This is a genomic window from Gemmatimonas aurantiaca, assembly GCF_037190085.1.
GTDB lineage: Bacteria > Gemmatimonadota > Gemmatimonadetes > Gemmatimonadales > Gemmatimonadaceae > Gemmatimonas > Gemmatimonas aurantiaca_A.
The window spans coordinates 1-115,343 of the sequence record NZ_JBBCJO010000012.1 but is presented as its reverse complement, the minus strand read 5'-3'; the positions used below and the strand labels follow the sequence as shown (position 1 = coordinate 115,343).

Below are 115,343 nucleotides of genomic sequence, written 5' to 3'. Positions count from 1 at the left end.
GTCGCCCCGGAGACGTTGTCGACGTCGGGGTTCTGGCGGGCGACCACCTGCTGCTGCAGGTGCGCGATCCAGGAGCATGAATACTGCGTAAGACAGCGACTGATGGCGGCCGCCACGATCTTGCCGTGCTCGATGACGACGGTGGATTCGACATCGCCATGGCGCGACGTGCCATATCCGACGTAGGTCCCATCCTGCCAACCGGCGGGGGCTTTGACCGACGTGCTGGAATCGACCGGAGCCGTGGCCTTGGTGCCTTTGGCGGCGCTGTTGGTGGAAGCGCCGTTGGCAGGGGATGTGCCGGTGGTCACGCCTGCCGTCACGGGAACCGGTGCCAGGCTGTTCGGTTTTGCCACGACGACGGGCCCTGCCGCGGTCTCCTGTCGCGTATTCGTGGCGACGGTCACAGCGGGCGCTGTTGTCAAAGGTTTTCCTGCAACGGGTGCCTCCGCATTCATGTCGCCGGTCGCGGATGGTAACGGCGTGGTCTCGCGGGCCATCGTGTCGGCCGATTGTTTCGGAGGCGCGAGGGATGACGCGGTGTTCTGCTGGACGGTCGGGCTTGCCGTGTCCGGAGTCAGCCCGGGGTCTCTGGAGGTCTGCTGGGTATGCGAACTCGCGGAACCCGCGACACCGGCTCGCGCCGCCGAGGCGGCCTCATCACGAGGTGTCTCGGAAACGGTCTCCCGCACATCCCGGGCCGTTGATATTGCCGACACCTCGCCGATCGGTCGGCGGCGCTCCGTGCCGTGTGCTTCGAGGGCGGCTGCCGCGCCGCGGGTCCGGTGGAATCCGGCCGCATAGACACTGAGCACGGCTGCTGATCCCAACGCCATGAGACGAGGCATGGGTCCGGTGACGGCCCGCAGGGATGGTCTGTTGTTGGAGTGTTGCGCGGACGGTTCGTCAGCCACGGGAGGGAGAGTGCAGGGGCGGTGATGCTCCACCCATCTACGTGCGAGTTCCGTCGGGTGTTCGAGGTCCGTGGTCAATGTCCCGTGCTGGCAATGTCGTCCTTTGTAGGTGTGGGCGTGATCGGGCGCGGTGCTCCGGTCGCCGCGCACCTCTTATCCTCATGCGGAGACACGTCCTATGCTCCAATTCTGGCGCCCGGTGTTGGCGCTCGCTGGATTGCTGGCCGGAGCCGGTGTACCGGTGCAGGCGCAGCAATCCTCGGTCGGATCCCTGTCCGTCACGGTTACCGACGCGGCCAACCAGCGACCGGTGGAAGCCGCTCGCGTGTTCGTGGTGGGCACCGCCTATGGTGGTCAGACGACCGGAGAAGGGAAGCTGACCCTGCGCAATCTGCCCACGGGTTCACACACCATCCGCGTGCTTCGTGTGGGGTACACGGAGCAGACCCGACAGGTGACGATCGCAGCCGGCGCGGTCGCGAATCTGGACGTATCCCTGACCGTCGCGGCGATCAATCTCGCGGCGGTCGTGACGACGGCCACCGGTGAACAGCGCCGTGTGGAAATCGGCAACGCGACGGCCAACATCGATGCGGCAAAGGTGACGGAAGTCGCTCCGGTCTCGAACGTGAGCGACCTGCTCAACTCGCGTGCGCCGGGTGTGACGGTGACCAGCGGTTCGCAGACGGGCACGGGAGCCCGTATCCGCGTCCGTGGCACGAATTCCGTGAGTCTGTCGAACGAGCCGATCTGGATCATCGACGGCATTCGTATGACCAGCGACCGCGGTTCCTTTGCCACGCCGACGGGAGCCGGCGGCACCAACAGCGGTACGGGTGGCAACAACCCGAGCCGCACCGGTGACATCAACCCGGAAGAAATCGAGAGCATCGAGATCGTGAAGGGTCCGTCGGCGGCGACACTGTACGGCACCGACGCGGCCAACGGCGTGATCCTCGTGACCACCAAGAAGGGACGTTCGGGCGCACCGCGCTGGACGTTCTACGGCGAAGGCGGCACGATCTTCGACAAGAACTGGTATCCGACGGCGTATTCCCTCTGGGGCAAGCGCACGGGGGGCAGACGGTATCGGCCCGCGACTTCTGCAACCTCCAGCGCGTCGGCCTTGGCCAGTGCACGGTGGACTCCGTCAGTTCGCTCAACATCTTCAACGAAAGCGATCTCACACCGGTGGGAACGGGCAGCCGTCGTCAGTTGGGGGCGCAGGTGGCGGGTGGTTCGGATGCGGTGCGCTATTTCGTGTCCGGCGAAGATGAAAACGAAGTGGGTGTGCTGGAGCTTCCGGAGTTCGAGCGCAACCGCATGAACGCGGAAGGTTCGAAGATCTACAAGTGGACGGACCGTCCCAACATGACGGGCCGTCGCTCGCTGCGTTCGAACCTCAACATGACGATGTCGCCGAAGTTCGACATCGGCACGGCGACGAGCTTCATCAACATCAACCAGACCTATTCGCTGGAGTCGAACTCCACGGCCGGTCTGGGTTCGCACCTTTTTGGCGGTCCGGGCACGCGGAACAACGGTACCGTTTCCGGCCTGCCCGGCGTGCCGCTCAACGGCTATCGCGCCTGGACGCCGGGTCTGATGTGGCAGGAAAAGACCGCGCAGGAGGTGAATCGCTTCATCTGGTCGAGCCAGGCGAACTATCGCCCGACCAGTTGGTTGTCCACGCGTGCCACGGTCGGTAACGACTGGACCGGTCGCAGCGATGAGAATCTGCTGCGCCGGGGTGAAGGCCCGCCACTGACCGCGACCTATCGTCTCGGTGCACGTGGTATCGGCCGTGTGCAGGTGAACAATTTCACGGTCGATCTCGGGGCCACGGCGCAGTACAGTTTCCTCGGTTTCCAGCAGAAAACGACGGTGGGCGCGCAGTACATCGGCTACAAGTTCACGCGCGCCAGCACCGGATCGAGCCAGCTGGCTCCCGGCGGGGTGACGGTGGGTGCCGGCACGCAGTTGTCGGTGGACGAAGCGACCACCGACCAGCGCACCTTCGGTACGTTCATCGAACAGGCCTTTGCCTGGAAGGACCGTCTGTTCCTCACGGCGGCGGTGCGTTCCGACCAGAACTCGGCGTTCGGTACCAACTTCCAGAGCATCCTGTATCCGAAGGGATCGGTATCCTATCTGATCTCGGAGGAGGATTGGTGGCATGCGCCGTCGTGGATGAACACCATGCGCCTCCGGTACGCCTATGGCCAGTCGGGCGTGCAGCCGGGACCGAACGACGCCACGCGTTACTACGAAGCCGCCGTCACCAACCTGGTGGGCGTCGATCAGCCGTTGATCCGGCAAGCGGCGCTGGGCAACGACGATCTTCGACCGGAACGGTCGGCCGAACATGAAATGGGTTTCGAAACCCAGCTGTTCGGGTCCCGCCTCAGCGTCGACTACACGTACTACAGCAAGATCACGACCGACGCGCTCATCCAGGCCGTTCTCCCGCCATCGTACGGCTCCGTGACCAACCAGTACCGCAATCTCGGCTCGGTGAAGAATGCCGGCATGGAGCTCGGTATCACCGCGCAACTGGTGCAGAAGAACGTGTTCGGCTGGGACGTGAACATCGCCGCCGCGGGCAACGACAACAAGGTCGTGTCGCTTGGCAACACGCCGGAGCAGATCGGCACCAGCTCGCGCACCGTGGCAGGGTATCCGGTGCAGGGGCTCTGGGCGGCGCCGATAACGGGCTGGCAGGACAAGAACGGCGACGGCTTGCTGACCTGGTACGCCGACGAAGCGCGCAACGAAGTGTTCGTGGGGAAGGACACGATCTTCCGTGGTTATGCCACGCCGCGGTATTCCGCCACGCTGACGAACGGCTTCGATCTGTTCGACCGCAAGTTGCGCCTGCAGACCATGTGGGACTGGCGCGGCGGCAACAAGTGGTACAACAACACGGAACGTATCCGTTGCACACGTCCGAACTGCAGCGGTCGTCTGAATCCCGAGGCGTCGTTCGAAGATCAGGCCATGAATATCGCGGCCAACGAACATTCGATGCGCACGATCGATGGCTACTTCCAGCCGGGGGCCTTCGTTCGACTCCGCGAGGCGTCGGCACAGTACAACTTCTCGCCGGAGCTCGCGCGCCGGCTGGTGCGCGGCCGCTCGCTGTCCCTCATCATGACGGCCCGCAATCTGGCGCTCTGGACCAAGTATCGCGGCAGTGATCCGGAGTCCGGCTACAACACCACGGCAACCACCAACGCCTCCGACGCGCCAAGCGAATTCCAGACCATCGCTCCGCCCAGCTTCTTCATCATGCGCGTCAACATCGGATACTGAGGATACGCGACCCATGACATCCTTTCGACTTTTGGGCCGGTTTCCGGTCAGCCGTGCCATTGGTGCAGGGGCGGCACTCGCCATCGCGTTGAGTGCGTGTTCCGAGGCCAATGAGCGCCTGCTGGGCGTGGTGGATCCCGACATCATCAATCCTTCGGACATCACGAACGCGGAAGGCGCGATTGCCCTGGGCAACGGTGCGCTGAACTCGTTCCGGGAGATGACCGCCGCGAACGAAACATCCTGGCTGTTCGGTGGCTTGCTGGCCGATGAATGGTCCACCAGTTCCACCTTCATCCAGAACGACGAGACGGATCAGCGTCGGGTGGCCGAAAGCAATTCGTCGGTCACCCTCATGCTCCGCTATCTCTATCGCACGCGTACGCGATCGAACGAGGCGCTGGGCATCCTGCGCGAGCTCAGCCCGACATCGCGGGCGCTGATGGGCGAACTGTACCTCGCCCGCGGTTATGCGGAGCTGCAACTCGCCTCGGACTTCTGCAACGGCATTCCGATGTCCAACTCGGGCAAGTCCGATCCCGTGAACGAGGAACAGAAGAGCACGCAGCAGGTCTTCCAGTATGCCGCGGCCTCACTCGACAGTGCCATCGCCATGGCGAACGGCGCCGACGCGGCGAGTGTGCAGATCAATCAGGCCGCCCGCATCGTACGGGCCCGCATCGCGCTGGCACTCGGGGCGTTCACGGAAGCTGCGCCGTTCGTGTCTGGTATTCCCAGCAGCTTCGCATACCGGCACACGTTTTCGAACACGGCAGGCAACAACATTCTGTGGTCGCAGGGATTGAGCTCACGCCGCTACAGCGTGGGTGACAGCGTGGAAGGCAATTCGCGTGACATCCTGGTCACCAACGCCATCCCGTTTGCCTCGGCGCGCGATCCGCGCTTGCCGGTGACGATTCCAACGTCGGGTGCCATCAACGGCCAGGACGGCCAGACCTACACCCGAACCACAGGTATGTGGCAGCAGCTTACGCCGGTGGATGTGGCCAACGGCGTGGATGCCCGCATGATCGAAGCAGAAGCGGCCCTGCGCGCCGGCAACGTCACGGAGTGGCTCTCCATTCACAACGCCTTGCGTGCAGCGCCGCCCAAGCTGGGTGAAATCCAGCCTGCCGCGATGCCGGCGTTGGTCGATCCAGGCACGGAAGCCGGCCGCGTCTCGCTGCATTTCCGTGAGAAGGCCTTCTGGACCTTCGGTCGCGGTCAGCGGCTGGGCGATATGCGGCGCCTGATCAAGCAGTACGGGCGTACGCAGCAGCAGGTGTTCCCGCAGGGCGTGCACTACAAGGGTGGCAATTACGGCACCGACGTGAATCTCCCGATCACGCAGGCCGAGCAGAACAACCCGAATTTCAAGAGTTGCACGGATCGTAACCCCTGAGTCTGGAAACCACCTTCTTGGCCCGCTCCTTCCTGCTCACTTTCCCGTTTTTCAACGACGGGAAGGGGAGCAGGGAGGAGCGGGTCAGGGAGGAGGGAGCAGGGTCGTCATTCTTCGCCTCACGGCGTGCGCGACTATTGCAGGCGGAACAGGTAACTCAGCTTGGCGAAGAACACATCCGACGTGCGACGCAGCGCATCGGGGCCGCCGGGCGTGTTGGCCTGGAGAATGTCTCCGTAGCCCAGGTAGAACACGGTGCCCGGTGTGGGGAGGTAGGAGAACAGCACATCGAGGCGTGCGCGCCTGCGCTCGAAGGCCGAGGCCCGGGTGAGCGAGCCGTTGGCCTGCCGCAGATAGATCGGCAGATTGGTGCGGGAGTCGTCGCGCAGACTGTCCTGCCGGACGATGGAATATTCGCCGATGGTCCGGATGAAGAACTGCCGCGTGAGCTGGTATTCGACACGCACACGCGGAGTATTGCGCAGCAGCACGCTGGTGCCGTCCGTCTTGCGATTGAACGCCTCGTACACCCACGTGCCCGCCATGCGCAGCTGCTCCGTGGGGCGCAGCGTGAGGGTGTTGTTGAGGTTCAGGATCTTCGCGGAACTCCATTCCTGGAAGTTCTCGTCCTGCCCCCAGACGATCGCCGAGTTGAAGCTGAACCGGCGGAATTCCGGTGTGCCGATCGACACCACCCAGTCGACGTTCGGCAGATGCGGCGTTCCCGTGTAGGCCACCGTGTCCACTCCGCCGGCGGTCTTCGGCCGGAGCAGCACATAGTTGCTGTACAGGGGGCGATCGTACCCGAACTCCTCACGCAGGAACTGCGCGCCGATCTGCCACCCGCCACGCAGCCGCGTATTGGTGCGCAGGTGAAGCTGCGCGTCCTGCGCGGGACGGCGGTTGACGAGGTCCACGTACCGGTACCGCCCGAGCACGTACACTTCGGGACTGAACACTTCGACGAGGCCACCGCGCTTGCCGAAGATGTTCCAGCGATGGGTGGCCGAGATGTTCGAGACGCCATTGCGCGAGATGAAACCGCTCTGTGCGTCGAAGTGATCGGAGATGGCCGTGAACGCATAGCGGGCGTAGAACGCCCGTCCGTTGCGCTGCAGCGAAATGTCCCACAGTGGCGCACGGACGGTCTCGCCTTCACCGCCGGTGAAGCTCGACGCGAGTTGCCCGGTGAGACTGTACACGCCGCGCACGAGACGTCCGTCCACGCCGAGCACACGATTCCAGCGGTTGCCGTCGATCTTGTCGGTGTAGACCATGCCCAGCCGGCTCTGTTTGCCCAGATCGCGCTGGAGACGGACGATGTTGTAGAGCGGCGAATGATCGCCCGTGGCCGAAGCGTCACGACTGTCCATGGCGGACAGCACCCCGATGTCGAACCCCTGATGTTTGCCGGCGAGTTTCGTGGCAAACACCGGTTGTGCGATGCGCCGGGTGTAGATCAGCCGATTGGGTGTGGTGAACTGTTCCTGACTTTCCAGGAAGAACGGTCGCCGCTCGGCGAAATACACGGCCGCGCGCGGGTCGAGCGAATACTGCGTGGCATCGGCCTCGACCTGGGAGAAATCGGGGTTGGCGGTGCCGGAGAGCGTGAGGTTGCTGGTGACGCCCCATCGCGCGCTGCCGCCGATCTCGGGGCGTTCGGTGGAGTAGCTCCACTGCGATGCCCCCCCACCGGGTGCACCGGCCGCACTCGAGGTGATGGTGGGAATGAGATCGACCGTGAGCCCGCGTTGCAGATTGCGCAGGCCGGTGAGGGTTCCCGATTGCGCGAGGAAGCTGGAGCTGGCGCGGCTGGTGGCGGTCCAGGTCTGTTCGTGTCCCGTGGCCTGCACGGTACGGACGACATTGAGCTGCCAGGTGTGTTCGTCGCCCGCCCGATAGCGCAGGCTCTTGAAGGGGATGGTGATCTCCACTTCATATCCGAAGTCCGTGAGGCGCCCCTTGGAACGCCAGACATAGTCGGGGGCGAGGTCGGTGGCTTCACGTCCTTTGGCGGTGCTGCTCTGAAATCCGCCACCACTGGCAGCGCCCGTTTCCGTCAACACGCCATCACTCTGGATGCCGAACGGATTCACCGCGAAGACCAAGGCCTGTCGACTGTCGTTGTACGTGCCCAGAAAGAGCTGGATGTTGTCATCCTGGGTGATCTTGTCGCGGTCGGCGAGGGTGGCCCGCACGGATCCGGTCGGCGCATAGGCCCGGATGCCCACGTGCAGCGCGGTCCCGGAATACCAGACCAGCACCTCGGTGCTGTCCTGCGCCGCTACGCCATCGTTGGGAAAAAACTGGGAGAAACCGGTGAGGGTGGCGGCCTGCTGCCAGACGGGTTCATTGAGCACCCCATCGACGTCATTGGAGGCGTCGATGCGGGGAATCACGACGGCGACGTGTCCCCTCCGGCCGTCGTACACGGGACCGGGTTCCGATAGGGTGGGGGCGGTGGCGGGACCTGGACCGGGGACGGACAGGGCGGCGGTGATGGCCAGCAGGAGCGGGGAGATGACCACTGAGGAGGGACCGGGCGTACAGGGGAGGGAAAGGGGCAGTATGTCTCGCGAACGATACGCGCTCTTCGGAGGGGCCGCTGGTCGTCGGGGACGAGTCCCCCGGGCCGGTGACGAGAGGCCCGGTGGGATTTGCTCGCTGACACGTAGCGCCAAGTGCGTTTGTGGTCAATAGTTAGGTCATGACGGCGGAACCGTCACTCGAGGAGCGCGTCGGGCACATTCGCGGTTTCAGGGTTCATGGCATATCTCCGTTGCACCGAGTGCGGATCGAAGGCGTTGACCGCGGCATCCCAATGCCCGCGGTGCGCTCATCCGTTTCACCTGCACGACGCGCGCGGCCAGCGCGTGAAGCTCAAGGCGTGCCACGGGTGCGGGATCATGCATCGCCACGATACGCCCTGCCACTGGTGCGGCGAGGTGAAGTCGACGTGGCGATTGAGCGGTCCGGCGTTGCGCAGTGCCGCCGCGATTGCGCTGACCGTCACGGCCGCTGCGGGCGCCTGGCGTTATGGCCCCGCCCTGCGCGATGTGACATCGAGTCTCGCGTCGTCGGCTGCGTCGGTGGGTGAACGCGCGCGTGCGCTCTCGGAGCAGGAACGGCCCGCCGCTGCTTCACGGGTGGCATCGTCGACGGCTGCGATGCCCTCGACGTCGGGAGTGACGGGGACGATGCCCGGGACGGCGCTGCAGGACAGTGCCACCTCGATCGTGATGGATACGGCGCCAGACATGCCCACATCGGCTGACTCGATCGTGTGGACGCCGGCGGTGGCGCGCACCTGGGTGAATGTGCGCAGTGATGCCAGTCGCGGCGGAGAAGTGGTTGGCGTCATCAAGCCGGCGTCGCGCGCGATGCTCGGTACCGATCGTGGCGGATGGCGTCAGGTGCGCCTCAGCGATGTCACCGGGTGGGTGGATCCCAAGCTCTTCGAGCCCGACAGCCTGCGCACGCGTGGTGAGTAGTGGCATCTAGTCGTTCCTGCGAACGCGCCGAGACGTGCGTTCGCTCCGGTGCGTGTCGTCGCGGGCTGACGTTGATCGAGGTGCTGGTCGTGATCGTGGTCATCGCGATCCTCGCCACGTTCGTGGCTCCGAATCTCTTCCGGCATGTGGACGATGCCCGGGTGGCGACGGCCCGGGCGCAGATCGAGAGTCTGGCCACGGCGCTCGACGCGTATCGCCTCGACAATGGGCGCTACCCCACCACGCAGCAGGGATTGGGCGCGCTGTGGCAGCGGCCGACCATCGAACCGCCCATCAACTGGACCTCCCCGTATCTGCGCAAGCCGGTGCCCGACGATCCATGGGGGCGGCCCTATGTGTACATCGCACCCGGGCTGGTGAATCCGTCCACCTACGATCTGCTGTCGTACGGCGCTGACGGCAAACCCGGTGGTGAGGGGGACAATGCCGATATCACGAGTTGGAAGTGACGGTCCGGCGATCGTGAGGTAATCGCGCCGGCTTGTGAGGTATTGCCTGACGGGATTGTCAGGTAGGGCGCTGGAAAACCGGGTCGTTTCCCGACTTTGCGGCGGCGGTGAATCGACGAGTCTCATAGCATCGTGCGGTTTGCTTCCGGTCCCGAGTGGCACGGGTGGGCCGGCCGTCATCCGTCACGGTTCCTGCCGGTTTCCGTCGACCCTCATCCGACCCTGCCATGCTGCTTTCGGCGACTGCTGAACACGCTCTGCGCGCTGTCATTCTTCTGGCGCGCCACGGTGCCGCGACGGCACTTTCGGCCGATGCGATTGCCGATCAACTCGGCGCTCCCCGCAACTACCTCGCGAAGACGCTGAACGCGCTGGCGAAGGCGGGCATCGTCCACAGCGCACGCGGGGCCGCGGGCGGCTTCACGTTGGCCGTGCCGCCCGAGGAGCTGACGTTGCAACGCATCATCGCCCCGTTCGACGACACCCGCATTCCTGCCTGCCTGTTGCGGAACCACGCCTGCGATTCGCAGAACCCCTGCGCACTGCATCCGAAGTGGAACGCGATCGTGGGGTATGCGGCGCGGAAGTTCGCCGAAACCACGGTGGCCGATCTCCTCGAGGACGTGCCGGCGATGAACGAGGCGCCCGTACTGACAGGCGCGTTGTAGTCGCGGTCCCGGTCCGGCCGGGCGCGTTGAAGTTCAGGGATCGGCGACGTAGCGTGGGAGATGGTTCGCCGATCCTCCTGGGGTGAGACCCTGTCACAGCGTCTGGCCGCTCGGGCCGGGTGGCGTACACGATTCGCTCCCGCGCCAACGGGGTACATGCATCTCGGGCATCTCGTGAATGCGATGCATGTCTGGGGCGTGGCCGGAGCGTTCGGAGGACAGGTGGTGCTGCGCATCGAAGACCACGATCGCACCCGCTGTCGTCCGGAGTACGAAGCGGCATTGCTGGACGATCTCGAATGGCTGGGTTTCGAAGCCGACATCCATCCGGTGGCTTCCTTTCGCGCGGTGTCACCGGGGCAGGGGCACCCGGCGCGTCAATCGGATCAGGGCGCGCGCTACGAGACGGCGCTGCATGAGCTCACTGAACGCGGCCTCGTCTATGCCTGCCGATGCACCCGCCGCGACATCGCGCAACGCGTCCCTCATGCATCGGGCGAAGAGCCGCGCTATCCAGGCACGTGCCGGCTGCAACAGGTGAGCGACGCGGAAAGCTGGGCGCGGCGTGTCCGTCTCGAACCGGAGACCTTCGTTTTTGATGACCTGCGCATGGGTCGGCAGGTGCAACATCCATCACGACAATGTGGCGACGTGCTCGTGCGCGATCGACACGGGCAATGGACGTATCAGTTCGCCGTGGTGGTCGACGACATGGCCCACGAGTTGGACGTGGTGATCCGCGGGGAAGACCTGCTGTCCAGCACGGGCCGGCAGTTGCAGTTGGCGACCTTGCTGGGACGCCCGACCCCCCCGCTGTTCCTGCACCACACGCTGCTGGTGCACGCGGATGGCAGCAAACTGAGCAAAGCCAACCACGACACGGCACTGCGTGAACTCCGACAGGCCGGAATGAGCGCGGCCTCGCTGTTGGGCGAGGCCGCGGTACGTGCCGGGTTGCTGCCGGTGCATCGCACACTGCACGCCGGCGATGTGCCGGCGTTGTTCAGCGTGTGATCGTCCGGGTGCGCGCTGGCGGGGCTATTTCACCCCGAGCAGCCCGAGCACCACGAGCATCACCCACTGCGGTCCTTTGAAACCATCGTTGCGGTCGTCGTAGCTCTCGTCGAGCGAGTGCGCCCCACGACCGACCCCACCCCCGTCGAGCGTCACGGCCGGCCGGCCAAGCGCCATGGGCACGTTGGCGTCGGTGCTCGATGTGGTGAGCGGTGCATAGATGTTCATCGTACGGGCCGCGGCGAGCGATGTGCGCACGATGAACGAGGTATCCGCCGTCACGCCCGCGGGACGGATACCGATGGTGTCGATCACCAGATCGAGTGCCGCCTTGCTCTGCGGCCAGCGCGCCTTCTCCTCGGCCAAGGCCTGCCGCAGCGCGGTCTGCAGCCGACCATCGATCTCGGCGAGCGCCGGAGCCGATTCGCTGCGCAGGTCGATCTCCATGATGCCTTCGAACGGAATGGAGTTGACCGACGTGCCGCCGGAGACGATGCCGACGTTGAATGTCACCTTGGGCTTCGTGGTGGCTTCGAGATCGCCAATCTTCGCGATGGCACGTCCCATGGCGTGGATGGGGTTGGGCATGCCGAATGCGCCGTAGCTGTGACCGCCGGGGCCCTTGTAGTGCACACGGTACCGGTTGCTGCCCACGCCGCCGTTGGTGATGCCATACCCCGTGCCGTCCACCGAGATGAACAGATCGATGGAGTCCTTGAGCGGCCCGTTGAAGAGCGCGCGTGTGCCACGGAGGTTGCCCGGACCTTCTTCGCCCACATTGCCGACCACCAGCAGACGCCCGCTGATGGGGACCTTCTGTGTGATCACCTGACGCGCCACGGCGAGCACCACGGCCAGACCGCGACAGTCGTCGCCGATGCCGGGGCCGGTGAACCTGGTGTCGTCACGCTTCACCTTCACATCGGTGCCTTCGGGGAAGACGGTATCGAGGTGTCCGGCGAGCAGCAGGGTGGGACCGGGACGCGAGCCGCGGATTTCGCCGATGACGTTGCCTTCGCTGTCCATCCGCACGTTCTGCACGCCGAGCGCCTTCATCTCGTCGCGATAGGCCGCGGCGCGGGCGGCTTCCTTGAACGGCGGCGCGGGAATCTCACACAGCGCGACCTGCTTCCCGAGCGTCCACGCATTGTCGGACTCGATGGCCTTCATGGCCGCGACCACGGTGGGGTGCGTGGCCAGTTTGTCGATGGAGGCTTCGAGTGGTGTGGGGGCAGTTCGGGCCGGGGCCGGGCGTTGGGCGGTGAGCGCCGCGGGAAGAGCCGGAAGCCCGATCAGGAGGGCAAGGACAGGGCTGGGTACACGCAGCGCCGGAAGCAAGCTCCCGGCGCTGGAGGCGAATCGGAAGAAGCGCATGACGTCAGGACAGGATCGTGATGGTGCCGGCGTCCGGATGGGGAGGGACCGCGGGAAGCCGCTCCTCCGACAATGCGGACGCTGCTCGTCATGGAACGTCGCGCCGTGACAGAGCCAACGGAAGACCATGGAGCACACGGGATTGCCCGACTCGGAGCGGAATCCGCGCGGTCTCGGAGCTGCTGCGGACCTACTTCGGAGCTGCCTCAGAGCCGCACGAGCGCGGCCGCCCAGCGGGCCGGGTCCTTGTCGCTCTCGAAGAGCACGTCCGCATCGACCACCAGCACGTCGCCGTCCCGGCTGATGGGCAGACGGTCCATGTTTCGCGTGGCCCGTCCACTGATGAAGGTGCCGTCGGGCTGATACCGTGACCCGTGTTTGGGACACTGGAATCCCGCGTTCTTGGGCCGTGCGCGCAAGGCGGTGTTCTGATGCGGGCAGGAGAGAGCGAACGCGTACACCTCGAGTCCCGACCGGCAGAGAATCACTTCGTTCTTCTTGTCGATGGAGACGCCATCGCTTGGCGGAATGGGATAGCGGATGCTGCTCCCCGCGCCACGCGGTGCGAGTGCTTCGAGGGCACGCCACGGACCGCCGGGTTCTGGGGCATCGAGGTCACCCAGCACACCGAATGCTGCCAGAACGCTGGCGGTCTCGCGCAGGAAGGCGCGCCGGGATGTGCAGGCGGTGCAAGCGTCGGCTGTGGGCCGTGTGGTCATGGAGCGGTCAAAAAACGGTCAGGAATTCGGTGCATCACGTGTTGGCGAGTACGACGCCGAGCACCACCAGCAGCAACCAGCCGCTGATGCTGAGCCAGGCCGAACGCCGGAGGCGGTTCCACGGCAGTGCCGGATCCGCGTCGCCCGTGATCCGACGTTCGGTGCGACGCATCTGCGAACCGTTCAGCAGCAGCAGCCCGAACACCGTCATCTTGCTCCAGAACACCGGAGACACGGCAAAGGTGCCGGCGTCGGCCGCGGCCAGCGCCACGCCGCTCAGGACGGTGATGGTCAATGCGATGAGCACGATACCGTGCGTGGCCGCGAGATCCGCGCCGGCTGCGATGTACGCTTCGCCGGTGCCGGGCTGAGCCAGGAGGACACGCCGGTCGGCGCCGATGGCGATGCCGCCGCCGACGAACAGACCAAGGAGATGGACCGCCACGAGCGCGGTGGCCAGCGTGGTGTGTTCGGCGTGGAAATCGGCCCAGGGCTGCAGCAGGGCCGTGATCGAATCGGGCATGGAGGGAATGCTCAGTTGCCGACCAGCATGATCAGCCAACTGGCCGTGGACACCCCCATCGAGGCCAGGTTCACGTTGCGATGCTGTCGGCGCTTGGCGCCCGACTGCTCCGCTTCATCGGCGAGTCGGGTACCGGCGTAGGCGAAACCGCCGCTGGCGGCCATGAAGAGGGCGCCGTGCAGGAAACGTCTGGTGCGTCCGTTGGGGTCATGGCGTCCCTCCCAGAGATTCCATGTGCCGGTGACGGCGTTGGCACCGAAGAGCACGGCGGTGGACGTGGCCGCCGCCGGGTGGAGGTTGCGAGCCCAGGACGGCGCGTCGCTGCCATGTTCGAGCAGTTGGTCGCCCGAAAAATAGGACGCTGCAAACAGGGGCAGCATGGCCCAGCTCAGGGTCCGGTGGATCTTGAGGCGGACGGCGTATCCGTCGGAATAGACCACCGCACGGGGGCGTCGGCGCACCGTGTCCTGCGGCGTGTCCTCGGCGGTCCGGGTCAGACCGACGGGGACCACGCGCACGAGCGGCACAGGAGACAGATTTGTGGTCGGCGTCACCAGGTTGGCGGAATACGCGGTCGGTCGCGGATCTTCCACCGGGCTCTGCAGGGTATCCCCCAGGACCTGTGCGGTCACCGTCACGGGAACCAGGGCCGCACTCAGCATCAGCACCAGCAGAGGGACGCGCGCGCGCATGAAAGGCTCCTGAACGTTGAAAGCACAGTGGAAACCGCGACCGAACGCGCGGTTGAAAAGACTTCGGAATCTATGTCCCGTTAGATTCGTCCCGACATGACCCACGGTTTTACCTCTTCGACTCGATGATGCGGCTCCGCCCTCGCCCGCGTGGCGTGCTGGTGGCGGTGACGGCCGCGTTGCTGTCCGCGATCCCGATGGCGGTGTCCGCACAGCGCGCGGCGCGCTGTGATGACAGTGAACGGGTACGGTCCGTGTCATTCAGCGGCAGCCCCGGATTCGATGATCTGACGCTGGCCGCCAGCATCGTGACGCACGAGCCGGGCATCGTCACCCGGCTGCTGCATATCGGCAGTGTGCCCTGTCTCGATTCGCTGGAGATGCGGCGTGATGCGCTGCGTATTGCGGTGTTGCATCGGCAGGCGGGGTGGTTTCAGGCGACCGTGACACCGGATGTGCAGCGACGGAAGGATGGGGTGCGGGTGCGCTTCATCGTGGAACCGGGACCGGAGGCGATCATCGATACGGTGGCCGTGTCCGGATTGCCGGAACCGCCCTCCGGACGCCGTCCCTACGACCAGACCTTGCTGGCGCTGCGGGGCACGCGATTCGATCGTTCGATCGTGGATACCACAGTTGTGGCCGTCCTGAGCCGACTGCGCGACGTTGGTTTTGCGCGGGCGGAAATGCCAGTGATGGACATCACCATCGATTCGACAACCGCACGGGTGGCGCTGGCGCTCACGTTTGAAACGGGGGCCCGTCTCCGCATCGGCGAGGTGAAGGTCAACATCCAGCCGGTCAAGGAGGGGGAGCCGCGGCGGGTGGACTCGAGCGAGGTGACCCGTCTTGTCGCCATCAAACCGGGCGACCGCTACAGCTCGAGCGATCTCGTGGAAGCCCAACGGGCGCTGTATCGCTCGGAGGCGTTCCGTCTGGTGCTCCTGGACACGCTGAAGATGCCGGGCGCGGCCAGTGATTCACTGATCGGGCTCAATGTGTCGGTGGCCGAGGCGAAGACGCGGAGTGCGCGCGCCGGGCTGGGGTGGGCCACGCTCGATTGCATCCGCGCCCAGGGGCGTGTGGTGGATCGCGGATTTCTCGGCGTGGGGCGCCGTGTCGAGCTGTCCGCGCGTGCGTCCAAGATCGGTGTGGGCACACCGCTGGGATTTGCACCCGCACTCTGCGCTCCTGCCGTCCGTCGGGATCAGTTCAGCGAACGGCTCAATTATTACGTGGGTTCGACGCTAACCAGTTCGCAGTTGTTGGGATTGCCCGTGACGCCCACGCTGTCGGTATACAGCGAACGGCGCAGCGAACCGTTTGCGTACCTGCGTGAAACGACGATCGGTACGCTGTTCGAATTGAGCCGGCAGTTCTCGCGTCGCCTGGCCGGCACGGCAGGGTTGCAATACGAAAACGGCAGGACCGAGGTCGATGCGGCGATTGCCTGCACGCGGTTCGGCCAATGCCAGATCGAGGAGATCATCATGTCCATGCTCGGTCGGGGCATCGGCATTGCCAGCGCCTCGGCCGCGTACGATCGCACCAACGATGTGGTGAACCCTTCCCGCGGCTGGCGCGTGCGCGGAGAGCAGCGTGCGGGAATCACGAGATCCGAGTATGTGCCCACGTTGCGTTTCTACCGCAGCACCATCGAAGGCGCGACGTTTCTGCGGGCGCTGCGTGGCGTGATCGGCCTGCGGGTACAGGCCTCCGGGGTCTTTGCGCCTGGTGCCGATCTCGTGGATGGCACGCCGCTGCTGCCACAACAGGAACGCCTGTTCGTGGGCGGTCAGAATTCGGTGCGCGGATTCCAGCAGAATCTGCTCGGGCCGGTGGTGTACGTCGTCTCGAAAGTCGACACCGTGCCGTTGCCCGACGGGTCGTTCGAGCTGGTGGCCCGGCAGGGGGGGAGCTACGATCGCGTGGTCCCACGCGGTGGCACGGCCATGGTGGTGGGGAATGTGGAGTACCGCCATGGTTTCCGCTTTCTCGCCGAGGAGCTGCAGTTCGTGACGTTCGTGGACGCCGGTGCGCTCTGGGAAACGAGTTCGCAGCGTTTCGCGTGGAAGGACATGCGTTATACACCCGGTGTGGGCCTGCGCGTGGTGACGCCGCTCGGGCCCTTCCGCATGGATGTGGGGTATCGACCCTACGCCAGCACGGTGGGACGCGCGCTGTACATCACGCCGAAAGCCAAGGAAGGAGACCAGCTGTTCTACTGCGCCAGTCCCCGCACGGACCCCAACGCCAACTATGACGACGTGCTGTCGTGTCCGGCGACGTTCCGTCCGTCGGGCGGGCGCACGTTCCTCTCGCGTCTCGTGTTTCACTTCGGCCTCGGTCACGCGTTCTGATGGCATCCGGCGGGACTCTCTTCCGTTCGGCGCGACAGCGGCGCTTCTGGTGGGTCGCCGCGTTGCTGCTCCTGCTCGGTGCGGGCGTGTTCACCGCGTATTGGGTGCTTACCGGGACGCAGGGGGGACGCACGTGGCTGTTGTCCAGGGCCATCGCCGGTGCGAACGGCGTGTTCGGGGGACGCGGGACGCTGCGCGTGGGTGTGCTGCGTGAGCTCAGTCGTCGGCGTATCGTCGCCGAGCAGGTGGCCCTCGTGGATACCGCGGGTGTGCCGGTCGTGGTGGCTGAACGTCTGCAGGCTTCGGTGTCGTGGTCCGGTCTCTTCAGCAAGTCCATCCTGCTGAACGACGTGGTCATCGATGGCCTCACGGTGGATCTCCGGCAGGACACGCCGGGCACACCGTGGAACATCGCGTACATCATCGCCGGCGACACCACGCCGTCGCCGCCCCGGTTGACGCCGGGATTCGGTGACGATGTGCGCATCGGCGCCATCGCGATTTCGCGGGCGCGCATCACCACCGTGGCGCCATGGGAACCCCACCCGATGTTCACCGGGGCCGCACGCGACAGCATCATCGCGGTGCGCGACAGTCTGCACGATCTCATTCCCGCCAGCGGCGGGCGGTGGTTCGCACGCCGCATCATCGGGCTGGACCGCGTGAAGGCCCATGACGTGGTGGTGGTGGACGTCCTGAAACGGCCTTCGTCGTTGCAGCTCGACTCACTGCGCGGCACGATCTCCGATCCGCCCGTGCCGGTGCAGCAGGCGCAGGGGAAGGTGACGTGGACATCGGACTCGTTGCTGCTCGATCTGCCGCGGGTGGAGCTGCCGGCCTCGGTGGGTAGCGCCGCGGGCAAGGTCACGTGGAATCAGCCGGGCTCGGTGCGGTATGACGTGCAGGTGAAGGCCGATGCGGGGCTGTCCGATCTCACGTGGGTGTGGGATGTGTTGCCCAAAGAGGGGCGTGGGCAGGCCGACGTGCGCATGCGTACGCTCGAAGATCCCGACGATGCGGAATTCGCGCTCAGCAATCTCGATGTGGAGACGGGCGGCTCACGCGTGCGCGGTGGCATTGCCATCACGGTGCGTCCGGCGGATCTGTTGTTGCATCGGGTCGATCTGGCGTTCACGCCGTTGCGCAGCGATCTGCTGCGGCGCATCAGCTATGACGCGGTTCCCGAGGAGATCCGCGGCAGCATCACCGGACGCCTGGTGTCGGCCGCGGGCGGACCACTCACCGCGCTCCAGATCGATCTGCTCGACGCGCGTTTCACCGACGAAGCGGTGCCGGCGGGCGCGCTGGGGACGCCTGTATCGAGTGTGACGCTGCGGGGCACCGTGGGGCTCGGTGCCGAACCGCGCGCATCGGCCATGACCGTGAGCGCCTTGCGGGTGGATCTGCGGTCCATCAAGCCGCTGCTGAAAGACACGCTGCCGATCGACGGCGTCCTGACCGGTACGCTGAACATTCGCGCGGCCGACATGGCCCGCGCCGACATCCCCAATCTGGCCCTGGTGTGGACCGACTCGGCCAGTCATGTGTCGTCGGTACGCGGGCAGCTCGCGGCGCGTTATGATCGGGATGATGTCGAATTGAACACCCGCCTCGCCCTCGAGCCGATCTCCATGCGGGCGATCGCGCGCATCGATACGATCATGCCGCTGCGATCCCGCGTGGCGGGTTACGTGACGGCCAACGGTCGCCTGTCGGCGCTCGACTGGCGGGCCGATCTCACGGCGCTGTCCGATGCCGATTCCGTGCCCATGGTGGGTGACTCCAGTACGTCGTGGCATCGGACGGTTGCGCTGGCCGGCACCGCATCGGTGGGCAAACGGATGTGGCGGGCCACGGCGGATGGATCGATCACCGCGCTGGACGTGCGGCGCTGGTTCGGGCGCGAGGACATGCCGGTCACCGCGCTGAGTGGCGAGTTGCATCTGGCGGGTGAGGGTCCCCTGGACACTCTCGCCGCTCCCTCATCAACACCCACGCCGGCCGATACCGGTGATGTGCGCACGTTGACGGGCCGCGCGGTGGTGCAACTCGCGCAGCCGCAGCGCGACGACCAACCCGCGCTCGATCTCGCCGCGAGTGCGGTACTCGACCGACAGCGGCTGCGCGTGGATTCGGCGCTGGCGCATTTTGGCGGTCTGACATTCGAAGCGCGTGGTGGGCTGGCACGCGATTCACTGCAGTCCGATACACTGGAAGTATCGGCGCGCAGTGACTCACTCGATGCCGCGCGTCCGGAACTCAGGCGGCTGGCCATCATGCTGCAGCCACTCGATTCGGCATCGGCCGGCACGCTGCGTGATATCGCCGCGGACACCTTGCAGGGCGATCTCTCGCTCTCCGGATATCTCATCGGCAGCCTGGTCGATGCCGACGCCAACATGGCGCTCGGTGGCCGTGCTTTGCAGGTGGGGGCCATCAAAGTGGGTCGCCTGTTCGGTTCGGCGCGCGCGGAACATGTGTTCACGCGTCCGACGTTCGAAGGCACGGCCACGATGGACGAGGTCACCGGCATCGGTGCCGTGCGCATTCACAGTGCCATGGCGCGGGTGACCGACGCGAGTCCGGACAGCGGTCGTCTGGTGATCGATGTCGGTACCGAAACCGATGCCCAACTCGTGGCGCGCGGGAACTATCGTCTGGACAGTGCGGCCACCACCATCGCGCTGGACTCGCTGCGGCTGTCGTACGACGATGTGGAGTGGCGCTCCCGGCAGCCCATCGTGCTGGTGACCGATTCGGCAGGGCTGCGCCTGCAGCCGGCGGAGATGCAGTCGAACGTGGGTGGGGTGCTGGCCGTGGACGCCGATGTGCCCACCAGTGGCCCCGTGCGCGGCCAGGTGCGTCTGGAACGTTTCCCCGTGGGTGAGGTGGCGACGCTGTTGGCTGGAGCCACACCCATCGAAGGCACGGTGTCCGGTCACGCCGAACTGGCCGGCACGCGGGACGCGCCACTGTTGTCATGGCAGCTCACGGGCGACTCGCTGGGCGTGAACGGCTATCGGTTGCCGGCCGTGGTGTCGAATGGCTCGTACGCCGACCGCCGTCTCGTGGCGAACGCAGTGATCGAGGACTCGCTGGGGGGCGCGCTGCGTGCGGAGGGCCGCATCCCCATCGATCTCCGGATCGCGTCGGTGGAGAAGCGGCTGCTCAGCGATGCCGTGGAAGGCGCATTGATCGCCGACTCGTTGCGCGTGGAAGCATTGCCGGTGCGCGTGGACGGGGTGAGCCGGCAGCACGGCGTGTTGTCGGGGCGCCTCTCGCTGGGTGGTACGTTCGATCGACCGAGCGCGACGGGCACGATGATTTTCGACGGGGCCGGCGCGAGGTTCGACAATCTCGGTATCACACCGTCGGAAGGACGCATCGTGGTGCGGGCCAACGCCGACTCGATCATTCTCGAGTCGCTGCGGCTGCGCAGCGGCAAGTCGGCGGCCGACACCTTGTCGGCGCGTGGGGTGCTGATCATGCCGGCGAACGCGCCGGCGGCCGTGGACGTGCAGTTTGTCGCGAACAATTTCGAAGTCTCGCGTCAGCGGGATGGCACCGATCTCGATGTCGGCGGCAATGTGCGGGTGCAGGGCGCGCTCAAGCGCCCGACGGTGAACGGCAGTCTGTTCGTGCCGCGCGCCAATATCGTCGTGAATCCACTCGGCGAACGTGTCGCGCTGGATCTCACGTCGCAGGCGGCGCGGGACCTGCTGGGCGCCGACGAAATACCGGTGGCGGAATCGGCGGCGCAGTCGCTCTCCGCGCTGGGATCGCTCATCGCCGTGGAAAACGCCCGCGTGGCGCTCGGGGAAGAAGTCTGGGTGCAGACGCCCGAGGCCCGTGTGAAGCTGGGCGGCGGTCTCACGGTGGCGATGAGTGGGGAACGACTCGTGCTCGACGGGGAGATCACCGCCAACCGTGGACAGTATCGTCTGGAGCTCGGACCGGTGTATCGCAGCTTCTCCATCGATTCCGGAAGCGTGCGGTTCTATCCGAATCCGGAGATCGCTCCGGTGCTGGACATCAACGCAACCAATACCGTGCGGGTGACGGGCGGCGGTGAAGTGCCGATCAAGTTGCACATCGGCGGCAACTACGATCAGCCGGCGCTCACGCTGTCGAGCTCCGATCCGCTCTATGCGTCGGCGCCGGAGTCGGAGATCATCTCACTGCTCATCTTCGGCGCGCCCACGTTTGCACTGGACGGGCAGAGTCAGAGCACGGTGCGTGCGGTGACGGGGCTGTTGCTGCCGTCGGTGGGTGGGGCACTGGAGAATAAGTTGCAGCGCATCCTGCCGGGCAATTTCAACACGGTGCAGGTGAGCACTGCCGGCAACGAGTCGCAGGCCTCGCTGTCGCCCACGTCGCTGTGGGGCAATCTGAATCTGAGCATTTCCGCCGGGAAACAGATCGGCGATCGCACCTATCTGCGTCTCAACACCGGCGTGTGCCGCGGCTCCAATCAGGTCACACGCGGCGCCGAATTCTGGTACGGCATCGCGGTGGAGTATCGTCTTGCGCGCGGGTGGCTGGGGCAGTTGGGTGTGGATCCCGGCTCGGCGCCCTGTACTCGTGTGGGCGGTGCCGACTTCCCGCGTCTGCAGTTCGGCTTCGACCTGTTCCGCGACTGGATCTTCTAGATACTGGATCGTCGCCGCGGAACAGATCGGGCCTTCGCCCCGTTCGATCAGGCGCGGGTTGCGCGGCGATCGGACGGTGACGCGTCGTCGGTCAAACGCTGAGCATCCGGCGACGGCGATTGGCCATGCCGAGCAACAACAGGCCACCACCGAGGAGGACGTAGGTGGAAGGTTCGGGTACGGTGCTGCGCGGAACGCTGGTGATGTATTCCTGACTGGAAACTTCTCCCTGGACATCGTCGTCGGAGAGCACATACCAGTCACGCGTGATCTTCGACGCGTAGTCGGCATCGATGGTCAGCATCTCGAAACCGGAGATGCTGGCCCCGAACATGGTCCAGAGTGTGCCCTGGATGTTCACGGCGTTGTAGACCGCGCCCGACTGAAAGTCCTTCGTGGGATCGTACTGCTCGATGAGCCAGGCGGCCTTCTTGTACAGCTCCGGGTCGTTCTTGCGGGTCTTGCTGAAGTCCCCGTCACCGACGATACCGCCGGTGTTCGACGAGAAGGCCGTGGAGTAGTAGCTGTCGATGCTCGGGTTGGCGGGATTGGGCAGATCGATGCACCACACGATGGTGTTGGTGAGGATCGAGGTGCCGGTGAGGCCGAACTGGAGATTGAACCCTTCGAGGTCGGCGAGATAGGGACCGGCCAGATAGCCACCGATCACGCCGTTGCTCGATTGGTCACCTTTGAAGGTGACGTTACCAAGCACCGGCGCCTGGGCTGAAGCACTGGAGGCCACCAATGTCAACGCTGTTGCGAGAGTCCAGAGACGTTTCATCGTTCTCGGGGCGGAAGTGAGGAATTGCGGTGAACGTGCGGTGAACGTCGCTCAGAGTACCGCCGCCCGGTTCGTCCCGACATACGAAGACGTGCTGCAACGCACACTGTGATGCGCGTGTGACGCGGTTGCTACAATGCCGTCTGCAGTCGTCTGCCCCAGGTGGTGACCCAGCTCACCGCCGTTCCCGCCAACGCGCCCAAGGTCGCGGCCCATGTCACGATCGGTTCACGGTGACCATCGTCACCGAGCAATGCCGCCAGCAATTCATGTCGCAGCCGCAACACGACGGGTGATGCCACCCGCAGACTGTTGAAATGACTGTCGTAGCGGACACCCACGCCCTCGATGAGCGCGGCCGTGCGGGCGAAGTAGACGAGTTCTCCCGGCAGCACGATGGGCCAGTTGAGCAGCTCCCGCATGACACGCTCGGCCAGCACCTTCGCCCGATCGGCCATGGACGTGTCGCGATAGGCGATATCGAGCAGTGTGGCCACGAGATCGCGCATCGCCCCCGGCGTGACGCCGGTGGCGATCATGCCCAGCGCGAAGAATCCCGCCGCGGTGGCGTCGGGGTCACGATGGATGGCCGCCAGGATGGTGTCGAAGAGTGCCTTGCGTGTCTGCACCGACACATCGATGACCATGCCGAAGTCGAGCAGCAGCAGACGGCCCTGTGCATCCACCAGCAGGTTGCCCGGGTGCGGATCGGCGTGGAAGACGCCGTCGCGGAGCATCATGCGGGCATAGGTCTCGATCAGCGTTTCGGTGAGCGCGCGGGCGGACACGCGTCCCTGTGCGATGGCCTCATCGAGCCGATCGATGCGGATGCCTTCGAGATACTCCATCACCAGCACATCGCGGCGCGTGAGCGGCATCTCCACCGCGGGGATACGCAGGCGCGGTTCACCGGCGAAGCGTTCCCGCATGCGCATGCACTGCAGCGCTTCGCGTTCGAAATCCATCTCCTCGGGGATGTGCCGCTGGAACTCCTCGAGCACGATGGCAAATCCGCGCACGTGGTGATGTGGCCATTGCCGATAGACCCACCCGACGATGGCCCGCGCGAGTCGCGCATCGCGCAGGACGACGACGTCGACACCGGGGCGCAGGACTTTCACCACGACCTCGCGGCCCTCGTACCTCGCGCGATGCACCTGTCCGATCGAGCCGGCCGCGAGCGGTACCGGGTCGAGCGCGTCGACGACGGTTTCCGGCGGGACGCCCCAGGAGGCTTCCAGTGCCGCCCGCAGCACGGGCCAGGGCACGGGCGGCACCCGATCGGTGAGGCTCGCCAGATTCGACAGATAGGGTTCGGGGATGAGATCGGAGCGCGCCGAAAACACCTGCGCCAGCTTCACGAAGGCGGGCCCCAGCGCCGCGAGCTGCTGCACGAGGCGGCGTGCACGCCGCTCGTGAAATTCCACCGATCGGGGCACCGGCGGGCCCCAACGGATCCATCGGCGATGATCGCGCAGGAACGAGCAGACGAGCGGCGTGATCCGCCACAGAATGACGAACAGGCGCGGCGTGTCGCGCCAGCGCCAGGTGGGCCGGGGCTGGGTGTCCGTCGCGTCGGGGCCGGATCCGTCTGCCGCAGACATGGGCGAAGCCACCGGCAACGGCGGCGTTTCAGCGAGTGGCGATGCCATCGATTCCGACATCGGCTCCCACAGCGACCCCGGCATCGGCCCCGACATCGATGCCCGTCAGCATCGCACTGTGGACCCACAACATGCGGGCGCGGTCATCGTCGCGCGCCGCACGCGAGAGCGATCCGTCGCGGCGTTTGTACCAGTAGCGGCCCGAGGTGCCGGTCACCTGCGGATCGTCGCCGCTGGCGAGCCACACGAGCGTATCGGCGCCCTGTTCGGGGGTGACCGAACGCAGATCCATCACCCGGCGGAGAAAACGTCCCATGCGTCCATTGTTGGACGCGAACCGGGTGCTCACCACACCGGGATGCATGGCGTGCACGATCACCGGTTCACCGGCCAGGCGACGGGCCAGTTCGCGGGTGAACCAGATGTTGCAGAGTTTTGAGTTGCAGTAGGCCCGCCAACCGCTCCAGCGGCGGGTCATCTGCAGATCGTCCAGATCGATGCGCGCGTTCTGATGCGCGCGGCTGGACACATTGACGATGCGGGCCGGTGCGTCGGCGGTCACGGGCGCACGCGCGGCGGCGCGGAGCGCCGGGAGCAGCTCGAACGTGAGTGTGAAATACGCGAGGTGGTTGAGCGCGAAGGTGCGCTCCAGGCCGTCGCCGGTGGTCTCACGTTCGAGAAACAGGGCGCCGGCGTTGTTGCACAGCACGTCGATGCGGGGATGACGTTTGCGCAGCACGCCGGCCACCTCGCGCACCTCGTGCTGCTGGCTGAGGTCCGCGATGTGCCAGGTGATCGTGCGGCTGCCGGTCTCGCTCATGATCGCCCGCGCCGCCGCCGCGGTCTTGGCTTCGTTGCGTCCCACCATCACCACCGTCGCGCCCTGACGGGCAAAAGCCCGCACGGCAGCGCGTCCGATGCCATCGCTGGCGCCGGTTACCACGATGACGCGCGATCCGGGTCGGGATGTGCCGGACGAGTGAGGCGAATCGACGGACGAGGACGTCATGACTGACAACTAGCCGGGTGGCTGGAAACGGAGAAGGGGAGGAGCCGGCGTGTGCCGAGCTCCTCCCCATACGCCAGCCAGGGTCGAGGGGTCCTGTGTCATGCACGGAACCCGCGGGACCAGGGCCGGCGGCGCGGCCCCCTCCTCTCAGTTGGCCACGGCGGAAATCGTGATGGGCCCCACCGCGCCAGCGGTGGCGGTGGCCATCTGCAGCCCGGTCTGCGGGCCAAGCGTCCAGCGGATGGTAACCTCGCCCACCGCGTTGGTGACCGCGGACTGCGGCGACAGACTGCCCCCGCCGGAGGTGATCGCCAGGGCGACCGTCTGTCCAGGGATGGGGACGTTGTTGGCCCCCACCACACGCAGCACCAGCTGCACCGGCAGCGCGGCGCTGGCCTTGGCGTTCTGGTTGTTGCCCTGGGCGATGATGATGTCGCTGGGCAGCACACCAAATGCGGTCAATGTGACCGGATCGACACCCGGGGCGGCGCCCACCAGCGTCTGCACCTGGGAGCCCGGTCCGAGGGTCCACCGTGCCTTGACCTCTCCGTTGGCGTCGGAGATGGCCGTCGGCGGATCGACCGCCCCACCACCCGCCAGCACATTGAAGCTGATGGGGACCTTGGGCATGGGGTTCCCGTCGCTGCCCATGACCCGGAGGACGATGGGGGTGGGGAGCAGGGTCCCCGCCGCGGCAGTCTGGGTGGACCCCTGGACCACGCTCAAACGCACGGCCGTGGGCGCCTCGGTGGTTTCGGAGCAACCGGGGAACGCCAGCAGCACCGGAACCGTGGTGAGCAGGACGGCAAGCAAAGTTGTGGGTCGAACGGAACGCATGGGTCGATCTGTCAGGGTACTCCTCTCCACCTTCCAGTATCGGCCGGTCCCACCGGGAGTTGAGCGTCCGGGCGGGTTGCCCCCTAGATTGGGAGGGCCATGACTGTCACCCCACTCCATGCGCCCCGTCCCGGGCGGTCTGCAGACTCCGATGCGAGCTCTGCCGCAGGTTCTGCCGCGGCCGCACCTGCGCATTGGCCATCGGGACTCGATCCGGATCAACCTCCGGTCCGCAACCCCGGCACCGCGCTCGATCTCGCGCTCGTGCGCGGCACGCGTGTCAATCGCAGCGCAGTGGAGCGACGGGTGAGCACGCTGCCGGCGCGACGAACCGTGAAGAAGGAATGGCAGGCCGCGTGGTTGTTGCGTGCGATCGCTTGCATGGATCTCACCACGCTTTCGGGTGACGACACCGAGGGCAACGTCCGACGTCTCTGCGCAAAGGCACGTCATCCGTTGCGTCAGGATCTGGTGGAGGCGCTCGGAATTGGTGATCTGCGTCTCACAACAGGCGCCGTCTGTGTCTACCATCGCTATGTGAGTACGGCGGTGGAGGCCCTCCGCGGATCGGGCATTCCCGTCGCGGCGGTGAGCACCGGATTCCCCGCAGGACTTTCGCCGTTTGAACAACGACTCGCCGAGATCAAGGCCAGCGTGGCGGACGGCGCGGCGGAGATCGATATCGTCATCACGCGGGCGCATGTGTTGACCGGCAACTGGCAGGCGCTCTACGACGAAGTGCGCGCGTTCCGCGATGCCTGCGGTGACGCGCACCTCAAGACCATCCTCGGCGTGGGCGAACTGGCCACACTCACCAATGTGGCCCGGGCCAGTGTGGTGGCGATGATGGCCGGTTCGGACTTCATCAAGACGAGTACCGGCAAGGAAACCTCGAATGCGACGCTGCCGGTGGGACTGGTCATGACGCGCATGATCAGGGAGTACGGCATGCGCACCGGCCACGAGGTGGGCTTCAAGCCGGCCGGTGGCATTCGCGCGGCCAAGCAGGCGCTGGACTGGCTCATTCTGATGAAGGAAGAACTGGGCGATCGCTGGCTGCGGCCGCATCTCTTCCGCTTCGGTGCCAGCGGACTGCTCACGGATGTGGAGCGGCAGCTCGAGCACTTCGTGACGGGCCGCTATGCGGCGGCCTATCGTCAACCCATGGTCTGAGGCCGGCATCACGATGGGAACTACGACCAGTGGCGTCGCGCAGAGTGCCCCGCAGAGCGGATCGCACGGCAGTCCTTCGGTGCGCGAACTGTACGACCGCATGAGTTACGGGCCGGCACCCGAAGCCGATGCGCCGGCGCGGCAGTGGATCGCTGCCCGGAGCGGCGTCTTCGGCCACTACATCGGTGGGCAGTGGGTGCAGGCGAGCGAAACCTTCGAGGTGCAGGAGCCGGCAACGGGCAACGTGCTCGCGCAGGTGGCGCAGGGCAGTCAGGCCGACGTGGACGCCGCGGTGGCCGCGGCCCGCGCCGCGCTTCCCGCCTGGCAGGCGCAGGGTGATCATGCGCGCGCCCGCTGGCTCTACGCCATCGCGCGTGGCATCCAGAAGCACGCGCGTCACTTCGCGGTGCTGGAATCGCTGGACAACGGCAAGCCGATCCGCGAGACGCGCGACATCGATATCCCCCTCGTGGCGCGGCACTTCTATCACCACGCGGGCTGGGCACAACTGCTGGGCAGTGAATTCCCCGGCACCCATGCCTATGGCGTGGTGGGGCAGGTGATTCCGTGGAATTTTCCGCTGCTCATGCTGGCGTGGAAAGTGGCGCCGGCGCTCGCCGCGGGAAACACGGTGGTGCTCAAGCCCGCCGAATATACGCCGCTCACCGCCCTGCGGTTTGCCGAGCTGGTGCACGAAATCGGATTGCCGCCGGGTGTGTTCAATCTCGTGACCGGTGACGGCCGCACCGGCGCGGCCATCGTCGAGCATCCGGGCGTGGACAAGATCGCGTTCACCGGCAGCACCGATGTCGGCCGCGCCATTCGCAAAGCCACCGCCGGCAGCGGCAAGGGGCTCTCGCTCGAACTGGGAGGCAAGAGCCCCTTCATCGTGTTCGAGGACGCGGATCTCGACAGCGTGGTCGAAGGGGTGGTCGACGCGATCTGGTTCAATCAGGGCCAGGTGTGCTGCGCCGGATCGCGTCTCCTCGTGCAGGAAGGTGTCGCGGAGCGCCTGCTGGAGAAGCTCCGCGATCGCATGGAGCGTCTGCGCGTGGGATCGCCGCTGGACAAGGCCGTGGACATGGGCGCCATCGTCGCGCCGGTGCAGCTCGATCGGATCCGGCAGTTGTGCGCGCAGGGCGTGGAAGAGGGAGCGACGTGCTGGCAGCCGTCGTGGGGTGTGCCGGCGGACGGCTGGTTCCATCCGCCCACGCTGTTCACCGATGTGGCGCCATCGTCCACCATCGCGCAGGTGGAGATCTTCGGGCCGGTGCTGGTGAGCATGACCTTCCGCACACCCGAGGAGGCGGTGGCACTGGCCAACAACACCCCCTTCGGGTTGGCGGCGAGTGTGTGGAGCGAGAACATCAATCTCGCGCTGGATATCGCGCCCAGACTCAAGAGCGGCGTGGTGTGGATCAACAGCACCAATCTCTTCGATGCCGCGGCCGGTTTTGGTGGCTATCGGGAGTCGGGCTTCGGCCGGGAAGGCGGCCGCGAAGGCATGTGGGAGTATCTCAAGCCCGAGCGCACGCACCTCGGCGCGCCATTGCCGGTCATCGAGACCGCTGCCGTCGCCGTGGACGCAGGCCCTGACGACACACACGACGACACGGCCGATGGTACGGTCGATGATTCGTTGTCGAATGGTCTGCCGTCCATCGATCGCACACCCAAGCTGTTCATCGGCGGCAAGCAGGCGCGCCCCGATTCGGGCTACAGCCGCGTGGTGCACGCGCTAGACGGGCGCGCGGTGGGCGAGGTGGGCGACGGCAATCGCAAGGATATCCGGAACGCCGTGGAAGCCGCGCAGGCGGCGAGCGGCTGGGCCAGGCTCTCCGGCCATCAGCGGGCGCAGATTCTCTATTACATCGCCGAGAATCTGTCGGCACGGGCGGCTGAATTCTCGGCCCGCATCACGTCGATGACGGGTGACGATCGTGCGGCCGGTGACGCGGAAGTCTCGGCGGCGATCTCGCGGCTGTTCACGTATGCCGCCTGGGCCGACAAACACGATGGCGCGGTGCACGACGTGCCGCTGCGCGGTGTGGCGCTGGCCATGCACGAACCCATCGGCGTGGTGGGTGTGGCCTGTCCCGATCCCTATCCGTTGCTCGGGCTGGTGTCGCTGGTGGCGCCGCTGCTGGCCACGGGCAATCGGGTGGTGGTCATTCCGTCGGAGCGTTTCCCGCTGTCGGCCACCGATTTGTACAGCGTGCTCGAAACCTCCGACGTGCCGGCCGGTGTGGTGAACCTGGTCACCGGCGGCCGTGACGGCCTGGCGCGCACGCTGGCCGACCATGACGATGTCGACGCCCTGTGGTATTTCGGCTCGCACGCCGGTGCCACGGCGGTGGAGAAGGCGTCGGCGGCCAATCTCAAGCGCACCTGGACCGAGTGGACCGGTCGGGAGTGGCTCGATCCGCGCGCGGGCGAGGGACGGGAGTTCCTGCGCCGCGCGGTGCAGGTGAAGAACATCTGGATTCCGTACGGCGAGTAGCCACGGTGACGAACCGAATGACACTCAGACGACGCTCGGACACGAGATTGTCGTCCACTCTGCACCCGACCTTTCGATGATCAAGCTTCCCGCCTCTCCAGAGGCATTTCGCGACGCCGCGTGGGACGATGTGGTGTCGTACTATGATGCGTTGGCCCAGGCGCCGCTGACCGCGGACAACACCTCGGTGGAGCCGTGGCTGGCCACCTGGTCGCGGCTGGACACGCTCGTCGGCGAAGCCGGCACGCTGGCGATGATTGCGTACACGGCCAATACGGCCGACTCGGTGGCCGAGCAGGCCTATCTGCGTTTTTCGATGGAGATCTTTCCGCGCCTCGAAGAGCAGCAGGTCCGACTGGCGCGCCGTCTGCTCGATCTGGGCTGGAGCCGTCCCGATCTCGACACCATGCTGCGCCGGTTCCGCAGTGACATCGAGATCTTCCGGGAGGCCAATGTCGAACGGTTCGCGCAGATCGAGGAGCTGTCGGCCGGTTATCAGAAGATCACCGGCGGATTGAGCGTCGACTGGGATGGCGAGTCGAAGACCATTCCGCAGTTGCAGCCGCTGCTCAAGTCCAACGATCGCGCGGTGCGGGAACGGGCGTTCCGGCTCGGCGCCTCGGCCTATCTCGACAAACGCACGGAGCTGGCCGATCTCTTCGATCGCATGTATGCGTTGCGCGTGAACGTGGCCAGGGAGGCCGGGTTCGCCGATTTCCAGCAGTACTGTTTCGTGGCCAAGCATCGCTTCGACTACTCGCCCAGCGACACGGCGCGGTTCCACGACGCGGTGAAGCAGACGGTGGCGCCGGCAGTGGAGCGGCTCATGACGCATCGCAAGGCGTCGTTGGCGGTGGAAACGCTGCGGCCATGGGACGTGGGCGTGGATCTCGACGCCAAGGAGCCGCTGCGGCCGTTCCACGATGTCGACACATTCGTGGGACAGGCCTCGAAGATTTTTCATCGCGTCGATCCCGAGCTGGGGGCGCAGTTCCGCCTGATGGCCGATGAACGTCTGCTCGATCTCGAAAGCCGGCCGGGCAAGGCGCCCGGTGGGTATTGCACCGATCTCGCGTTCCGGGGACGCCCGTTCATCTTCATGAACGCGGTGGGGGTGCCCGACGACGTCAATACGCTCGTGCACGAGGCCGGACACTGCTTCCACGATTTTGCCACGCACGATCTGCCGTTCACGTGGCAGCGGCGTACCGGGCACGAGGCGGCGGAACTGGCGTCGATGAGCATGGAGTTGCTGGCCATGCCCTATCTCGTGAAGCCCGACGGGTATTACTCGCCGGAAGAGGCGCGTGTGGCCTGGCTGGAGCATCTCGAAGAGGTGCTGAGCGCGCTCATTCACATCGCCAGCGTGGATGCGTTCCAGGCGTGGATCTACACCGATCCGGCGGGCGCCGATCGTGATGCCCGCGATCGGCAGTGGTTGTCGCTGCGGGCGGAGTTCGAACGTGGTGTGGACTGGTCGGGACTCGAACCGCTGCGTGTGGCGCGGTGGTATCGCCAGCTGCACATCTTCGAGTTGCCGTTCTACTACATCGAATATGGGCTCGCGCAGTTGGGCGCATTGCAGGTGTTCCGCAATGCCGTTCGCAATGCGAGCGACGCGGTGACGGCATACAAACGATTTCTCGCGCTGGGCGGCACCCGTTCGCTGCCCGAATTGTATCAGGCGGCCGGTGTGAAGCTGGTGTTCGATGCGGCCACGATGGCCGAGCTGGTGGAGTTCACCGAGGAGCGCATCGAAGCACTGCGTGCGGGAGCCGATGCCCCGTTCACGGGGATCATTCCCGCCTGAGAGGAGTACATTTCAGGTCTTTCTCATTCAGGAGTTTCGATGCAACGCGTGGTACACGTAGCCGTGGCTGCGGTGATGTTGGGAGGGGCGATGACGGGCAGTGCCGTTCGCGCCGAAGCGCAGCTTCCAACGGTACAGCAGGTCTACGACAAGTACGCCACCGCCGTGGGCGGGCGCGATGCGTGGGCAAAGGTGACGGGCCGAACCGAGAAAGGAACGGCGGATATCACCTTTGCCGGTCTCTCGGGCAGCTATGTCCGCTATATCGGAGCCCCCAATCTGATGCGCATGACGATCAATCTGGGCGTCCTCGAGATCGACCAGGGATTCGACGGCGAGAAGGGATGGCAGCAGCAGGGGCAGGGTGCGCAGCGCATGCCTCCCGATCAGGAGAAGAGTCTCGCCGAGAATCTCCAGACCGGTGCGACGTTCCTCGATCCGGGGCGGTTTGCCAAGGCTGAAGTGCAGAGCAAGGAGACCTTCGATGGCGCCGAGGCCTACAAGCTGGCCGTCACGACGAAGGGCGGTGCCGAACAATTCGAGTTCTTCGATGTGAACAGCGGACTGCGTATCGGCAGTGTGGTCAAATCGCCGGCAGGCGCGCAGCAGATCATCTATCGCGACTACAAGGAATTCGAAGGGAAGAAGCTGTCGACGAAGGTCATACAGAATCAGCCGCAGGGGGATGTGATCATCAACATCTCCACGGTCACGTTCGGCGCGCCCGACGGCGCGGTCTTCAAGGCGCCGGCGGAGCTCCGATAACTGCGGTTCCGGGTTTTGTGTTTGGGGTTTGGAGTTGAACTGCCGGGTGGTGGGTGACGCGTCGCGGGTCCTGCGACTCGTTACCCGTTACCCGGCTGTTCACCCCCAAACCCTGAACCCACCACCCAGAACTCACTGAGTCCTCACCGAGTCCCAAACTCCTTCCGTGGCACCGTCCGCAAGTACTTGATCGTCGCCCGCATCTCGAGCGGCGTCATGAGCGCCGTATAGCGCCACGGCATTTCCTGCTTGACCGAGGAGCCGTCGGGACGGCCACCGGTACGCAGAATGGTTTCGAGTTGCTCGTCGGTGTACTTCGAGAGACCGGTGGGCGTGAGATTGGACGCCGGCGGCGCCTCCGGTGGCAATCCCGGAATGGGACCACCGCCGAGTCCGGGACCGTGACAACCAGTACAGCCGCCCACGTTGGCGAGATACTCACCGTATGCGAGCGAGGTGTCGGCCACCATCATGCTCGGGGCAATACGGGTATGGTCGAGGCGTTCCGCCACGTACAGCGGCAATATGTTGGCCGCCACGAGCGTGCGTCCCACGGGACGCAGCATGGTCTGGCCGGATGTGCGGTCCACGGCAGGCACCGAGCGCAGGTAGGCCACGATGGCCGCCACATCCTCGTCGGCAAGGTGCTGGTAGTCATCGGCCGGCATGATGATCACACTGCGGCCGTCCCGTTTGACACCGTGCCGGATGACCCGCACGAGTTCGTCGTCGGTGTAATTCGCGATCACACCGCCGGTGGTGATGTTCGGTGCGACTGCCACCCCGAGCGCGGGATCGTCGATCATGATCTTGCCACCCAGATCGTCGGAATGGCATTCCACACACTTCGTGATGGCGGTGGCCAGATGTTTCCCCCGCGCAAGGATGGCCGAATCGGATGAGATGGCCATGTGCTGCAACGGCACATCGTACTCACGATCGGCCTTGCTGTTGCTTGCGGCATACACGTACCCGGCCGCTCCGCCGAGCAATACCACCAACGTTCCTGCTGCATATGCGATCCAACGCATGACGCGTTTCATTGGTCCCCCATGGTGATGTCCGGGCTACCGCCGGACGACGGTCCCACCTTTGACCACGAGGCGTACGGAACGCAGGGCAGAAATGTTTTGCAGGGGATTACCCTGGACCGCCACCAGATCGGCCAGCAGCCCGGGCGCAATACGGCCGAGTTCGCTTTCGCGGTGCACGAGACGGGCGTTCACGCTGGTGGCGGCCTCGAGCGCTGCCAGGGGCGTCATGCCGTATTCCACCATCAGTTCGAGCTCCAGCGCGTTGGTGCCGTGGCTGAAGACCCCCACGTCGCTGCCGTTGCAGATGGTCACGCCCGAGGCCAGCGCGAGTTTGAACATCGCCTTCTTCTGCACGATGTTGGCGGGATCGGCGTCCACGCCCTTCTTCCAGCCGCGGTAGCGGGTGTTGCTCTCCGTGGCCGACAGCGTGGGGCAGAACGCCACGCCGCGCTGCTTCATCAGCGCGAACACCTCGGCCGTGCCCCCATCACCGTGTTCGATGGTCTCCACGCCGGCGAGCACCGCGCGCCGCATACCCTCTTCGGTGCCGGCGTGCGCCACCACCGGACGACCACTCGAGGTGGCCGTGGATACGATGGCATTCCATTCGGCCGCCGTGAACGTGGGACGCGCTTCGCCACGCGGACCCCAGCGATAGTCGGCGTAGATCTTGACCCAGTCGGCGCCATGGCCGATCTGATCACGTACCACCCGCGTCACGCCGTCGACCCCATCGGCCTCCTCGGCGCCCTGCGGCACCCCGATCTCGGCGCCGAATCCCTTCGGGCCGTAGGACCCGGTGGCCACGATGGCCTTGGTGGCCACGAGAAGGCGCGGCCCGGGGATGATGCCCTGATCGACGGCTTCCTTGAGTCCCACATCGGCGTAGTCGGCGCCTTCGGTGCCGAGATCACGCAGCATCGTGAAGCCGGCATCGAGCGTGGCCTTGAGATGGTTCACCGCGCGGGCGGTGCGCAGGGCGAGCGATTCGCGCAGCACCTGATCGTTCCACGGCGTCTCGTCGTACGGATGCAGCAGCACGTGGCTGTGCAGATCGCTGAGGCCCGGCAACAACGTGGTGCCAGGCAGATCGATGCGCTGAGCGCCCCGGGGGATCGTGAGCGACGCCAGCGGACCGGCCGCGGCGATCCGCTGCCCCTGCACCAGCACCGCCCATCCCTGATGGATCTGGTCCGACGTACCGTCGAAGACCGCGTCGGGAACGAGCAGGAGCGGCGCGGCCATCGAGGCCGCAGCCGATGCCGCCGGCGCATTCTGGGCGGCACTCGCGGCGGATGACGCGGCCAGCAGGCCTGCCACGCCAAGGGCGATCGATAAACGGCGCATGAGACGGCAAGGAAGGGGAACGCGCATCAGGAGAGCCGGGGAGTGGCGTATTCGCCGGTGGAGAGCGAGGCGGGAACGAGACCGGAGACACCACCCGAGACCACGAAGGCCATCGCGTCGGCGCTGGCCACATCGAGCGGGCGCACCTGGCTGCCGGAGACCACGTAGAGCTGCCCCGAAAAATTGTAGGAGTGGGGGCAGTAGACGGCCACCTGCTCGTCGAGCCCGAGATGGGCGAGCGACTCCTGGGTGACGAAGCCCACCACGTGCACGGCATCGTTGGGAGTGATGCTCACCAGGACCGGTTTGTCGAAGCGGCGCTTTTCGCCCACGAAGGCATTCAGCAGATCCTTGGTGGAGCCGTACAGCAGGCGCACGAAGGGGAGGCGCGTCATGATCCCCTCGAGACCCGCCATGAGCGAACGGGTGAGCAGGTTCGAGCCCAGGAACCCCACCACGGTGATCAGCGCGATCGTGGCCACGAACCCGGCGCCCGGCACCGGCAGCCCGAGCCAGCCGTCGACCCGGTTGAAGACGAGCCAGCACACCCAGATGGTGACCGCCAGGGGGGTGAGCAGTACCATCCCACGCGCGAAATAGCCGATCAGCCGCCGCATCATGCTCCTCACGCGGCCGGGGCCGCGCCGTTAGTCTAAAGGAATGTGGAGACTGGCAATAATACCGACCCACGCGCGACGCCAGAATCTCGACCAGAATCTCGACCGGAATCTCAGTCGCCCCTGCTCCCCGTCCGCACCCGTTTCGATACCCGTCTCGGCCCCCGTCTCGATGCGATCGTCTGCGATGTCCTCCTCCGCCACATCGACCGCCATGGGAGCGCGCATGCGCCCCGTGCTGGCCGCCGTCCCCGTCGGCATCTTCACGCTGACAGCCACCCTGGTCGCTCCGCTTTCCGCGCAGACCACCACGCCCGCGAATCCCTACACGCTGGTGAGTCGCTGGACGGCGCCGGCGCTGCCGCCGGGCAAGAAGCCCATCACGCAGGACACCTACGACGAGTGGCGCACGATCGGCGGGACGTCGCTGTCGAACGACGGCAAGTGGGCGGTCTACACGCTGAGCCCCGTGGTGGGTGAGGGCGAACTGATCGTGCGGGCCACCGGCAGCGGCACCGAATACCGGGTGCCGCGCGGATACACCGGACGTCCGCAGTTGCAGGCCGGCGCCACCGGCGCGGCCAACTTCAATCCCGCCGCCGCGCAGGTGAGCGCCGACTCCCGCGCCGTAGCGTTTCTGATCTATCCGTCGCGCACCGCGTTGGAGCAGGCCCGCAGCCGGCGTGGCGCCACACCTCCGCGCAACAGCCTCGGCATTCTCAATCTCGCCGATGGTGTCGTGACGCGCGTGAACAATGTGCGCTCCTTCCAGCTCGCGCGGCGGGGCGGACGCTTCCTCGCCTACCTGCTCGAGGACACCACCGCCGCACGCCCGGGGGCTGGGGCTGGGGCGGGGGCGGGGGGAGCAGGCGGCGCCGGTGCTGCCGGTGCGGCTGGCGGCGCGGCGCGCAGTGATTCCGCCGGTCGTCCGCGCCGGGACTACGGCACGACGCTGGTGCTGCGTGATCTCTCCAACGGCACCGAAACCCGCATCGAAGGGGTGACGGCGTATCAGTTCGACGAAGGGGAGAAGTGGCTGGGCTACACCGTCACCACACGCGACGGCGCGGGCAATGGCGCGTTCGTCCGCGCGTTGCCGTCTGGCGTGGTGACGCCGCTGCTCACCGGCCTGGCCACGTATCGCAGTCTGGCGTTCGATCGCCAGGGTACCCAGTTCGCCTTCGTGTCCGATCTCGGCGACAGCACCGCGCAGCCGCGCTTCTCGCTGTATCACGCCGCGCTCGTGCCGGCCAAGGGCAAACCGGTGGCGGCGCGCAAACTCGTCACCTCGAGCGATGTGGCGCAGGGCCTGCTGGTGGCCGACCGCGGTCAGGTGGAGTTCACGCGCGAAGGCAACGCGCTGCTCTTCTCGCTCGGCGTGGTGCCGTTCGATTCCATCCCCGCAGATTCGCTCACCGACAAGGCGGTCTACGATCTCTGGCACTGGAAGGACGCCCAGACGCAACCGGCGCAGAAGCTCAACGCGTCGCGCGACCGCAACCGCACCTTCACCGCGCTCTACACGTTCGCCAGCAACAAGTGGACGCAGCTGGCCAACGACAGTCTGCGCGTGAGCATCAGCGGCGACGGCAAGCGCGTGCTGGGCATCAATGCGCTCGAGTATGCGATTCCACAGTTCTGGGGTGAGGGCGCCAGCGATGCCTACACGATCGATCCCCTCTCCGGCGCGCGCACGCTGATCGCACGCAAGCTCGATGGCAACGTGCAGCTCTCGCCGGGTGGCAACTACGCCATCTGGTTCGAGAACGGACAGTGGCAGGCGTACGCGATGGCCACCGGCAAGCGGGTGAATCTCACCGAGAAGCTGCCGGTCAGGTTCCAGGACGAGGAGTTCGACTCGCCCGATATCCCGCCACCGTACGGACTCGGGGGCTGGACCACGGGTGACAAGCGGGTACTCATCTACGATCGCTTCGACATCTGGGAAGTGGATCCGAGTGGTGCCGTCGCGCCGCGCAATCTCACCGAGAGCGAAGGGCGTCGGGCGGGCATGACGTTCCGCGTGGTCGACCTCGATCGCGACGAACCGTTCCTCGACGTCACGAAGCCGCTGCTGCTGCGGACGGTGGACACCCTCACCAAGGCCAGCGGCTACTGGCGCGACAAGCTCGGTGCGGAGAGCCGGCCGGAACGCATCGTGATGGGCGACCGCAACTACGCGGGCCTGCAGAAGGCGCGTGACGCCGAGCAGTACCTGCTGACGCAGAGCACGTATCGGGAGTTCCCCGATCTCTGGACGGGCACCGATATCGCGCAGACCACGAAGATCTCGAACGCCAATCCGCAGGACAGCGAATATCCGCGCGGCACGGTGGAGCTGGTGTCGTGGTACAACGGCGACGGCATCCCGTTGCGTGGTCTGCTGTACAAGCCCGAGAATTTCGACGCGTCGAAGCAGTACCCGATGATCGTGTACTACTACGAGAAGCTCACCGACGGTCTGCACAACTATCAGGCGCCCAGTGGACGCAATACGGTCAATCCGCTGGTGTACAACTCGCTCGGCTACGTGGTGTTCATGCCGGACATCGTGTACACCGACGGACAGCCCGGCCCGAGCGCGGCCAAGTCCATCATCCCCGGTGTGCAGTCGCTCATCCAGAAGGGCTTCATCGATCCGAAGCGTATCGGCATCACGGGGCAGTCGTGGGGCGGTTACCAGTCGGCGTATCTCGTCACGGTGACCAACATGTTCGCCGCGGCGGTACCCAACGCCACGGTGGTGAACATGACCAGCGCCTACGGCGGCATCCGGTGGGCGTCCGGCCTGGCGCGGGCGTTCCAGTACGAACACACGCAGAGCCGCATCGGCGGATCGTTGTGGCAGTATCCGGAGCGTTTCATCGAGAACTCGCCGCTGTTCCGTCTCGATCGGGTCACCACGCCGGTGCTGTTCATGGCCAACGACAACGACGGCGCGGTCCCCTGGTATCAGGGCATCGAGTTCTACGTGGCCATGCGCCGTCTGCAGAAGGAGGCGTACATGGTCGTGTACAACGGCGACGAACACAATCCGACCAAGCGCGCCAATCAGAAGGACATCGACCGCAAGATGCAGGAATTCTTCGCCGTGAAACTTCTGGGGGCCGAACCGCCGTCGTGGATGGTGCGCGGCATTCCCTTCCTGGAGAAGGGCCGCGATCAGGTGAAGATGTCCACGCAATCCGAGCGGGCCGCAGCGCCCACCGGAGGTCCCAACGGAGGCAAGTGATGGCGGCAGACGAGATCGACTATCAGATCATCGGCGATGATCTGCAGGCAGTGATCGTCACCCTCGATCCCGGCGAAGCGGTGTTCGCGGAAGCCGGCGCGATGATGTACATGCGCGAAGGGATCACGATGGCGACCACGCTCGATCCCAACGCACGCGCCGGCGGCCTGTTCGACAAACTGGTGGGCGCCGGCAAGCGGGTACTGGCGGGTGATTCGTTCTTCGTGACGTTGTTCGGCAACAGCGGGGCGCGGCGGTCCGATGTGGCGTTCGCCGCGCCGTACCCGGGCAAGATCGCGCCGCTCAATCTGCGCGACTGGGGCGGCACCATCCTGGCGCAGAAGGACTCGTTCCTCTGCGCCGCGCGCGGCATCGACATCTCGGTGGCGTTCACCCGGCGCATCGGAGCCGGTTTCTTCGGCGGCGAAGGATTCATCCTGCAGAAGCTGCAGGGGGATGGTCTCGCGTTCCTGCACGCCTCGGGCACCCTGCACGCCATCGACCTCGCGCCGGGCGAACAGTTGCGCGTGGACACCGGCTGTCTCGTGGCCTTCCAGCCCAGCGTCGAGTACGACATCCAGCGCGTGCCGGGCATCAAGACGGCACTGTTCGGTGGCGAAGGATTGTTCTTCGTCAGTCTCCGGGGACCGGGGCGCGTCATCCTGCAGACCCTGCCGTTCTCGCGATTGGCCGACCGGATCATCGCCGCCGCGCCACGGGCGGGCGGACGTTCCCGCGAGGAAGGATCGGTGCTCGGCGGGCTCGGTGCGCTGCTCGATGGCGACAACTGAGCCGGCGGGACGGCGTCTTCCGATGCGTCACAATTCTGACGGTTCGCACCGATGTCTCCCCCCACCGGTGCGAACCGTCTAGCTTTCCGCGCCTATGGCAACCCGCACTCCGCCCATCGTCGAGCCTCCCCCGGCTCCGGACTGGTCTCTCGAAGCCGCCCGCTCCCTCTACAACGTGGAAGGATGGGGGGCCGGCTATTTCGACATCAATGAACGCGGTCATGTGATCGTGCGTCCCGATCCGGGGCATCCGGAGCGGACACTCGATCTGCGGGATCTCGCCGCCGATCTCGAAGGGCAGGGCATCCAACTGCCGGTGCTGCTGCGCTTCTCGGACATCCTGCGGTCGCGCATCGAAACCCTGAGCGGGCGTTTCAGCAGTGCGATCCGCGAATTCGAGTACACGGGTGGCTACACCACGGTGTATCCGATCAAGGTGAATCAGCAGCGTCACGTGGTCGAAGAGATCGTGCGTTTCGGCAAGACCCACGGGGTGGGGCTCGAATGCGGCTCCAAGCCCGAATTGCAGGCGGTGATCGGGCTGTCGGAAAGCACCGAACATCTCATCGTCTGCAACGGGTACAAGGACCACGAGTTCATGCGGCTGGCCCTCATGGCGCAGAAGCTCGGACACAAGGTCTTCATCGTGCTCGAGCAGGTGAGTGAACTCGACGTGCTCATCGAAGTGGCCGACGACCTCGGGGTCACGCCCACGTGCGGCGTGCGCATCAAGCTCGCCAGCGAAGGCGCCGGCCGTTGGGCGCAGAGCGGTGGGGAGAAGAGCAAGTTCGGCCTCGGTTCCGCGGAACTCATCAAGCTCATCGACAAACTGCAGGCGGCGGGTCGGCTCGACATCCTCAAGCTCATTCACTTCCACCTCGGCAGTCAGATCACCGACATCCGCTTCATCAAGTCGGGGCTGCAGGAAGTGGCGCGATTCTACCTCGAGCTGCGGGCCGCCGGCGTGGAGATCACGCATGTGGACGTGGGCGGCGGACTGGGTATCGACTACGACGGCACCAACTCCACCAACAATGCCAGTGTGAACTACACGCTGCAGGAGTATGCCAACGACGTCGTGTACACCATCGCCGAGGCGTGCCGTGAGGCGGAACTGCCCATGCCGCACATCATCAGCGAGTCGGGGCGGGCGCTCACCGCGCATCATGCGCTGCTGCTGCTCAAGGTCATCGATGTGGAGTCGCAGGCCGAGCAGCCCATCCCCGCGCTCGACGACGACGACCATTCGCTGTTGCACGAGATGTACGAGGACTGGCGCACGCTCACCGAGCGGGCGGCCAAGCCGCGCAAGGTGCTCGAGGTGTTCCACGACGCGTCGTTCGACAAGGATCGGGCGCGGCAGTACTTCAATTCGGGCGTGCTGAACCTGCGCGGTCTGGCCAAGGCCGAGGTGCTGTGGCTGGCCACGATGAATGCGATCTACCGCATCGCCAAGTCCGACCCCGACACCTACGAAGACATCCTGCCCGAACTCGAGTCGGCGCTGGTCGATCGGTATTTCTGCAACTTCTCGCTCTTCCAGTCGCTGCCCGACAGCTGGGCCATCGACCAGCTCTTTCCGATCATGCCCATCCATCGGCTGCTCGAGGAGCCGGCGCGGCGCGGCACCCTGCAGGACGTCACCTGCGATTCGGACGGTAAGATCGATCGCTTCGTGGGTGGCAAGCACGGCCGGCCGAGTCTCGAACTGCACGAGTTCCGCGATGGCGAGGACTACATCCTCGGCATCTTTCTCACGGGCGCGTACCAGGAGATCCTGGGCGATCTGCACAATCTGTTCGGCGATACGAACGCCGTGCACGTGCGTCTCAACGAGTCCGGAAACTACGAGATCACCGATCTCGTAGAGGGCGACACGGTGACCGAAGTGCTCAATTACGTGCAGTTCGGGGCATCACAGCTCCTGGCCACATTCCGTCGCAAGGTGAACGGGTCGTCGCGTCTGACGCGTGACGAAGCCAATGCCTTCATCGCGGACTATGTGGCGGGACTAGAAGGGTACACCTATCTGGAGGGAGAGGCCGCACGATGAGTGAATTCTCCACCGAGTCAGCGAAGCAGAGCGGCGTGTTCGAGGATCTGCTGGAAGTGTTCTGGTCGCCGGCGGCCGTTTTCGATCGCACGCGGAATGCGAACGCCTGGAAGTACCTGCTGATCATCGCGTTGCTCTGCTGCGTGGTCACGGTCGCCACGGCCAGTCTGGTGCAGCCGTATCTCGAGGCCAACGCCGATCTGCAGATCGCCTTGCAGACCAAGTCCGGCCGAGCGATGCCCGAGCAGGCCGTGGCGATGACCCGCTCGATCACCAAGTACGCCTACCTGGTCGGCCCGCTGTTCATCATCCCGATCGGAGCGCTGCTGGGGGCGCTGTTCGTGATGTGGGGTGGGAAGACCATGTCGGCGCCACTGCGGTATGGGCAGGCGTTGACCATTCTCGCCATCTCCTCCGCGCCGCGCCTGCTGGGGTTCATCGCCACGTCGGCGCAGGGAGCGATCCTCGATTCCGCGAATGCCCACTCGATGGCCGATCTGGCCCTCGGGCCGGCGCGATTCATCGACCCCTACACCGTCTCGCCGGTCGTTCAGGGCTTTCTGATGACACTCGACGTGTTCGCGATCTGGCAGTATGTGCTGATCGCGATCGCCGTGAGTGTGGTGGCCCGTGTGGAGCGGTCCACGGGGGCCATCGTGTCGCTGATCTCGTGGGCCCTGGGCGCGGCCCTCACGCTGATCCCGGGACTGCTGGCGTCCTGACGTTTCGGGCGCGATTCTTGGAGGCGACCGTGGAGAGGCTTCACGGTCGCCTTCGTGTTTCCCACCTCCGTCTCCGCCATCCCCCACCCGCACGCAATGTCCTTCGACGCCAAGTCTCTGCTCCTCATCGGTCTCGGTATGGTGACCGTGTATCACGTGGTCTCGCTGGTGCGGGGTCTGCCGAAACTTGGCTCGATGAAACCCACATCGGGCTTCATTCTCACCGGCGTGGTGACGGATTTCCTGGACACCCTGGGCATCGGATCGTTTGCCACGACGACGGCGATCTACCGGGCCTTCAAGTGGGTGAAGGACGCCCTCATTCCGGGCACGCTCAACGCGGGGCACACGCTTGCCACGCTGGCGCAGGCGTTCATCTACACGCAGGTGGTGGAGGTCGAATCGACCACGCTGGTCGGCATGATCGTGGCGGCGGTGCTGGGGTCGTGGGTGGGCGCCGGTCTCGTGTCCAAGTGGCCCACGCGCTACATCCAGTTCGGCATGGGCCTGTGTCTGGCCGGCGCAGCGCTGCTCACCGCGGCGCAGGCAGCCGGTGCGCTGCCGGGCGGGGGCGATGCCATCGGGCTCACCGGGGTCAAACTGGTCATCGCGCTGCTGGGCAACTTCGGACTCGGCGTGCTCATGACCATCGGCATCGGTCTGTACGGACCGTGTCTGCTGCTCGTGAGCCTGCTGGGCATGAATCCCGCGGCCGGCTTCCCCATCATGATGGGCTCCTGCGCGTTCCTCATGCCGTTCGCCAGCGACCGGTTCATCCGTCTGGGCAAGGTCGATCCGCGCGCGGTGGTGGGCAACATCATCGGCGGCCTGCCGGCGGTGTTCGTGGCGGCCTACATCGTGAAGTCCCTCGCCGAGCATGGCTCTGCGCTGCGTTGGTTGGTCGCGGTGGTGGTGGCCTATACAGCCGTCACGCTGCTGCTGGCGGCGCGTCGCAAGCCGGAGAGCGGTGAGGCGGTCGCGGCCTGATCGTTTCTTGATCGTGTCGGGGAAGTTGACGCTGGTCGGTGCCGGTGTTCAGGGCATCGGCCAGCGCACCTGACGGAGCCGCTCGAGTTCATCGTCGTCGCGTGCCACGATGTAGATGTGCCGCGCACCACTGCCGACGATGCGTTCGGCGGCCGGCAGGCGCAGTTGGCGCAGCAGTTTCCCCGATCGGTCGATGATGTCGTACACGGTGGTGTTCGATGCGGGATCGACGACACGCTGAATGAGGAGCGAGCCGTCGGGCGCGGCGATGAGTGCATCGGGCCGGAATGGAGGCAGTACGTCGGGCCACGGCGGGAGATCCTTCTCGCTGAATGGTGGAGAGACCTCTGGCCAATGCGCTTTCACCATCCGCTGCCGCAGTGCATTGCTGGTGCGCACAGGCGTGAAGGGGAGTGGCGCTCCTGCCGTCCGATGGCCTTGGGGGGAGATCCAGTCCACCCGATAGGGGTCGAGGTATGCGATCACGATCCAGCCATCAGCGAAGAGCAGGCTCTGCTCGGCCGTCGCCAGCGGACTCACCAATTGCCAGAGAATCGGCGCGCCATTGGGCAGGACCGGTCGGTACGCCTGCGTCTGCAGGGCGTTCATCCCTTTGAGTCCGGCAACCGTTTGGGCCGCCATGGGGAATCGGTTGTATTGGCGCGGATCGCGGGCCCGGACGAATACCGTCAACGATTCGGCGGTGAGGCCCGATTCGACGCGGGGAATGCCGGGCGTTTGACGGTACCGACCGCTGGAGAGCGAGTACAATACCCGACCAGACCGGTCAGCGCCCAGCAGTCGCGGCAATCCTCGTGGCGTGATATCGCGCAAGTCGACCGATGTCAGCCCGGTGATTCCCGCGAAGAGATGCCAGCGGCGGGCCTGCGGGTCCTCGAACCAGGTGCTGTCGCCACCCAATGCCACCAGCTTCTGGACACGTGTGTATTCGCCTGGACCGCGCCCCGCGCGTCCGACGGGGCTCTTTGCACCCGTGGCGAGATGCACCTGCGGCTCGGCCTGATCGACCACCAGCAGACGCGTGTCGCTGAGTTCGCGTACGGCCACAATCGTGCCGAACGATCCCGGTGGCGATTCGCGGGCCGCCGTTAGAGCGGGGCGGATGCTTTGCGCCAGGAGGGTGTAGGGCAGGACCTGCGTCACCAAGAGAATGGAGGCAAACCTCATGCAACTTCGCCTCTTTAGATGGAAGGGTTCGGTGTGAGAGGGATGAGCATCACCATATTGGCGGACTGCTGACGGTATTCGTCGCCGGCGTTCGTCGAACGTGTGACTGCCTTGCAGAACATGTTCGCCACGCTCTGCGCAGTGGGATCCGCATCGATATGCACGTTGGTGAAGAACCGCTGTATGCATTGGCCGACCCGGGTCAGTTCATACGGCGCTTGTCAATAGGGCCGTGTTGGCCGCATCTTCGAACCCTTCTTCACCACGAAGCGCGTCGGGCTGCGAACGGCATGGCATTGGCCCAGGCGGTGGATTTTGCGGAGCGGGCGAGTGGCGTGCTCCAGGTCGACAGCACGGTTGGTGCCGGCGCCACGTTCCCCATGTGTCTGCCCCGCGTCGATGGGCCGGTGGGTGGGGACCGAGCTGGCGGGAGTCTTGGTGGGACAACAAAATCCCGGCCGGTCCGATGAGGAGACCGGCCGGGATCGGCCGTACAACTATTTCGCGGCGTAACGCTTGGCGACGGCTGCCCAGTTCACGACGTTCCACCACGCGCCGAGATAGTCGGCGCGACGGTTCTGGTACTTGAGGTAGTACGCGTGCTCCCACACGTCGACACCGAGGAGCGCGTGCTTGCCTTCCATGAGCGGATTGTCCTGATTGGGCGTGCTCACGATGGAGAGATTGCCATCGGTGGAGACGAGCCAGGCCCAGCCCGAGCCGAAACGTCCCATGCCAGCCGCCTGGAACTGCTCCTTGAACGTCGCGAACGACCCGAAGGCCTTCGTGATCGCGGCGCCCAGATCACCCGAGGGTTCACCACCCGCCTTGGGCGCCATCAGCTCCCAGAAGAGTGAGTGGTTCCAGTGTCCACCGCCGTTGTTGCGCACGGCGGTGCGCACCGCTTCCGGCACTTCGTTGATGCGACGGCAAAGATCATCCAGCGACCACGACGCCAGTTCGGGCGCCTTCTCGATCGCGGCATTGAGATTGGTGACGTAAGCCTGGTGATGCTTGCCGTGGTGAATGTTCATCGTCTGTGCGTCGATATGGGGCTCGAGCGCATCGGGCGCGTACGGCAACGCGGGCAGAGTAAAAGCCATCTCGGTGTCTCCAGAGGGAGGAAGAGCCAGTTGTGAAACCACTACGTGATGCCACGTACCGCTGCTGCTGATGCGACTGCTTCTGCGGCGGCACGGTCCTGCATGAGCACGACCTGCTGTCCGGCTCAGGCGCGCACACGACGGCGCTCTTTCAGCCAGGCGATGATCCCGGGCAGGATCGACAGGAACACCACCACGAGAATGACCTTCTCGACGTGGTCGGCCACCGTGGGCACGGTGCGGGCGAGGACCCACCCCGTGAGCAGCATGCTCCAGATCCAGAGCACGCCCCCGATGACGTTGTACGTGAGGAACGCACGATACTCCATGCGTCCCACGCCGGCGACGACCGGCGCGAACGTGCGGACGATCGGCATGAACCGGGCAATGATGATCGTCTTGCCGCCGTGTTTCTCGTAGAAGGCCTGGGCACGCAGCAGGTGATCCTTGTGAAAGAACAGGGAATCCTCGCGCGTGAAGATGCGGGGACCCGCGGTCTTGCCGACGTTGTACCCCACAGTGTCGCCAACGATGGCCGCCACCGTGAGAATGGCGCCGAGCAGCCACACGTTGAGGCCGAAGGCGGGGTCAGCCGCGAGCAGGCCAGCCGTCACCAGCAGCGAGTCGCCCGGCAGGAAGAATCCCACCAGCAGTCCCGTTTCGGCGAAAATGATGAGGGTGAGACCGAAGTAACCGGCCCACTGCACCAGCGCCGGCAGATCGCGCAGCCGGTCGAAAAACTGAGTCAGGAACTCCAAGCGTCAATCCGCGGGAAAGAGGAGGTGGTGTCGCTGAGGAAAGCTCGACGCCCGTCTTCCGATGGTCAACCACACGGTCAACCATGCCGCGCTGGCCCGGGGCAGGACCGGTGGCGTAGCTTGCCGGGGTGACTCCCCATGGGAAACCGGTTTTTGTGGTGTCGTCGGCGACGGCGGCGGATAGGCCGGCATCGGCACACACCGCTGCGGGGCCGGTGATGTCCCACTCCACGCCGCTAGTGGTGTGTGTGGTGTCGCATACACACTGGGACCGGGAGTGGTATCATCCCCTGCCGCGGTTCCGGCAGCGGCTGGTCGCGCTCATCGATGCCTTGCTGGCCGATGACGGCGGGGGCCCCTTCCTGCTCGATGGGCAGGCGATCACGCTGCTCGACTATCTGACCGTGCGGCCGGAGCGGTTCGAACGGCTGGCGGCGGCGCTGCGTGACGGCTGCCTGGAGGCCGGCCCGTGGTTCGTGCTGGCCGACAACCTCATTCCCGGCGGCGAAGCGATCGTCCGCAATCTCGAAGCCGGTCGGCGTGTGCTGGGCCGCTTTGGCGCGCGGGCTCCGCAGGTGGCCTACTGTCCGGATACCTTCGGACACCCGGCCGCGCTTCCGCAGATCGCAGCCGGCTTTGGACTGCCGGTGGCGGTCGTGTGGCGCGGAGCGGGCGGTGCTTCTCTGCCACCCACCGACGCGTTCGAATGGAGAGGCCCCGATGGCGCGTCGGTGTTCGTGCACCATCTGCCGCCTGACGGCTATGAATTCGGCAGCGCGCTTCCGGTGGAAGCGATGGCGGCGGCGGAGCGCTGGGGTCGGCTGCAGGATCTGTTCGCGCAACGGAATCGCACCGGTGTGGTCCTGCTGCTCAATGGCGCGGATCATCATGCGCGGCAGCCCGATCTTGCGGTGGCGCTCGCGGCGTTGCGGCGGGCTGCCGGGGCCGCGGAGAGCGCTGGAGTCATGGAGACCGCTACGGCAGCGGTGACCACACTGCAGTCTACCACCCTGCAAACCTGGGCCGATCGATTCCACGAGGCGGCGGCCCGTTGTGCGCAGGCCGGGGTCCTGCCGCGGGTCGCGGGTGAACTGCGCGATTCATACGGCTACACCTGGACGCTCGGCGGCACGCTTGCCACGCGTGCCCACCAGAAGCGGCACAATGCCCGGCTCGAGCGGGGACTGCTGCGGGACGTGGAGCCGTGGCTGGCACTGGCGGTGTTGCACGACCGGCTCGGCGCCCATCGTGCGGTGAGTCCATCGGCGCGTCTCACCATGGCCCAGTTGCCGGCGTTGCTGGATACCGCGTGGGAGTCGTTGCTGGCCATGCATCCGCACGACACGCTGTGCGGCTGTTCGGTGGACGCGGTCGCGCGGGCCATGGACGTGGCGCAGGAAGGCGTGGCGGAGCAGGGACGCGGACTTCGCGAGGCCGCGTTGCAGTTGGCGCTGGAGCACGACGTGGTCGACGCCCGGTCACGCGCGCTCACACCCGGAGAGGCGCCCGTGGTGATACGCAACCGCGCCGCCCGGGCGCGCGGAGGGCTGACCCATCTCACGCTCCGCACCACCATCGCCGATGTACCGGTGGGGCCGGCCAGTGCCGATGCGCGGACACCTGAACTGCCGGACAATCTGCTGCGCGAGCTGCCACTGGATCTGCCACGCGATCTGCCACGCGATCTTCTCGTGCCCCGCACCGGTACGCTGATCGTTCAGCCGCTGGGTTCACCCAGGTTGGCCTGGGAGCGGCGGGAGTCGCCGCAGCACTATCCGGACAACGATCTCGTGGTCGAACAGCGGATGCTCGCGTGGATGCCGGAGGTGCCGGCGATGGGGCTGCGGGTGGGACATCTGGACCCCATGTCACTGGACACCATACCGAACGATGCGGCGCCGCTGCCCGTGCAGGTGAAGGAGGACGGGGAGCGCACCCGGCTCGACAATGGGTGTGTGCGCGTCGACGTGACGCGTGACGGCATCGTCACGATCGCCACGCCGCAACGGACGCTGCACGACGCCCTGCGCGTGGAATCGTGCGCTGATACGGGCGACAGTTACACCCCGTCGCCTGGTGTGTCCGTACGCCTGGCCGTCCGTGCGGTACGGATTCGTGAACGGGGCCCGCTGCGTGCAGCGGTGGACATCGTGTGGACATTGGGCGATGGCTCGGCGCCAGGCACGCCTCGTGGTGCCATCCGTGTGACCACCACACTCCGCGTGAACGCCGGCAGTGATGTCGTGGAGTGTCGCGTGCACATGCACAATCAGCGCACGGACCATCGCACGCGTTTGGTGTGGCATACCGATATTCACGATGGCGATGTGCTTGCCGATGCCGCATTCGGCCCCGTGGTGCGCGCGCCCATTCTGCCTTCGTCGCATGCCCGTGAAGGCGTGCCGGACGGCATGCCGCTCCATCGCTGGTTGCTGCAGCACACGCGCACCCGCGGCGCCGCGCTGTTGTCCGACGGACTCGCCGAAGGGTATGTGGCCGACGGAAAACTCGGCGTGACGCTCCTGCGCGCCATCGGCGAACTGTCGCGGTCATCCATCCCGGAGCGGCCGGGGCATGCCGGTTGGCCGGCGAGCACTCCGGACGCGCAGTGCCAGGGTGAGTACACTGCGCGGGTGGCGCTGCTGCTGATCGACGACATGAACGAACTCGTGCCCGCCGGGCTCGCTCAGGCGAGCGACGATCTCCTGCTGCCGTTGATGGGGGAGACGTGGCGTGACTTGCGCATGAGCGCCGTAGAGCATGAGACCATCGGAGACACGTCATTGCTGCTCGCCGGTCCGTCACTGCATGGGGATGGGCTCGACGTCAGCGCCGTAACCATTTCACGGCACGATCCCGCGGCCGTGATATTGCGCGCAGTGAACTGCCTCGATCGTGATGTCGCGGGCACCTGGCGCTTGCCGTTTCCGGGACCGTGGGCGGCCACGCCGTGCCGGCTCGATGAAACGCCCATCGGCGAGGCCATGCTCTGTGAGCAGGACATGTCCTTCTCGACGGGTCCGCGGGGGATCGTGACCTTCCTCGTCCGGCGGGCACCCGAAAGCACCCTCTGATAGAGCGAAGGGGGTAGCCCCGACTCTGGACTGGATAACTGCGGATGTGGGCCGGAGGCAGGCGGATGGCGGTACGTTCACCGTCACGGGCATCGAAGAAGTGGATGGCCGCTGGTGACATCTGCCTGATGGACCGGCGCAACTCGGTGGTGATGCGCTACTCATCTAAGTCATGCGATACGCCGTCGGCCCCGTTGGCTCGGCGCTCGCCGGTTCGTACGACTCAGCGAGCGCCACTCCGGCGGGTATCCAGTGTAAATCTCCAGGTCTGCGGGACACCGCCTGCCGACAATCCAGTTCCAACGATCCCATCCCCGTTGGCATCGTATAGATGGAATTCGGCAGGGACATTCACCGCACCGATTCTCTGTCCGGTCGGTGACAGCACGGTCCATCGTATGAATATGGCACCAGGAGTAGGATAGGTTTCGACCCAGAGACGATCGTGTGCATCGACGAGTAGTCGCCGGTGTGCGGGAAGCTCGGTGTTGTAGGGCAGTGACCGCAGGAAGCGCTCCCGTGTACTGCGATCTCCTGTGCCATACCGATCCAGTTCATCCTCGATGAAACGATTCAGTTGCGCCGAGGAGATCCGGATGGGAGTGCTCGGCGTCGGTGCGACGACGCCGAGGAAACGTCCAGTGAGATCGTATGCACGCACACCGCCATGGTCTCCAGTACTCACGTATGCGCGGCTCCCGGAGAGTACCGCTGCTGTCACCTTGCCAAGGGGACGGGGGAAGTCACTCTGTCCATTGAAGTACCGCTCCGAAGCGCGAACAGTGTCGATGGAAACGGGAGATCCTTTACCATCGGCCAATGTAAGACGCACCAGAGGACGGCGTGGGCCGATTCCCTCCGGTGGTGCAGGCGACCGATTGACAAGCAGTAGCTGCCCTCGGCCATTGCAGGTCAGCTCATAGGGAGGAGCACCTCCCTCAGAGAAGGACTGAACATTCGTCGTGCGGATCAGATCTCCCCGTGGTCCTAGATGCGTGAGGCGCATGGCGAAAGGATCATAGACCACAACCGTGTCTCCGGCACATCGGTGCAGGGACAGAATGGTACGGAACTCGCCCGGACCTCCACCTGCGCGCCCAACCGTCTTGATCGTCCGGCCATCCACTCCGAAGAAACGGACTTGCAGGGCCTGCTGGTCAGCGACAGCAAGAGTTCCATCGGACAGCAGGACAACCCCGACGATACGTCCAAATATGCGCTCGGAAGGTCCATCGGCGTCACCGATCACCAGACTGGGGGTCGATGGAAGTTGCCAGTCTCTAGCTACTGGCTGTGCGGCGATCGCTGTGTTTTGAGTTATCAGCGCGGTCACAATGAAGAGCGCCGATGGAATGATGTCCCGCATGACGAATATAGAAAATTGGTTGGCAAGACTTATGGGGCCCCGTCAGATGACGAGGCCCCATACCGTAATCAAATGCAGGTCGAGGCGCACGTGTTGTAATGCCAGATCCCATCCCAACAATCCACGTTGGGATTCGGAGTTGCGCACGGCCCATCCTCCGTGCACAGGAGCGGAGTCGGAGCGGGCGTGGCGACCGAGGCCGACACTGGGAGCAGCGAGACGGCCATCATCGCTGCGAATACCTTAGCACATCTTTTCATCTTGCACCTCGTTCAGGTGAAATGGAAAATGGGCGTTAGATCGCCGAGCGGCTCAACGGCCAAGCGGCTCAACGCCTGACGCCAATGTCCGTCCCATTCCCAATCAAGTCAAGCTCGACCGTTTTTATGGTATATCCGCCTGTTCCTGAGGGCTTCCCCCAGCATCGTGCACGCCACCACGGTCACGATGAGCAACACACCGGGCGCCAGCGCGATCCAGGGTGCGGTGAGCAGCCATTCCCGTCCACCGGCGATCATGTTGCCCCAACTCGCGGTGGGCGGCTGCACACCGAGACCGAGAAACGACAACCCACTCTCGAGCACGATGGCATTGCCCACGCCGAGGGTCATGGCCACGGTCGCACTGCCCAGCGCATTCGGCAGCACATGACGCCACAACACACGGGGGGCCGGCACACCCAGGGCATCGGCGCCTTCCACATACGATTGCAACCGCACCTGCAGCACCTCGGCGCGCACGAGGCGCATCACCGCCATCCAACCGGTGAGACCCAGCACGACGATCACCACCCAGAGCCCCGGTCCCCAGAGCGCGGCGATCACCAGCAGCAGCACCAGACGGGGAATGGCCAGCAATGCATCCCCCAACGCGGTGATGATGCGGTCGGGCCATCCCTCCGCCCAGCCGGCCAGTGCGCCGGCCGCGATGCCGATGGCGCCCGACAATGCCGATCCGGCCACGGCCACCAGCAGCGAGATGCGCGCGCCCACCCACAATCGCACGAAGAGATCACGTCCGAAGGCATCGGTGCCGAGCAGATGCCAGGTGCCCAGGGCGTCCCGTGAGAAGGGCGCGACCAGCCGCGTCGCGAGCACGTCGCCGATATCCCGCGATTCGGATGAGGCCATCCACGGCACCAGCAGCGCGCAGAGCACCAGCAGCATCAGCGTCGCACCACCGGCCCACACGCGACGATCGGGAGCGCTCATGTGGTCGCCCTCATGGGACCGCGCTCATGCAAACGCTCACGCGAATGCCTCACGCCGTGCGCCGCCGCGGATCGAGCCACCATAGCAGCACGTCCGCCAGCAGATTGGAGGTGATCACCGTGGCCGCGTACACGAGCGTGAGACCCAGCACCACCGGATAGTCGCGACCGGCGATGGCCTGCAGCATGGTGCGTCCGAGCCCGGGCCAGGCGAACACCTGCTCGACGAACACCGAACCCGCGATCACGCCCGGCAACGTGAGTCCGAAGAGCACGACCAGCGGCGTGAGCGCATTGCGGACGACGTGATGCCACTCCACACGCGGTTGCGAGAGCCCACGCGCCGTGGCGCTGGTCACGTGCGGCGATTCGGCGGCTTCACGAAAACTCTGTCGCGCGAACCGGGTCACACCGGCCACGCCGGGCACACTGAGCACCAGCAGCGGCAACACCGCATGTCGCCACCGATCCATCCAGGTGGGCACGTCGGCGCCCGGGTCCTGCATGCCGAAGGCGGGGAGCCGCATCCAGGCCGGAAGCTCCAGCCAGACCACCCCCGATGTGAACAGCGTGACGAGCGCCAGCGCGAGCCAGAAGCTGGGGGCGGCATACAGCACGGTGCCCAGCACCGACATCGCACGATCCAGCATCGTCGATGCGCGCAACGCCTGCCACACGCCCAGCAGCGTGCCGGCCAGGAAGGTGATGGCCAGCGACACGCCGCCCAGGAACAGCGACACCGGCAGTGCTTCCGCGATCACCGCGGTGACCGGCATGGCCCGCGTGAGACTGACGCCGAGATCGCCCCGCAGCACGTCCAGCACCCAGCGCACATATTGCACCGGAAGCGGGGCGTCGAGCCCCAGTTGGGTTCTCAGGCGCGCTGCCTCGTCGGCCGATGCGGTGGGCGCAATCAGCAACGTCGCCGGATCACCCGGCGCCAGATGGATGAGCGCGAAGGTGATGGAGATGACGAGCCAGAGCAGCACGAGCGCGTCGAACACGCGCAATGAGAATCGGCGCACGGCAGGATGATCGCATCGGGGATGGGAACGTCAACCCGGAAACGATGGGCGCGGCGCTTCCGGGTGCGCGCGCGGCTTCCGATCGGACTGATGATGGGGCTGCTGGCCGGCCTGTGCTCGGCGTGTGGGGCGCCGCCGCGTGCACCGGGCACCGTGGTGATGGCATCGGGAACCGATCTCGAATCGGGCAATCCGCTGATCACCATTCATCCGCTGTCCCGACAGTTGCAGCGCCATGCCGTGTTCGTGACGCTCGTGCGGCTGGACAGCCTACTGCAGCCGGAGCCCTATGCGGCGCGGGGATGGCAGTGGGACAGCGACCGACGCGCGGTGACCTTCACGCTTGCCCCCGAGTTACGCTGGCATGACGGTGAGCCCATGACCGCGCACGACGTGGCGTTCACATTCGACGCCGCGGCCGACTCCGCCCTGGGATCGCCGCGCCGGGCGGATGTGTCCATCGTGCAGCGCATCGCGACCCCGGACAGTCAGACGGTGCGTGTGCAGTTCCTGACACCGCAACCCACGCTGCCGCTCATCTTTGCCGAACTGCCCATCGTGCCACGACACCTGCTGGACAGCGTCCCACGCGCGCGGTGGCGGTCACACGCGTTCTCCACGAATCCGGTGGGCAGCGGACCATTCCGGTTTGCCGGTCGTGTCCCCGGTCGCCGATGGGAGTTCGTACGCAATGAGGCATTCCCCGCCGCGCTGGGCGGTCCCCCACATCTCGCACGACTGGTGGTGGCCGTGGTCGACGAGGCGGCGACCAAGTTCGCCGGGCTGGTGAGTGGGGAGCTCGATCTGGCTGGTGTGTCTCCCGCCATGGCCCATCTGGTCGCGCGGGACTCATTGCTGCGGTTGCTCACGCCGCCGGTGCTGTTCTCGCAGGTGCTGGCGTTCAACACCACACGATCGCCGTTCGACGATGTGCGTGTGCGTCGAGCCGTGTCCCTGTCGATCGACCGCGCGCGACTGGTGCAGGCGGCCGTGGCCGGTTACGCCACACCGGCGACGGGGGCGATTCCACCGGGCTTGCCATTCTCCGATGTCGTGTCGGAGAGCGACGCCGACTCCAATGCCGGTGCGGATGCCGCGCGATCGGCACGTCTCGCCGCGCAGATGCAGGCCGACTCGCTGCTGGACGCCAGCGGATGGCGACGCGGCGACGTCACGGGCGCGGCCACGAACGCGAGCGTCAAGGGCACGCGCACGCGCGATGGCATGCCATTGCGCATCACACTGCTCACGGTCGGCAGCGGCGACATGGCCGTCGAACAACTGGTGCAGGCCGATCTCGCGGCACGTGGTATCGAGGTCTCCATCCGCGTGATGGAGCTCGCCACATTTCTCGGCACGGTACGTCACGCGGACAAGGCTCACCAGGGCGAATACGACATGGCCGTCACCGGTATCCCGGGCGACATCGGTCTCGGGCATCTGTCCGCGATGTTCGCCACGCGTCAGCGGGGCGGGGCACTCGACTACACGGGCTTTCACGACGGGCGGTTGGACCAGGCACTCGATATCGCACGTGGCGCTTCGCTGACGGAGCAGGGGGCGGCCTGGCGCAGCGTCGACCGCCTGCTCGCCGAATCCATGCCGGTCGCGTGGCTCTATCACGCGCGGGGCGTGCAGGGTGTCTCACGCCGTTTGCAGCATGTCGTGATGGATCTGCGCGGTGAACTGACCTCGGTGACGCAGTGGACCCGCGAATGACCCGGCTGCTCGCCTTCGATGTGCAGACTCGGCGTCGGGCCGTTGCGCCCGGCGGGGTGTTCGCCGCACTGGCGGATGGCCTCGCGGCGGAACTCGTGCCGCTGCAGCAGGCCGCAGCACTCCCCATTCCCGACGGAAAGGCGCGACTCACCCGGATTGGCGGCCGGTGTCCCGTGCATGGCGTGTTGCTGGAGTTCGATCCCTGGCAGCCCCGATCGCATCGCTGCCGTTTCTGTGCGCGTGATTACCAGCGCCCGGAGCACGACGACTGGTGGGCCATGAATGCACAGCTCTGGACGGTGGAACGGGCGGTGCATGCCGCGGCGCTGTTCCTGTTGCGCGGAGACCTCGCGCACGCGGAGCTGGCCGAGTCGATCCTGCGGGAACTCGCCGACCGGTATGACACATGGCCCAATCGCGACAACGTGCTCGGGCCTTCGCGTCCGTTCTTCAGCACGTATCTCGAATCGATCTGGCTGTTGAACGCCTGTCATGCGTTATCGTTGCTGGAAACGGCGGGACGGCAGGTCGTGAGTGATGTCGTCCGCGACCGGCTGCTCACACCATCCAGTGCGCTCATTGCCGGATTTCCCGAGGGGCGTTCCAATCGGCAGGTGTGGAACGATATCGCGATCCTGAGTGCCTGGACGCTGCTGGGGCGTGAGCGGGAGGTCGACGCGCGACTGACGGCGCCACAATCGTTGCCCTGGTTGCTGGAACACGGATTGCTGGCCGATGGCAGTTGGTACGAAGGCGAGAACTACCATCTCTTCGCCCATCGCGGACTGTGGTATGGGGTGCAGTGGCTGCGGGCTACCGGTCGGATGTTGCCGGCCGTGCTCGATGAGCGGTTCCATCGCGGCTTTCTCACGCCGTTCGTGGGAGTGTTGCCCGACGAAACACTGCCCGCACGCCGGGACGCGCAGTATGCCGTGTCGATACGTCAGTGGCGCATCGCGGAGTACTGCGAACTCGGGCAGGCGTATCGGGCGGACCCGGTCCTCGCGGCGCTGCTGTCACGTCTCTATGCACCCGGTGTCGATGCCTCGGTTTTTCCGCGCGCCGGTCGACGTCTTTCCACCGCCGACGCCGAGCGTCATGATGCGCCAGGACCGTTGTCGCGGGCCGATCTGTCGTGGCGGGCGTTGCTCATGGCGGATGCACACACGAAGACCACGCCGGCGACGGCATCGGGTGCATCGAGGCAGACCGTGGACGGCTCGGCCGGAACTTCGACGGAGGCGTCAGGAACCCTGTTGACGTTGCCGAGTGCCTGTCTGCCATCGCAGGGATTGGCCGTCATCCGTCGCGACGGAGGGCAGGTGTATGTCGCGCTGGAAGGTGGCGAGACCGGTGGAGGTCATGGGCATCCCGATCGGCTTGCGCTCACCTTGCAGACCAACACGGAGCGCTGGCTCGATGACCCCGGCACGGGCAGTTATGTGGAGCGTACACTGCACTGGTATCGCAGCACGCTCGCCCATCACGCGCCCCTGGTGAATGGCCGGTCGCAGCAGCGGAAGCCGGCCACGTTGCTGGCGTTCGAGGACCGCGGTGGTGCGGGCTGGATCCGCAAACGTGTACACGATATCGCGCCTGGGGTGATCGTCACCCGCACGGTGGTGGTGTGTGACGGGCACCTCGTGGATGTGCTGGAATGGGAGGCGCCGGAATCGGTGGTGATCACGCTGCCGGTCGCGGGCGCGGCCACGGTGCCGTCAGTGGCCGCGTGGGAGCCCACGATCCGCGAGGGCGCGGGTGGTCTCGAAGACGGCTTCGATTTTTTGCGCCGGGTGGAGCAGGCGCGCCTGGCCATTGCCGTCGATGCCGATGAGCGTTCCGGAGTGGACGCCGGCGCGGGCGCCACGACGTCATCGGCCGGTGTTCCCGTCGAACTCGTGCCGCGCACCACGGGAGGCGACGGACCAGACTCCGAACGAGGCGCCGAACAAATCGCCGACGCGACACAGGTATGGTATGCCGCGAGTGCGCCCATGCGCCTGTTGCGGGCGGATGCGCCGTCACCGCCCCTCGGTGCGGGAAGCGCCGGGGCCGCGGCGACCGGGACATCGGTCAACGACCCAGGGCAGGATCCGTCGCTACGCATGGTCCCACGCCACTGGCTCGAAGTGACCGGCACACGGGGCTGCATCGTGGGCGTATGGAGCTGGGCGCTGCATGAACGGCATGGCAGCCCATCCGCGGTGCACCGTGTGTCCTTTCCCCGACTGTCACCTGCCGGCTCTCCCCTCGCCAGCCATGCGCCCTCCGATGCAGTGGTCCGCATCGAAACGGTGGATGGCACGATCAGTGAACACCGCCCGACCGACACCGGCTGGCAGATCGCGCTGACGGCACGACACGCGCGCAGCAGCATCGATCTCGATGCACTCGCGTCGGCGGCGGCACCAGCGGTCGATACCGTCGCACCCGCACCCGCACCCGACGGGGATTCCGATACGGGGACTCCATCGTCCCTGGCCGAACGTCCATCCATCACCGTGCCACGATCAGGCCGGGCGGCAGTCCCGTCGTTACGGGAGCCACTGACCGGGGCGACGGTGGTCACGCTTGCGGCGTCCAACTATCGGCCCACCGAGTGGCCATGGAGCGCCACCCACGCTCCGTCGGCGCGTGTGGCGCTGCTGTGTACCGACGACGTGCTGGTGGCCCGCCTCTCCATGCGGCTGGGGATGACCGGCGAGGCGCCGCCGGCTTCGCCGCGCTGGGGCACCGGCTCGACGGCCGCCATGCCGGACAATCCGCTCGACAACGAACGGGCGGATGTGAACGTGAGCGGCGTACAGTGGTACGTCACCGGCGATGGGCGCACCTGGAATGCCGCCGGTCTGGTGGCGCTGCTCGGCGGTGAACCACATGGCACTCCCGAGCCCGCAGGTGTCCGACTCACGGCGCTGGTGAACACGGACAATCGACCCGAACCCGTGGGTCAGCCCACGTGTCAGTGGCAATCGCACCCCGATGGCTGGGATCTCCAGCTGGTCTGGTCGCTGGCTGCCCTACCAGTCACGGAGGCCAATGGACATGGACATCGGGTGGTCGGCTTTCAACTCGTGATCAACGAAGCCATCGACGGACGCGAACGACGCCTCGGCCAACTGGTCCTGGGCGGGGGAGGAGGCTTTGCCTACCTGCGTGGTGACCGGGAGGACCCGCGGAGCGCCTTGACGTTGCATCTGCCCTGACCCCGCAGCCACTTCCCGAGCCACTCCCCGTCACGTGCCGTCCCTGGGCCCGGACGGACGACGCGTCGATGACGGAAGGCGCTATCTTGGGCGCATGACCGATTCGATTCTCAACGCCGTGACGGTGGTGCTCTACGAATCCCAGGATTCGATCAACATCGGCGGCGTGGTGCGGGCCATGAAGAACATGGGCGTCCGCGATCTGCGTCTCATCCGCCCCCGGCCCTACGACCCCACGCGCGTGGAGCAAGTCGCGCACGATACGCGCGATATCGTCGAACGTATCCGGCACTTCGAGACCATCGACGAGGCGCTGGCCGACTGCGTGTACGTGGTGGGATTCTCCGGGCGTCGGCAGGCCGCACGCTGGGCGCGTCACACGCCACGCAGTGCGGCGGTGGACCTGCTCGAGCATGCGCAGGTAGGACGTGTGGCCATCATGTTCGGGCGCGAGGATCATGGGCTCCCCAACGAGGCGCTCGACCGGTCGCACGCCATCTGCACCATTCCCACCACCGAGCACTTTTCGCTGAACGTGGCGCAGGCGTGTCTGCTGGGCCTCTACGAACTGCACATGCTGGCCGGCGACGCCACGAAAAAGCTGCCGCCGCCCCGGCATGCCGCCGGCGCGCCCGGCAAGGAGGCGATGGAGCAGACGTTCGCCGACATGCGCAACGCCCTCGACGCCATCGCCTACTTCGGCACACGCAACGAGGAACTCGTCATGCGTACGTTCCGCTCGCTGGTGTTCCGGGCCAGTCCCGATGCGCGTGAACTGCTGCTCATTCGCACCGCCAGCATCGAAGTGCTGCGCACCATCGAGCGCGAAAGCCGCCTCGCCGTCCAGCGCGCGCTGGCGGAGCAGGGGCATACCCAACACGCGCACACGCAACGAGCGCACGCGGAGCAAGCCCATTCGCAGGCCGACACGACGGTGGAGAGCGGGCAGGGCGCATGACCCGCACCATTGCCTTCGGGGAGGATCCCGACGACGGATGGCGCTCGCGCGCCGCGGATGTCATTCCCGGGGGATGCTCCACGGGCAGCAAACGCCCCGAGGCTCTCTACGGCTCGCGGGCCTTCGATGCCGCGCTGCCCACGCATTTCGAGAGTGCACACGGCTGCACGCTCTGGAGCACCGACGGACGGCGGTTCATCGATCTTGGCATGGCGCTCGGCGCCGTCGGGATCGGGTATGCCGACCCTGCCATCACGCAGGCGGTGCAGGAGGCCGCGGCGCAGGGCAATGTGTCGTCGTTGCCGCACCGGCTCGAGGTGGAGGTGGCCGAACGGCTCATCGAAGTGATCCCCTGCGCGGAGCAGGTGCGGTTTCTGCGCACGGGCGCCGAGGCGACGGCGGCCGCGGTGCGCATTGCCCGCACGGTCACGGGGCGTCAGCGGGTGGTGGCGTGCGGGTATTTCGGCTGGCTCGATTGGTCGAGTGACGCGGCGGGTGTGTCCCCCGACGTCCGCCGGGCCGTCACCTGGATTCCGTTCAACGACCGTGACGCATTGCGCGCGGCGGTGTACGACGGAGCGGCCGAGACGCCGGCCGCGATCATCATCGAACCGCTCGTGCACGAGATCGCGTCGCGTGAGTGGTTGCAGGCGGCACGTGACGCCGCCGATGCCACCGGTGCCCTGCTCATCTTCGACGAAGTGAAGACGGCATTTCGTGTGCGTACCGGCGGCGTGCAATCGCTGCACGATGTCGTGCCCGATCTCACCGCCCTCGGCAAGGCGCTCGCGAATGGCTATCCACTGGCCGCCGTGGTGGGCCGCGCCGGTGTGATGGAAGAGGCCACGCGCACCTGGATTTCCTCCACCGCGGCCACCGAAGCCACGGGACTGGCCGCGGCCAGCGCGGTGCTCGAATGGCACGAGCGACTCGACATCTGTGAACGCATGGCCAGTGCCGGTGGCCTGCTGCAGGAGATCGTGGGCCGTGCTCTCGAGGAAGCGCCGTGGGTGGGGGTGCAGGTGGCCGGTCCACCCATGATGTGGCGGCTGGTGTCCGATGTGCCTGAACGGATCGACGCGCTGGTGGCTGCCGCGGCGCGCGGTGGTGTGTTGCTCAAGCGCGGCGCGTATCAGTTCGGCGCGATGGCGCATGACGACAGCGCCTGCGAAGACGTCGCGCGTGTGCTTCCCGAGGTGATGCAGGAGTTGCTCCCCGGTCCCCGTCGATCATGAGCCTGTCTGAGTCTGCCATGAGCTTGCCATGAGTCAGTCCGTCATGAACGTGTCGTCTGCAACCGACACTGTGGCCGGCGCACCGTTGGGTGGACCGGAGCCGCTCATCGACCCGCACGCACACTTCCACACGCCGTACACCAATCGCGGCGACTGGATGCGCTATAATCAGTCGCGTCTCGAGGCTGGCGCACGCATCGGGGTGCGGTGTCACGTGGCCTCGGTGCTGGGTTCGTGGGGGTACACCTCGCCCACGTACTTCGCTTCGCCCGACGATCAGACCCGCGCCAACGACTGGATGCTGACGTTCGCCGCGTCGGAAGGCGCGCGCGTGAAGGCCTATGTGGCCGTGAATCCCAACTTCACGACGCATGCGCTGCACGAGATCGAACGTGGACTCGCCCGCGGAGCCATCGGCATCAAGCTCGCCGCCGGCCGTCGGGCCGATGACGTGCTGCTCGACGACATCGCGCAACGGGCCGCCGAGGCGCGGGTGCCGGTGCTGCATCACGTGTGGCAGCATCGCCGCCGCGACTGGCCCAACCAGGACGCGTCGGATGGCATCGAACTCGCACGACTCGCGGCACGACATCCTGCCGTCACGTTTCTCCTCGCCCACATCGGCGGCGGCGGCGACTGGGCGCACACCCCGCCGGCCATTCGCGATCTTCCCAACATCGTCATGGATCTCTCGGGCAGCGGCATCGATCGGGGGATGATCGATCACGCCCTGCGCTGGATCGGCGCGCGGCGTCTGTTGTGGGCCGCCGATCTGACGCTCTGCACCGGCCTCACCAAACTGCGGGCTTTGGCGTACACGGGGGCGTCGGACGAGGAGATCGCCGACATGCGCTGGCGGAACGCCGCGCGGATCTTCCCGCCCGGCGCGTTCGATGCGGTCCTCGACGAGGGCATTCCGGCATCATGAGCCTCATGAACTCGCCCGCGACCCGCACACCCGATCCGTCATCCGGCAACCCGCCACAACCGCGTCCGAGGCGTCCGATCGATGTCAGCGCCTGGGTGGGCGGCTACCCCTTCCGCGACATCCCGCACCCCGAGCCCGACATCCTGGTGCGGGTGCTGGAGCGCGAAGGCTTCGGCGGCGCGTGGGTGGGACATCTGCCGGGGACGTTCTTCCGCGATCCCGAGCCGGCCAATCAGGCACTGTATGCCGCAGTGGCGCCGCATCGGCAGTGGCTGCACCCGGCGCCGCTCGTGCGGCCCGACTGGCCGCGGTGGGAAGAGGCGTTGCGCACCGCCGTGAACGAAGGCGCACCGGCCGTGCGGGTCTGTCCACCGCAGTGGGGGCTGGGGGTGGGGCATCCGGCGCTGGCCGAACTGGCCCGCGCCTGTGGGGAGGCGGGGGTCGTGCTGCACCTGACGGTGCGGTTCGAAGATCTGCGGCAGCGCCACGCCCTGGACGGGGCCGGAGACCTGGCTGCCGCATCGGTGCGGGCGCTGGCCCGTCTGTCGGGTTCGCGCTGCCGTCTGGTCGTGGCCGGTGCGGGGCGCGAGTTCATCGAAGAAGTGCACTGGGGACTCACCCCCGACGAGCAGCAGCGGGTGTGGTACGACTGGCACTGGGTCTGGGGACCGCCGGAAGACCACTTCGCCCATCTGGTACGCACCCTGGGGCCGGAACGGTTGGTCTGGAGCAGCTGGTGGCCGCTCCGGCTCACCCAGCAGGCGCGGGCATTGGTCGATCTGCTGCCCGACGACCTACGGGCGCAGGCTTCGCGGCTGGCTGATGGTCGACTGATCAGCGCCAACGCGCGGCAACGTTGAACTCGGCGCCTGGCGCGACGCCAAACGCGACGCCAAACGCGATGCCCCGGCCCGTCCGACCTCTTCGTTCACCACGGCTCACGACGCCTCCGGCGCGTTCCACAACCATCCCAACACCACCGCGCCAGCAGGTACATCGGTGCGAAGCGCGACAGGCGGGCAGAGATCGAGTCTGCAAGCAAGCGACGAGCGCAAAATAGCCGTATGATTTAGTCGGGTATCTACTGACGGGGATATACGTTTTACACTTGCGTACAAATACGGGGCCAGTAATACTTCGCGCTTGCAAGAAACGAGTTGACAGCGACTTACACGGCTGACGCCGTGGTCTCCACGCATGACACGGACATCGCCTTTGCACCGCGGCAGAGGGAGGTCGGTTGTCGTGCCTGTCGTGTGTCTTCCGCCACCTACGCCTTCCCGGCCCAAGTCGATGACGGTCAAGAAGAAGTGGACGGTGATTCCCGGGTTCCTCGCGCTGGCCGCAGCGGCCACGCTGCTCTCGGCTTACAGCGGCGCGTCGTCGTCGCAGGGGCTGCGTGTGGAACAACCCGTCAAGTTCGTCCATGCGCCGCATGTGCAGAAGGCAGGCATGAACTGCCTCTATTGCCACAGTTCAGCCAACAAGTCGCCCGATCCGGGCAACGCGTCGGTGTCCACCTGCATGGGCTGTCACACGCTCGTGAAGGCGCAGTCGGCTGAGATCAAGAAGGTCGCGGCGTATGCGCAGAAGAATCAGCCGATTCCCTGGAACCGTGTGCACAAGGTGCCGGACTACGTGCAGTTCCCGCACTTCCGTCACGTGAATGCCGGCGTCACCTGCCAGACATGCCATGGCAACATCCAGGGGCAGGGCGCGCAGGGACCCGATACCAACTACGTACCCGTGCAGCAGGTGAACTCGCTCAACATGGGCTGGTGCATCAACTGTCACGTGCAGGGCTACAAGCCGGCCGAAGGAGCTCGCCTGGCAGGACAGCAGGTGACACCGGAGCTGGAAGCGATGCCCGCGAAGAAGGCGCGTTACGATTGCGCCGTCTGCCACTACTGATCATCGACCCTCCACAACGATGACCACAGAAGCGGGGACCGGCGTCAAGCGCCGCGAGTTCCTCAAGATCCTCGGCGCCACCGGCGCCACGACGGCGGTGGTCGGCTGCTCCTCCGAAAAGGTGGGCAAGCTGATCCCGTACGTCACGTCGCCCGACAACACCGTCCCTGGCGTGTCGCAGTACTACGCCACGAGCTGCCGCGAATGTGCAGCCGCGTGCGGTGTCCTGGCTGAAGTGCGCGATGGCCGTCCGATCAAGCTGGAAGGCAATCCCGATCATCCGCTCAACCGCGGCGCCATCTGCGCGACCGGTCTGTCGGCGATTCAGGGGGTGTACAATCCCGATCGGTATCGCTCGCCCATGGTGCGGGAGGGCAATGCCCTCAAGCCGACCACGTGGGACAAGGCCTACGAACTGCTGGCGCAGAAGCTCGGTGAAGTGAAGTCGAAGGGGCAGGCCGGCAATGTCGTGTTCATCAACCAGCACGAGACGGGCACCTTCCCGGGCTTCCTCGATCAGTGGCTGAAGGAGCAGGGCATGCCGGCGCATCTGAGCGTCGACAGCACGGCGCCCATCGCCACGATCGCCGCCAACCAGAAGGCGTACGGTGCGGCGTGGCCGGCGCTCGATTTTGGCGCGGCGAAACTGGTCGTGAGCTTCGGGGCCGACTTCCTCGACAGCTGGGGCCACAGCGTGCCGCAGCAGCTCGACTGGGCCGATGCCCGCGGGAAGCTCGACAGCGCGCCGCGCCTCGTCTACATCGGCGCGCGCCGGTCGCTGACGGGCCTCAACGCCGATCAGTGGATCGCGGCGAAGCCGGGCAGCGAAATGGCCATCTGCGCGGCCCTCACGGGCGCCGGCACGGCCGCTGCGGCCGCGGACGCGGCCAACGTGCCGGTCGCCACCATCGAAGCGCTGGTGAAGGCGGTGGCCGATGCCGGCAACGGCATCATGGCGCTGTGTGGTGTCAGCGGCAACGACGCGGTCGAATGCGGCGTGATGGTGGCGGACATCAACAAGAAGGGCGGCGCGGTCGGCAACACGATCAAGCCCGCCAAGGCGCACGGCGCGTACACCGGTCTCGCCTCGTACGCCGATCTGGCGGCGGCGGTGAAGAACATGGACGCCGGTGCGGTGCCGCTCGCCTTCGTGCGCGGCGCCAACCCCGCGCACACCATGCCCAAGTCGGCCGGTTTCGCGGCGGCGTTCGCCAAGGTCGCCTTCAAGGTGTCGTTCTCGTCGATGCCCGACGAAACGGCGCAGATGGCCGACCTCGTGCTCCCCGACAATCACTGGCTCGAAAGCTGGGGCGATGCGGTCGGGGAAACCGGCCAGATCAGCCTGCAGCAGCCTACGCTCGATTCGGTCTTCGACACCCGCGCCACGGCCGATGTGCTCATCGACCTCGCCAAGAAGGATCAGGCGCTGGCCGCGAAGTACAACGTGGCGAACTTCCGCAGCTGGTACATCAGCAAGTTCCCGGGTGGGGCGTCGGCGTTTGCCACCGCGCTCACCAAGGCGAGCATCGCAGGGGCACCGCTGGTGGCCACCACCACCCGCACCCTGGGCACCACGGCATCGCCGGTGAACGCGGGCGCGGGTGAGTACTTCGTGCAGGTCTATCCGTCGTCCACGCTGGGCGATGGCGCCGGGGCCAACAAGCCCTGGCTGCAGGAGCTGCCCGATCCCGTCACCAAGATCGCCTGGCAGTCGTGGATCGAAGTGCATCCGTCCACCGCCAAGAAGCTCGGCATCAAGGAAGGATCGCACCTCACCGTCGAGACGGCGGCCGGCAAGGTCACCGCGCCGGCGTACATCTACATGGGTGTGCGGGCCGATACCGTGGCCATCGCGCTCGGTCAGGGTCACACGGCGTACGGCCGCTTCGCGCAGAACATCGGCGTCAACGCCTACGACCTCGTGTCGCATGGCTGGGACAGCGCCGGCGGGCTCGCGATCGGCGAAGTGAAGGGCAAGGTCACGGTGGGCGCCGACACGTCGCCGCTCGTGACCACCGAAGGCTCCGCGCGCCAGCATGGACGCGGGATCGCGCAGGCCATGACCCTCGCGGCACTGCTCGGTCAGGAGAGCGAGGACGAGCATGGGCACCACGCCATCCCCGGTCTCCCGTCGCAGGATTTCCGCACCGGCCTCAAGGCGCCGGTGGCCGCCGACGCGCAGGGTGAATACGCCAATCCCCTCTCCAAGGATCAGGGGATGTACTCGGCCGATCACTCGAGCAAGATGGAGAGCCGCCGCTGGGCGATGACCATCGACCTCGCGCGCTGCACCGGTTGCTCGGCCTGCGTGACGGCCTGTTACAGCGAGAACAACATCCCCACGGTGGGTGCCCCGTATCAGGGACGCGCGCTCAGCCCGCTCACGTGGGACGAGCGGCCGGGTGCGAACATCATCAAGGGCCGCGAAATGGCGTGGCTCCGCGTGGAACGCTACTACGAAGGCAACGAGAACACGGAAAACGAGTTCTCGCCCGACTTCGAGACGCGCTTCGTGATGATGATGTGTCAGCACTGCGGCAACGCGCCGTGCGAACCGGTGTGCCCCGTGTACGCCACGTATCACTCGCCCGACGGCCTCAACGTGCAGGTCTACAACCGCTGCGTGGGCACGCGCTACTGCAGCAACAACTGCCCGTACAAGGTCCGCTACTTCAACTGGTTCGGATACGGCGAGCCGGAACGTCGCCAGTACGCCTGGCCGGAGCCGATGCACTGGGGCCTCAACCCCGACGTCACCGTGCGCGGCAAGGGCGTCATGGAGAAGTGCTCCTTCTGCGTGCAGCGTATCCGCGAAGCGGAGCACCGCGCGAAGGCCGAGGAGCGCGATCTCGCGCCCGACGAGTTCACGGTGGCGTGCGCGCAGGCGTGTGCCTCCCGGGCCATCATCTTCGGCGATGCCGCGGATGAGAACTGGACGGTTTCGAAGCTCGCCTACGATCGCCGCGCCTATCACGTGTTCGAGGAACTGAACGCGTACACGGCCGTGGTCTATCTCAAGAAGGTCAACTATCCGGCGCCGGCTGCACCGGCGACGGCCTGAGGAGCGCACGCATGGCATCCGTCGCACATCCGGTGCGTGAGGGGGGGGGCATCCGTGGGCCGAACATCGCGTCGGCCGACGTGCAGCTCCCGGCCGTCCGGGATTACGAGCAGGTCGATCGCGATATCATCGGCACCCTGGGATTCACCAAGAAGTGGTTCCTGGGGTTGTCGGTGGCCGTGCTCGCCATGCTCATCGGCGCCTCGGCGTGGATCTACCAGATCTACTGGGGCCTCGGTCAGGCGGGCTACGAACCGCCGGTGATGTGGGGTAACTACATCATCACGTTCGTTTTCTGGGTCGGTATCGGTCACGCCGGTACGCTCATCTCCGCCATTCTGTATCTCTTCCGCGCCGGCTTCCGCACCTCGATCTATCGAGCGGCCGAAGCGATGACGGTGTTCGCCGTCATGACGGCCGGTCTGTTCCCGATCATTCACATCGGGCGGCCGTGGAAGTTCTTCTGGCTGATTCCGTATCCGAACTGGCGCCTGTTGTGGCCGAACTTCAAGTCGCCGCTGGTGTGGGACGTCTTCGCCATCTCGACGTACCTCACCATCTCGACCACGTTTCTCTTCATCGGTCTGATCCCCGACATCGCGGTACTCCGCGACAAGGAGACCAACCCGATGCGGAAGCGGATCCTCAGCATTCTCTCGCTGGGCTGGCGCAACAGTGACCGCGAGTGGCGTCATTTCGCGAAGGCGTATCTGTTCCTCGCCGCCTTCTCGACGCCGCTGGTGCTCTCCGTGCACTCGGTCGTTTCCTTCGACTTCGCCATGGCGCTCACGCCGGGCTGGCACGCGTCGATCTTCCCGCCGTACTTCGTCGCCGGTGCCATCTTCTCCGGCTTCGCGATGGTGTGGACGATCGCCATCCCGATGCGCAAGTGGTTCAAGCTCGAGCACTACATCACGCTCAACCACCTCGATGCCACGGCCAAGGTCGTGCTCTTCACGTCGCTGGTGGTGGGCTCGGCGTACCTGATCGAGTTCTTCATCGCGTGGTACAGCAGCGTGCGCTTTGAGCAGGAGTTCTTCTGGAACCGCGTGTTCGGTCAGTGGTGGTGGGCGGCCTGGACGCTGCTCCTCTGCAACATGGCCATGCCGATGTCGCTGTGGTCGCAGAAGCTCCGCCGCAATCCGACGTGGCTGTTCATCCTGTCGCTGTTCATCAACCTCGGCATGTGGTTCGAGCGCTTCGTCATCGTGGTGCCGTCGCTCTCCCACGAGTTCGAACCGTGGCAGTGGGGCGGGTACACGGTGAGCTGGGTCGACATGTCGTTCCTGGTGGGCTCGTTCGGCTGGTTCTTCATGTGGTTCCTGCTGTTCGTGAAGCAGTTGCCCGTGATGGCGATCGCCGAGCTCAAGGAAATCGTGGTGCCGCGCACGAAATACGCGCACGAGCACGGTGTCGATACCGCCGGTCTTCATCATCCGTATGGCACGGAAACCCCCGGGGAGGACGAGTGATGCGCGGCGTAACTGGCGCGTTCCATGAGCTCGACACCACGGTGGCGGCCATCGAGGACCTCAAGAAGAAGCGCCTCGGGGATGTCACGGTGTATTCGCCGACCATTCGGCACGAGCTCGATCATGCAATCGATGCCCCGGTCTCCATCGTCCGGCGTTTCACGCTGGTGGGTGGTTTGCTGGGGGTGAGCTTCGGCTACTGGATCGCGATCTGGTCGTCGAACTACTGGCCGCTCGTCACGGGCGGCAAGGCGATCGCGTCGTGGATTCCCTACACCATCATCGGTTTCGAGGTGATGGTGCTCGTCGGCGCCCTGTCCACGGTGGCCGGCATGTTCATCAACTCGCGCATCCCGCGCCTGACCACCACCACCGGATACGACGCCCGTTTCTCGGGCGGCTACTTCGGCATCCATGTCGCGTGTGACGCCAGCAAGGCCGATCAGGCCGAAGCCCTGATGCGTCAGCACGGCGCGGCGGAGGTGCGGCGTGAAGCCTGAACCTTTCCTCATGTCTTCTGCCGTGACACGCGTCCTGCGCCTGTCTTCCGCGGTGGTGCTGCCGGTGGCGTTCGGCGCCTGCAACTGGTTCACCGATTTCAAGACGCAGCCCAGCATCGAACCCTGGGAGCCGGTGTCGCAGCTCGCGTCGGACACCACCACCCCGCCGCGGGGCAACCCGCAAGGGTCGGTGCCGGTGCAGGGGATGACGGCGGCCGCCTGGCAGATCAGCTACGAGCGTCTGCCGGTGGTGATCGATTCGTTCAATCCCATCCCGAATCCGCACCTCGCCACCGAAGCCTCGGTGGAGAACGGCCGGAAGCACTACCAGATCAACTGCGCCGTGTGCCACGGCATGGCCGGCGATGGCAACGGAGGCCTCAAGAAGGTCAACGCCGCCTACGGCTTCAGCCCCAGCCTGCTCACACCGCAGGCGCTCGGACGCTCCGACGGCTACCTGTACGGCATGATCCGCAACGGGCGCGGCCTGATGCCCAGCTACAACCGTATCGAAGACCAGGATCGCTGGGATGTGGTGAACTACATCCGGGCGCTCCAGGGCAAGGGATCGGTCAAGGCGGATACCACGCTCATCGGATACCCGGGTCAGAACGGCACCACGGTGCCGCGCGCTTCGGCCACGGCGCCCACGCGTCCCGTGCCGTTCGTTCGCCCGACGCAGACCCCCACGCCCGGTTCGCCGAACCTCAATTCGGGCACGTTCAAGGGCAACAACGAGTTCGACACCATGCGCAAGCTGCACGGATCGCACGACGAGAAGGCCGCTGCCGGTGAAGGCAAGGAGAAGCACGAGTGAGCCAGCACTATCACTATCCGCAACGCCAGGAGTTCGCCAAGCGCCTGGTCGCGAAGCCGGTGCCGGCGAGTCTCAAGACTCTCAGTCTGGTCGCCGCGCTGGTCGGTGTGGCCGTGTTTGCCTTCGGCCTGTTCACCAACCCCGACCGGGCCTGGCAGGCGCTGCACTTCAACTGGTTGTACTTCGCGTCGGTGTCCACGGCCGGTGTCGCGTTCGCGGCCATTCAGCGCATCGTGACGGCGCGCTGGTCGCGGCCCGTCATCCGGTTTGCCGAAGGGTTCGTGGCGTTCGTGCCGGTCGCGTTCGTCATCCTGCTCGCGATCCTGCTGTTCAGTGGTGACCACATCTTCACATGGGCCGGCCGCGAGGCGGTGCCCACCGTGGAGAAGGCCACCTATCTGAATCCCACGTTCTTCCTGATCCGCGGCATCTTCTTCTTCGGTCTGATGACCGTGCTGCAGCTGCTGTTCGTCTGGCACTCGGTGAAGATGGACGTGGCGGTGATGCCGGAATACGGCGCCAAGTGGGCGGCCGGACTCCGCGCGAAGATGCGGGCCGCATGGACCGGCGACGAACGTCGGGAGCTGCACTCCCAGCACTCGCTGCAGGGCAAGCTCGCGGTGGCCGTGTGCATCGCGTTCCCCATCGGGTGGTGCTTCATGGCGTGGGATTATTCCATGTCCATCTCGCTCCACTTCCAGCAGACGATGTACGCGTGGATCTTCTTCATGGGCGCGTGGGTGAACATGATCATGCTCACCGCACTGCTGTCGATGTGGTGGCGCAAGCATCTCGATGCCCCGGATCTGGTCACCATGGACCACTTCTGGGACCTCGGCAAGCTCGGGTTCGCGTTCACCGCGTTCATCGGCTACATCAGCTTCAGCCAGTACCTGGTGATCTGGTACGGCAACCTGCCGGAAGAGACGCACTTCTATCGTCTGCGCCTGTCGGGCGTGTGGAAGACGATGACCACGCTGATCCCGATCTTCGGTTTCGTGCTGCCGTTCTTCGGACTCATCTCCAAGGCCGCCAAGCTGTACCTGCCGACGTTCGTGCTCTTCGCGGTGTGCAGCATGATCGGCATCTATCTGCATCGCTACATCGAGATCTATCCGAGCATCTACGGTGAGGCGACGAGCCTGCCGTTCGGACTGCTGGAGATCGGTCAGACGGTCGGCTTCATCGGCCTCTGGGCGTTCAGCTACTTCGCGTTCATGGATGCCTTCCCCGTGATGCGCGTGTTCATGATGACCACGCCGTTCAAGGATGAAGTCCAGGTCCCGGTGAACCCGAAGACCATGGAACCGCTGCCGGCGCACGAATAAGGCTGGCCGGTGAAAGACGAACGGGCGGGGCGATCGATGTGATCGCCCCGCCCGTTTTTCATATCCCGTGATTATTTCGTCCAGATCGCGATCACCCCGCATCCCCCATGTCCCGTCAGCCATTCCTGCGGCACCGTGGCGGTACCGGTGTACACCTCCACCCCCCGGATATCCCGCGGATTGATGGTGTTGAGATTGAAGAGCGGCTGTCTCTCATCGCCGTTGAAAACGACCTGGCCGTTCAAGACCACGGTGGCGTAACACGCGGCGTTCCCGGGATCGGCACCGCGGTTTACTTCCTCCAGGCGTATTTTGCGACTGAGGAGGAGTGTCTCCGCCCCGCGCCGGCTGGCGTACCAGGCTTCGTTGCCCCGGCCCCGCACGATGCTCACGCCAGGAATGGCCGCCACGATGTCGCCAACCTGTCGTCCGTCGGCCTGGGCAAAATCCTCCGCCGTCAGATACCGTCCGATCTTCCTGGCCCGCCGTTCTTCGAATCCGGCGAATCGTGCCTCGATCGGGGTGGCCTCCACCTTCACCTTGGCCAGTTCGGTCGGCGCCGCCTCGAGGACATACTCGTAGTCCACGCCCGTCGCCGAGACGATGGACGCCATCGTGCTGAATGGACGATAGCCGAGCTTCCGTGCGGTGATGAGATAGCGACCCGGTGTGATGTCCACCAAGGTGAATGCACCCGTGGAATCGGTGGTGGTCGTACGCTTCAACACCGCGATCCCGATCTCCACGTCGGAGATGGGACGTCCGTCGGATGCGGCGATCACGCGACCGGTGAGTACGGCCTGCGCTGCCGCATCGGATGCGGATGCGAGCAGGATGACGGTCGCCGCTATTGTCGGGGCGAACGACGAGCGCGGAAAATGGACCATGGTCGGGAGAATGGAATGGGAAGAAAATATACCGGCCCGAGGCCGGTCATTCGACCAGCGAAAACAGGCTTGCCGGATCGACGGTGATCTGACCGTATCGCGCAATGAAGTGGAGGTGCGGTCCGGTCACGCGACCGCTTGCTCCGACCTGGCCAATCGTCTGGCCGCGTTGCACCGTGTCTCCAACGGCCACCAGCTGTTTGCTGAGATGCAGATAGGCCGTGACGATCCCCGCGCCATGATCGATGTAAATGACATTGCCGCCCAGATAGAACGCATCGACGATGCGCACCACTCCGCGATTCGACGCGGCGACGGGGGTGCCGACCGCGCCCGCGAAATCGGTACCCATGTGCCGACTCGTGACCGTTCCATTGAACATGCGACCACCACCAAACGGACTGGTGATGCGTGACGGGCGTGGTCGAGCGAAGGGTTGCTCGAACAGTGGTGGCGTGTCGTGGGCTGCGCGGGATACCTGCGCGGCCCGCGCCGATTCACGGGCAAGTCGGGCACTCAATGCGGAATCGGGAGGTGCCGAGAACCGCGGTGCCACCTGCAGGCGCTCCATGCGATAACTCCCCGCCGCGGTGGGAATACGAAGGCTCGTCGTCCCTCCACCGACGCACTGCAGGCGCAGGGTGATGCCCCGCGAGGAATCGATGGGAATACCGGCAAACGCATGAAGGTCCGCGCCACTGCCGGCCAGATGCAAAGGCTCTCCTCCCAGCGATGCGGCGGTCACGCCATTGCAGCCCGCGATGCCGGAGGCCTCGACCCCGAAGATGCGACCTCCTTCGGTCGCACCGCCAAGCGGTATCCGGACAATCGTGCCGGCCACTGGTGCCGCGGGCGAGGCGCTTCGGGCGGCACGTTGTGCCAACGCACGGCCAGGCCATGCGGCAACCCCCGCCACAAGTGTCAACAAGGCCACTGCGCTCGATACGCGATAGCGGGAAAGCATCGGCAAACTCCGGGTGACCGATTTCGGGGGTTGACGATTTCGACGGCTGCGGAAGGCCAGCGGTTGGCCGCAGCGGAATCCATCCAGAAAGATCCCAATGATACCCGCCAGAGATCGCTTCGATATCCAACTGGTCGGATGATCCCGATTTCCGTCGTTTCATATCTGTTCGTATACAATTTTGTATGTAAGTTTGGCTCGAGAGTGCAGATCGACTGGTCCACCGCCTTTCCTCCCCGCCGGAGTCCCGCATGAGCGAACCCCACACCCTCCGCCGGACCCTCGGATTCACCGATCTGCTGCTCATCGGGATCGGCACGGTCATCGGCTCGGGCGTGTATCTCGTGCCCAGTGTCGTCCTGCGTGAAGCGGGCATGCGGCCCGGTGCCGCGCTCGGCGTGTGGGTCGTGGGCGGCGTCCTGTCGTTGCTCGGCGCCCTGACCTATGCCGAACTCGGAGCTGCGAAGCCCGATGCCGGTGGTTTGTATGCCTATCTGCGCGACGCATTCGGTCCCGGGCTGGCCTTTCTCTACGGCTGGACCATGTTCGTCGTCATCGCTTCGGGATCGATTGCCACGCTGGCCGTGGCCTTCTCCAGTTATCTCGGCCAGCTGGTGACGCTTTCGCCCGTCGCCGCTCGGGTCGTGTCGATCGGTGTCATCGTCCTGCTGGCCGCGATCAACGTGCGCGGGACACGCAACAGCGCCAACCTGCAGAATCTGACGACCGCCGCAAAGGTGGCCGGGCTCCTGCTGCTTGCCGGCGTGCTCATGATGTTTGGACGTGCCCCCACGGCTTCGCCCGGGAGCGGCGCCGCCGGCGGGCTCACGATGACGGGCATCGGCGCGGCCATGATTGCCGTGCTCTGGGCCTACGAAGGCTGGCAATACGTCACCTTCTCGGCCGGCGAGGCGCGTGATCCGCAGAGGGAGTTTCCGCGGGCGATCACCCTGGCCACCGCCGCCCTCATCGTCATCTACCTGCTCGCGAATCTGGGGTACATCGCGGCGCTCGGCCCGGCCGGAGTCGCGGGCAGTGAGCGCGTGGCCGCGGAATCGGTGGCCACCGTGATGGGAGACACGGCGGGCAAGGCCGTCGGTGCGCTCATTCTCCTCTCCATCTTCAGCGCCGCGAATGGGCTGTTCCTCACGACCCCCCGCATGTTTTTCGCCATGGCGCGCGATGGCGTGTTCTTCCGCCGGTTGGCCGACGTGCATCCGCGCTTCGAGACACCGGCTTTCGCGATCGGCGCCATCGCCGTGTGGGCGGCGCTGCTGGCCGCGACCGGCACCTTCCAGCAGTTGCTCACCTACGTCGTGTTCACCGGATGGGCTTTCTACGCGCTCGGCGGTGTCGCCGTGTTCGTGCTGCGCCGGCGCGCTCCCGATGCCCCTCGTCCGTTCCGTGTGCCCGGCTATCCGGTCACGCCACTTCTGTTCGTGCTGGCGGCCGGCGCACTCGTGCTGAACACGATGATCACGCAGCCGATGCGTGCCGCGGTCGGCCTGGGAGCCGTACTGCTCGGCGCACCGGTGTTCTCCCTGTGGCGGAGGCGCTCGCCTCTGGGGTAGGGTCGGGTTGGTGACTAACTTATGGGAATAGGTGGTTCATCCTTTCCTTTCGCCGCTTGTCGTCGATTCGATGGCTGCTTCCAGTATGAAATCCGCTGCACCGTCAGCCGGTGAGAGCGTCACCGGACGCGGGGCCAGCATCACCCGCGCGTACGAAGAGATCCGGGACCTGATCGTCTACGGGCGTCTGGCTCCGGGCACGCGCATCATCGAGAGTGACATCGCCGTGCATCTCGGTGTGAGCCGCACGCCGGTGCGAAGTGCGCTGCATCGGTTGCAGCAGGAAGGCTACATCACGGCAGTCGACCGCGCGAAGGAGCGGCGACTGGTGGTCGCACCGCTCACGCAGAGTGATGCGCTCGAGTTGTTTCTCATGGTCGGGCAACTCGAAGGATTGGCGGCGCGCCTGGCGGCCGAACAACCGGCCACCGACCGTGCGGCCCTGGTGACGCAGATGCGGGCGCTCAACGGCGATCTGGCGAGCGCCGGACGGTCGGTGCCATCGGTTCCGTCGCGATTCTTCGAGCTCGACATGGCCTTTCATCGCAGCTATGTCGTGGCTGCGGCCGGTCCCCGGTTACTCGCCCTGCACGAAGCCATCAAGCCCCAGGCCGAGCGCTATACGCGGCTCTATGTGAACTCCCTGGTCGATGAGATCGGCAAGTCGGTGACCGAGCACGAGGAGATCAATCGTGCCATCGAGATGGGTGATCCGGAAGCGGCGGAGAAGGCGGTGGAGGCGAATTGGCGGAATGCCGCCAATCGCCTCGCGCAGGTGATCGACCATCACGGCGAGCGCGGCCGCCTGTAGGCCGCGCGGTTCTTCGGTGCGATTCAGCTCCGGTCGACCCGACTCAACGCAACACCACGCGCCGCACCGTCAGTGCGTCGATGCGGTCGATGTCGACCGCCACACCCAGTCCCGGCGTGGCCAGGGGCACCGGCACCATGCCATCGCTCGTCATGGTCCATTCCGGCGTCACCACATCCTGCGCCCAGTACCGCGCACTCGGCGAGAGATCGCCCGGCTTGGTGAATCCCGGCAGCGAGGCCAGCGCGACGTTGCAGGCGCGACCGACACCACTCTCGAGCATGCCACCGCACCACACCGGGATGTCGTGTGTGAGGCAATAGTCGTGAATCGCCAGCGAGCTCGTGAAGCCGCCCACGCGCCCCGGCTTGATGTTCACGATGCGGCCCGCACCCAGCGTGACCATGTCGCGAGCCCGGTCCACCGAGGTGATGGACTCATCGAGACACACCGGCGTCGTGAGCCGCCGTTGCAGCGTGGCATGCTGCACGAGATCGTCCCACGCCAGCGGCTGTTCGATCATCATGAGATCGAACGCATCCAGTTCGGCCAGCAACTCGATGTCGTTCAGCGTGTACGCGTTGTTCGCATCGGCCATGAGGGGCGCCGACGGCAGTGCCTCGCGGGCCGCGCGTACATAGGCCACATCCTGCCCGGGCGCGATCTTGATCTTCACCTTCCGGTAGCCTTCGGCGATGGCTGCTTGCGCCTTCTCGACGAGGCGCTCGGGCGAGGACTGGATGCCGAGTGAGATACCGGTGGCGATGGCGGCGCGTGTGCCACCGAGGAGGGTGGAGAGGGCCACACCACGTCGCTGTGCCTCGAGCACCCACATGCCCATCTCCACGGCCGCCTTGGCCATCAGATTGCCGCGGAAGTCCGCTTCCAGCACAGGAAACACATCGCGGGCATGTGTGAATTCACGTCCCAGCACGCGGGGAGCCACCCATTCCGTCATGGCGATCCACGCCGTGTCGATGGCTTCCGGGCTGTAGTTCGGTTGCTCGCCCGCCACGCCCTCACTCCAGACGGTGACTCCGTCCACGTCACGAAGCTCGAGCAGCGTGATACGACGTTCGGTGACTTCACCGGAGGAGATGCGGAACGGTTCGCGCAGCGGCAGCCGGATCTCGCGCAGCGTGATCTGATCGAGACGAATCATGATGGAATGGAAGAGCGGGAGAGACCTTCGGGAGCAACGAGTTCGTAGAACGGCGGTTCGGCCCCCCGGGCGCGCTGGAAGCCGACGACTTCGAAGCCGACGCCGAGGTAATACGTGAATGCACGGCGGGTGGCGCTGCGCCAGGCCGCACGCTGTCCTGGCGTCAGGACATCGAGGTCCACGGGCACCGCCACGCGTACCACCGTGGCGTTCGGATGATCTTCTTCGACGGGCGACGGGTCATCGAGCGCGGGACGCACCACGTACAGACCACCGGGGAGTGGGGCAGGGCCCGCCATCGGGATGCTGGCCGGCGTGGTCGACACCCTGTCCTGTGTCAGTTCCCAGCGAGCGACCCAGCGATCGGTATCCACGCCACCATGCAGTGGGCTGCCCGTGTTGCTGCCGTACATGTTGACGACATACTCCGAAGCGTGAGCGCCCAGGCGCATCAGATTGAGATGGGCATTGCGGGCCACGAGCGGATCGAAGGTCCAGTACATCGTGGTGAGGCCGGAGGCGAGGCAGAGTTCGCGCTGATAGCGCTTGAGGCGCTCTCCGATGTGTACACCGCGGGCCTCCTTGCGGACGGCCAGAAGATCGGACCAGTGCGCGAGTGCGCCGTCCTTGAGACCGGTGAGGCCGAAGACGAAGCCCAGCATGCGACCGTCCGGCGCGAAGGCGGCGGCGCAGACGCCGGTCAGTTTCTGAGCGACGAGGAGGATGGCCACCGGCACGCGTTCGCGAAAACCGGGTCCCCAGATCTCTTCCTGTATCTGCACACACTCCTGGTATTCCTCGAGCGACGTGACCCGTCGGATGGTGATGCCATCCGTATCGACGAAGGGCGGAATCGACCGTGGAGACGGCGTCGGGAGGCAGGCAGTTGTCAGCATGCGCAGGAATGGAAAGCGGGCGTCGGCAGGAGCGGTCATCCCATGAAGAAGGGACGAGGGCCGGAAGTACTCTTGCCGAACGGATGAGCACAACATAACTTCTCGTTCGCTTGTATACAATTAGGTGTACAGAAAAGCGTGCACCTGATCCCGCCGTCGACTGCCCGACACCCCCCCTCCCACCTCGTCGGAGCCCCCGCATGCGATCCTCCCCAGGATGGCGTCTCCCAGGCTTCCTCCCGCCAAGCCGGTTCGTCCCCTTCTCCCGCCGTGCGGTGGTCGGGGTCTTCGCCTTCCTCATCCCCGCCGCACTGCACGCCCAGAATGGCACCGTTGTCGGACGCGTCACGGACGCAGCCACGACATCGCCCATCGCCGCCGTGCAGATCGTCGTGGAAGGCACCACGCTCGGAGGAACCTCTGGCACAGATGGACGCTACCGCCTCGTCAACGTCCCCGCTGGTCCGCACGTCCTCGTCGCCCGACGCATCGGGTACACGGCGCTGCGGCAGGCGGTCACCGTCACCGCGAACGGTGAGGTGACGGTCAACCTTGCCATCACGCAGAGCGCCATCGCGCTCGACCAGGTCGTGGTCACCGGCACGGCCGGCGCGCAGGAGAAGCGTGCCATCGGCAATGCCGTCGCCACCATCAACGCGGCCGACGAACTCCGGAAATCGGGGTCCACCAATATCACCAGTCTGCTCAACGCCCGCGCGCCCGGTGTCACCGTGCGTGCCCGCAGCGGCCGACTGGGGGCGGGACCGGCCATCGAGATCCGCGGCCGCAACAGTCTGTCGCTCGAGAATGCGCCGCTCATCTACGTGGATGGCGTGCGTATCAACAACGCCACCAGCACCGGGCCGCAGGGCGTCTCCGGTCGTCTGGGTGGACAGGGCGCGAGCGTGGCCGGCCGTCTCAACGACATCGATCCCAACGACATCGAGAGCATCGAAGTCATCAAGGGACCGGCGGCCGCCACCATCTATGGGACGGAAGCCGCCAACGGCGTCATCCAGATCATCACCAAGCGTGGTGGCGCGGGCAGTCAGCCGCAGATCAGTCTGCAGACCGAGCTGGGCACGATGGAGTTCGCCAACGCCGAATCGCGGATTCCCACGAACTACTATCGTGTGCCCGCATCGGGGGAGATCGTCACCTGGAACGGCGTCAAGTCCGAAGCCGACAGCGGCCGTCCGCTCTTCCGCACCGGTCAGGTCCGACGCTATCAGGGCTCGGTTTCCGGCAGCCGCGATCTGCTGCGGTACTACGCGAGCAGCACCTACGAGAACTCGCTCGGCATCGAACCCAACAACTCGATCCGGCAGTTGACGCTGCGTTCCAACTTCGACGTGCAGACGCGGCCGTCCACGAATCTCGCCACGAGCTTCGGGTATGTCACCGCGGCCAACCATCTGGGCGCGGATGCCGGGGCATCGCCGATGCTCGGCGCGACCGCCGGGCACGGCAATGTCTTCCCCGCCACACGGGGCTTCTTCGCCACGGTGCCGGAAGTACCGCAGCAGCTCTATGACAACGCCGACTACATCGATCGGTTCACCGCCAGCACCACGCTGAGCAACACGCCGGTCTCGTGGTTCACGCACCGGGTGATCGCGGGCATCGACTATACGGGCGAAGATGCGCGGGGTCTCGAACGTTTTGCACCGCCGGAAATCGCCAAGTACCTGACGCCCGCCGCGGCCGCCGGTAGCATCGGCCAGACGTTGCGTCGCAACAGCATCATCAGCGGCGACTGGAGCGGCAGTGCGAACTTCAATCTCACCTCGGCGCTGTCCTCGCGTACGTCGGTGGGCGGTCAGTACTATCGCCGGGCATCCAACACCAGCTTCCTCGGCGGACTGGCGTTCCCCGCGCCCGGGGTCGAGACCGTCAGTGGTGCCACGCAGGCGGTGGCGTCTTCGCAGAGTGAAGTCACCAACACCACCATCGGCGCCTTCGGTGAACAGCAGTTCTCCTGGCGTTCCCGTCTCTTCCTGACAGGCGGCCTGCGCGTCGACAACAACTCCGCGTTCGGCAAGGACTTCAAGTGGGTCACCTATCCCAAGGTGAGCGGTTCGTGGGTGATCGGCGAAGAATCGTTCTTCCCGCTCAAGGATGTCATCAACACGTTCCGTCTGCGTGCGGCGTATGGTGAATCGGGCCGTCAGCCGGCGGCCTTCGCGGCGCTGCGCACCTTCTCCGCCGCCACCGGTCCGAACGGATCCGCTGCGGTCACGCCTTCGTCGCTCGGCAATCCGGATCTCCGCCCCGAGCGCGGCAAGGAAGTGGAACTCGGCTTCGAAGCCGGCCTCTTCCAGCGTCTCACCGTCGACTTCACCTACTTCAACAAGCGCACGCTCGATCAGATCGTGAGCCAGGCAGTGGCGCCGTCCAGCGGCTTCCCCGGCAGCCAGTTCCGCAATCTCGGCCAGGTGAACAACCACGGGATCGAGATGAGCAGCACCTACCGTGTCATCGCGCGGCCCGGGCTCAACTGGGAAATCACCGGCAATCTCGCCACGAACAGGGACGAGATCATCGATCTGGGTGGCATCCAGAACGTCGTTGCGAGTCCCGGTTTTGCCAACATCGTGGGCTATCCCATCGGCAGTGTCTTCACGAAGCGCGTGGTGTCGGCCGATCGGGATGCCACCACCGGGTTCGCCACCAATGTGTTGTGTGATGGCGGAGCAGGTAAAGCGCCGATGGCCTGCGCACAGGCCCCCTTCGTGTACATCGGGACGCCCACGCCGCGTACGACCGGTGCCATCAGCACGACGCTCAACATCGGTGACCGGCTGCGGTTGTACGGTCTGGGCGATTTCCGCCGCGGCAATCTTCTCTGGAACGCCAACGAACAACTCCGCTGCACGGGTGGCGCCGGCGCGCAATTCTGTCGCGCCAGCTACTACCCGCTCGAGTTCTCGCCCATCTATCTCGCCGGCATCGTGCCGACGGCGGCCACGCAGGGACTCACCCAGGGCTACTACCAGGACGCGTCGTTCTTCAAGCTGCGCGAGCTGTCGGCCACGTACACACTGCCCCAGTCGCTGGTGGGGGCGCGTACCAGCATCACGGTGGCCGGTCGCAATCTCTGGACGTCGACCAAGTACAACGGCCTCGATCCCGAGTCGAACGTGAACAACGCGGGCTCGAGCACGATCAACCAGGAGCAGGGCGTCACACCGCCGCTTCGCCAGTTCTCCGCCACCATCAACATCGTCTGGTGAGCCCCATGCGCCTCTCTCCCATCGTGATCCTGGGCGTGGCGGTCTCCAGCTACGTGCTGACGGCCTGCACCGAAATCACGGCCCTCGAACAGAACAACCCCGGACAGGTTTCGGCCGCGTCCGTCTACACCCCCCCCAACGCGCAGCTTCTCGTGAACGGCGCCATCTCCGACTTCGAATGCGCCTATACGCGCTACGTGGTCGGCAGCGGGCTGCTCATCGACGAGTTGGCCAACGCCATCGGTGCGGTCGCCAACTACGACTACGAAGCGCGCCGGCTCCCCACCAACGCCTCGTACGGCACCGCCAACTGCGGTTCCAATCAGCAGCCCCCCATCTACTCGACGCTCTCCACCGCGCGTGGATCGGCGGACACGGTGCTGGCACGGCTCCGTGAGTGGAAGGACGCCGATCTGCCCACCGGCGTGAGTCGCCAGCGGCTCATCGCGCAGGCGGCGACGTATGCCGGTTACAGCCTCGTGCTGATGGGTGAAGGCATGTGTTCAGCGGCCATCAACGTGGGGCCCGAACTGCAGCCGGCCGCGATCTTCGCGGAAGCGAAGAGCCGTTTCGATGCCGCGGTGACGGAGGCCACGGCCGTGAACGATGCGGCCACGCTCAACCTCGCGCTGCTGGGTCGCGCCCGCACACTGCTCAATCTCAAGCAGGCCGCCGCAGCCGCCACGGACGCCGCGAAGATTCCCGCGTCGTTCAACGCCACGACGGGAACCGATGCGGTGCAGGTGCGCCGGCAGAACTTCGCATTCCTCACCATCAATCAGAACTCGTTCAGCACGGTCGATGCGTCGTTCCGTGGCCTCACGATCAATGGGGCTGCCGATCCGCGTGTGGCGGTGACGAATCAGAACCGCAACGGCACGGCTCCCGGTGTGGCCATCTGGACGGCCGACAAGTATCCGTCACTCACGACGGTCATGTCGATCGCGCGGTACGCCGAGGCGCAGCTCATCGTGGCCGAAGCCCGTCTGGAGGCTGGCGATCTTTCCGGCGCCGTGGCGGCCATCAATGCGGTCCGGGCATCGCGTGCCGGTGTGCCGGCCTATGACGGCACGGGGCAGACGGCCGAGCAGGTGCGGGCCACGCTCATCGAGGATCGTCGTCGTGAGCTCTTCCTCGAAGGGCATCGGCTGGGCGACATTCGTCGCTACGGCCTGCCGCTCAACCCCGCGGCGGGCACGGCCTACTCCGTGGGCGGCGGCGTGTACGGGACGCAGAACTGCTTCCCGCTGCCCGACGTCGAACGTGTGAACAATCCGAATATCGGCAGATGAACACGGTCATGAGACGCCTGGCCTCACTGCTCTGCGGACTGGCGGCTCTCGTGGCCTTGCCGGCCGTCGGTGCGCAGGCACCGACGGCCGCCGACAGTGCGCGCCTGGCAAACTACGAGCGCCGGGAGGTCATGATCCCGATGCGCGACGGCGTGAAGTTGCACACGTTCGTCTTCGCGCCAAAGGATCAGCAGGGCGCGTTACCCTTCATCCTCACGCGCACGCCGTACGGCATCGGTGGGGCGGCGGGGAGTTTCATCACATCGTACGCGGAGCTGGCCGACGAACGCTACATCTTCGTCTTCCAGGACATCCGCGGGCGATTCGATTCGGAAGGACAGTTCGTGATGTTGCGCTCACCGCGCAACAAGAAGGACCCCAAGGCCATCGACGAAAGCACCGATACCTGGGACACGATCGACTGGCTGCTCGCCAACGTGCCGCGCAACAACGGTCGGGTGGGACAACTGGGGGTCTCGTATCCCGGCTGGCTCACGGTGATGTCGATGCTCGATCCGCATCCCGCGCTCAAGGCGGTGTCCCCGCAGGCATCGCCGGCCTCGATGTTCATCGGCGACGATTTCCATCACAACGGCGCATTCCGTCTGGCGTACGGATTCGAGTACGTGGCCATGATGGAGAGCGGCAAGGGGATGCAGCGATTCCCGTTCGACAAGGTGGACAACTATTCGTGGCACCTCGAGAACGGTCCGCTGTCCAACATCGACCGCAAGTATTTCAAGGGCGAGCGGCCCACATGGAACGATTTTGTTTCGCATCCGAACTTCGATGCGTTCTGGAAGCGTGAGGCCCTCGCGCAATATCTCGATCGGGTCAACGTGCCCACGCTCAATGTGGGAGGCTGGTGGGATCAGGAAGACTTTTACGGTCCACTCACCATCTACCAGGAACTCGAGAAGCACGACACCAAGGGGATAAACTATCTCGTGGTGGGGCCGTGGAATCACGGGGCGTGGCGTGGTGCGTCGGGGCAGCGACTGGGCAACATCGATTTTGGCAGTGCCACCGCGCCGTATTTCCGGCGCACCATCGAAGCGCCGTGGTTCGCATACTGGCTGAAGGACAAGGGCACGCTCACCCTGGCCGAGGCCACCACCTTCGAAGCCGGCGCAAACGAATGGCGCCAGTACGACACGTGGCCGCCCCGAAAGAACGTCGGCCCGCGTCGTCTCTATTTTCACGCCGACGGCAAACTTTCTTTCGATCCGCCAAAGGCCGGTGATCCCAGGCCATACGATTCGTATGTCTCCGATCCCGCGAAGCCCGTGCCGTATCGCGCGCGTCCCATCCTGGCCACGTTCGGACCGGGATCGACGTGGGCCCAGTGGCTGGCCGACGATCAACGGTTCGTGCAGGACCGTCCCGATGTCGTGGCGTGGGAAACGCCGGTGCTCGAAAACGATGTCACCATTGCCGGGGACATCGTCGCCCGTCTGATGGCGACCACCACCGGCACCGATGCCGACTGGGTGGTCAAGCTCATCGACGTGTATCCGGAAGATCATCCCAAGCTCGGCGGCTACCAGTTCATGGTGGCCAACGAGGTGCTGCGCGGGCGCTTCCGCAGCAGCTATGAACACCCGGAACCCATCGTGGCCGGCAAGGCCACCGAGTTCAAGGTCGGCCTGCACACCCAGAACTACCGGTTCCGCAAAGGGCATCGCATCCGCGTGCAGATCCAGAGCAGCTGGTTCCCGCTGATCGATCGCAATCCGCAGACGTTCGTGCCCAACATCTTCAAGGCGAACGCCGCCGATTTCCGCGTCGCCACACAGCGCATCTATCGCTCGCCGACGCTGTCGTCGTATCTGCAGATGTCGATCGTCACCTCCAACCCGATCGTGCCGTGATCACGTTTTCCCGCACCGCCCGCCAGGTGATCGCTTCGATCGTACCGGCGGCGTTCCCGATGGCGCTCGCGGTCGCGCCCACCGCGCTCGGGGCGCAGTCACGCGAGCCGTTCCCCGGTCTCGACGCCTATGTGAACAAGGCGCTCGAAAGCATGAAGGTGCCGGGGCTGGGTCTCGCCATCGTGCGCAACGATTCGGTGATCTACGTCAAGGGCTACGGCGTGCGGGACGTGAACACGAAAGCCCCGGTGGAGGAACGCACGATCTTCGCCATCGGGTCGTCGTCGAAGGCGTTCACGTCCGCCTCGATCGCCATGCTGGTGGACGAGAAGAAGGTCGATCTCGACGCCCCCGTGACGCGCTACATCCCGAGCTTCCAGATGTACGACCCGTACGTTTCGCGTGAGCTCACGGTGCGCGATCTGCTGTCGCATCGCAGCGGTCTCGCGCGCGGTGAACTGGCGTGGTATGGCTCGGGCTTCGATCGCGACGAACTGGTGCGCCGCATCCGCTTCCTGCAGCCGTCGTGGAGCTTCCGCTCGCAGTTCGGCTACCAGAACCTGATGTACATCACCGCAGGGCAAGTGGTGGCCAAGGCGTCCGGCATGAGCTGGGACGATTTTGTCTCGACGCGCATCTTCGCGCCGCTCGGCATGGGCAACAGCAGCACCACCATCCGGGCTCTCGACAAGCGCACCGATCTCGCCTCGCCCCACGCCAACGCCGACAGCGGCGGCGGGGTGGTCGCGGTGAAGTGGCGCAATCTCGACAACGCGGGCCCTGCCGGCTCCATCAACTCCAACGCGGTGGACATGGCGCAGTGGGTGCGCATGCTGCTCGGCGACGGAAAGTACGGCGGCAAGCAGGTCATCAGCCGGCGTCTGGTCGAGGAGATGCGCCAGTCGCAGATGTTCATCCGCCTGGACTCCGCGGCGCGGGCCAACAACCCCGACACGCATTACTCCTCGTACGGACTGGGCTGGTTCCTCGAAGACTATCGCGGCAAAGCGCTGGTGCATCACGGCGGGAACGTGGACGGCTTCACGGCGCTCGTGGCCATGTTGCCCGAAGACAAGTTCGGCGTGGTGCTGCTCACCAACATGAACGGCTCGGGACTGCCGCAGCCGCTGCTGCACAAGATCCTCGACATGCACCTGGGTGGATCGGGTCGCGACTGGGTGGCCGACGCCGTGACACGACAGGAGCAGGCACGCGCCCGGGCGGCGGCCGCCGCGGCCCGCAATCCGCAGGCGCAGACCAGGCCTTCGGGTGGCAAGCCGACGTTGGCCCTGTCGGAATATGTGGGCACCTACGTGGACAGCCTCTACGGCGAGATGGTGGTGCGCGAGCAGAACGGCGGACTGCATCTCACCTTCGGCCCCACCTGGCGCTCCCAGATGGTGTACTGGAACGCCGACAACTTCCGCGTGAAGTTCGACACGCCCGTGCTGCCCGCGTTCTTCGTGAACTTCCGCGTGAACCCGCAGGGGAAGGTGAACGAATTGATCGCCGACCTCGTCGGGGTGCCGGTGTCGTTCGTGCGTCGCCCCACGCCGCCGCGTCCCCCGCCGATCGACTACTCGGCGCCCGCGAACGCGCCGTACATCGCGATCAACGTCACCGTGCCCACGCGCGAAGGGCACACCCTCGCCGGCACGCTCACGATTCCGAAAGTCGCCAGCGCGAGCGCCAGAGTGCCCGCCGTCGTGACCATCACGGGATCGGGGGGACAGACGCGCGACGAACCGTTCTCCGCCACCACCAACTTCCGCCCGTTCCGCCAGATCGCCGATTCACTCGCACGCCGTGGCATCGCCACGTTGCGCATGGACGATCGTGGGATCGGGGAATCCACCGGCGATCATGCCAAGGCCACGAGCTCTGACTTCGCCGAGGACATCCGCGCGGGACTCGCGTATCTGCGCACACGTCCGGAGATCGATGCCGGCAAGCTCGGCCTCGTGGGGCACAGCGAAGGTGGTCTCATCGCGCCCATCGTGGCCACACGTGAACCCGATCTCAAAGGCATCGTGCTGCTTGCCGGACCGGGCAAGCGTGGACGTGACATCCTCACGTTCCAGCTCAGGAACCTCGCCGAGAAGGACACATCCCTCACGCCGGCCAAACGCGCCGAGCAGATCGGTCGCATCCCCACGTACATCGATTCACTCGCGGCCACCAACCCGTGGATGAAGTACTTCTTCGATCACGATCCGCTGGCCACCGCGAAGCAGGTGAAAACGCCGGTGCTCGTCCTCAACGGCGCCACCGATCAGCAGGTGACACCGGATCAGGTGGCAGCGCTGGTGAAGGCGTTCAAGGCCGGTGGCAACAGGGATGTCACGTCGCGGGTGTTCCCCAGGCTCAATCATCTGTTCGTCTACGATCCGGTGGGCTATCCCGGCGGGTATCAGAACCTGACCAACTTCGATGTTGCGCCAGAAGTCCTCGGCACCGTGGCCGACTGGCTGGCGCAACGGTTGCGGTGACACGATGATGCCCATCTCTTCCGTCTCGCGCGTCTTCCGGACCCGGCTGAGTGTCATCGCCGGCGCCGCTCTCGTCACCTTGGGCGTTGCATCGCCAATCGCGGCGCAGAACGTGCTGCCCGTCAAGGGCGGACGTGGCGATCAGGCCGTCGTAGCCAGACTCGACGCCGATATCGCCGCCGCGGTCAACGTGTGGAAGACTGCCGGACTGGCCGTGTCCATCGTACGCAACGACAGCGTGCTGCTGTCGAAAGGGTATGGTCTTCGCGAAGTCGGCAAACCCACGCCGGTCGATGCCGACACGCGTTTTGCGATCGGGTCCACCACCAAGGCCATGACGTCGCTGGCGCTCGCCATGCTCGTCGATGAAGGCAAGGTGCGGTGGGACGCACCGGTGATCGAATACCTGCCGGCGTTCAAGCTGTCCGATCCGTGGGTGACACGTGAACTCACCGTGCGCGACATCCTCACGCATCGCGCCGGCCTGGGCAACGCGGATCTGCTGTGGACGGGCACCGACTTTTCCTCCGAGGAGATCCTGCGGCGTGTGGCCACCGTGCAACCCGCCTATTCGTTCCGCGCCGGATGGATCTACCAGAACATCATGTACGCGGTGGCCGGCGCGGTGGTCGAAGCCGCGTCGGGCAAAACGTGGGATGCGTTTCTCGAGCAGCGCATCTTCGCGCCGCTCGGCATGAATGGCACCATCACGCGGTTGTCCAAGGTGGAAGGGCAACCGAATGTGGCCAGTCCGCACCGTATGGTGAACGATTCCATCCGCCTCACGGTCAATCGGGCGGTCGACCCCGTGGCCGCGGCGGGCTCCGTGTGGTCGTCGGTGAACGACATGGCCAGGTGGATGCGCTTCGTGCTCGACTCGGGGCGCGTGAACGGCAAGCGCCTGGTGAGCGAAGCGAATTTCAAGGCTTGGATCTCGCCACAGGTTGTGGCCGATCCCTCCACGTATCCGGCGCTCGAGTTGTCGCGGCCGCACTTCTTCCTCTACGGACTGGGCTGGTTCCTGCAGGACTACAACGGACAGGCCGTGGTCATGCACACCGGCAGCATCGACGGCATGAGCGCTCTCATCGGTCTCATTCCCGACAGGAAGCTGGGTGTATACGTGCTGGCGAACACCGATCATGTCGAACTGCGTCATGCCATCATGTACGAAGTGTTCGATCGCCTGGGTGGAGCGGCCGGTACGCCCAAACGCGATTGGAGCGCGGATCTGCTGGCGTTGCAGGCGCGCGAAAATCAGCGTCCGCCGCAGCCGGCGCGTGTGGCCAATGCCAACACGAAGCCCACGCTTCCGCTCGCGTCGTATGTGGCCACGTATCGCAATCCCACCTACGGTGATGTGGTCATCACGCTCGTGGGGGAAACGCTGCACGCCCGGTTCGGCAGCGGCTTCGACGGCGATCTGACCCACGCGCAGTACGACACGTTCCGCGCCCGCTGGAGCGGACGAGGGGAAGGCAACATCACATTCCGCCCCGACGGCAACGGTCGTATTCTCGCCTTGCAGTTGCAGGGCAATCTGTTCACCCGTCTCACGCCTGCCCGGTGAGTCCCGCCATGTGGTTGAAATCCCCGGTTCCCCTGCTGCGCCCATTGGCCCTGACGAGCGCGCTGGCGAGTGTCCTGGCGAGTGTCCTGTTCACATCCCGCCTTCCGGCGCAGGCCGCCACTGCCGAATACGATGTAGTCATCCGCAACGGGCGGGTGCTCGACGGTGCCGGCAATCCGTGGATCCTGGCCGATGTGGCCATCAAGGATGGCCGCTTCGTGCAGATCGGCCGGGTGGCCGGCAAGGGCAAACGGGAGATCGACGCCACGGGACGATACGTCTCACCCGGGTGGATCGACATGCTCGATCAGTCGGGGCGCATGCTGCAGCGCGATGGCAGAGCCGAGAGCAAGCTGTTGCAGGGCATGACCACGGCGCTGGGTGGTGAAGGTGGAACGCCGGTACCTGCCAGTCAGGTGGCGTCGTATTTCGAACAACTCGAGCGGCAGGGCATCAGCGTCAACTTCGGTACGTACTTCGGGGAAGTGCAGGCCCGCACCGCGGTGATCGGGCCGTCGGCGCGTGCGCCCACACCGGCCGAACTCGATCGTATGCGGGCCATTCTCGACACCGCCATGCGGGCCGGTGTGCTGGGAATGAGCACGGCACTCATCTACCCACCGGCCAGCTACGCCACGACCAGCGAGCTCACGGAAATGGCCAAGGTGGCCGCGCGGTACGGCGGCATCTATGCCAGCCATATCCGCGGCGAGGGAGCGGAGGTGGTGCAGTCGGTGCGCGAAGCCATCGAGATCGGCGAACGCTCGGGCACACCGGTGGAGATCTTCCATCTCAAGGTGGCGCACCAGCCGGCCTGGGGTGTCCTCATGGATTCGCTGCGTCAGGTGATCGAAGCCGCACGGGCGCGCAACGTCGATGTGGCCGCCGACATGTACGTGTACACGGCGGGGGGCACCGGACTCGACGCCACCATCCCGAGTTGGGCGCATGAGGGCGGACGGGATTCACTGGCGGCCCGACTGAAGAATCCCGCCATCCGCGCCCGACTCAAGCGGGAAGTGGCCACCGGTTCCCCGGGCTGGTGGAACATCATCGAAGCAGCAGGCGGATGGGACGGTGTGGTGCTCACGACCGCGGCGAATCCCGCCAATGTGCAGTATCAGGGCAAGTCCATTACGCAGATCGCGGCGATGACGGGCAAGGATCCCGCCGATGCGGCGTGGGATCTCGTGCTGGAAGGCACCGGCGGCCGCGTGTCGGCGGTCTATCACATGATGTCCGAGAAGGACATCGAAACGGCGTTGCGCTTTCCGTGGGTGAGCATCGGCAGTGATGCCTCGGCAATGGCCGCACCCGGGCCGGCGGATGCGTCGGGGCTGCCACATCCGCGCTCGTATGGCAATCCGGTGCGCGTGATCTCGCACTACGTGCGTGAGCGCCAGGTGATCACGCTGGAGGATGCCATCCGCAAGATGACATCGTGGCCGGCCACGCGTATGCGCCTGGTCGATCGTGGTGTCATTCGCGCGGGCGCGTGGGCCGACGTCACGATCTTCGACTATGAAAATCTGCGTGATCGGGCCACCTACGAGCAGCCCACGCAGTTGCCCACCGGCATCGACTACGTGCTGGTGAACGGTGTGGTGGTGATGGAGAAGGGGAAACACACCGGTGCGACACCCGGCAAGGTGCTGCGTGGGCCGGGCGCTTCGCGGTAGCGCACGTTAGTGTATCTGGCTATGTCCCCTGTCGATTTCACTGGCGTACCTGACGGTGTGCCGGACGCCGTTCTCGCACAATTCTCCGACGTGCTCCGTCGGCAACTGATCGACCTGCGCCGCGATCTCCACCGGCATCCGGAACTGGCGTTCGCCGAGTCCAGGACCGGCGCCGCGCTGGAACAGGCGTTGCGTGATCTGGTGGAGCCGTTGCTCGGTGGCCGTCCGCTGATCATGACGCGGGTGGCGGGCACCGGACTGGTTGCGCGGATTCCGGGAGCGAATCGTGAGGCGCCGGTGGTGGCGGTGCGCGGGGACATCGACGCGCTGCCCATCCGCGAAGCCACCGGGTTGCCGTATGCCTCCGTCAACGATGGCGTGATGCATGCCTGCGGACACGATGTGCATGCGTCATGGGCCGTCGGCGCCGCTTGTCTGCTGGCGCAACGACCGGCGGCGGGTGATGTGCTGATCGTATTGCAACCGGCGGAAGAAATCGGCAAAGGCGCCGACGCCGTGCTCGCCTCGGGGCTGCTGGACGGTGTGGCCGCGATCTTCGGTGCACATGTCGATCGCCGGTTTGCCGTGGGTCAGGTGGTCGCGCAGGCCGGACCGTTGGCCGCGGCGGCGGACACCTTCTCGATCGTGCTGCGCGGACGTGGAGCGCATGGAGCCCGTCCGCACGAGTCGGCGGATCCCGTGCTGGGCGCGGGGCTGCTCATCGCGGCGTTGCAGGGCATCGTGGCGCGTCGGGTGAATCCGTCGGTGCCGGCGGTGCTCACGGTAGCCACCATGCAGGCGGGCACGGCGCTCAACATCATTCCCGATTCGGCGACGATCGGTGGAACGGTGCGCACGATCGATCCAGCTACGCGGACGCTGGTCGCCGATGAACTGCGACGGGTGGCACACGGCATCGCCCTCGCCCATGATCTGGGCGTCGAGGTGTCCTTCGAACTCGGGCCGCCACCCATCGTGAATCCGGAACGCACGGCGGCGTGGGCTCGTGAGGCCTCCACGGCATTGGTGGGCGCGGCCAACGTGGTGCCATTGGGCATCACGAACATGGGCGGCGAGGATTTCGCCTGCTACATGGAGCGCATACCCGGCGCCTTCCTGCGCATCGGCGCCCGTGAAGAGGGTGGAGAACCCACACCCGCACACTCCCCGCGCTTCTTTGCCGCGGACGGTTCTCTGTTTGTCGGTGCTGCGGTACTGGCCGAAACAGCGCGCGTCGCATCCGCCGCACTGACGGCCAGGTAGGACCACCGACCCAGCGGCGCCAGATCGCCGCTGGGTCGGTGGCGCATCATCATCGCACGATCACCGGACCTTCACCGGACCTTCACCGGACCATCACCGCGTGGCCCAGAGCCGTCGGACCACGGCCAGCAGGCCCACGCCACTCACGACGAAGATGGCGGTGAGCAGCAGCGCGTCACCGCGACGCGAGGGGTCGCCCGGCAGGTACAGCCACTGACCGATCGCGAACAGCGACGACCAGATCAACACGCAACCCAGCACCCAGCCCGCGGCCGACAGACCGAGGTTGTTTTCGGCGGCGACTTCCGCGTCGCTGATACCGGCTTCGCGGCGCACCCAGCTCCATCCGGAACCCGCCGGCTTCACCTTCTGCACGAACGCCACCAGCGTGGCGCGATCGGTGGCCGGTGCCACGAACGCGGTGATCAGCCAGGCGACCGTCGTGATGCCCACCTGCACGATGGTCACCACGGCAAAGCCGGCATCGGGCATCAGCTTCGGCACCACGAGCGACGTGATGAGCGAGACGGCCATCGCGACGATCTCGCACCAGGCCGACACGCGCCACCAGAACCATCGCGCGATGTAGAGCAGTCCCGTGCCCGCGCCGATGGACAGCAGCACCTGGAAGGCCTGCTGTGCGGAACTCATGGTCAGACTGAGCAACGCCGAGCAGACGAAGAGCAGGATCGTCGTCAGCCGGCCCGCCATGACGTAGTGCGCCTCGGTGGCGTCACGACGGATGAAGCGCCGGTAGAAGTCGTGCACGAGATACGACGAACCCCAGTTGAGATGGGTGAGAATCGTCGAGGAGTTGGCCGCGATGAGTCCACCGATCATCAGCCCCACGAAACCCACCGGCAGGAACTTGAGCATCGCCGGAAAGGCCGAATCGTGCCCGATGAGCGTGGCGTCCGCCGTGGGGAACGCCGCCTTGATGCTGGCCAGATCGGGGTAGACGATGATCGAACACAACGCCGTGATGATCCACGGCCACGGGCGCAACACGTAGTGCGCGAGATTGAAGAAGAGGGTGCCGCCCAGTGCATCCTTCTCCGACTTGGACGCCAGCATGCGCTGCGCGATGTACGAACCGCCACCGGGTTCCGCACCCGGATACCAGTTGGCCCACCAGCTGATCGCGATGGGCAGAATGAAGATCATCAGCGCGAGATCGGACATGGCGAAATTCGGCATCATGTCGAGAATCGGCTGACCCGCGCCGTCCTTCATCGACATGACGGGTTGTGCATCGGCCGCGCCCTGCACGACCTGCTGCGTGGCCAGTGTGCCCACGAGCGCCTTGAGACCGGCCCAGGCTTCCGGCGTTCCCGCCAGTCGCCGGCCCACTTCCACGAGCGAGAACCAGGCGGCCGCGAACACCGCCGTCATCTTGATGAAGAACTGGATCATGTCGATGACGAGCACGCCCCACAGCCCCGAGTGCGCCGCGAAGATCACGTTCAGCACACCGGTCAGCAGAATGGTCTGCCATGGCGCGAGACCGAAGAGGATGTTCGCGATCTTGCACGCCGCGAGTGTCACCATCCCCATGATGAAACAATTGAAGAAGAGCCCCAGGTACACCGCGCGGAATCCGCGCACCAGCGAGGCTTCTTTTCCCGAGTAGCGGAGTTCGTAGAACTCGAGATCGGTCAGCACCCCCGACCGGCGCCACAGCCGCGCGAAGAAGAACACCGTGGCGATGCCGGTGAGCACGAACGCCCACCATTGCCAGTTGCCGGCGACGCCATACCGGCGCACCTGCTCGGTCACCCAGTTCGGCGTGTCGGAGGAAAACGTCGTGGCCACCATCGACAACCCCGCCAGCCACCACGGCACCGACCGGCCGGATGCGAAGAACTCGGTCGTGCTCGACCCCGAGCGTTTGGCGAGAAAGAGGGCGGGGACGAAACACACCAGGATGGTCACGGCCACGATGGCCCAGTCGATCCAGGAGACGTTCATGCGCGGAGCGGCGGGGGAGGGAAGCACCTGAGCCGTGTCAGCGGAATGCCGGCCGGCGCGTGAATGTGGTGAACGGTCCGCGCCGGGGCAACGCATTGGTGGGGCCATGCGGATCGGGCGGGGAGGACTCCCGGGGCGATCCACACCCCGGGAGTCCACGCTCGCCCGCCGAGCTCAGGGCCCCACGCGTGAAGACCCATCACGCGTGGGACCGCACGACAATCAGGCCCGACGGCGACGGGCCAGCGGGATCATCATGCCGAGACCGGCTGCCATGAGGAACCAGGTGGATGGCTCCGGAACCGTGGAGACGCCGATGCCGTCGACGACGAGGGTGCCTTCACCGGCGCTGCCATACAGGCCAGGAGCCGGCTCGGCCATCACGCCGATTTCGCCACCACCGTTGTCATACGGATCTCCTTCGAGCGTGGTCTGAATGGCCGCGTAGGTCCCGTTGGCCAGGAATGCGCCGGGGGCGAAGAAGAAGAAAGCGCCGCCGCCGCCGCTCATGTCGAACGCGTCCCAGTCCCAGTCATACTGTGCGCTGATGAAGCTGTGTCCGGTTCCGAAGCCGTTGGGGTTGAACTGCTGGGTGGCCTGGCAGGTATAGGAAGGATTGCCGCCCTGGGGCGCGGCGCCACTGAAAATGGAGATCGCGCAGGACTTCGTGGCGTACTCCCCTGGCGAATTGATCGGCCCCACGCGCTCCACCACGAAGGTCATCTCCAACTGATGGTCGGCGAGGACCTGATCCTGGACCCAGTCGCAGGTCGGGTCCCCGCCCTCCGGTGTCTCGCACACCGTCTTGTAGGAATAGATGGTATTCCCGAAGAATCCATTGAATGTGTAGGTGACTTGAGCTTCTGCCGCCGGCGCAATGGCCAGCATCGAGAGCCCGGCGAGCCAGGTCCTGAGTCGCATGATATCCTCGCGAGCATGGTGACTCGGGGAACGCCAACCGGTTGACGAAACCCCGCATTTCCTCACGCGCAAAAGCCGCCCGGAATAGCGCACATCCGTGGCCGCAGGACCCAGGGGCCCGCTTTGCCCCCGCCCCGCGCCATGCTACTTTGTAGCGCACGGGGCGTTAGCTCAGCTGGGAGAGCGTCCGCTTTGCAAGCGGAAGGTCATCGGTTCGATCCCGATACGCTCCATTTCCACGGCGCAGGCAGGGTCTTTTCACGCCGGGTTCATGGAGGACCGTCTATGACGTGGGTCTTCATTGCAGCATTGCTGTTCGGGGGTGGGCTCATCACCATGGGTCTCCTCGGCAAGGATACCGATCACGATGGGGTGAGCGGCGACCATGACGTCGGCTTCCTTGCCCTCTTTTCGTTGCGCAATCTGGCGTGGGCCAGTTTTGCGTTCGGCGGCATCGGATTGCTCGCGGTCGCCACGCAGCGCAGCCTCGTTGTCACCCTCGTCTCGTCCATCGGGCTGGGACTGGTCACCATGGGTGCGGTCCATCTGATCTTCCGTGCCCTCAAGGCCGGCGAGGTCGGTACCGCACCGTCCAACATCGCCGCACTCGGCGCTTCGGCGGAGCTGGTCCTGCCGTTCGATGCCGACGGGCTGGGGGTGGTGGTCTTTCGTGCCGGCGGGCAGCAGCACGAGATGCCGGCCCGCCGCGCCGATGAGGTGGCCTCGCTCGACGCGTCGCATTTTTCCGCCTGCCGGATCGAGTGGATCGATGCCGGTGTCGCGGTCGTCACGCCAGCGGTATAACGGCGCATCACATCACACTCCGGGGAGCAACGATGAACGAACAGTTGAGCGGTGGGTTTGGCACGGCCGTCTTTTCGCTCGGGGGGGTGGCCTTTGTCCTCATCCTCATCGCCCTGCTGGTCGCGACGATCAAGCAGCTCCTCATCATCGTGCCACCCAACATGGTGGCGGTGATCACCGGCAGAAAACGCCAGCTCACCGATGGCACGAGCGTCGGGTATCGTGTGGTGCGCGGTGGCCGCACATTCCGCATCCCGATTCTCGAGCGCGCGCAGTGGATGACGCTCAACACCATTCCGCTTACCATCTCCGTGCGGAACGCCATCGCCAAAGGCGGCATTCCCATCGACGTACAGGCGGTGGCCAATGTGAAGATCGCGTCCATCCCCGAGGAGGTCTTCAACAACGCGGTCGAACGCATCCTGGGCAGCGAACGGCAGGTGGCCGATCTCGCCCAGGAAACGCTGGCGGCCAACCTGCGCGGTGTGCTGTCCACACTCACACCCGAAGAGGCCAACGAAGACCGTGTGAAGTTCGAGACCGAGCTGATGAAGGAAGTCACCCGCGATCTGCAGAAGCTCGGGTTGCAGCTCGACATGCTGAAGATCCAGAACATCAGCGATGACGCGGGTTATCTGCGCGCGTATGGCCGCATCCGCACCGCCGAGGTGCTTCGTGATGCGCAGATCGCCGAGGCCCGCACCAAGGCCGAGACGGAGCGTGAGCAGGCGCGGGCGACGCAGGAAGCCGATGTCGCGCGGGCGCAGTCGCAGGTGATCATCTCGGCCGCGCAGAACGAATTGCGCGTGAAGCAGGCCGAACTCGATCGGCAGGCGCAGATCGCCGAACGCACCGCCCGTGCGGCCGCCGACGAAGCGCAGGCCCGCGCCGAAAAGGCGGTGGAAGAGGCCCGCGTGGAAGTGACCCGTGTGCGTCTGCAGGTGGAGCAGGTGGAACCCGCCCGGGCCCGGGCCGAAGCGGCGCGCGCGGAGGCCGAAGCCGCGGCCGCCCCGGTCATTGCCCAGGGTGAAGCGCAGGCCAAGGCGCTGCAGGCCGTCCAGCAGCAGTTGCTCTCCGCGGGCGATCGCGGGCTCTCACTGCTCTATCTGCAGCAGTTGCCCGATATGATCGATCGCCTAGCCGAAGCCGCCGCCGATGTGAAGATCGATCGTCTGGTGGTGCTCGACGGGGGCGATGGCAAGGGGGCGGCCATCGCCACGCAGCAGAAGCTGGGGGTGATGATGAAGCTGCTGGAGGCCGCGAGCGCGCAGTATGGCGTGGAGCCGGATGCGTTGCTGCAGGGGCTTAGCCAGCGGCTGGGTGGCGGTCAGCCCCCGAAGGACGGATGACGGCGAGGGGCGACTGAGACAGGCCTGACGAATGCGCGTGGGACGATGACGCCGGCAGCTGCGGTGGACTGCCCACGCGCTCGTGCAGCAGGGCCGACATGGCGGTGAAGGGCTGTGCGGAGCCGAAATGTTGGCCCTGCTGCGCAAAACACTGCAGGCGGGCCAGGCGCTGGGACTGTTCGGCCGACTCCACGCCTTCGGCGGTCACTTCGAGGCCGAGTCCACGCGCGAGCCGCACCATGCCCGATACGATGGCGTGATCGCGCGTGTCGAGCATCAACTGGGCGACGAATCGCCGGTCGATCTTGAGTCCGTCCAGTGGGGCTTCCCGCAGAAAAGTCAGTGAGGCGTGCCCCACGCCGAAATCATCGACCACCAGCCGCAGACCGAGCGCCTTGAGAGCCCGCAGCGTTTCCATGATCGTTTCCCCATCGATCATGGTGCTGTTCTCGGTGAGTTCCAGCGTGAGGGCATCGGGCGGACATCCCGTATCGGCAAGGATTTGCGCCACGCGACGTTCGAAACCGTGTTCGCGGAGTTGCACTGCGGAGAGGTTCACCGCCACCCGGAGCGTGGCCAGCGCCGGATGCGAAGCCCGCCACTGCACGAGGGCCCGGCAGGCTTGCTGCAGCACCTGTTCTCCGATGGGCACGATGAGCCCGGTGTCCTCCGCCAGCCCCAGAAATCCCGGCGGCGACAGCAGTCCACGATCGGGATCGCGCCAGCGCAGCAGGGCTTCGGCGGCGATCACCCGGTCGGCGACGACATCGAGGATGGGTTGGTAATGCACTTCGAATTCACCACGACCGACCGCTGCGCGCAGACGCGCCTCGCGGCGATGTGACACCGAGTCCATCGCGATGGGCTCGGGGCTCAGCGCATGACCCAGTGCATGACCAAACGCCAGGACACCGGCCACGGGCGTGTGCATCCGACCTCGGCGACGCTGGTATTTCTCGCGGTACATGTCCGCATCGGCGGCGTCGATGAGATCCTGGGCCTGGGCGCCATCGAGCGGAGACATGGCCCCACCAATACTGGCGTCGACCGTCAGCGACTCGTCATCACCGACCGGGATGGGGGTGCGAAGCGCGTCGATGATGCTCTCTTTGACGAAGGCCACGTCGCGGCGGCTGGTGACATCGGGGAGCAGCACGACGAACTCGTCGCCCCCCAGACGGGCCACCGCGTCGGATCGGCGCACACACTCCAGCAGTCGGGCGGCCACGGCCTTGAGCAGGAGATCGCCCAGTGCGTGACCCCGGGTGTCGTTGATGGCCTTGAAGCCATCGAGATCCACGAACAGCAGACCCGTTTTGCGATTGTAGCGACTGCCGAACGCCAGCGCGCGCTCGAGCTGGTCCATGAACAGCTCACGGTTGGCCAGTCCCGTCAGCGGGTCGTGTGTGGCGCGATGCGCCGCCTCCACCCGTGCCGCTTCCAGGACGGCGAGACGCCGCTGTCGTTCGATGGCAAACCCCAGCAACCTGACCAGCGCGTCGATCGAGGTGGTGGCTTTGTCCACACATTCCTGGGCGCCCGCCCGGAGGGCCCGCAAGGCGAGCACATCGTCCAGCGCGGTGGTGTGCACGACGATGGGCACGAGCGGTGCGGCGCTGCGTACGCCGACCACCGTGGCGATGCCGCCAGCGTCGGGAAGCGCGAGGTCCAGGAGGACGGCATCCGGCGGGGCATCCACCAGTGCCCGGATGGTCTGCGCCATCGTACTGCTGCGCAGGAATTCCACTCCCGTGCCCAGCCGGCGACGCAGTCCGGACTCCGTCTCCGCCGCCTGAGCCGCATCGTGATCGGCGATCAGCAGGCGGAGGCGGGACGGGGCAGGGCCAGCGGAGGTGACGCGGTCAGGCACAGTCGGAACGGGAGAAGGCGCGGGATTCCGGACGGGCTTCACTCCGGTACATCGCCGGGCACACGGGATGTACCACGCGCGATTGCGGATGTCGCAATACGTTATCTTTGATTTCCACAACCGCCAGTGCTACGAGAGAATGTGACATGGTTGGCACGACCCTCCTTTCCGCCTCCTGACGATGACCAACGTTTCCGCCACGCCGCTCACTGTGGGCACCATCGCCCCCGACTTCACGCTCGCCTCGACCTCCGGACAGAACGTCACGCTGTCCGACTTCCGCGGCCGGAAGCATGTGTTGCTGGCCTTCTTCCCGCTGGCGTTCACGAGCGTGTGCACGGCCGAATTGTGCGGCTTCAGCGACGACTTCGATGCATTCACCGGTGGCGATGTGGAAGTGCTTCCACTTTCGGTGGATGCGGTGCCTTCCCTCAAGGAGTTTCGCAACAAGTATCAGATGAAAGTCGAGCTGCTTTCCGACTTCCGTCGTGAGGTGTCCACGGCGTTCGGCGTACTGCGCGAGGATACGGGTTTTTCCAACCGGGCCTACTTCCTGATCGACAAGGATGGTGTGATCCGCTGGGCGCACGTGGAGGAGACCCCGGGGCAGAAGCGTGAAAATGCGGAAATCCTCGTTGCCATAAAAAATGTGACAGGCTGAGCGCACGATTTCGCGGGGCTGTCGAGAGGTGTGGCGCCCGCACCAGTCTGGCCACCTCCATCCTGGCCAGCTCCTTCCTGCTTCCTCTCCCGTTGTGCCGTGGTTCAGCCCAACTACGGGAGAGGAAGCAGGAAGGAGCTGGTCAGGATGGAGGTGGCCAGACTTGCAGCATGCGGGCTTCTCTGCAAATAAAAACGGGGATGTCCGTTCACACCGGACATCCCCGTTTTCATCCAACCGGATTGGTCAGCTCGCTGCCTGATCGGCCGAAGTCCTCGCCACGGTGACTGGCACACGGACCGGCTGCGCGGGTTCCGTTCTGGCCACCGAGACCGTGAGCACGCCCAGGGCATAGGAGGCCGAGACCTTCTGAAGGTCGGCGTTCTTGGGCAGCCGGAACCGGCGCGTGAAGGGGCCCTGCCGGCGTTCGCTGAAGAACGTCTTTTCGCCGTCCGCGAGCTCCGTGGCCGGCCGGTTGCCCCGGACCGTCAGCATCCCGTCGGCGGCGAGGACTTCCACCGTGTCGGGGGAGACGCCCGGCAGATCGAGCTCGAAGACGTAGCCCGACGCGGACTCCCGCGCCGTGACGGCGGGAGACCACTGCGGTTCCGGATGGCCATTGGCATGGCCGTTGGTGGGACCATTGGCGTCGTCCGTGGCGGGGGCATTCGGATCGAGGGCCGCCGCAATGGGGCCAAGCGCCTCGTCGAACAGGCGGTGCAGATCGCGACGGAACGTCGTGCCGCGGAACGTGGTGCCGGCGAACGGTCCGGCAGGCGGGAACGGGAAACGGGTCATGATGACGCCTCTAGGGTGCAGGGTGTACCGTGTGTCTGTACCGTGATGCCACGGGAACCAGTGATTGTCCTGACTCCGGCATGGTGCACTCCGCATACCAGGTCGGATGTGCCATCCGGACCGAGCCGGCCATTCGGAGGCCGTCATTTCGGCGCGGCGCGTGTCGAAATGACGGCGAGGCTATTTGTCGAAGGACCGATGTTCGGTCAGCTTGTCCGATCGCCGTCCTTATCCTACCTTGCCGGAGTTGCTTCCACCCTGACCGCCCGCGTCGCCTGGACCGTGCCGGACTCCGCCAGGACCTTTCATGACCACACAATCCGCGACGACGATCTTCGGTTTGCTGAACCGCCTCGCGGCCGCGCCGCAGGGCATGGAGGGCGTGCGCGCGCTCCTCGCGGAAACGGGAGAAACGCTGGGAGCGGATCGGGTGGCGTTCGAGCCGCTGGCGAGTGGTTCTCCTCCAATGGTCTGGTGGGCTCCGGGCGTCACCGACGTTCCCTATCCCGCTCGGCAGTTCCCGGTGCGTTCGGCCGACAACGTCCTGGGCACCCTGGTGGTGCATGGTGAGCGGCCGTTGCTGGTCGATGAAGAAGCTCTGCTGACGGGGGTCGCCGATCTCCTGGCCATTGCGGTCTCGCGCGATGTGCATCGCCGCGAACTCGAGCGGCAGATCTCCGAACGCATCCGGGAGCTGGCCGATCAGCGCGCATTCATCGAATGCATCGTCGACTCGCTGCCCAACGGCCTCTATGTGGTGGATCGCGACTATCGCATCCACACCTGGAATCACAAACGCGAGACCGGGCTGCAGGGCGTCTCACGAACCGACGCCGTAGGTCGCTCCATCTTCGACGTGCTGCATCGTCAGCCGGCCTCGATGCTCAAACGGGAGTTCGACGAGGTCTTTGCGTCGGGACGCCTGCAGCAGTTCCAGATGGAAAGCAATGCGTACGGTGACACCCGCACCTTCCGCATCTCCAAGATCCCCATGCGCATGGGCGGCGGGGCGGTCACGCACGTGATCACCATCGGTGAGGACATCACCGACTGGAAGGCGGCCATCGATCGCACCGCGCAGGCGGAGAAGCTCGCCGCGCTGGGGCAGCTGGCGGCCGGTGTCATGCACGAGATCAACAACCCGCTGGCCACCATTGCCGCCTGCGCCGAATCGATGGCGCTGCAGCACGAACTCGAGCCCGGTGCCGGGGACGCGCCCAACGCCGAACTGCTCCGCATCATCGATCTCGAAGTGCAGCGCTGCAAGAAGATCGTGAACGGTCTGCTCGATTTTTCGCGCCCCAAGACTGCGGGGCGGGAATGTGTCGATCTCAATGCGGTGGTGCAGCAGGGACTCTTTCTCCTGCAGCATCATCCGCGGTTCAAGCGCGTGAAACTCGTGACGGAGTTGGAAGAGACCACGCCGATGATCGTCGAGGCGGACGCCGACCAGCTCGTGCAGGTGCTCATTGCCCTGGCCATGAATGCGCTCGATGCGACGCCGGACGGGGCGCGGGTGACGATCCGGACCCATGTGCTCACCGGGGGCACCGAGGGCCACCCCGAGCCCTGCGCCACGTTCGAAGTGGCCGATGAAGGCCCGGGCATTCCACGGGCGCTGCAGGCCAAGGTGTTCGAGCCGTTTTTCACCACCAAACCACCGGGGCAGGGGACGGGCCTGGGGCTCGCCATCTGTTACGGCATCGTGCGCGACCATGGGGGCGCGCTCGAACTCGTATCGCCCGAGGGGAACGGTGCGACCTTCCGGGTGGCGCTGCCGCTCGCCATGACGGTGACGCCGACGGTGATCCCGTGAGTCGGTGTGATGTCGATCAGGCGTCCACCGTGATTCCGTCATGAGTCAACCATGAGTCAGCCCATCGTCCCGTCGGCGCGTGATGCCGACACGACCACACCCATCCGGGTGCTGATCGCCGAGGATGAAGCGCACCTGGGTGCCATCCTCGAGCAGTTCATGTCGGCCCGCGGGTTTGCCGTGCGCATCGTGCGGGACGGACGTTCCGCGCTCGATCTGTTGCGGAGCGAAACGTTCGATGTCGCGCTGCTCGATGTGGTGATGCCGCAGATCGACGGTCTGGAAGTGCTGCGCCTCGTGCGTGAGGAACCGTTGCCACCGGAGATCATCGTCATCACGGGCAACGGCACCATCGAAACGGCCATCGCCGCGCTCAAGCTGGGCGCGTACGACTTCCTGTCCAAGCCTTATCGGATGGCGGAGATCGAGGTGCTCGTGCGTCGCGCGTGGGAAAAGCGCATGCTGGCCCGCGACAATCATCTCATGCAGTCGCGGCTCAGGCGTTCGACGCCGACCCCGACACTCGTCACGCAGTACGCGCCGCTCCGGGCGGTGCTGGCGATGGTCGAGAAAGTCGCGCCCAGTGCCTCGCCCGTGCTGGTGACAGGCGAGTCGGGGACCGGCAAGGATCTCGTCGCGCGATTGCTACACGCACATGGCCGCAATCCCGATGGCCCCTTCGTCGATCTCAATTGTGCGGCGCTGGCCGAGTCGCTGCTGGAGACGGAGCTGTTCGGTGTGGAGAAGGGCGCTTTTCCGGGCGCGGAGCAACGCAAGGTGGGCCTGTTCGAACTGGCGGCCGGTGGGACGCTCTACCTCGACAACATCGGTGAGCTCGATCTGCGACTGCAGGCCAAACTGCTGCGCGCGCTCGAAACGGGGAGTTTCTTCCGCGTGGGTGGCACGCAGAAAGTGGAGGTCAATGTGCGCGTCATCGCGTCCACGACGCGCGATCTCACCCGCATGGTGCAGAGCGAAGCGTTTCGCGACGATCTGCTGCATCGCATCAACACCATCCGCATCGCGTTGCCGCCGCTCAGGGATCGGGTGGTGGACATCCCGCTGCTGGCGCGGCATTTCCTCGAACAGTTCGCATCGCCTGCCTCGCCCTCGGCGCCGCGGCTGAGTGGCGACGCCGTTGCGGTGCTCGAACGGTACCGCTGGCCGGGCAATGTCCGCGAACTGCGCAACGTCATGGAGCGCGCGGCGCTGCTGGCCACCGACGGCGTGGTGAATGCCGTCGATCTGCCGCTGGGTGCCGACGTGGGCGGAGGGGCGCGTCCCACTCCCGCCATGACTCCCGCGCTGCCGTCGACATCGTCTCCGGGCTTGCCATCGGCGCCCCCCGCATCGGCAGCGACGTTGTCCCTGGCCGAGCTCGAGCGCCGGCACATCGGTGAGGTGCTCGAACGCTGCGCCTGGCATCAGGGGCATGCCGCCGAACTGCTGGGGATTTCGCCGAAGACGCTCTATCGCAAGATCCGCGAATACGGATTCAGGCGCCCCCCGGGGCGTGGAGAGAAGGCATGAAGATTCTGGTGATCGAAGACGATCCCACCGTGGGGGAGTTTGTCCGGCGTGGACTCGAGGAGCAGCGCTGGCAGACGGATCTGTGCAACAACGGGCTGGAAGGGGAACGCATGGCCCTTTCCCAGCCGTACGATCTGGTGATCCTCGACATGCGTCTGCCCGGACGGAATGGTCTGGACGTGCTGCGGACGCTCCGGGCCAGTGGTTTCGAGCGGCCCGTGCTGGTGCTGACGGCGCAGGATGCCGTCGACGCCAAGGTGGAAACGTTGCGCGCCGGCGCCGACGATTACGTGACGAAGCCCTTCGCCTTCGAAGAGCTGCTGGCGCGCGCCGAAGCACTGCTCCGGCGTCCGCGTGCGCTGGCCTCGCCGCAGTTGCGCGTGGGCGAACTCGAACTCGATCAGGGCACGCGCGAAGTCCGGCGCGCCGGTGAACCCATCGAGCTCACGCCCAAGGAGTTCGCCGTGCTGGAGTATCTGATGCGTCACGCGGGTCGGGTGATGAGCCGCACGCTCATCACCGAATACGCGTGGGGGTATCATTTCGATCCCGGCACGAACATCGTGGATGTGGTGATCAATCACCTGCGCAAGAAGATCGACGCCCGCTTCGAGAAGAAGCTGATCACGACGGTCCGTGGCGTGGGTTACATGATCCGGGCCTAGAGGTTGCATCAGTGAGTTCCATCCGCGCCCGGCTGACACGCGCATGGACGGCGGCGTTTCTGCTCACGCTGTTCGTGTTTTCGCTCACGTTGCTGGCGGTGCGGCGCGAAACGCTGTACCGCGAGCTCGAGGCGAGGGTGCAGGTGGAGGCGGATCAGGCGGTGCGGGCCATCAATGTGGCCCGCAACACCGGCACGGAGCCGGTGATGGCGCAGAAGGACCGGCTGGCCGGCCCGTCCATCGGCATGCGCATGAGCGCCTTCCTGTCGCTGCTGGAAGGCTACGTGCTGGTGCAGGACAGCACGGGGTACGACATCTACGCCTCACCGGCGGTGCAATCGCTGTCCACCGACGACCGGAACACGTTCAGCACCGCGGCCCGCGCCGCGCATGCCGACCGCGCGCTGCGACGCGTGGAGCTGCACTCGGACGAAGTCCTGCTCGCCACGCGGGTCGTGCCGCTCAGCGACAATGCGCGGTATCGCGTGTACGCCGCCCTGTCCACGCGCAACATCACGTACACCCCGCCCGAACTGATCGGCCCGATGTTCGTCATCACGCCGCTCTTGCTCGTGCTGTCGGTGACGTTTGCGTATCTCATCGCCGGTCGTGCCTTCCGGCCCATCGATGTGCTCATCGACCAGGTAGAAGCCATCACCGACGGTCGGTCGTTGCACAGCCGCCTGGGCGTGGCCGCCGCGGGCGACGAGCTGATGCGGTTGTCGGAGACGCTCAATGCCTTCATCGGACGACTGGAAAAATCCTTCGGCGCGCTCAGACGGTTCACGGCCGATGCGAGTCATGAGCTGAAAACCCCGCTGGCCGTCATCCGGGCCGATGTGGAGCGCGCGATGTCGCCATCCACCACCGAAGTCGATCAGGCGATCTCGCTGGAGGAAGCGCTGCAGCAGGTGACGCGCATGGCCGATCTGGTCGATTCGCTGCTGACGCTCGCCCGGGCCGACGAAGGCCGTTTCGATCTGTTCCGCGAGCCGGTGGAACTGGAGCCGCTCGCCCGTGAGGTGCTGGAGACGGCACGTCTCCTGGGGGAGGATCAGGGGCTCGAGATCGACGCGCCCGTGCTCGAGAACGCCGAAGTGCTGGGCGACGTGACCCGACTCCGGCAACTGTTCCTCAACCTCGTCACCAATGCGATCAAGTACACCCCGCGCGGAGGGAAGGTGGAGATTGCGCTGGCGCGGGACGCGGCGGTGGTGCGTTTCTCGGTGAAGGATTCAGGGATCGGCATTGCCGCGGCGGATCTGCCGCATATCTTCGAGCGCTTCTGGCGTGCGGATCGGGTGCGTTCGCGGGCCAGCGAGCGTGGCGGGTTCGGGCTGGGGCTCGCGATCTCGCAATGGATCGCGCAGGCGCATGGCGGCACTCTCGAGGTACAGTCGCGACTCACGCGCGGCAGCACGTTCACGGTGACGCTGCCGCTGGCCGGCGAACCGGGCTCGGGCATGACGGGGGAGTATCAGTCGGTGGTGAATCTCGTGGAGTCGGAGATGCCGGAGGAGGTGGGGGGAGGAGCGGCTCAGTAGCGGTCGGACTGGTCGTTCCTCTCCTACCAGGACCAGAATTCGATATTCATCTGGTTGACCTCAACACCGGCGGCAATGACCGTCGTTCGGAATGGTCGGCAGATGTTGTGGCGAGAGGTATGGCTCCCGCCATATGACATATTCTGTAGTACCTTGGGCGTATGTTTGTGCAGGAATCCAAAACCCGTTTCCCAACAGAGCCAGTATTCTTCCCAGGAACAGTTCTGGATTGGGGAAAATACCTTGTGATGTCCGTCTGATACCTAATAAGGAGCGGAACGGACCAAGATGGCACCGTTCGAATGCCTGTGGCGGTTTCACGCTTCAATACACGTCTTTCGCCATGGTTCAGATCTTCGCTGTGCAGATGCCGGAGGAACTGCTGGGAAGGATGCGGAGAGCTTTTCCCATAGATTCCGAAGTCGTTCGGATTTCAGGGACGGAACAGTGCAACGAGGTTCCGGATATGCAACGCACAAGCGTGGTGCTGGCGCCAGTACCTGCCTACGACGACCAGTACCTTTCGGAGCGACTGGGGATGCTGCGTAAGCGGTATCCTTGGGTTCCCCTCGTAATGATCGATACGGGAAGGCGGGTGGACTTAGATGCCACCATTCGAGTGGTTCAGTTTGGAGCCTCGACTGTAGTCGACATGAGCGCCGCCGATTGGCGGGAGCACTTGGAGCGATCCATCATCGCTGGACGTCACGCGTCGCTATCGCGGGCCGTTTGGGAGATGGCGGATCTATTCCTGTCTGATGCCGAGGCGAGACTCTTCAAGGAAGCGTTGCATCTGGCTCACGCACCGTTTTCCGTGACGGACTTGGCTGTGGCTTGCAACTTGCCGGAACGGAGCCTTCGCAAGTATTGCGAACGGGAAGCACTGCCTTCACCGCACTGGTTCATGGTATGGTCAAGACTCCTGCTGGCGGCCTACCTTCTGAGCACGAATCGTTTGAGCGTAAAAACGACCGCGCAACGGCTGGGGTTCTCCACCTCCAATCATCTGCTCTCGACTTTTGGGCGATATACAAGGTTGGGAGCACGCGAGCTCCAAGCCCCGGACGGATTCAGGATGCTCTGTGATAGCCTAGCTGCATCCGCGCGAAAACAAGGCGAAGAGAGGTGGTCGAGAACGAAAGAGGCCACACCTACTGCCGATCGATGACATCTCCCGTTTCCTCTTGTCAATCATTCCACAGCCAGGGATTGTCGGTCGAAGCTTTTCCATGGCCGAAAATGACATGCTCTTGCCGATTGAGATATTGCACCGTGGAACTTTGGAATCAATACTGGCCATTGATAGCAATTCTTGGTCACTTGACGTCGAGAGTAGAGATGATGCGACGGACAACTCTCCTCACACTGTTTGTTTGCGGCGCTTGCGTCGACTCCGATGCGCGCGATGCCAACCGCGGTGTCGTTGTTAAGACCAGCACCAGTGTGATTGATGATTCCGCGGAGGCGAAAGTGACTGTTCCGACATGGGCGGGTCATGTGGATACATTGAGGCTGAGTGAATCGGGGGCACATATGATCGTAAGCCCAATTCGGGTTGTGCAGGATGGACATGATATTCTCGTCGTCGACCCCAAAGAGAGCCGCCTCGCGGCTTTCGATTCAATGGGAAATTTGCGCTGGGAACTTGCCCGAAAAGGGAAGGGTCCGGGGGAATTGGAGCTACCAATCTCGGTGGCACCTACCTCGGAAGGATACTGGATTGCCGACATCTTCAATGGCCTTTTTCTGGTGGATAAGAACTCCCGCGAGGAAATCAGGCGGTTGAGACCGGGGTCAAATGCTCTTCAGGGAATTCTCGCGATCGATGACTCCACACTTGTTCTTGTCGGTCGCGGTGGGCCTCAGGGCAAACAGGAGACATGGATACATGCCATCAATACGCATGATGGCAAGTCGAGGTGGAACGCGATTCCGGTAGCCCCTCTTACAGATCCTGCTTCTCGGTCCCTTACTTTCGCTTCCATTAGTCGTTGGCGAGATCGCCTGTTGTTGACAATCTCGCTGGTTGACACGATCTATATGGTCGGACTGGACGGGGCCGTACTTGCCCGTCGAGCTGCCCATATTGTCGATCGCTCTTCTGTTGCACATTTGGGCCGAGAGCGACCATCACCCAGAGCATTGGCGGATGTTGTTCGCTTGACAGGAGCCTATCTTCTCGATGACTCGACAATGGTTGCGTCATTTCAGCGAGGATCCGCTCGCGCGCCGCGATATGGAATGGCCTTGTTGCGTGAAGGCGGAGCTTCTGCAACCTCGACCAGAACATTCCCTGGTCCCTTGATAGTCGGGAACTCGGAGGGCGTGTTGTATGGTGCATTTGCTGACCCGGAGCGGCCGAATGTTCTCGTCCGCTTCGAAGGGATGTTCCAAAGAGGTACGCCGTGAGAATTCAAGTCACGGTAGCGTATGCCATGTCTGTTCTGATCGGCTGCTCTGCTTTTGAGAAGTCGGGCGAGATGCGGAGTCTCAATGTTGGGGACACTCTCTCTACCGTCTCTTTGGGTGCTCCCACGCTGGTCTGGATCGTCCAAGAGAAAGACTGCACATCTTGCAATAGTCCGGGGTATTTCTGGAGGGCTGCGCGTATGCGTTTCGGAAGTGCGTTGCGGTTCGAGGTGCGACTCATCGGGACCGTGGACTCGTCCGTGGCAAACCTCCTGAGATCCGAACGCGTCGACGCAGTGGTTCGAGGTATCGCTGACGGTAACGACCCGTTGCGAGCGGCACTACCCGCTATGGTGTTGGTGCAGCATGACACGATTCGTGTCGCATGGACTGGAAACAGTTCCAAGATGAACTATGTGCGACTGGCCTCGGGGAGCTCGTTGGCAGAAGCCTTGGATTCGATAGCGAAGCACGTTGCCCTGTCAGGCATTCACCCTTAGCAACAAAGAGGATGCGTATGAAACGATTCAGGACTGCCTTGTTGACCGTTACCCTTCCACTTGCACTGTTGTCGGTTGGAAGTGCGGACGCTCAGGGCTCGAAGCGCGAGTGGCACGATTGGGTTGGGCCGCTCGACTGGTGCGGTTTCGACTGCGATGCCGGAGAGGCCTGCTGCAAGGTAATCGCGGTCGAATAGGAGATCACGGCTGGTAACGTCGCGGTGGGATTGCAGTTCAACATCCAGCGCCAGACAGGGCAACTGGAATCCTGCCGACATCCCATAACTTGAGGACAACGGAGGTCGTATGAAGCGGGTCTTTCGTGTCGGTGCAATGTTGTTGCTGGGACTGGCGACATACGGTACAGTCGCACAGTCGCAGGGTGGTGCCTCGGTGAAGTGGGTGGACTTCCAGGATTGGGGGCCGATCGAGTTCTGCGGCTTCTCCTGCGATTCCGGCGACACCTGCTGTATGATCATAATCTACGCGGAGTAAGAACGGGGTACCGGAAGACCCGTCAGTCTTCCGGTATCACCTCGTCCCTGAACGGTCTGATCGCCTTGTCGACGCTCTCCAAGCCGGTGGTCTGTCTCGACCTCACCCGCACGTTTGCATCGGGCGACGGGCTGCACGCATTCACACTCTCCATCGACGAGGGTGCGCTGCACGCGGTGGTGGGCCCCAACGGTTCGGGCAAAAGCACGTTGCTGCGTCTGCTCACGGGACTGCTGCGGCCCGAATCGGGTGAAGCGCGCGTTTTTGGCGAGCGCGCCGATCGCGCCGATGGCGCCGCGTTGCGACACGTTGGTGCCCTGGTGGATTTCCCCGCGTTTTACACGTCGGTCTCGGCGCTCGAGAATCTGCGCTACATCGCCGATCTGCGCGGTCTTCCACGTTCGCGCGTGGAGATGGCGCTCGACGCTGTGCAGTTGCGCCGTCCGCGCCATCAACTGGTGCGCGACTACTCCATGGGCATGAAGCAACGCCTGGGACTCGCCGCCGCGTTGCTCGGTGAACCGCGGTTGCTGATTCTCGATGAACCCACCAGCAGTGTCGATCCCACGGGTGTCGAAGACATCGAGGCGCTCCTGTGTGCGTGGCGCGAACGGCATGGGACGACGGTGCTGTTCACCAGTCATTCCTTCGATCAGGTGGAGCGCCTGGCCACGCACGTGTCCATTCTCGCCAGTGGCACACTGCTCGGAAGTTTCGGAGCGCACGATGGCGCGGCGTTGCCCACTACGGTACTGCTCGATGTGCCGGCGGACTGTGCTGTGGAAGACCTGGCCGCGCAGATCGGCATCGATGTGGATTGCGTGGTCCGTACACCGTACGGTCTGCAGCTGCAGGGACTCGAACTCGGCCCGGATGACGCCGGTCGTCTGCAGGCGGAACTCGTTACTCGCGGCATCCGCATTCTCGACTGGCGACGGGGGATGTCGGCCTGGCGTCGGGCACTGCGCCTGCAGATGGGTCGGCAGGCCGCCGATGGGCGTGAGGGTCTTTCGTGAACGCGCAGATTCGCATCGCTGCGGCGTTCGAATGGCGACGACTGCGTCGCTCGGGGAGTTTCGTGGGGCTCGCTTTCGGCGCCATGCTGCTGGCGTTCGGGCTGATGTTCACGGCACGTCCCGATGACATGCCGTGGCGCCTCGAGCTCGACAACTGGCTGGTGGAGGTCAGTACCACCGTCTGGTTCGCGGTGATGTATCCCCTGATGATGGTGGTGCTCGGGGCGCAGGTGGGTGCCACGGATATCGCCACCGGTGCGATCCGTTTGCCGTTGCTCGTGCCCGGCATGCGACGCGTGATGGTGTTCGGCAAGTTTATTGCACTCACCCGCGCCGCCTGGACCCTGGCAGCGCTGTTCTTCGTGGCCGGATGTGTCACGATCTTCGTTCACGCGGGCATGGGCACACTGCAGGAGCCGATGAACACGCTGAAGCAGCTGGCGCGTGTCATGGTCCTCGGCGTGCTGGCCTCCACCGCCTGGTGGACGCTGGTGCTGTATCTCGCCATCCGGCTCCGGAGTGCGACCGCGGCCGGCGGAGTGGCATTTCTGCTCTTGTTGCTGGGGTGGATTGCCCGCGGGCATTTTGGCGCTCTTACAGAAAGGCGCTGGCCGGGCTGGTGGGGTGTCGCGGTCGCGGAGCATGTGGTGGTGCTGGTTCCCGCCGCGCTCACGGTGGTCGCGCTGCTGTGGAGCGCCCAGCGGGCCATGCGGAGCCTGGAGGTCCGGTAGGCACGGTAGGCACGGTAGGCACGGCGACCGTGCCGAACCGGACGTTCTTCGGGTGCCTGTGGCTGAATTCGCCAGCCAGCCGTCCTGACCGATCGGCGGGGCCCTGCGATAAGTCCTCTCCTGTCAATCCCCTCCGAGAAAGCATTTTGTGAGGGGAATACTAACCTCGGATTAATCCGATCCTAATGTTCCGTCCATTGCCGGATCATTTCCGTTGCGTAGAATCGCCAAGTCGGTATTCGGTCACTCCGATCGAACCCGAGATCCGTAGCCCGTACCCCGGACAAGCGAGATGTTCAACAACCTGCTTGAATCGAAGGCGAAGAAGCAGAAGCGCTTGGGTGGGTCCATCACCTCGATCATCGCTCACGCCGCTGTGGTGGTGGCGTTGGTCATCGTCACGAAGAACGCTGGCATCGTGAACGAGAAGCCGAAGGAAGAGAAGGTCGACTTCGTCGAGGTGAAGAAGGACGAGCCCAAGCCGCCCGAGCCGGAGAAGCCGCCTCCACCGCCGCCCGACGCCGTGGCCGCGCCGCCGCCACCCAAGGGATTCCAGGTGCTTCAGGCACCGCCGGAAATCCCCAACATCATCCCGGAGATCGACCTGTCCAAGAAGGTGACGGACGAGGCGGACTTCTCGGGTAAGGGTGTGCAGGGCGGTATCGCGAAGGGTGTCGAAGGGGGCAAGGGGCCGGTCCCGCAGCAGGCGGCCGACCAGCCGTACTTCGACTTCCAGGTGGAAAAGCCCGTCGTCATGGCGCCGGGCGCCCAGGGCCCGTCGTACCCCGACATGCTCCGGTCCGCCGGTATCGAAGGCACCGTTCTCGCCCAGTTCGTGGTCGACACCACGGGCCGCGCCGATATGAGCACCTTCAAGGCGCTCAAGTCCGACAACGACCTGTTCACGACCGCCGTGAAAAACGCGCTGCAGCGCATGCGTTTCCTGCCGGCAGAAGTCGGTGGCCGCAAGGTGAAGCAGCTCGTGCAGCAGCCGTTCCAGTTCTCGCTCAACCGCTGAGTTCTTTCCTACCGTTTTGCGGAGATCCGTCTCATGAACATGTCGTTGATGGAGCTGTACCACTCGATGGGCTGGTTTGCCAAGGGCATCGTCTTCACGCTCCTGGCCATGTCGGCGTTCTCGTTCACCGTGCTCATCCAGAAGTGGTGGTCGATGCGCAAGGCGCAGGCCGAAACGCGCAAGTTCGCCCCCGAGTTCTCGCAGTTCCTCGAAGAGGACAACCTCAACGAGGCGATCAAGCTGGCCGAAGGCTACAAGAAGTCGCACGTCGCCCGCGTCCTCGGTGGCGCACTCTCCGAAATCCGTCCGCTCATCCAGGACGGCTCGGTGACGGTGTCGGACATCAACTCGGCCGAACGTGCGGTCGAGCGTGAAATGCTGATGACGGTCGTCGACCTGAAGCGTGGTCTGGGCGTGCTGGCCACCGTCGGCGCGACGTCGCCGTTCGTCGGTCTGCTGGGCACCACGATGGGTATCGTGAATTCCTTCACGGGTATGGCCACGTCGGGTGCGGGCGGTATCTCCGCCATCGCCGCCGGTGTCGCCGAGGCGCTCATCACGACGGCCATCGGTATCGGCGTCGCCATCCCGGCCGTGTGGGCGTTCAACTACTTCCAGACGAAGATCGACAACCTCACGGCCGAGATGACGTACACGTCGAAGGAAATGATCGACTACCTCATCAAGGGTGTCTCGGGCGAGTTCGGCCGTTCGCGCTTCACGCGCGAGTTCAACACGGCTGGCCAGCAGACGATCTCGCAGTAAGCCGCACCCTATCACGCGATCTGCCGGTGAGCGCCTCGTCTGAGGCGCTCCATCGGCGGTGTCATCACGGAGTCGCACCATGGGCATGAGTGTGGGTGGCGGCGGCGGCGTAAAGGCCGAGCCGAACGTGACCCCCATGATCGACGTGATGCTGGTGCTGCTCATCATCTTCATGATCACGATCCCGCAGATCAATGCGGGTTTCACCGCGGTCCCGCCGGAAGGGCAGAATCTCAAGCCCCACCCGGAAGAAGATGGTGATCAGGTACTCGGTATCGACGATCAGGGGCGGTACTACCTGAACAAGCAGGCAGTCCGCAATGAGGACCTCGAAACCCTCGTGCGGGAGATTTATGGCAAGGAGCGCGACGACTACATCATGTACGTGAAGGCCCACAAGGACCTTCAGTACCTCAAGGTCGTCGACGCCCTGGGTGTCCTCTCGCGCGCCGGTGTGCGCGTGGCGGCGCTCATCACCGAGCAGACACCCGGTACGGAATCGCTCGTCGAAAGCGATCGCATCCGTCCGGGGGGGAGTCAGTAACCATGGGGATGTCTACTGGCGGCGGTGGCAGCAGTCTCAATAACGAGATCAACGTCACGCCCATGATCGACGTGCTCCTGGTGCTGCTGATCATCTTCATGATGATCATCCCCATGAGCCGCAAGGCGATCGATACGCAGCTTCCCGACCCGAATCCGCAGCCGTCGCAGCCGAACGTGGCGCCGGATCAGATCGTGCTCGAAATCCTGCCGGATGAAAAGTTCGCGATCAACAAGGAAGATGTGCCGAAGGATCAGTTGCTGACGCGTCTGAAGTCGCTGTACGATCCCCGTCCCGAAAAGATCATCTTCGTGAAGGGCGACACCATGGTGAAGTACTCGGATGTCATCTGGGCCATGGACCAGGCACGCGGCGCAGGGGTCAGGGTCATCGGCGTCGCGCCGAAGTGACCTGAACACGACCTGACATGACCGGGATGGTGGAGCCCTCGGGCACTCACCACCCACATGCGGTGTCTTATTACGGCGGGTGAACCCCACAGGGCTCGCCCGCCGTAGTACGTTCGGCGTATTGCGCTCCGCGTATTCTGCTCGGCGTAGTATGTTTCATTCGCCCTTTCATTCTCCGCATGGACGCACAGCCTCCCATTTCCGGCGCGGGGGCGCATTCCGGCGCCGGATTGCCCGAGCCACCACACGAGCGACCGCGGTATCGCCCCCCCATCGGCGTACCCGTCGGCAAGCAGCGCCGTGTGCGGAGCCTCGTGCTCTCGGTGCTGCTGCACCTGCTCATCATCGCCCTCCTCATCGTGCCGTTCACGTCGCCGGAGACTTTCCGCGAGGTGCTCGGTGCCGGTGGGCTTGGCCCCGCCGGCGGCGGGGGTGGGGGCAACAAGGGCACGGGTGGGCAGATGAAGCAGGAGCGCATCCAGTTCGTGAAGGTGCCATCCGCTCCCACGCCAGCGGTCACGCCGCCCGTGATCAAGCCACCGGAGATCAAGCCGCCGGTGGTGCCCCCGCCGACTCCGCCCCAGCCCACACCTCCCCAACCCACTCCCACGCCGCCGTCGCCAACGCCGGCCACCGACGCGACCGACGCAAAGTCGGTCACCGCCGGCTCCGGCGGCGGTTCGGGCACGGACGGCAGCGCCGGCAGTGGGCCGGGCAGCGGCGGTGGGGTGGGCACCGGGGTGGGAACGGGGCGCGGCAGCAGCGTCGGCCCCGGCACGGGCGGCGGCACGGGAACGGCGTATCCGCCGGCCCCCACGGAGCTCTTCCTGCCGCCGTTACCGGTGCCCAGCAAAGCCCGCGGCACCATTGTCGTGACCTTCGATGTCGATTCCACCGGCAAGGTGCTCGATCTGCAGTTCGAGCCCACGAAGGACGGGAGTTACAACAGGAAATTGCGTGAGGCGCTGGCGGCCATCCGGTTCCGCCCCGCCGTGAATGCACAGGGTGTGCCCATTCGGGCCAGGACCGAGATCACCTACTCGCTGTGATCCGTGCGTGGCGATAGGTTGCAGGGCGTTTCTCTCCCCCGACCTCGCCGGTAACGCCCCGTCGGCCTCTCACGGTCACGCGGGCTCCGCAGGTCGCAGACGTTCCCACCTCATCTCCCAGCAGACGTCATGGGTCTGTTCGATCGGAAACCGATCGCCGCCCCCGACAATGGTGAGCATGGCATGCGCCGCACGCTTGGCGCCGGCGATCTCATCATGCTCGCGATCGGCGCGGTCATCGGTGCGGGAATCTTCTCCTCACTGGGCACCGCGGCGGCCGGCGAAACGCTCGCCGACGGCACCGTCGTGCGATACGGCGCCGGTCCCGCGCTGGTCCTCTCCTTCGTGCTGCTGGGTGCCGTGTGTGGTCTCGCGGCCCTCTGCTACGCCGAACTGGCTTCCATGATTCCGCAGGCGGGGAGTGCGTATGCGTACTCCTACGCCACACTCGGCGAGATCGTCGCCTGGGTGGTGGGATGGGCGCTCATCCTCGAGTACGCGGTCGGCAACGTGGCGGTGGCCATCGGCTGGAGCGGCTACTTCACGTCGCTGCTGTCGGGGTTCGGCATCGATCTGCCGGGCTGGCTCACGCACGGGTACTGGAACGTGAAAGCCAGTGGGGATCCGGCCATTCACGGGCTGCTCGAGAGCGCACCACGCATTGCCGGAATTCCGGTGCTCGTCAACCTGCCGGCGTTCGGCATCGTGGCAGCCATCACCGCGCTGCTGATGCAGGGCGTGAAGGAAAGCACGCGCGCCAACAACATCATGGTGGTGGTGAAGCTGCTCGTGCTCGCGTTGTTCGTGATCGTGGGCGCCATGCACATCGATCCGGCCAACTACAAGCCGTTTGCGCCGAACGGATTTCGCGGCATCCACCAGGGTGCCGCGATCGTGTTTTTTGCCTACATCGGATTCGATGCGATCTCCACGGCCGCCGAGGAAACCAAGGACCCGCAGCGCAATCTGCCGCGTGGCATTCTCGGGGGACTCGCGGTCTGTACGCTCATCTACGTGATCGTGGGCGCGGTGGCCACGGGTCTGGTACCGTACGAGCAGTTGCGCAGCTCCGATCCGCTGGCGAAGGCGCTATCGATGGCGGGGCTTTCCACCGCGAGCTGGATCGTGGCGGCCGGTGCGACGGTGTCGATGGCCGCGGTGCTGCTGGTGTTCCAGTATGGTCAGCCGCGCATCTTCTACGCGATGGCACGTGACGGTCTGCTGCCGCGGTTCGCGGCCAAGCTGCACCCGAAGACCCGCACGCCGCACATCACCACGCTCATCACCGGCGTGGCCGTCGCGCTGGGTTCGCTCGTGGCCGACGATGCGGCCACCTACGATCTCACGAACATCGGCACCCTAGCCGCCTTTGCGGTGGTGTGTCTCGGCGTGCTCGTCCTTCGGATACGGGAACCCGATCGGCACCGTCCGTTCCGCGTGCCGTTCTTCTGGGCCGTGACGCTGCTGGGCGCAGGGGCCTGTGTCTTCGTGATGCGGGGACTGCCATCCAGCGCCTGGATGGCGTTCGGCGTGTGGATGGTGATCGGTCTCACGTTTTACTTCGCGTACGGCTTCCGTCATTCGGTGCTGCGCAATCCTTCCGACAACCGCTGACCTTCGACTTCATGGCTCATATCTCCGTCTCCACCGCACCGGCGCCGAAGGGTAAACAGGGCTTTCTCGGCATCAGTTTTTCGCAGTGGATTCTGATCTCGATGGTGGTCGGCATCCTCATCGGGTGGCTCGCCCCCGATTTTGCGCCGAACCTCAAGCCGCTGGCCAACATCTTCCTGCGCATGATCAAGTCACTGATCGTGCCGCTGCTCTTCAGTACGCTGGTGGTGGGGATTGCCGGCCACGGCGACGACATGGCGAAGGTCGGCAAGCTGGCGCTGCGTTCGATCATCTACTTCGAGATCGTCACCACGCTGGCGTTGGCAATCGGTCTGTTCGCGGTGAATCTCGTGAAGCCGGGGGTGGGACTGCAGATCGCGCCCGATACGGGCAGCGGTGAGGAGTTCCAGGCGCTGGCGTCCCGCACGCCCACGTTCTCCTCGGTGCTCGAACACACGGTGCCGCAGAGTTTCTTCGAAGCGGCCGCGCAGAACGAAGTGCTGCAGATCGTGTTCTTCGCGATCCTCTTCGCCGTGGCGCTGGCGCGGGTGGAAGGCGATTCGAAGAAGACCATGCTCGACTGGCTGCAGTCGCTCAGCGATGTCATGTTCAAGTTCGTCGGCATCGTCATGGCCTACGCCCCCATCGGTATCGGTGCGGCGATCGGCGTGACGGTGGGCAAGAGCGGTCTCGACGTGATGCTCAACCTGGCCAAGCTCGTGGGCACGCTGTACGTGTCGCTGGTGGTGTTCATTCTCGTGGTGCTGTTGCCGATCGCGCTGCTCGCGCGGCTCGACATCAAGCGGTTCTGGCAGCTGGTGAAGGAACCGTGGCTGATCGCGTTCTCCACCGCATCGAGCGAGGCGGCGTTCCCGCAGGCCATGCAGGCCATGGAGAAGTTCGGCGTGCCGCGCCGCATCGTGTCCTTCGTGCTGCCCACGGGCTATTCGTTCAACCTCGACGGCAGCACGCTGTACCTGGCCATCGCCTCGGTCTTCGTGGCACAGGCGGCCGGGATCGACATGCCGATCGGTCAGCAGTTGCTGATGATGCTGACGCTGATGCTGACGTCGAAGGGCGTGGCGGCCGTCCCGCGCGCTTCCCTGGTCATCCTGTCCGGTGCGCTGGCGCAGTTCGGTCTGCCGCTGGAAGGCATCGCGGTCATTCTCGGCGTGGACGCCATCATGGACATGGCCCGCACCTCGGTGAACCTGCTCGGCAACTGCCTCGCCACCGCGGTCATGGCGAGATGGGAAGGCGTACTCGGGGAGGGGCAGTCGGAGGAAGCGGCGGCGTAACAGCGGGAGCTGGAACGACGGGAGCTGGAACGACGGGAGCTGGAACCACGGGAGCTGGAACCACGGGAGCTGGAACCACGGGAGCTGGAACCACGGGAGCTGGAACCACGGGAGCTGGAACCACGGGAGCTGGAACCACGGGAGCTGGAACCACGGGAGCTGGAACCA

85 protein-coding genes and 1 tRNA gene (1 of these 86 running past the window's edge) are annotated in these 115,343 nt (G+C 65.4%); 60 read left to right on the top strand and 26 right to left on the bottom strand.

Translation table 11 applies throughout. From position 1 onward, the window contains the following. Nucleotides 1–407, bottom strand: the 5' portion of a protein-coding gene (locus WG208_RS15135) for an FMN-binding protein (RefSeq protein ID WP_337172219.1). The gene continues 58 nt to the left of window position 1, outside the view; only the first 407 of its 465 coding nucleotides appear in the window; the start codon lies at nucleotides 405–407; the stop codon falls past the left edge of the window. Between the two features lie 685 nt (nucleotides 408–1,092). Between WG208_RS15135 and WG208_RS15130 the strand changes: the two genes are divergently transcribed. The 3 genes from WG208_RS15130 to WG208_RS15120 are packed head-to-tail and all read left to right on the top strand — an operon-like array spanning nucleotide 1,093 to nucleotide 5,628. Then, nucleotides 1,093–2,241: a TonB-dependent receptor plug domain-containing protein gene (locus WG208_RS15130; protein ID WP_337172218.1), complete on the top strand. Its 1,149-nt coding sequence runs from the start codon at nucleotides 1,093–1,095 to the stop codon at nucleotides 2,239–2,241. Continuing rightward, nucleotides 2,238–4,226 carry a TonB-dependent receptor gene (locus WG208_RS15125; protein WP_337172697.1) on the top strand — a complete coding sequence of 663 codons (1,989 nt, stop codon included), beginning with the start codon at nucleotides 2,238–2,240 and terminating at the stop codon, nucleotides 4,224–4,226. The genes WG208_RS15130 and WG208_RS15125 overlap by 4 nt, the downstream gene beginning before the upstream one ends. Nucleotides 4,227–4,239: 13 nt before the next feature. Beyond that, nucleotides 4,240–5,628, top strand: coding sequence for a hypothetical protein (locus WG208_RS15120; protein WP_337172217.1), 1,389 nt, complete (start codon nucleotides 4,240–4,242; stop codon nucleotides 5,626–5,628). A 134-nt stretch (nucleotides 5,629–5,762) separates the two neighbouring features. Here WG208_RS15120 and WG208_RS15115 read toward each other — a convergent pair whose 3' ends face one another. Continuing rightward, nucleotides 5,763–8,156, bottom strand: coding sequence for a DUF5916 domain-containing protein (locus WG208_RS15115; protein WP_337172216.1), 2,394 nt, complete (start codon nucleotides 8,154–8,156; stop codon nucleotides 5,763–5,765). A gap of 378 nt (nucleotides 8,157–8,534) precedes the next feature. Here WG208_RS15115 and WG208_RS15110 point away from each other — a divergent pair, with 378 nt between their 5' ends. From WG208_RS15110 to WG208_RS15095, 4 genes are all read left to right on the top strand, one after another. Further along, nucleotides 8,535–9,119 (top strand): SH3 domain-containing protein, encoded by a 585-nt coding sequence (locus WG208_RS15110; protein WP_337172215.1) that lies wholly within the window; start codon nucleotides 8,535–8,537, stop codon nucleotides 9,117–9,119. Further along, complete coding sequence (gspG, locus tag WG208_RS15105) at nucleotides 9,119–9,589, top strand: type II secretion system major pseudopilin GspG (RefSeq protein WP_337172214.1); 471 nt, start codon at nucleotides 9,119–9,121, stop codon at nucleotides 9,587–9,589. Before WG208_RS15110 ends, gspG begins: the two co-directional genes overlap by 1 nt. Before the next feature lie 227 nt (nucleotides 9,590–9,816). Then, a complete protein-coding gene (locus WG208_RS15100; RefSeq protein WP_337172213.1) occupies nucleotides 9,817–10,257 on the top strand; it encodes an Rrf2 family transcriptional regulator in 441 nt (146 codons plus the stop codon). Between the two features lie 60 nt (nucleotides 10,258–10,317). Then, nucleotides 10,318–11,271, top strand: a complete 954-nt coding sequence (locus WG208_RS15095; RefSeq protein WP_337172212.1) for a glutamate--tRNA ligase family protein — start codon at nucleotides 10,318–10,320, stop codon at nucleotides 11,269–11,271. A gap of 24 nt (nucleotides 11,272–11,295) precedes the next feature. Here the strand turns inward: WG208_RS15095 and WG208_RS15090 are convergent, their stop codons facing one another. The 4 genes from WG208_RS15090 to WG208_RS15075 form a co-directional block, all read right to left on the bottom strand. Beyond that, complete coding sequence (locus WG208_RS15090; RefSeq protein ID WP_337172211.1) at nucleotides 11,296–12,645, bottom strand: M20/M25/M40 family metallo-hydrolase; 1,350 nt, start codon at nucleotides 12,643–12,645, stop codon at nucleotides 11,296–11,298. A gap of 206 nt (nucleotides 12,646–12,851) precedes the next feature. Continuing rightward, complete coding sequence (locus WG208_RS15085) at nucleotides 12,852–13,364, bottom strand: Rieske (2Fe-2S) protein (protein ID WP_337172210.1); 513 nt, start codon at nucleotides 13,362–13,364, stop codon at nucleotides 12,852–12,854. Nucleotides 13,365–13,398: 34 nt separating this feature from the next. Then, a complete protein-coding gene (locus WG208_RS15080) occupies nucleotides 13,399–13,887 on the bottom strand; it encodes a hypothetical protein (protein ID WP_337172209.1) in 489 nt (162 codons plus the stop codon). A gap of 11 nt (nucleotides 13,888–13,898) precedes the next feature. Then, a complete protein-coding gene (locus tag WG208_RS15075; RefSeq protein WP_337172208.1) occupies nucleotides 13,899–14,579 on the bottom strand; it encodes a hypothetical protein in 681 nt (226 codons plus the stop codon). 128 nt (nucleotides 14,580–14,707) lie between these two features. On the opposite strand from WG208_RS15075, the gene WG208_RS15070 reads away from it, so the two are divergent. Both WG208_RS15070 and WG208_RS15065 read left to right on the top strand, forming a co-directional pair. Next, nucleotides 14,708–16,939, top strand: coding sequence for a BamA/TamA family outer membrane protein (locus WG208_RS15070; protein WP_337172207.1), 2,232 nt, complete (start codon nucleotides 14,708–14,710; stop codon nucleotides 16,937–16,939). After that, a complete protein-coding gene (locus WG208_RS15065; RefSeq protein WP_337172206.1) occupies nucleotides 16,939–21,588 on the top strand; it encodes a translocation/assembly module TamB domain-containing protein in 4,650 nt (1,549 codons plus the stop codon). Before WG208_RS15070 ends, WG208_RS15065 begins: the two co-directional genes overlap by 1 nt. A gap of 91 nt (nucleotides 21,589–21,679) precedes the next feature. On the opposite strand, the gene WG208_RS15060 is transcribed toward WG208_RS15065, so the two are convergent. From WG208_RS15060 to WG208_RS15045, 4 genes are all read right to left on the bottom strand, one after another. Beyond that, nucleotides 21,680–22,372 carry a PEP-CTERM sorting domain-containing protein gene (locus WG208_RS15060; protein ID WP_337172205.1) on the bottom strand — a complete coding sequence of 231 codons (693 nt, stop codon included), beginning with the start codon at nucleotides 22,370–22,372 and terminating at the stop codon, nucleotides 21,680–21,682. Nucleotides 22,373–22,503: 131 nt separating this feature from the next. After that, nucleotides 22,504–24,024: an AarF/UbiB family protein gene (locus WG208_RS15055; RefSeq protein ID WP_337172204.1), complete on the bottom strand. Its 1,521-nt coding sequence runs from the start codon at nucleotides 24,022–24,024 to the stop codon at nucleotides 22,504–22,506. After that, nucleotides 24,005–24,985, bottom strand: a complete 981-nt coding sequence (locus tag WG208_RS15050) for an SDR family NAD(P)-dependent oxidoreductase (protein ID WP_337172203.1) — start codon at nucleotides 24,983–24,985, stop codon at nucleotides 24,005–24,007. The genes WG208_RS15055 and WG208_RS15050 overlap by 20 nt, the downstream gene beginning before the upstream one ends. A 147-nt stretch (nucleotides 24,986–25,132) precedes the next feature. Then, nucleotides 25,133–25,822, bottom strand: coding sequence for a hypothetical protein (locus WG208_RS15045; protein ID WP_337172202.1), 690 nt, complete (start codon nucleotides 25,820–25,822; stop codon nucleotides 25,133–25,135). Nucleotides 25,823–25,921: 99 nt separating this feature from the next. Between WG208_RS15045 and deoC the strand changes: the two genes are divergently transcribed. The 4 genes from deoC (at nucleotide 25,922) to WG208_RS15025 (ending at nucleotide 32,070) form a co-directional block, all read left to right on the top strand. After that, on the top strand, nucleotides 25,922–26,995 hold the full coding sequence (gene deoC, locus WG208_RS15040; RefSeq protein ID WP_337172201.1) for a deoxyribose-phosphate aldolase: 1,074 nt from the start codon (nucleotides 25,922–25,924) through the stop codon (nucleotides 26,993–26,995). A gap of 100 nt (nucleotides 26,996–27,095) precedes the next feature. Next, a complete protein-coding gene (locus WG208_RS15035; RefSeq protein ID WP_345787011.1) occupies nucleotides 27,096–29,495 on the top strand; it encodes an aldehyde dehydrogenase family protein in 2,400 nt (799 codons plus the stop codon). A 76-nt stretch (nucleotides 29,496–29,571) separates the two neighbouring features. Then, entirely contained in the window at nucleotides 29,572–31,305 is a 1,734-nt protein-coding gene (locus WG208_RS15030) for a M3 family oligoendopeptidase (protein WP_337172199.1), read from the top strand. Nucleotides 31,306–31,344: 39 nt separating this feature from the next. Continuing rightward, the gene (locus WG208_RS15025) at nucleotides 31,345–32,070 is read left to right on the top strand and encodes a hypothetical protein (protein ID WP_337172198.1); all 726 of its coding nucleotides are present in this window, start codon (nucleotides 31,345–31,347) and stop codon (nucleotides 32,068–32,070) included. Nucleotides 32,071–32,213: 143 nt separating this feature from the next. Here the strand turns inward: WG208_RS15025 and WG208_RS15020 are convergent, their stop codons facing one another. The 3 genes from WG208_RS15020 to WG208_RS15010 all read right to left on the bottom strand — a co-directional run bounded on the left by WG208_RS15020 (nucleotide 32,214) and on the right by WG208_RS15010 (nucleotide 35,071). Further along, entirely contained in the window at nucleotides 32,214–33,101 is an 888-nt protein-coding gene (locus tag WG208_RS15020) for a cytochrome c (protein ID WP_337172197.1), read from the bottom strand. Between the two features lie 36 nt (nucleotides 33,102–33,137). Then, nucleotides 33,138–34,349 carry an amidohydrolase family protein gene (locus tag WG208_RS15015; RefSeq protein WP_345787010.1) on the bottom strand — a complete coding sequence of 404 codons (1,212 nt, stop codon included), beginning with the start codon at nucleotides 34,347–34,349 and terminating at the stop codon, nucleotides 33,138–33,140. Nucleotides 34,350–34,477: 128 nt separating this feature from the next. Further along, nucleotides 34,478–35,071, bottom strand: a complete 594-nt coding sequence (locus WG208_RS15010; protein WP_337172195.1) for a DUF502 domain-containing protein — start codon at nucleotides 35,069–35,071, stop codon at nucleotides 34,478–34,480. Nucleotides 35,072–35,255: 184 nt separating this feature from the next. Here WG208_RS15010 and WG208_RS15005 point away from each other — a divergent pair, with 184 nt between their 5' ends. The 5 genes from WG208_RS15005 (at nucleotide 35,256) to WG208_RS14985 (ending at nucleotide 42,853) form a co-directional block, all read left to right on the top strand. Further along, on the top strand, nucleotides 35,256–38,300 hold the full coding sequence (locus tag WG208_RS15005) for a prolyl oligopeptidase family serine peptidase (protein WP_337172194.1): 3,045 nt from the start codon (nucleotides 35,256–35,258) through the stop codon (nucleotides 38,298–38,300). Further along, on the top strand, nucleotides 38,300–39,091 hold the full coding sequence (locus WG208_RS15000) for a TIGR00266 family protein (protein WP_337172193.1): 792 nt from the start codon (nucleotides 38,300–38,302) through the stop codon (nucleotides 39,089–39,091). Before WG208_RS15005 ends, WG208_RS15000 begins: the two co-directional genes overlap by 1 nt. 94 nt (nucleotides 39,092–39,185) lie before the next feature. Next, on the top strand, nucleotides 39,186–41,144 hold the full coding sequence (gene speA, locus WG208_RS14995; protein ID WP_337172192.1) for a biosynthetic arginine decarboxylase: 1,959 nt from the start codon (nucleotides 39,186–39,188) through the stop codon (nucleotides 41,142–41,144). Then, complete coding sequence (locus tag WG208_RS14990) at nucleotides 41,141–41,866, top strand: YIP1 family protein (RefSeq protein ID WP_337172191.1); 726 nt, start codon at nucleotides 41,141–41,143, stop codon at nucleotides 41,864–41,866. The genes speA and WG208_RS14990 overlap by 4 nt, the downstream gene beginning before the upstream one ends. Nucleotides 41,867–41,962: 96 nt before the next feature. Further along, nucleotides 41,963–42,853, top strand: coding sequence for a permease (locus WG208_RS14985; RefSeq protein ID WP_337172190.1), 891 nt, complete (start codon nucleotides 41,963–41,965; stop codon nucleotides 42,851–42,853). A gap of 48 nt (nucleotides 42,854–42,901) precedes the next feature. Here WG208_RS14985 and WG208_RS14980 read toward each other — a convergent pair whose 3' ends face one another. The 3 genes from WG208_RS14980 to WG208_RS14970 all read right to left on the bottom strand — a co-directional run bounded on the left by WG208_RS14980 (nucleotide 42,902) and on the right by WG208_RS14970 (nucleotide 45,902). After that, a complete protein-coding gene (locus WG208_RS14980; protein ID WP_337172189.1) occupies nucleotides 42,902–44,041 on the bottom strand; it encodes a hypothetical protein in 1,140 nt (379 codons plus the stop codon). A gap of 497 nt (nucleotides 44,042–44,538) precedes the next feature. Further along, nucleotides 44,539–45,144, bottom strand: coding sequence for a superoxide dismutase (locus tag WG208_RS14975; protein WP_337172188.1), 606 nt, complete (start codon nucleotides 45,142–45,144; stop codon nucleotides 44,539–44,541). A 125-nt stretch (nucleotides 45,145–45,269) separates the two neighbouring features. Continuing rightward, entirely contained in the window at nucleotides 45,270–45,902 is a 633-nt protein-coding gene (locus WG208_RS14970; RefSeq protein WP_337172187.1) for a VTT domain-containing protein, read from the bottom strand. Nucleotides 45,903–46,120: 218 nt separating this feature from the next. On the opposite strand from WG208_RS14970, the gene WG208_RS14965 reads away from it, so the two are divergent. Both WG208_RS14965 and WG208_RS14960 read left to right on the top strand, forming a co-directional pair. Next, nucleotides 46,121–48,976, top strand: coding sequence for a glycoside hydrolase family 38 C-terminal domain-containing protein (locus tag WG208_RS14965; protein ID WP_337172186.1), 2,856 nt, complete (start codon nucleotides 46,121–46,123; stop codon nucleotides 48,974–48,976). Between the two features lie 991 nt (nucleotides 48,977–49,967). Further along, nucleotides 49,968–50,441 carry a hypothetical protein gene (locus WG208_RS14960; protein WP_337172185.1) on the top strand — a complete coding sequence of 158 codons (474 nt, stop codon included), beginning with the start codon at nucleotides 49,968–49,970 and terminating at the stop codon, nucleotides 50,439–50,441. Between the two features lie 269 nt (nucleotides 50,442–50,710). Here the strand turns inward: WG208_RS14960 and WG208_RS14955 are convergent, their stop codons facing one another. Further along, nucleotides 50,711–51,553, bottom strand: coding sequence for an ABC transporter permease (locus WG208_RS14955; protein ID WP_337172184.1), 843 nt, complete (start codon nucleotides 51,551–51,553; stop codon nucleotides 50,711–50,713). 49 nt (nucleotides 51,554–51,602) lie between these two features. Further along, nucleotides 51,603–52,577, bottom strand: coding sequence for an ABC transporter permease (locus tag WG208_RS14950; protein ID WP_337172183.1), 975 nt, complete (start codon nucleotides 52,575–52,577; stop codon nucleotides 51,603–51,605). Between the two features lie 21 nt (nucleotides 52,578–52,598). Between WG208_RS14950 and WG208_RS14945 the strand changes: the two genes are divergently transcribed. The 12 genes from WG208_RS14945 (at nucleotide 52,599) to WG208_RS14890 (ending at nucleotide 69,712) form a co-directional block, all read left to right on the top strand. Next, complete coding sequence (locus WG208_RS14945; protein ID WP_337172182.1) at nucleotides 52,599–54,296, top strand: peptide ABC transporter substrate-binding protein; 1,698 nt, start codon at nucleotides 52,599–52,601, stop codon at nucleotides 54,294–54,296. After that, a complete protein-coding gene (locus WG208_RS14940) occupies nucleotides 54,293–57,502 on the top strand; it encodes a heparinase II/III family protein (RefSeq protein WP_337172181.1) in 3,210 nt (1,069 codons plus the stop codon). Before WG208_RS14945 ends, WG208_RS14940 begins: the two co-directional genes overlap by 4 nt. 94 nt (nucleotides 57,503–57,596) lie before the next feature. After that, the gene (locus WG208_RS14935) at nucleotides 57,597–58,460 is read left to right on the top strand and encodes an RNA methyltransferase (protein WP_337172180.1); all 864 of its coding nucleotides are present in this window, start codon (nucleotides 57,597–57,599) and stop codon (nucleotides 58,458–58,460) included. Further along, the gene (locus WG208_RS14930) at nucleotides 58,457–59,695 is read left to right on the top strand and encodes an aminotransferase class III-fold pyridoxal phosphate-dependent enzyme (RefSeq protein ID WP_337172179.1); all 1,239 of its coding nucleotides are present in this window, start codon (nucleotides 58,457–58,459) and stop codon (nucleotides 59,693–59,695) included. Before WG208_RS14935 ends, WG208_RS14930 begins: the two co-directional genes overlap by 4 nt. A gap of 28 nt (nucleotides 59,696–59,723) precedes the next feature. Further along, nucleotides 59,724–60,623, top strand: a complete 900-nt coding sequence (locus WG208_RS14925) for an amidohydrolase family protein (protein WP_337172178.1) — start codon at nucleotides 59,724–59,726, stop codon at nucleotides 60,621–60,623. 5 nt (nucleotides 60,624–60,628) lie between these two features. Continuing rightward, a complete protein-coding gene (locus WG208_RS14920) occupies nucleotides 60,629–61,483 on the top strand; it encodes a hypothetical protein (protein WP_337172177.1) in 855 nt (284 codons plus the stop codon). Between the two features lie 433 nt (nucleotides 61,484–61,916). Then, nucleotides 61,917–62,534 (top strand): cytochrome c3 family protein, encoded by a 618-nt coding sequence (locus WG208_RS14915; RefSeq protein WP_337172176.1) that lies wholly within the window; start codon nucleotides 61,917–61,919, stop codon nucleotides 62,532–62,534. A 19-nt stretch (nucleotides 62,535–62,553) separates the two neighbouring features. Next, the gene (locus WG208_RS14910) at nucleotides 62,554–65,595 is read left to right on the top strand and encodes a molybdopterin-dependent oxidoreductase (RefSeq protein ID WP_337172175.1); all 3,042 of its coding nucleotides are present in this window, start codon (nucleotides 62,554–62,556) and stop codon (nucleotides 65,593–65,595) included. 11 nt (nucleotides 65,596–65,606) lie between these two features. Continuing rightward, nucleotides 65,607–67,067: an NrfD/PsrC family molybdoenzyme membrane anchor subunit gene (gene nrfD, locus WG208_RS14905; protein ID WP_337172174.1), complete on the top strand. Its 1,461-nt coding sequence runs from the start codon at nucleotides 65,607–65,609 to the stop codon at nucleotides 67,065–67,067. After that, a complete protein-coding gene (locus tag WG208_RS14900) occupies nucleotides 67,067–67,567 on the top strand; it encodes a DUF3341 domain-containing protein (RefSeq protein WP_337172173.1) in 501 nt (166 codons plus the stop codon). Before nrfD ends, WG208_RS14900 begins: the two co-directional genes overlap by 1 nt. A gap of 10 nt (nucleotides 67,568–67,577) precedes the next feature. Continuing rightward, the gene (locus WG208_RS14895; protein WP_337172172.1) at nucleotides 67,578–68,384 is read left to right on the top strand and encodes a cytochrome c; all 807 of its coding nucleotides are present in this window, start codon (nucleotides 67,578–67,580) and stop codon (nucleotides 68,382–68,384) included. Continuing rightward, entirely contained in the window at nucleotides 68,381–69,712 is a 1,332-nt protein-coding gene (locus WG208_RS14890; protein ID WP_337172171.1) for a hypothetical protein, read from the top strand. The genes WG208_RS14895 and WG208_RS14890 overlap by 4 nt, the downstream gene beginning before the upstream one ends. 71 nt (nucleotides 69,713–69,783) lie before the next feature. On the opposite strand, the gene WG208_RS14885 is transcribed toward WG208_RS14890, so the two are convergent. Both WG208_RS14885 and WG208_RS14880 read right to left on the bottom strand, forming a co-directional pair. Next, on the bottom strand, nucleotides 69,784–70,599 hold the full coding sequence (locus WG208_RS14885) for a TonB-dependent receptor (RefSeq protein WP_337172170.1): 816 nt from the start codon (nucleotides 70,597–70,599) through the stop codon (nucleotides 69,784–69,786). 46 nt (nucleotides 70,600–70,645) lie between these two features. Continuing rightward, nucleotides 70,646–71,440: a M23 family metallopeptidase gene (locus WG208_RS14880; protein ID WP_337172169.1), complete on the bottom strand. Its 795-nt coding sequence runs from the start codon at nucleotides 71,438–71,440 to the stop codon at nucleotides 70,646–70,648. 374 nt (nucleotides 71,441–71,814) lie between these two features. Between WG208_RS14880 and WG208_RS14875 the strand changes: the two genes are divergently transcribed. Together WG208_RS14875 and WG208_RS14870 are read left to right on the top strand one after the other, a co-directional pair. Continuing rightward, nucleotides 71,815–73,134: an amino acid permease gene (locus tag WG208_RS14875; RefSeq protein ID WP_337172168.1), complete on the top strand. Its 1,320-nt coding sequence runs from the start codon at nucleotides 71,815–71,817 to the stop codon at nucleotides 73,132–73,134. 85 nt (nucleotides 73,135–73,219) lie between these two features. Then, complete coding sequence (locus tag WG208_RS14870; protein ID WP_337172167.1) at nucleotides 73,220–73,945, top strand: GntR family transcriptional regulator; 726 nt, start codon at nucleotides 73,220–73,222, stop codon at nucleotides 73,943–73,945. Between the two features lie 43 nt (nucleotides 73,946–73,988). Here WG208_RS14870 and menC read toward each other — a convergent pair whose 3' ends face one another. Both menC and WG208_RS14860 read right to left on the bottom strand, forming a co-directional pair. Further along, a complete protein-coding gene (gene menC / locus WG208_RS14865; RefSeq protein ID WP_337172166.1) occupies nucleotides 73,989–75,107 on the bottom strand; it encodes an o-succinylbenzoate synthase in 1,119 nt (372 codons plus the stop codon). Further along, nucleotides 75,104–76,042, bottom strand: coding sequence for a hypothetical protein (locus WG208_RS14860; protein ID WP_337172165.1), 939 nt, complete (start codon nucleotides 76,040–76,042; stop codon nucleotides 75,104–75,106). The genes menC and WG208_RS14860 overlap by 4 nt, the downstream gene beginning before the upstream one ends. Before the next feature lie 161 nt (nucleotides 76,043–76,203). On the opposite strand from WG208_RS14860, the gene WG208_RS14855 reads away from it, so the two are divergent. The 7 genes from WG208_RS14855 to WG208_RS14825 are packed head-to-tail and all read left to right on the top strand — an operon-like array spanning nucleotide 76,204 to nucleotide 89,400. After that, nucleotides 76,204–79,236 carry a SusC/RagA family TonB-linked outer membrane protein gene (locus tag WG208_RS14855; RefSeq protein ID WP_337172164.1) on the top strand — a complete coding sequence of 1,011 codons (3,033 nt, stop codon included), beginning with the start codon at nucleotides 76,204–76,206 and terminating at the stop codon, nucleotides 79,234–79,236. A gap of 5 nt (nucleotides 79,237–79,241) precedes the next feature. After that, on the top strand, nucleotides 79,242–80,528 hold the full coding sequence (locus WG208_RS14850; RefSeq protein ID WP_337172163.1) for a RagB/SusD family nutrient uptake outer membrane protein: 1,287 nt from the start codon (nucleotides 79,242–79,244) through the stop codon (nucleotides 80,526–80,528). Continuing rightward, complete coding sequence (locus WG208_RS14845; RefSeq protein WP_337172162.1) at nucleotides 80,525–82,399, top strand: CocE/NonD family hydrolase; 1,875 nt, start codon at nucleotides 80,525–80,527, stop codon at nucleotides 82,397–82,399. Before WG208_RS14850 ends, WG208_RS14845 begins: the two co-directional genes overlap by 4 nt. Next, complete coding sequence (locus WG208_RS14840) at nucleotides 82,396–84,888, top strand: alpha/beta fold hydrolase (protein WP_337172161.1); 2,493 nt, start codon at nucleotides 82,396–82,398, stop codon at nucleotides 84,886–84,888. The genes WG208_RS14845 and WG208_RS14840 overlap by 4 nt, the downstream gene beginning before the upstream one ends. 7 nt (nucleotides 84,889–84,895) lie before the next feature. Next, nucleotides 84,896–86,458, top strand: a complete 1,563-nt coding sequence (locus WG208_RS14835; protein ID WP_337172160.1) for a serine hydrolase — start codon at nucleotides 84,896–84,898, stop codon at nucleotides 86,456–86,458. A gap of 8 nt (nucleotides 86,459–86,466) precedes the next feature. After that, on the top strand, nucleotides 86,467–88,137 hold the full coding sequence (locus WG208_RS14830; RefSeq protein WP_337172159.1) for a D-aminoacylase: 1,671 nt from the start codon (nucleotides 86,467–86,469) through the stop codon (nucleotides 88,135–88,137). A gap of 57 nt (nucleotides 88,138–88,194) precedes the next feature. After that, nucleotides 88,195–89,400 carry an amidohydrolase gene (locus WG208_RS14825; protein WP_337172158.1) on the top strand — a complete coding sequence of 402 codons (1,206 nt, stop codon included), beginning with the start codon at nucleotides 88,195–88,197 and terminating at the stop codon, nucleotides 89,398–89,400. Nucleotides 89,401–89,493: 93 nt separating this feature from the next. Here WG208_RS14825 and WG208_RS14820 read toward each other — a convergent pair whose 3' ends face one another. Both WG208_RS14820 and WG208_RS14815 read right to left on the bottom strand, forming a co-directional pair. Beyond that, complete coding sequence (locus WG208_RS14820) at nucleotides 89,494–91,368, bottom strand: sodium:solute symporter family protein (protein ID WP_337172157.1); 1,875 nt, start codon at nucleotides 91,366–91,368, stop codon at nucleotides 89,494–89,496. A 222-nt stretch (nucleotides 91,369–91,590) separates the two neighbouring features. Continuing rightward, nucleotides 91,591–92,256, bottom strand: a complete 666-nt coding sequence (locus WG208_RS14815; protein ID WP_337172156.1) for a PEP-CTERM sorting domain-containing protein — start codon at nucleotides 92,254–92,256, stop codon at nucleotides 91,591–91,593. 193 nt (nucleotides 92,257–92,449) lie between these two features. On the opposite strand from WG208_RS14815, the gene WG208_RS14810 reads away from it, so the two are divergent. The 3 genes from WG208_RS14810 to WG208_RS14800 all read left to right on the top strand — a co-directional run bounded on the left by WG208_RS14810 (nucleotide 92,450) and on the right by WG208_RS14800 (nucleotide 94,442). Beyond that, nucleotides 92,450–92,522: transfer RNA gene (locus WG208_RS14810), tRNA-Ala, on the top strand. A gap of 52 nt (nucleotides 92,523–92,574) precedes the next feature. After that, nucleotides 92,575–93,093 (top strand): hypothetical protein, encoded by a 519-nt coding sequence (locus tag WG208_RS14805; RefSeq protein WP_337172155.1) that lies wholly within the window; start codon nucleotides 92,575–92,577, stop codon nucleotides 93,091–93,093. 32 nt (nucleotides 93,094–93,125) lie between these two features. Continuing rightward, on the top strand, nucleotides 93,126–94,442 hold the full coding sequence (locus WG208_RS14800) for an SPFH domain-containing protein (RefSeq protein WP_337172154.1): 1,317 nt from the start codon (nucleotides 93,126–93,128) through the stop codon (nucleotides 94,440–94,442). Here WG208_RS14800 and WG208_RS14795 read toward each other — a convergent pair. Beyond that, a complete protein-coding gene (locus tag WG208_RS14795) occupies nucleotides 94,399–96,312 on the bottom strand; it encodes an EAL domain-containing protein (RefSeq protein ID WP_337172153.1) in 1,914 nt (637 codons plus the stop codon). The genes WG208_RS14800 and WG208_RS14795 overlap by 44 nt on opposite strands. Nucleotides 96,313–96,493: 181 nt before the next feature. Between WG208_RS14795 and WG208_RS14790 the strand changes: the two genes are divergently transcribed. Further along, complete coding sequence (locus tag WG208_RS14790) at nucleotides 96,494–96,973, top strand: redoxin domain-containing protein (protein ID WP_337172152.1); 480 nt, start codon at nucleotides 96,494–96,496, stop codon at nucleotides 96,971–96,973. Between the two features lie 246 nt (nucleotides 96,974–97,219). Here the strand turns inward: WG208_RS14790 and WG208_RS14785 are convergent, their stop codons facing one another. Next, entirely contained in the window at nucleotides 97,220–97,771 is a 552-nt protein-coding gene (locus WG208_RS14785) for an HSP20 family small heat-shock protein (protein WP_337172151.1), read from the bottom strand. A gap of 307 nt (nucleotides 97,772–98,078) precedes the next feature. Here WG208_RS14785 and WG208_RS14780 point away from each other — a divergent pair, with 307 nt between their 5' ends. The 15 genes from WG208_RS14780 to WG208_RS14710 all read left to right on the top strand — a co-directional run bounded on the left by WG208_RS14780 (nucleotide 98,079) and on the right by WG208_RS14710 (nucleotide 115,175). Next, the gene (locus WG208_RS14780) at nucleotides 98,079–99,587 is read left to right on the top strand and encodes an ATP-binding protein (RefSeq protein ID WP_337172150.1); all 1,509 of its coding nucleotides are present in this window, start codon (nucleotides 98,079–98,081) and stop codon (nucleotides 99,585–99,587) included. 51 nt (nucleotides 99,588–99,638) lie between these two features. Then, the gene (locus tag WG208_RS14775; RefSeq protein ID WP_337172149.1) at nucleotides 99,639–101,117 is read left to right on the top strand and encodes a sigma-54 dependent transcriptional regulator; all 1,479 of its coding nucleotides are present in this window, start codon (nucleotides 99,639–99,641) and stop codon (nucleotides 101,115–101,117) included. After that, the gene (locus tag WG208_RS14770) at nucleotides 101,114–101,782 is read left to right on the top strand and encodes a response regulator transcription factor (protein WP_337172148.1); all 669 of its coding nucleotides are present in this window, start codon (nucleotides 101,114–101,116) and stop codon (nucleotides 101,780–101,782) included. Before WG208_RS14775 ends, WG208_RS14770 begins: the two co-directional genes overlap by 4 nt. 11 nt (nucleotides 101,783–101,793) lie before the next feature. Continuing rightward, on the top strand, nucleotides 101,794–103,326 hold the full coding sequence (locus WG208_RS14765; protein WP_337172147.1) for an ATP-binding protein: 1,533 nt from the start codon (nucleotides 101,794–101,796) through the stop codon (nucleotides 103,324–103,326). A 343-nt stretch (nucleotides 103,327–103,669) separates the two neighbouring features. Continuing rightward, nucleotides 103,670–104,494: a helix-turn-helix domain-containing protein gene (locus WG208_RS14760; protein WP_337172146.1), complete on the top strand. Its 825-nt coding sequence runs from the start codon at nucleotides 103,670–103,672 to the stop codon at nucleotides 104,492–104,494. Nucleotides 104,495–104,598: 104 nt separating this feature from the next. Next, the gene (locus WG208_RS14755; protein WP_337172145.1) at nucleotides 104,599–105,735 is read left to right on the top strand and encodes a hypothetical protein; all 1,137 of its coding nucleotides are present in this window, start codon (nucleotides 104,599–104,601) and stop codon (nucleotides 105,733–105,735) included. A gap of 1,060 nt (nucleotides 105,736–106,795) precedes the next feature. Continuing rightward, nucleotides 106,796–107,746, top strand: coding sequence for an ATP-binding cassette domain-containing protein (locus tag WG208_RS14750; RefSeq protein ID WP_337172144.1), 951 nt, complete (start codon nucleotides 106,796–106,798; stop codon nucleotides 107,744–107,746). Beyond that, on the top strand, nucleotides 107,743–108,477 hold the full coding sequence (locus WG208_RS14745; RefSeq protein ID WP_337172143.1) for an ABC transporter permease: 735 nt from the start codon (nucleotides 107,743–107,745) through the stop codon (nucleotides 108,475–108,477). The genes WG208_RS14750 and WG208_RS14745 overlap by 4 nt, the downstream gene beginning before the upstream one ends. Before the next feature lie 292 nt (nucleotides 108,478–108,769). Next, the gene (locus WG208_RS14740; RefSeq protein WP_337172142.1) at nucleotides 108,770–109,495 is read left to right on the top strand and encodes an energy transducer TonB; all 726 of its coding nucleotides are present in this window, start codon (nucleotides 108,770–108,772) and stop codon (nucleotides 109,493–109,495) included. 33 nt (nucleotides 109,496–109,528) lie between these two features. Beyond that, nucleotides 109,529–110,260: a MotA/TolQ/ExbB proton channel family protein gene (locus WG208_RS14735; RefSeq protein WP_337172141.1), complete on the top strand. Its 732-nt coding sequence runs from the start codon at nucleotides 109,529–109,531 to the stop codon at nucleotides 110,258–110,260. A 79-nt stretch (nucleotides 110,261–110,339) separates the two neighbouring features. Further along, nucleotides 110,340–110,804 carry a biopolymer transporter ExbD gene (locus WG208_RS14730; protein WP_337172140.1) on the top strand — a complete coding sequence of 155 codons (465 nt, stop codon included), beginning with the start codon at nucleotides 110,340–110,342 and terminating at the stop codon, nucleotides 110,802–110,804. A gap of 2 nt (nucleotides 110,805–110,806) precedes the next feature. Beyond that, entirely contained in the window at nucleotides 110,807–111,214 is a 408-nt protein-coding gene (locus tag WG208_RS14725) for a biopolymer transporter ExbD (RefSeq protein WP_337172139.1), read from the top strand. Between the two features lie 179 nt (nucleotides 111,215–111,393). Further along, nucleotides 111,394–112,263 carry a hypothetical protein gene (locus WG208_RS14720; protein ID WP_337172138.1) on the top strand — a complete coding sequence of 290 codons (870 nt, stop codon included), beginning with the start codon at nucleotides 111,394–111,396 and terminating at the stop codon, nucleotides 112,261–112,263. A gap of 129 nt (nucleotides 112,264–112,392) precedes the next feature. Continuing rightward, nucleotides 112,393–113,877 carry an amino acid permease gene (locus WG208_RS14715; protein ID WP_337172137.1) on the top strand — a complete coding sequence of 495 codons (1,485 nt, stop codon included), beginning with the start codon at nucleotides 112,393–112,395 and terminating at the stop codon, nucleotides 113,875–113,877. 11 nt (nucleotides 113,878–113,888) lie between these two features. Next, nucleotides 113,889–115,175 (top strand): cation:dicarboxylase symporter family transporter, encoded by a 1,287-nt coding sequence (locus tag WG208_RS14710; protein ID WP_337172136.1) that lies wholly within the window; start codon nucleotides 113,889–113,891, stop codon nucleotides 115,173–115,175. The last annotated feature ends 168 nt before the right edge of the window (nucleotides 115,176–115,343 follow it).

Bases quoted from the DNA above. Each gene is read 5' to 3' on its own strand.
- WG208_RS15130 (WP_337172218.1), top strand. From the start codon at position 1,093: ATGCTCCAATTCTGGCGCCCGGTGTTGGCGCTCGCTGGATTGCTGGCC.
- WG208_RS15125 (WP_337172697.1), top strand. From the start codon at position 2,238: ATGAACGCGGAAGGTTCGAAGATCTACAAGTGGACGGACCGTCCCAAC.
- WG208_RS15120 (WP_337172217.1), top strand. From the start codon at position 4,240: ATGACATCCTTTCGACTTTTGGGCCGGTTTCCGGTCAGCCGTGCCATT.
- WG208_RS15110 (WP_337172215.1), top strand. From the start codon at position 8,535: ATGCATCGCCACGATACGCCCTGCCACTGGTGCGGCGAGGTGAAGTCG.
- WG208_RS15100 (WP_337172213.1), top strand. From the start codon at position 9,817: ATGCTGCTTTCGGCGACTGCTGAACACGCTCTGCGCGCTGTCATTCTT.
- WG208_RS15095 (WP_337172212.1), top strand. From the start codon at position 10,318: ATGGTTCGCCGATCCTCCTGGGGTGAGACCCTGTCACAGCGTCTGGCC.
- WG208_RS15090 (WP_337172211.1), bottom strand. From the start codon at position 12,645: ATGCGCTTCTTCCGATTCGCCTCCAGCGCCGGGAGCTTGCTTCCGGCG.
- WG208_RS15085 (WP_337172210.1), bottom strand. From the start codon at position 13,364: ATGACCACACGGCCCACAGCCGACGCTTGCACCGCCTGCACATCCCGG.
- WG208_RS15080 (WP_337172209.1), bottom strand. From the start codon at position 13,887: ATGCCCGATTCGATCACGGCCCTGCTGCAGCCCTGGGCCGATTTCCAC.
- WG208_RS15075 (WP_337172208.1), bottom strand. From the start codon at position 14,579: ATGCGCGCGCGCGTCCCTCTGCTGGTGCTGATGCTGAGTGCGGCCCTG.
- WG208_RS15070 (WP_337172207.1), top strand. From the start codon at position 14,708: ATGCGGCTCCGCCCTCGCCCGCGTGGCGTGCTGGTGGCGGTGACGGCC.
- WG208_RS15065 (WP_337172206.1), top strand. From the start codon at position 16,939: ATGGCATCCGGCGGGACTCTCTTCCGTTCGGCGCGACAGCGGCGCTTC.
- WG208_RS15060 (WP_337172205.1), bottom strand. From the start codon at position 22,372: ATGAAACGTCTCTGGACTCTCGCAACAGCGTTGACATTGGTGGCCTCC.
- WG208_RS15055 (WP_337172204.1), bottom strand. From the start codon at position 24,024: ATGGCATCGCCACTCGCTGAAACGCCGCCGTTGCCGGTGGCTTCGCCC.
- WG208_RS15050 (WP_337172203.1), bottom strand. From the start codon at position 24,985: ATGACGTCCTCGTCCGTCGATTCGCCTCACTCGTCCGGCACATCCCGA.
- WG208_RS15045 (WP_337172202.1), bottom strand. From the start codon at position 25,822: ATGCGTTCCGTTCGACCCACAACTTTGCTTGCCGTCCTGCTCACCACG.
- deoC (WP_337172201.1), top strand. From the start codon at position 25,922: ATGACTGTCACCCCACTCCATGCGCCCCGTCCCGGGCGGTCTGCAGAC.
- WG208_RS15035 (WP_345787011.1), top strand. From the start codon at position 27,096: ATGAGTTACGGGCCGGCACCCGAAGCCGATGCGCCGGCGCGGCAGTGG.
- WG208_RS15030 (WP_337172199.1), top strand. From the start codon at position 29,572: ATGATCAAGCTTCCCGCCTCTCCAGAGGCATTTCGCGACGCCGCGTGG.
- WG208_RS15025 (WP_337172198.1), top strand. From the start codon at position 31,345: ATGCAACGCGTGGTACACGTAGCCGTGGCTGCGGTGATGTTGGGAGGG.
- WG208_RS15020 (WP_337172197.1), bottom strand. From the start codon at position 33,101: ATGCGTTGGATCGCATATGCAGCAGGAACGTTGGTGGTATTGCTCGGC.
- WG208_RS15015 (WP_345787010.1), bottom strand. From the start codon at position 34,349: ATGGCCGCGCCGCTCCTGCTCGTTCCCGACGCGGTCTTCGACGGTACG.
- WG208_RS15010 (WP_337172195.1), bottom strand. From the start codon at position 35,071: ATGATGCGGCGGCTGATCGGCTATTTCGCGCGTGGGATGGTACTGCTC.
- WG208_RS15005 (WP_337172194.1), top strand. From the start codon at position 35,256: ATGTCCTCCTCCGCCACATCGACCGCCATGGGAGCGCGCATGCGCCCC.
- WG208_RS15000 (WP_337172193.1), top strand. From the start codon at position 38,300: ATGGCGGCAGACGAGATCGACTATCAGATCATCGGCGATGATCTGCAG.
- speA (WP_337172192.1), top strand. From the start codon at position 39,186: ATGGCAACCCGCACTCCGCCCATCGTCGAGCCTCCCCCGGCTCCGGAC.
- WG208_RS14990 (WP_337172191.1), top strand. From the start codon at position 41,141: ATGAGTGAATTCTCCACCGAGTCAGCGAAGCAGAGCGGCGTGTTCGAG.
- WG208_RS14985 (WP_337172190.1), top strand. From the start codon at position 41,963: ATGTCCTTCGACGCCAAGTCTCTGCTCCTCATCGGTCTCGGTATGGTG.
- WG208_RS14980 (WP_337172189.1), bottom strand. From the start codon at position 44,041: ATGAGGTTTGCCTCCATTCTCTTGGTGACGCAGGTCCTGCCCTACACC.
- WG208_RS14975 (WP_337172188.1), bottom strand. From the start codon at position 45,144: ATGGCTTTTACTCTGCCCGCGTTGCCGTACGCGCCCGATGCGCTCGAG.
- WG208_RS14965 (WP_337172186.1), top strand. From the start codon at position 46,121: ATGTCCCACTCCACGCCGCTAGTGGTGTGTGTGGTGTCGCATACACAC.
- WG208_RS14960 (WP_337172185.1), top strand. From the start codon at position 49,968: ATGCGTGAGGCGCATGGCGAAAGGATCATAGACCACAACCGTGTCTCC.
- WG208_RS14955 (WP_337172184.1), bottom strand. From the start codon at position 51,553: ATGAGCGCTCCCGATCGTCGCGTGTGGGCCGGTGGTGCGACGCTGATG.
- WG208_RS14945 (WP_337172182.1), top strand. From the start codon at position 52,599: ATGGGAACGTCAACCCGGAAACGATGGGCGCGGCGCTTCCGGGTGCGC.
- WG208_RS14940 (WP_337172181.1), top strand. From the start codon at position 54,293: ATGACCCGGCTGCTCGCCTTCGATGTGCAGACTCGGCGTCGGGCCGTT.
- WG208_RS14935 (WP_337172180.1), top strand. From the start codon at position 57,597: ATGACCGATTCGATTCTCAACGCCGTGACGGTGGTGCTCTACGAATCC.
- WG208_RS14930 (WP_337172179.1), top strand. From the start codon at position 58,457: ATGACCCGCACCATTGCCTTCGGGGAGGATCCCGACGACGGATGGCGC.
- WG208_RS14925 (WP_337172178.1), top strand. From the start codon at position 59,724: ATGAGTCAGTCCGTCATGAACGTGTCGTCTGCAACCGACACTGTGGCC.
- WG208_RS14920 (WP_337172177.1), top strand. From the start codon at position 60,629: ATGAACTCGCCCGCGACCCGCACACCCGATCCGTCATCCGGCAACCCG.
- WG208_RS14915 (WP_337172176.1), top strand. From the start codon at position 61,917: ATGACGGTCAAGAAGAAGTGGACGGTGATTCCCGGGTTCCTCGCGCTG.
- WG208_RS14910 (WP_337172175.1), top strand. From the start codon at position 62,554: ATGACCACAGAAGCGGGGACCGGCGTCAAGCGCCGCGAGTTCCTCAAG.
- nrfD (WP_337172174.1), top strand. From the start codon at position 65,607: ATGGCATCCGTCGCACATCCGGTGCGTGAGGGGGGGGGCATCCGTGGG.
- WG208_RS14900 (WP_337172173.1), top strand. From the start codon at position 67,067: ATGCGCGGCGTAACTGGCGCGTTCCATGAGCTCGACACCACGGTGGCG.
- WG208_RS14895 (WP_337172172.1), top strand. From the start codon at position 67,578: ATGTCTTCTGCCGTGACACGCGTCCTGCGCCTGTCTTCCGCGGTGGTG.
- WG208_RS14885 (WP_337172170.1), bottom strand. From the start codon at position 70,599: ATGGTCCATTTTCCGCGCTCGTCGTTCGCCCCGACAATAGCGGCGACC.
- WG208_RS14875 (WP_337172168.1), top strand. From the start codon at position 71,815: ATGAGCGAACCCCACACCCTCCGCCGGACCCTCGGATTCACCGATCTG.
- WG208_RS14870 (WP_337172167.1), top strand. From the start codon at position 73,220: ATGAAATCCGCTGCACCGTCAGCCGGTGAGAGCGTCACCGGACGCGGG.
- menC (WP_337172166.1), bottom strand. From the start codon at position 75,107: ATGATTCGTCTCGATCAGATCACGCTGCGCGAGATCCGGCTGCCGCTG.
- WG208_RS14860 (WP_337172165.1), bottom strand. From the start codon at position 76,042: ATGACCGCTCCTGCCGACGCCCGCTTTCCATTCCTGCGCATGCTGACA.
- WG208_RS14855 (WP_337172164.1), top strand. From the start codon at position 76,204: ATGCGATCCTCCCCAGGATGGCGTCTCCCAGGCTTCCTCCCGCCAAGC.
- WG208_RS14850 (WP_337172163.1), top strand. From the start codon at position 79,242: ATGCGCCTCTCTCCCATCGTGATCCTGGGCGTGGCGGTCTCCAGCTAC.
- WG208_RS14845 (WP_337172162.1), top strand. From the start codon at position 80,525: ATGAACACGGTCATGAGACGCCTGGCCTCACTGCTCTGCGGACTGGCG.
- WG208_RS14835 (WP_337172160.1), top strand. From the start codon at position 84,896: ATGCCCATCTCTTCCGTCTCGCGCGTCTTCCGGACCCGGCTGAGTGTC.
- WG208_RS14830 (WP_337172159.1), top strand. From the start codon at position 86,467: ATGTGGTTGAAATCCCCGGTTCCCCTGCTGCGCCCATTGGCCCTGACG.
- WG208_RS14820 (WP_337172157.1), bottom strand. From the start codon at position 91,368: ATGAACGTCTCCTGGATCGACTGGGCCATCGTGGCCGTGACCATCCTG.
- WG208_RS14815 (WP_337172156.1), bottom strand. From the start codon at position 92,256: ATGCTGGCCATTGCGCCGGCGGCAGAAGCTCAAGTCACCTACACATTC.
- WG208_RS14805 (WP_337172155.1), top strand. From the start codon at position 92,575: ATGACGTGGGTCTTCATTGCAGCATTGCTGTTCGGGGGTGGGCTCATC.
- WG208_RS14800 (WP_337172154.1), top strand. From the start codon at position 93,126: ATGAACGAACAGTTGAGCGGTGGGTTTGGCACGGCCGTCTTTTCGCTC.
- WG208_RS14790 (WP_337172152.1), top strand. From the start codon at position 96,494: ATGACCAACGTTTCCGCCACGCCGCTCACTGTGGGCACCATCGCCCCC.
- WG208_RS14785 (WP_337172151.1), bottom strand. From the start codon at position 97,771: ATGACCCGTTTCCCGTTCCCGCCTGCCGGACCGTTCGCCGGCACCACG.
- WG208_RS14780 (WP_337172150.1), top strand. From the start codon at position 98,079: ATGACCACACAATCCGCGACGACGATCTTCGGTTTGCTGAACCGCCTC.
- WG208_RS14775 (WP_337172149.1), top strand. From the start codon at position 99,639: ATGAGTCAGCCCATCGTCCCGTCGGCGCGTGATGCCGACACGACCACA.
- WG208_RS14770 (WP_337172148.1), top strand. From the start codon at position 101,114: ATGAAGATTCTGGTGATCGAAGACGATCCCACCGTGGGGGAGTTTGTC.
- WG208_RS14760 (WP_337172146.1), top strand. From the start codon at position 103,670: ATGGTTCAGATCTTCGCTGTGCAGATGCCGGAGGAACTGCTGGGAAGG.
- WG208_RS14740 (WP_337172142.1), top strand. From the start codon at position 108,770: ATGTTCAACAACCTGCTTGAATCGAAGGCGAAGAAGCAGAAGCGCTTG.
- WG208_RS14735 (WP_337172141.1), top strand. From the start codon at position 109,529: ATGAACATGTCGTTGATGGAGCTGTACCACTCGATGGGCTGGTTTGCC.
- WG208_RS14730 (WP_337172140.1), top strand. From the start codon at position 110,340: ATGGGCATGAGTGTGGGTGGCGGCGGCGGCGTAAAGGCCGAGCCGAAC.
- WG208_RS14725 (WP_337172139.1), top strand. From the start codon at position 110,807: ATGGGGATGTCTACTGGCGGCGGTGGCAGCAGTCTCAATAACGAGATC.
- WG208_RS14720 (WP_337172138.1), top strand. From the start codon at position 111,394: ATGGACGCACAGCCTCCCATTTCCGGCGCGGGGGCGCATTCCGGCGCC.
- WG208_RS14715 (WP_337172137.1), top strand. From the start codon at position 112,393: ATGGGTCTGTTCGATCGGAAACCGATCGCCGCCCCCGACAATGGTGAG.
- WG208_RS14710 (WP_337172136.1), top strand. From the start codon at position 113,889: ATGGCTCATATCTCCGTCTCCACCGCACCGGCGCCGAAGGGTAAACAG.